At 72.5% G+C, this 108,432-nt stretch carries 116 protein-coding genes (2 of these 116 cut by a window edge); 55 read left to right on the top strand and 61 right to left on the bottom strand.

From position 1 onward, the window contains the following. Together ACZ7HT_RS17440 and ACZ7HT_RS17435 are read right to left on the bottom strand one after the other, a co-directional pair. Positions 1 to 1,221 carry the 5' portion of a PhoH family protein gene (locus tag ACZ7HT_RS17440; protein WP_471166146.1) on the bottom strand. The gene continues 105 nt to the left of window position 1, outside the view, so the window shows 1,221 of its 1,326 coding nt (coding positions 1–1,221); it begins with the start codon at positions 1,219 to 1,221; its stop codon lies beyond the left edge, outside the window. Between the two features lie 329 nt (positions 1,222 to 1,550). Then, on the bottom strand, positions 1,551 to 2,312 hold the full coding sequence (locus ACZ7HT_RS17435; RefSeq protein WP_471166144.1) for an isoprenyl transferase: 762 nt from the start codon (positions 2,310 to 2,312) through the stop codon (positions 1,551 to 1,553). 111 nt (positions 2,313 to 2,423) lie between these two features. Here ACZ7HT_RS17435 and mgrA point away from each other — a divergent pair, with 111 nt between their 5' ends. Beyond that, positions 2,424 to 3,461 carry an L-glyceraldehyde 3-phosphate reductase gene (gene mgrA / locus ACZ7HT_RS17430; protein ID WP_471166141.1) on the top strand — a complete coding sequence of 346 codons (1,038 nt, stop codon included), beginning with the start codon at positions 2,424 to 2,426 and terminating at the stop codon, positions 3,459 to 3,461. Between the two features lie 386 nt (positions 3,462 to 3,847). Here the strand turns inward: mgrA and ACZ7HT_RS17425 are convergent, their stop codons facing one another. Together ACZ7HT_RS17425 and ACZ7HT_RS17420 are read right to left on the bottom strand one after the other, a co-directional pair. Continuing rightward, a complete protein-coding gene (locus tag ACZ7HT_RS17425; RefSeq protein WP_471166138.1) occupies positions 3,848 to 5,341 on the bottom strand; it encodes a DUF2079 domain-containing protein in 1,494 nt (497 codons plus the stop codon). A 60-nt stretch (positions 5,342 to 5,401) separates the two neighbouring features. Further along, positions 5,402 to 6,139 (bottom strand): prepilin peptidase, encoded by a 738-nt coding sequence (locus tag ACZ7HT_RS17420; RefSeq protein ID WP_471166136.1) that lies wholly within the window; start codon positions 6,137 to 6,139, stop codon positions 5,402 to 5,404. 40 nt (positions 6,140 to 6,179) lie between these two features. Here ACZ7HT_RS17420 and ACZ7HT_RS17415 point away from each other — a divergent pair, with 40 nt between their 5' ends. After that, positions 6,180 to 6,563 carry a DUF192 domain-containing protein gene (locus ACZ7HT_RS17415; protein WP_471166134.1) on the top strand — a complete coding sequence of 128 codons (384 nt, stop codon included), beginning with the start codon at positions 6,180 to 6,182 and terminating at the stop codon, positions 6,561 to 6,563. Here the strand turns inward: ACZ7HT_RS17415 and ACZ7HT_RS17410 are convergent. After that, entirely contained in the window at positions 6,535 to 7,635 is a 1,101-nt protein-coding gene (locus tag ACZ7HT_RS17410) for a hypothetical protein (protein WP_471166131.1), read from the bottom strand. The genes ACZ7HT_RS17415 and ACZ7HT_RS17410 overlap by 29 nt on opposite strands. A 74-nt stretch (positions 7,636 to 7,709) precedes the next feature. Continuing rightward, on the bottom strand, positions 7,710 to 8,072 hold the full coding sequence (locus tag ACZ7HT_RS17405) for a hypothetical protein (protein WP_471166128.1): 363 nt from the start codon (positions 8,070 to 8,072) through the stop codon (positions 7,710 to 7,712). Between the two features lie 132 nt (positions 8,073 to 8,204). Between ACZ7HT_RS17405 and ACZ7HT_RS17400 the strand changes: the two genes are divergently transcribed. Both ACZ7HT_RS17400 and ACZ7HT_RS17395 read left to right on the top strand, forming a co-directional pair. Next, on the top strand, positions 8,205 to 8,621 hold the full coding sequence (locus tag ACZ7HT_RS17400; RefSeq protein ID WP_471166125.1) for a hypothetical protein: 417 nt from the start codon (positions 8,205 to 8,207) through the stop codon (positions 8,619 to 8,621). A 29-nt stretch (positions 8,622 to 8,650) separates the two neighbouring features. After that, positions 8,651 to 9,121, top strand: a complete 471-nt coding sequence (locus tag ACZ7HT_RS17395) for an endonuclease domain-containing protein (protein WP_471166122.1) — start codon at positions 8,651 to 8,653, stop codon at positions 9,119 to 9,121. Between the two features lie 73 nt (positions 9,122 to 9,194). Here ACZ7HT_RS17395 and ACZ7HT_RS17390 read toward each other — a convergent pair whose 3' ends face one another. The 8 genes from ACZ7HT_RS17390 to ACZ7HT_RS17355 all read right to left on the bottom strand — a co-directional run bounded on the left by ACZ7HT_RS17390 (position 9,195) and on the right by ACZ7HT_RS17355 (position 13,401). Then, the gene (locus ACZ7HT_RS17390) at positions 9,195 to 9,707 is read right to left on the bottom strand and encodes a hypothetical protein (RefSeq protein ID WP_471166120.1); all 513 of its coding nucleotides are present in this window, start codon (positions 9,705 to 9,707) and stop codon (positions 9,195 to 9,197) included. Further along, positions 9,704 to 10,204 (bottom strand): hypothetical protein, encoded by a 501-nt coding sequence (locus tag ACZ7HT_RS17385; RefSeq protein ID WP_471166118.1) that lies wholly within the window; start codon positions 10,202 to 10,204, stop codon positions 9,704 to 9,706. The genes ACZ7HT_RS17390 and ACZ7HT_RS17385 overlap by 4 nt, the downstream gene beginning before the upstream one ends. Positions 10,205 to 10,692: 488 nt before the next feature. Beyond that, complete coding sequence (locus tag ACZ7HT_RS17380; protein ID WP_471166116.1) at positions 10,693 to 11,304, bottom strand: OmpA family protein; 612 nt, start codon at positions 11,302 to 11,304, stop codon at positions 10,693 to 10,695. Positions 11,305 to 11,313: 9 nt separating this feature from the next. Further along, positions 11,314 to 11,898 (bottom strand): hypothetical protein, encoded by a 585-nt coding sequence (locus tag ACZ7HT_RS17375; RefSeq protein ID WP_471166113.1) that lies wholly within the window; start codon positions 11,896 to 11,898, stop codon positions 11,314 to 11,316. A gap of 28 nt (positions 11,899 to 11,926) precedes the next feature. Then, on the bottom strand, positions 11,927 to 12,559 hold the full coding sequence (locus tag ACZ7HT_RS17370) for a pilus assembly protein TadG-related protein (RefSeq protein ID WP_471166492.1): 633 nt from the start codon (positions 12,557 to 12,559) through the stop codon (positions 11,927 to 11,929). Then, complete coding sequence (locus ACZ7HT_RS17365) at positions 12,556 to 12,762, bottom strand: Flp family type IVb pilin (RefSeq protein WP_471166489.1); 207 nt, start codon at positions 12,760 to 12,762, stop codon at positions 12,556 to 12,558. Before ACZ7HT_RS17365 ends, ACZ7HT_RS17370 begins: the two co-directional genes overlap by 4 nt. A gap of 96 nt (positions 12,763 to 12,858) precedes the next feature. Beyond that, entirely contained in the window at positions 12,859 to 13,023 is a 165-nt protein-coding gene (locus tag ACZ7HT_RS17360; RefSeq protein ID WP_471166110.1) for a LuxR C-terminal-related transcriptional regulator, read from the bottom strand. A gap of 129 nt (positions 13,024 to 13,152) precedes the next feature. After that, positions 13,153 to 13,401: a GntR family transcriptional regulator gene (locus tag ACZ7HT_RS17355; protein ID WP_471166107.1), complete on the bottom strand. Its 249-nt coding sequence runs from the start codon at positions 13,399 to 13,401 to the stop codon at positions 13,153 to 13,155. Between the two features lie 159 nt (positions 13,402 to 13,560). On the opposite strand from ACZ7HT_RS17355, the gene ACZ7HT_RS17350 reads away from it, so the two are divergent. Further along, complete coding sequence (locus ACZ7HT_RS17350; protein ID WP_471166104.1) at positions 13,561 to 13,905, top strand: hypothetical protein; 345 nt, start codon at positions 13,561 to 13,563, stop codon at positions 13,903 to 13,905. Between the two features lie 182 nt (positions 13,906 to 14,087). Further along, positions 14,088 to 14,249 (top strand): hypothetical protein, encoded by a 162-nt coding sequence (locus ACZ7HT_RS17345; protein WP_471166102.1) that lies wholly within the window; start codon positions 14,088 to 14,090, stop codon positions 14,247 to 14,249. 79 nt (positions 14,250 to 14,328) lie between these two features. Here ACZ7HT_RS17345 and ACZ7HT_RS17340 read toward each other — a convergent pair whose 3' ends face one another. From ACZ7HT_RS17340 to ACZ7HT_RS17305, 8 genes are all read right to left on the bottom strand, one after another. Beyond that, positions 14,329 to 15,216 carry a DUF5936 domain-containing protein gene (locus ACZ7HT_RS17340; protein WP_471166100.1) on the bottom strand — a complete coding sequence of 296 codons (888 nt, stop codon included), beginning with the start codon at positions 15,214 to 15,216 and terminating at the stop codon, positions 14,329 to 14,331. Positions 15,217 to 15,229: 13 nt separating this feature from the next. Further along, entirely contained in the window at positions 15,230 to 16,177 is a 948-nt protein-coding gene (locus tag ACZ7HT_RS17335; RefSeq protein ID WP_471166098.1) for a type II secretion system F family protein, read from the bottom strand. A 138-nt stretch (positions 16,178 to 16,315) separates the two neighbouring features. Continuing rightward, positions 16,316 to 17,659, bottom strand: a complete 1,344-nt coding sequence (locus ACZ7HT_RS17330; protein ID WP_471166095.1) for a CpaF family protein — start codon at positions 17,657 to 17,659, stop codon at positions 16,316 to 16,318. Next, positions 17,656 to 18,030 (bottom strand): TadE/TadG family type IV pilus assembly protein, encoded by a 375-nt coding sequence (locus ACZ7HT_RS17325; protein WP_471166093.1) that lies wholly within the window; start codon positions 18,028 to 18,030, stop codon positions 17,656 to 17,658. Before ACZ7HT_RS17325 ends, ACZ7HT_RS17330 begins: the two co-directional genes overlap by 4 nt. Then, entirely contained in the window at positions 18,027 to 18,341 is a 315-nt protein-coding gene (locus ACZ7HT_RS17320; protein ID WP_471166487.1) for a pilus assembly protein, read from the bottom strand. Before ACZ7HT_RS17320 ends, ACZ7HT_RS17325 begins: the two co-directional genes overlap by 4 nt. 57 nt (positions 18,342 to 18,398) lie before the next feature. Further along, a complete protein-coding gene (locus ACZ7HT_RS17315) occupies positions 18,399 to 19,649 on the bottom strand; it encodes an AAA family ATPase (RefSeq protein ID WP_471166090.1) in 1,251 nt (416 codons plus the stop codon). A 7-nt stretch (positions 19,650 to 19,656) separates the two neighbouring features. Further along, on the bottom strand, positions 19,657 to 20,376 hold the full coding sequence (gene cpaB / locus ACZ7HT_RS17310) for a Flp pilus assembly protein CpaB (protein ID WP_471166088.1): 720 nt from the start codon (positions 20,374 to 20,376) through the stop codon (positions 19,657 to 19,659). A gap of 58 nt (positions 20,377 to 20,434) precedes the next feature. Then, the gene (locus ACZ7HT_RS17305) at positions 20,435 to 21,367 is read right to left on the bottom strand and encodes a hypothetical protein (protein WP_471166085.1); all 933 of its coding nucleotides are present in this window, start codon (positions 21,365 to 21,367) and stop codon (positions 20,435 to 20,437) included. A 397-nt stretch (positions 21,368 to 21,764) separates the two neighbouring features. On the opposite strand from ACZ7HT_RS17305, the gene ACZ7HT_RS17300 reads away from it, so the two are divergent. Next, the gene (locus ACZ7HT_RS17300) at positions 21,765 to 23,498 is read left to right on the top strand and encodes a chitinase (protein ID WP_471166082.1); all 1,734 of its coding nucleotides are present in this window, start codon (positions 21,765 to 21,767) and stop codon (positions 23,496 to 23,498) included. Positions 23,499 to 23,561: 63 nt separating this feature from the next. On the opposite strand, the gene ACZ7HT_RS17295 is transcribed toward ACZ7HT_RS17300, so the two are convergent. Then, positions 23,562 to 24,815: a serine/threonine-protein kinase gene (locus tag ACZ7HT_RS17295; protein ID WP_471166485.1), complete on the bottom strand. Its 1,254-nt coding sequence runs from the start codon at positions 24,813 to 24,815 to the stop codon at positions 23,562 to 23,564. A 171-nt stretch (positions 24,816 to 24,986) separates the two neighbouring features. Between ACZ7HT_RS17295 and ACZ7HT_RS17290 the strand changes: the two genes are divergently transcribed. Beyond that, positions 24,987 to 26,339 carry a M14 family metallopeptidase gene (locus ACZ7HT_RS17290; RefSeq protein WP_471166079.1) on the top strand — a complete coding sequence of 451 codons (1,353 nt, stop codon included), beginning with the start codon at positions 24,987 to 24,989 and terminating at the stop codon, positions 26,337 to 26,339. 63 nt (positions 26,340 to 26,402) lie between these two features. On the opposite strand, the gene ACZ7HT_RS17285 is transcribed toward ACZ7HT_RS17290, so the two are convergent. From ACZ7HT_RS17285 to ACZ7HT_RS17275, 3 genes are read right to left on the bottom strand one after another with little or no spacing between them, the layout of a single operon-like run. Beyond that, a complete protein-coding gene (locus ACZ7HT_RS17285; protein ID WP_471166076.1) occupies positions 26,403 to 26,813 on the bottom strand; it encodes a RidA family protein in 411 nt (136 codons plus the stop codon). Next, positions 26,810 to 27,580, bottom strand: coding sequence for an IclR family transcriptional regulator (locus ACZ7HT_RS17280; RefSeq protein WP_471166074.1), 771 nt, complete (start codon positions 27,578 to 27,580; stop codon positions 26,810 to 26,812). Before ACZ7HT_RS17280 ends, ACZ7HT_RS17285 begins: the two co-directional genes overlap by 4 nt. Continuing rightward, complete coding sequence (locus ACZ7HT_RS17275; RefSeq protein ID WP_471166071.1) at positions 27,577 to 28,740, bottom strand: sugar kinase; 1,164 nt, start codon at positions 28,738 to 28,740, stop codon at positions 27,577 to 27,579. The genes ACZ7HT_RS17280 and ACZ7HT_RS17275 overlap by 4 nt, the downstream gene beginning before the upstream one ends. A 125-nt stretch (positions 28,741 to 28,865) precedes the next feature. On the opposite strand from ACZ7HT_RS17275, the gene ACZ7HT_RS17270 reads away from it, so the two are divergent. Beyond that, a complete protein-coding gene (locus ACZ7HT_RS17270; RefSeq protein WP_471166068.1) occupies positions 28,866 to 30,131 on the top strand; it encodes an alanine racemase in 1,266 nt (421 codons plus the stop codon). Positions 30,132 to 30,148: 17 nt separating this feature from the next. Beyond that, the gene (locus tag ACZ7HT_RS17265) at positions 30,149 to 31,726 is read left to right on the top strand and encodes an N-acyl-D-amino-acid deacylase family protein (RefSeq protein ID WP_471166067.1); all 1,578 of its coding nucleotides are present in this window, start codon (positions 30,149 to 30,151) and stop codon (positions 31,724 to 31,726) included. Positions 31,727 to 31,739: 13 nt separating this feature from the next. Here the strand turns inward: ACZ7HT_RS17265 and mptB are convergent, their stop codons facing one another. Both mptB and ACZ7HT_RS17255 read right to left on the bottom strand, forming a co-directional pair. Next, a complete protein-coding gene (gene mptB, locus ACZ7HT_RS17260) occupies positions 31,740 to 33,149 on the bottom strand; it encodes a polyprenol phosphomannose-dependent alpha 1,6 mannosyltransferase MptB (protein WP_471166065.1) in 1,410 nt (469 codons plus the stop codon). 44 nt (positions 33,150 to 33,193) lie between these two features. Further along, positions 33,194 to 33,658, bottom strand: a complete 465-nt coding sequence (locus tag ACZ7HT_RS17255; protein ID WP_471166063.1) for a hypothetical protein — start codon at positions 33,656 to 33,658, stop codon at positions 33,194 to 33,196. A gap of 184 nt (positions 33,659 to 33,842) precedes the next feature. Between ACZ7HT_RS17255 and ACZ7HT_RS17250 the strand changes: the two genes are divergently transcribed. The 6 genes from ACZ7HT_RS17250 (at position 33,843) to ACZ7HT_RS17225 (ending at position 40,298) form a co-directional block, all read left to right on the top strand. Then, positions 33,843 to 35,054: a pyridoxal phosphate-dependent aminotransferase gene (locus tag ACZ7HT_RS17250; RefSeq protein ID WP_471166061.1), complete on the top strand. Its 1,212-nt coding sequence runs from the start codon at positions 33,843 to 33,845 to the stop codon at positions 35,052 to 35,054. A 120-nt stretch (positions 35,055 to 35,174) separates the two neighbouring features. After that, a complete protein-coding gene (locus ACZ7HT_RS17245; protein WP_471166058.1) occupies positions 35,175 to 35,576 on the top strand; it encodes an SCO4983 family protein in 402 nt (133 codons plus the stop codon). Positions 35,577 to 35,700: 124 nt separating this feature from the next. After that, positions 35,701 to 36,837 carry a hypothetical protein gene (locus tag ACZ7HT_RS17240; protein WP_471166056.1) on the top strand — a complete coding sequence of 379 codons (1,137 nt, stop codon included), beginning with the start codon at positions 35,701 to 35,703 and terminating at the stop codon, positions 36,835 to 36,837. A gap of 26 nt (positions 36,838 to 36,863) precedes the next feature. After that, a complete protein-coding gene (locus ACZ7HT_RS17235; RefSeq protein WP_471166055.1) occupies positions 36,864 to 38,051 on the top strand; it encodes a toxic anion resistance protein in 1,188 nt (395 codons plus the stop codon). 41 nt (positions 38,052 to 38,092) lie between these two features. Next, a complete protein-coding gene (locus tag ACZ7HT_RS17230) occupies positions 38,093 to 39,721 on the top strand; it encodes a substrate-binding and vWA domain-containing protein (RefSeq protein WP_471166483.1) in 1,629 nt (542 codons plus the stop codon). Then, positions 39,708 to 40,298 (top strand): hypothetical protein, encoded by a 591-nt coding sequence (locus ACZ7HT_RS17225; protein WP_471166053.1) that lies wholly within the window; start codon positions 39,708 to 39,710, stop codon positions 40,296 to 40,298. The genes ACZ7HT_RS17230 and ACZ7HT_RS17225 overlap by 14 nt, the downstream gene beginning before the upstream one ends. 126 nt (positions 40,299 to 40,424) lie before the next feature. On the opposite strand, the gene ACZ7HT_RS17220 is transcribed toward ACZ7HT_RS17225, so the two are convergent. Then, positions 40,425 to 42,245, bottom strand: a complete 1,821-nt coding sequence (locus ACZ7HT_RS17220; protein WP_471166051.1) for a phosphoenolpyruvate carboxykinase (GTP) — start codon at positions 42,243 to 42,245, stop codon at positions 40,425 to 40,427. A 197-nt stretch (positions 42,246 to 42,442) separates the two neighbouring features. On the opposite strand from ACZ7HT_RS17220, the gene trhA reads away from it, so the two are divergent. Further along, positions 42,443 to 43,129, top strand: coding sequence for a PAQR family membrane homeostasis protein TrhA (gene trhA / locus ACZ7HT_RS17215; RefSeq protein ID WP_471166048.1), 687 nt, complete (start codon positions 42,443 to 42,445; stop codon positions 43,127 to 43,129). Positions 43,130 to 43,160: 31 nt separating this feature from the next. After that, positions 43,161 to 43,757 carry a TetR/AcrR family transcriptional regulator gene (locus ACZ7HT_RS17210; protein WP_471166046.1) on the top strand — a complete coding sequence of 199 codons (597 nt, stop codon included), beginning with the start codon at positions 43,161 to 43,163 and terminating at the stop codon, positions 43,755 to 43,757. Here the strand turns inward: ACZ7HT_RS17210 and ACZ7HT_RS17205 are convergent. Genes ACZ7HT_RS17205 through ACZ7HT_RS17195 form a run of 3 tightly spaced genes read right to left on the bottom strand, consistent with a single transcriptional unit; the run spans position 43,717 to position 45,924 of the window. Continuing rightward, positions 43,717 to 44,754, bottom strand: coding sequence for a glycoside hydrolase family 26 protein (locus ACZ7HT_RS17205; RefSeq protein ID WP_471166043.1), 1,038 nt, complete (start codon positions 44,752 to 44,754; stop codon positions 43,717 to 43,719). The genes ACZ7HT_RS17210 and ACZ7HT_RS17205 overlap by 41 nt on opposite strands. Position 44,755: 1 nt before the next feature. Continuing rightward, positions 44,756 to 45,403 (bottom strand): vitamin K epoxide reductase family protein, encoded by a 648-nt coding sequence (locus ACZ7HT_RS17200; protein ID WP_471166041.1) that lies wholly within the window; start codon positions 45,401 to 45,403, stop codon positions 44,756 to 44,758. Between the two features lie 17 nt (positions 45,404 to 45,420). Then, the gene (locus ACZ7HT_RS17195) at positions 45,421 to 45,924 is read right to left on the bottom strand and encodes a DUF5949 family protein (RefSeq protein WP_471166038.1); all 504 of its coding nucleotides are present in this window, start codon (positions 45,922 to 45,924) and stop codon (positions 45,421 to 45,423) included. Positions 45,925 to 46,074: 150 nt separating this feature from the next. On the opposite strand from ACZ7HT_RS17195, the gene ACZ7HT_RS17190 reads away from it, so the two are divergent. Together ACZ7HT_RS17190 and ACZ7HT_RS17185 are read left to right on the top strand one after the other, a co-directional pair. Further along, positions 46,075 to 46,473 (top strand): tyrosinase family oxidase copper chaperone, encoded by a 399-nt coding sequence (locus ACZ7HT_RS17190; RefSeq protein WP_471166036.1) that lies wholly within the window; start codon positions 46,075 to 46,077, stop codon positions 46,471 to 46,473. After that, positions 46,457 to 47,323 carry a tyrosinase family protein gene (locus tag ACZ7HT_RS17185; RefSeq protein ID WP_471166033.1) on the top strand — a complete coding sequence of 289 codons (867 nt, stop codon included), beginning with the start codon at positions 46,457 to 46,459 and terminating at the stop codon, positions 47,321 to 47,323. Before ACZ7HT_RS17190 ends, ACZ7HT_RS17185 begins: the two co-directional genes overlap by 17 nt. Before the next feature lie 64 nt (positions 47,324 to 47,387). Here the strand turns inward: ACZ7HT_RS17185 and ACZ7HT_RS17180 are convergent, their stop codons facing one another. From ACZ7HT_RS17180 to ACZ7HT_RS17155, 6 genes are all read right to left on the bottom strand, one after another. Then, positions 47,388 to 47,666 (bottom strand): chaplin, encoded by a 279-nt coding sequence (locus ACZ7HT_RS17180; RefSeq protein WP_352023770.1) that lies wholly within the window; start codon positions 47,664 to 47,666, stop codon positions 47,388 to 47,390. A gap of 289 nt (positions 47,667 to 47,955) precedes the next feature. Further along, positions 47,956 to 48,468, bottom strand: coding sequence for a hypothetical protein (locus ACZ7HT_RS17175; protein ID WP_471166029.1), 513 nt, complete (start codon positions 48,466 to 48,468; stop codon positions 47,956 to 47,958). A 119-nt stretch (positions 48,469 to 48,587) separates the two neighbouring features. Then, positions 48,588 to 49,562 (bottom strand): LPXTG cell wall anchor domain-containing protein, encoded by a 975-nt coding sequence (locus ACZ7HT_RS17170; protein WP_471166027.1) that lies wholly within the window; start codon positions 49,560 to 49,562, stop codon positions 48,588 to 48,590. 233 nt (positions 49,563 to 49,795) lie between these two features. Continuing rightward, positions 49,796 to 50,071: a hypothetical protein gene (locus ACZ7HT_RS17165; protein WP_471166024.1), complete on the bottom strand. Its 276-nt coding sequence runs from the start codon at positions 50,069 to 50,071 to the stop codon at positions 49,796 to 49,798. A 341-nt stretch (positions 50,072 to 50,412) separates the two neighbouring features. Further along, positions 50,413 to 51,276, bottom strand: a complete 864-nt coding sequence (locus tag ACZ7HT_RS17160) for a hypothetical protein (protein WP_471166022.1) — start codon at positions 51,274 to 51,276, stop codon at positions 50,413 to 50,415. Between the two features lie 274 nt (positions 51,277 to 51,550). Continuing rightward, positions 51,551 to 51,790, bottom strand: a complete 240-nt coding sequence (locus tag ACZ7HT_RS17155; RefSeq protein WP_471166020.1) for a chaplin — start codon at positions 51,788 to 51,790, stop codon at positions 51,551 to 51,553. Between the two features lie 382 nt (positions 51,791 to 52,172). Between ACZ7HT_RS17155 and ACZ7HT_RS17150 the strand changes: the two genes are divergently transcribed. The 9 genes from ACZ7HT_RS17150 to ACZ7HT_RS17110 all read left to right on the top strand — a co-directional run bounded on the left by ACZ7HT_RS17150 (position 52,173) and on the right by ACZ7HT_RS17110 (position 63,014). Then, positions 52,173 to 53,231: a DUF3344 domain-containing protein gene (locus ACZ7HT_RS17150; protein ID WP_471166017.1), complete on the top strand. Its 1,059-nt coding sequence runs from the start codon at positions 52,173 to 52,175 to the stop codon at positions 53,229 to 53,231. 1 nt (position 53,232) lies between these two features. Then, positions 53,233 to 54,369 (top strand): glycosyltransferase, encoded by a 1,137-nt coding sequence (locus ACZ7HT_RS17145; RefSeq protein WP_471166014.1) that lies wholly within the window; start codon positions 53,233 to 53,235, stop codon positions 54,367 to 54,369. Further along, the gene (locus ACZ7HT_RS17140; RefSeq protein WP_471166012.1) at positions 54,366 to 55,817 is read left to right on the top strand and encodes a sugar transferase; all 1,452 of its coding nucleotides are present in this window, start codon (positions 54,366 to 54,368) and stop codon (positions 55,815 to 55,817) included. The genes ACZ7HT_RS17145 and ACZ7HT_RS17140 overlap by 4 nt, the downstream gene beginning before the upstream one ends. A 2-nt stretch (positions 55,818 to 55,819) precedes the next feature. After that, positions 55,820 to 57,130: an O-antigen ligase family protein gene (locus ACZ7HT_RS17135; protein WP_471166009.1), complete on the top strand. Its 1,311-nt coding sequence runs from the start codon at positions 55,820 to 55,822 to the stop codon at positions 57,128 to 57,130. Between the two features lie 538 nt (positions 57,131 to 57,668). Beyond that, entirely contained in the window at positions 57,669 to 59,336 is a 1,668-nt protein-coding gene (gene murJ / locus ACZ7HT_RS17130) for a murein biosynthesis integral membrane protein MurJ (protein WP_471166006.1), read from the top strand. Continuing rightward, complete coding sequence (locus ACZ7HT_RS17125; protein ID WP_471166003.1) at positions 59,236 to 60,051, top strand: polysaccharide deacetylase family protein; 816 nt, start codon at positions 59,236 to 59,238, stop codon at positions 60,049 to 60,051. The genes murJ and ACZ7HT_RS17125 overlap by 101 nt, the downstream gene beginning before the upstream one ends. Further along, the gene (locus ACZ7HT_RS17120) at positions 60,048 to 61,181 is read left to right on the top strand and encodes a glycosyltransferase (protein WP_471166001.1); all 1,134 of its coding nucleotides are present in this window, start codon (positions 60,048 to 60,050) and stop codon (positions 61,179 to 61,181) included. The genes ACZ7HT_RS17125 and ACZ7HT_RS17120 overlap by 4 nt, the downstream gene beginning before the upstream one ends. A 13-nt stretch (positions 61,182 to 61,194) precedes the next feature. Continuing rightward, a complete protein-coding gene (locus ACZ7HT_RS17115; protein ID WP_471165999.1) occupies positions 61,195 to 61,872 on the top strand; it encodes a YveK family protein in 678 nt (225 codons plus the stop codon). Beyond that, the gene (locus ACZ7HT_RS17110; RefSeq protein WP_471165996.1) at positions 61,869 to 63,014 is read left to right on the top strand and encodes a GNAT family N-acetyltransferase; all 1,146 of its coding nucleotides are present in this window, start codon (positions 61,869 to 61,871) and stop codon (positions 63,012 to 63,014) included. Before ACZ7HT_RS17115 ends, ACZ7HT_RS17110 begins: the two co-directional genes overlap by 4 nt. 30 nt (positions 63,015 to 63,044) lie before the next feature. On the opposite strand, the gene ACZ7HT_RS17105 is transcribed toward ACZ7HT_RS17110, so the two are convergent. After that, positions 63,045 to 64,550, bottom strand: coding sequence for a glycoside hydrolase family 26 protein (locus ACZ7HT_RS17105; RefSeq protein ID WP_471165994.1), 1,506 nt, complete (start codon positions 64,548 to 64,550; stop codon positions 63,045 to 63,047). Between the two features lie 154 nt (positions 64,551 to 64,704). Between ACZ7HT_RS17105 and ACZ7HT_RS17100 the strand changes: the two genes are divergently transcribed. After that, positions 64,705 to 66,015, top strand: a complete 1,311-nt coding sequence (locus tag ACZ7HT_RS17100) for a carboxylate--amine ligase (protein WP_471165991.1) — start codon at positions 64,705 to 64,707, stop codon at positions 66,013 to 66,015. 26 nt (positions 66,016 to 66,041) lie between these two features. After that, complete coding sequence (locus tag ACZ7HT_RS17095) at positions 66,042 to 67,298, top strand: SidA/IucD/PvdA family monooxygenase (RefSeq protein ID WP_471166481.1); 1,257 nt, start codon at positions 66,042 to 66,044, stop codon at positions 67,296 to 67,298. Between the two features lie 67 nt (positions 67,299 to 67,365). Here the strand turns inward: ACZ7HT_RS17095 and ACZ7HT_RS17090 are convergent, their stop codons facing one another. Together ACZ7HT_RS17090 and ACZ7HT_RS17085 are read right to left on the bottom strand one after the other, a co-directional pair. Next, positions 67,366 to 67,599, bottom strand: a complete 234-nt coding sequence (locus tag ACZ7HT_RS17090) for a chaplin (RefSeq protein WP_471165989.1) — start codon at positions 67,597 to 67,599, stop codon at positions 67,366 to 67,368. Positions 67,600 to 67,775: 176 nt separating this feature from the next. Further along, positions 67,776 to 68,189 (bottom strand): rodlin, encoded by a 414-nt coding sequence (locus ACZ7HT_RS17085; RefSeq protein WP_471165984.1) that lies wholly within the window; start codon positions 68,187 to 68,189, stop codon positions 67,776 to 67,778. 219 nt (positions 68,190 to 68,408) lie between these two features. Here ACZ7HT_RS17085 and ACZ7HT_RS17080 point away from each other — a divergent pair, with 219 nt between their 5' ends. Continuing rightward, positions 68,409 to 68,819: a rodlin gene (locus tag ACZ7HT_RS17080; RefSeq protein ID WP_471165981.1), complete on the top strand. Its 411-nt coding sequence runs from the start codon at positions 68,409 to 68,411 to the stop codon at positions 68,817 to 68,819. Between the two features lie 86 nt (positions 68,820 to 68,905). Here the strand turns inward: ACZ7HT_RS17080 and ACZ7HT_RS17075 are convergent, their stop codons facing one another. After that, complete coding sequence (locus tag ACZ7HT_RS17075) at positions 68,906 to 69,055, bottom strand: hypothetical protein (RefSeq protein WP_181924528.1); 150 nt, start codon at positions 69,053 to 69,055, stop codon at positions 68,906 to 68,908. A gap of 175 nt (positions 69,056 to 69,230) precedes the next feature. Between ACZ7HT_RS17075 and ACZ7HT_RS17070 the strand changes: the two genes are divergently transcribed. Continuing rightward, complete coding sequence (locus ACZ7HT_RS17070; RefSeq protein ID WP_471165977.1) at positions 69,231 to 70,271, top strand: LCP family protein; 1,041 nt, start codon at positions 69,231 to 69,233, stop codon at positions 70,269 to 70,271. Between the two features lie 94 nt (positions 70,272 to 70,365). Further along, positions 70,366 to 70,773 carry a rodlin gene (locus ACZ7HT_RS17065; RefSeq protein ID WP_471165974.1) on the top strand — a complete coding sequence of 136 codons (408 nt, stop codon included), beginning with the start codon at positions 70,366 to 70,368 and terminating at the stop codon, positions 70,771 to 70,773. Between the two features lie 78 nt (positions 70,774 to 70,851). Here the strand turns inward: ACZ7HT_RS17065 and ACZ7HT_RS17060 are convergent, their stop codons facing one another. Then, positions 70,852 to 72,873 (bottom strand): thioredoxin domain-containing protein, encoded by a 2,022-nt coding sequence (locus ACZ7HT_RS17060; protein ID WP_471165971.1) that lies wholly within the window; start codon positions 72,871 to 72,873, stop codon positions 70,852 to 70,854. 110 nt (positions 72,874 to 72,983) lie between these two features. Between ACZ7HT_RS17060 and ACZ7HT_RS17055 the strand changes: the two genes are divergently transcribed. Further along, positions 72,984 to 73,373, top strand: coding sequence for a hypothetical protein (locus ACZ7HT_RS17055; RefSeq protein ID WP_471165969.1), 390 nt, complete (start codon positions 72,984 to 72,986; stop codon positions 73,371 to 73,373). A 153-nt stretch (positions 73,374 to 73,526) separates the two neighbouring features. On the opposite strand, the gene ACZ7HT_RS17050 is transcribed toward ACZ7HT_RS17055, so the two are convergent. Both ACZ7HT_RS17050 and mca read right to left on the bottom strand, forming a co-directional pair. Beyond that, positions 73,527 to 73,766 carry a hypothetical protein gene (locus ACZ7HT_RS17050; protein ID WP_471165967.1) on the bottom strand — a complete coding sequence of 80 codons (240 nt, stop codon included), beginning with the start codon at positions 73,764 to 73,766 and terminating at the stop codon, positions 73,527 to 73,529. Next, positions 73,759 to 74,640: a mycothiol conjugate amidase Mca gene (gene mca / locus ACZ7HT_RS17045; RefSeq protein WP_471165964.1), complete on the bottom strand. Its 882-nt coding sequence runs from the start codon at positions 74,638 to 74,640 to the stop codon at positions 73,759 to 73,761. The genes ACZ7HT_RS17050 and mca overlap by 8 nt, the downstream gene beginning before the upstream one ends. A 98-nt stretch (positions 74,641 to 74,738) precedes the next feature. Between mca and ACZ7HT_RS17040 the strand changes: the two genes are divergently transcribed. Further along, a complete protein-coding gene (locus ACZ7HT_RS17040; RefSeq protein WP_471165961.1) occupies positions 74,739 to 75,140 on the top strand; it encodes a DUF4307 domain-containing protein in 402 nt (133 codons plus the stop codon). A 189-nt stretch (positions 75,141 to 75,329) separates the two neighbouring features. After that, positions 75,330 to 75,827, top strand: a complete 498-nt coding sequence (gene greA, locus ACZ7HT_RS17035) for a transcription elongation factor GreA (protein ID WP_471165958.1) — start codon at positions 75,330 to 75,332, stop codon at positions 75,825 to 75,827. Positions 75,828 to 75,964: 137 nt separating this feature from the next. Here greA and ACZ7HT_RS17030 read toward each other — a convergent pair whose 3' ends face one another. Both ACZ7HT_RS17030 and ACZ7HT_RS17025 read right to left on the bottom strand, forming a co-directional pair. Continuing rightward, the gene (locus ACZ7HT_RS17030) at positions 75,965 to 76,750 is read right to left on the bottom strand and encodes an ABC transporter permease (RefSeq protein ID WP_471166479.1); all 786 of its coding nucleotides are present in this window, start codon (positions 76,748 to 76,750) and stop codon (positions 75,965 to 75,967) included. Positions 76,751 to 76,815: 65 nt separating this feature from the next. Then, complete coding sequence (locus tag ACZ7HT_RS17025) at positions 76,816 to 77,841, bottom strand: ATP-binding cassette domain-containing protein (RefSeq protein WP_471165956.1); 1,026 nt, start codon at positions 77,839 to 77,841, stop codon at positions 76,816 to 76,818. Positions 77,842 to 78,060: 219 nt separating this feature from the next. Here ACZ7HT_RS17025 and ACZ7HT_RS17020 point away from each other — a divergent pair, with 219 nt between their 5' ends. Next, the gene (locus ACZ7HT_RS17020; RefSeq protein ID WP_471165953.1) at positions 78,061 to 78,570 is read left to right on the top strand and encodes a helix-turn-helix domain-containing protein; all 510 of its coding nucleotides are present in this window, start codon (positions 78,061 to 78,063) and stop codon (positions 78,568 to 78,570) included. A 95-nt stretch (positions 78,571 to 78,665) separates the two neighbouring features. Here the strand turns inward: ACZ7HT_RS17020 and ilvA are convergent, their stop codons facing one another. Continuing rightward, positions 78,666 to 79,895 (bottom strand): threonine ammonia-lyase, encoded by a 1,230-nt coding sequence (gene ilvA, locus ACZ7HT_RS17015; RefSeq protein WP_471165950.1) that lies wholly within the window; start codon positions 79,893 to 79,895, stop codon positions 78,666 to 78,668. 149 nt (positions 79,896 to 80,044) lie between these two features. Between ilvA and ACZ7HT_RS17010 the strand changes: the two genes are divergently transcribed. From ACZ7HT_RS17010 to ACZ7HT_RS17000, 3 genes are all read left to right on the top strand, one after another. Further along, positions 80,045 to 80,572 (top strand): MarR family winged helix-turn-helix transcriptional regulator, encoded by a 528-nt coding sequence (locus ACZ7HT_RS17010; protein ID WP_471165947.1) that lies wholly within the window; start codon positions 80,045 to 80,047, stop codon positions 80,570 to 80,572. A gap of 31 nt (positions 80,573 to 80,603) precedes the next feature. Further along, on the top strand, positions 80,604 to 81,074 hold the full coding sequence (locus ACZ7HT_RS17005) for a sigma factor-like helix-turn-helix DNA-binding protein (RefSeq protein WP_471165944.1): 471 nt from the start codon (positions 80,604 to 80,606) through the stop codon (positions 81,072 to 81,074). Between the two features lie 67 nt (positions 81,075 to 81,141). Then, on the top strand, positions 81,142 to 81,393 hold the full coding sequence (locus ACZ7HT_RS17000) for a hypothetical protein (RefSeq protein ID WP_471165941.1): 252 nt from the start codon (positions 81,142 to 81,144) through the stop codon (positions 81,391 to 81,393). A gap of 34 nt (positions 81,394 to 81,427) precedes the next feature. On the opposite strand, the gene ACZ7HT_RS16995 is transcribed toward ACZ7HT_RS17000, so the two are convergent. Continuing rightward, a complete protein-coding gene (locus tag ACZ7HT_RS16995) occupies positions 81,428 to 82,582 on the bottom strand; it encodes a cystathionine gamma-synthase (RefSeq protein ID WP_359507185.1) in 1,155 nt (384 codons plus the stop codon). A 72-nt stretch (positions 82,583 to 82,654) separates the two neighbouring features. Between ACZ7HT_RS16995 and ACZ7HT_RS16990 the strand changes: the two genes are divergently transcribed. Both ACZ7HT_RS16990 and msrA read left to right on the top strand, forming a co-directional pair. Beyond that, positions 82,655 to 83,764: a hypothetical protein gene (locus tag ACZ7HT_RS16990; RefSeq protein ID WP_471165939.1), complete on the top strand. Its 1,110-nt coding sequence runs from the start codon at positions 82,655 to 82,657 to the stop codon at positions 83,762 to 83,764. 71 nt (positions 83,765 to 83,835) lie between these two features. Then, positions 83,836 to 84,498 (top strand): peptide-methionine (S)-S-oxide reductase MsrA, encoded by a 663-nt coding sequence (msrA, locus tag ACZ7HT_RS16985; RefSeq protein ID WP_471165937.1) that lies wholly within the window; start codon positions 83,836 to 83,838, stop codon positions 84,496 to 84,498. A 173-nt stretch (positions 84,499 to 84,671) separates the two neighbouring features. Here the strand turns inward: msrA and ACZ7HT_RS16980 are convergent, their stop codons facing one another. Together ACZ7HT_RS16980 and ACZ7HT_RS16975 are read right to left on the bottom strand one after the other, a co-directional pair. Further along, entirely contained in the window at positions 84,672 to 85,937 is a 1,266-nt protein-coding gene (locus ACZ7HT_RS16980) for a L,D-transpeptidase (protein WP_471165934.1), read from the bottom strand. A 212-nt stretch (positions 85,938 to 86,149) separates the two neighbouring features. Next, a complete protein-coding gene (locus ACZ7HT_RS16975; protein ID WP_471165932.1) occupies positions 86,150 to 86,488 on the bottom strand; it encodes a hypothetical protein in 339 nt (112 codons plus the stop codon). Positions 86,489 to 86,599: 111 nt separating this feature from the next. Between ACZ7HT_RS16975 and ACZ7HT_RS16970 the strand changes: the two genes are divergently transcribed. After that, positions 86,600 to 86,869, top strand: a complete 270-nt coding sequence (locus tag ACZ7HT_RS16970; protein ID WP_471165930.1) for an LPXTG cell wall anchor domain-containing protein — start codon at positions 86,600 to 86,602, stop codon at positions 86,867 to 86,869. A 91-nt stretch (positions 86,870 to 86,960) separates the two neighbouring features. Here the strand turns inward: ACZ7HT_RS16970 and hutH are convergent, their stop codons facing one another. The 5 genes from hutH to ACZ7HT_RS16945 form a co-directional block, all read right to left on the bottom strand. Continuing rightward, positions 86,961 to 88,502, bottom strand: coding sequence for a histidine ammonia-lyase (gene hutH / locus ACZ7HT_RS16965; protein ID WP_471166477.1), 1,542 nt, complete (start codon positions 88,500 to 88,502; stop codon positions 86,961 to 86,963). A 112-nt stretch (positions 88,503 to 88,614) separates the two neighbouring features. Then, the gene (locus ACZ7HT_RS16960; protein ID WP_471165927.1) at positions 88,615 to 89,751 is read right to left on the bottom strand and encodes a GGDEF domain-containing protein; all 1,137 of its coding nucleotides are present in this window, start codon (positions 89,749 to 89,751) and stop codon (positions 88,615 to 88,617) included. 122 nt (positions 89,752 to 89,873) lie between these two features. After that, positions 89,874 to 90,662 carry an enoyl-CoA hydratase/isomerase family protein gene (locus ACZ7HT_RS16955; RefSeq protein ID WP_471165924.1) on the bottom strand — a complete coding sequence of 263 codons (789 nt, stop codon included), beginning with the start codon at positions 90,660 to 90,662 and terminating at the stop codon, positions 89,874 to 89,876. A gap of 60 nt (positions 90,663 to 90,722) precedes the next feature. After that, on the bottom strand, positions 90,723 to 91,874 hold the full coding sequence (locus ACZ7HT_RS16950) for an adenylate/guanylate cyclase domain-containing protein (protein ID WP_471165921.1): 1,152 nt from the start codon (positions 91,872 to 91,874) through the stop codon (positions 90,723 to 90,725). A gap of 276 nt (positions 91,875 to 92,150) precedes the next feature. Continuing rightward, positions 92,151 to 92,996, bottom strand: coding sequence for a biotin--[acetyl-CoA-carboxylase] ligase (locus ACZ7HT_RS16945; RefSeq protein ID WP_471165919.1), 846 nt, complete (start codon positions 92,994 to 92,996; stop codon positions 92,151 to 92,153). 134 nt (positions 92,997 to 93,130) lie between these two features. Between ACZ7HT_RS16945 and ACZ7HT_RS16940 the strand changes: the two genes are divergently transcribed. From ACZ7HT_RS16940 to ACZ7HT_RS16920, 5 genes are all read left to right on the top strand, one after another. Next, the gene (locus tag ACZ7HT_RS16940) at positions 93,131 to 94,732 is read left to right on the top strand and encodes an acyl-CoA carboxylase subunit beta (protein WP_471165917.1); all 1,602 of its coding nucleotides are present in this window, start codon (positions 93,131 to 93,133) and stop codon (positions 94,730 to 94,732) included. 26 nt (positions 94,733 to 94,758) lie between these two features. Next, entirely contained in the window at positions 94,759 to 94,971 is a 213-nt protein-coding gene (locus ACZ7HT_RS16935; RefSeq protein WP_471165914.1) for an acyl-CoA carboxylase subunit epsilon, read from the top strand. 125 nt (positions 94,972 to 95,096) lie between these two features. Beyond that, positions 95,097 to 95,432 (top strand): TetR-like C-terminal domain-containing protein, encoded by a 336-nt coding sequence (locus ACZ7HT_RS16930; protein WP_471165911.1) that lies wholly within the window; start codon positions 95,097 to 95,099, stop codon positions 95,430 to 95,432. Between the two features lie 71 nt (positions 95,433 to 95,503). Continuing rightward, positions 95,504 to 95,632, top strand: a complete 129-nt coding sequence (mmpB, locus tag ACZ7HT_RS16925; protein ID WP_471165908.1) for a morphogenic membrane protein MmpB — start codon at positions 95,504 to 95,506, stop codon at positions 95,630 to 95,632. A 154-nt stretch (positions 95,633 to 95,786) separates the two neighbouring features. Next, complete coding sequence (locus ACZ7HT_RS16920) at positions 95,787 to 96,392, top strand: nucleoside triphosphate pyrophosphatase (RefSeq protein ID WP_471165905.1); 606 nt, start codon at positions 95,787 to 95,789, stop codon at positions 96,390 to 96,392. Between the two features lie 2 nt (positions 96,393 to 96,394). Here ACZ7HT_RS16920 and ACZ7HT_RS16915 read toward each other — a convergent pair whose 3' ends face one another. Then, positions 96,395 to 96,832, bottom strand: coding sequence for a hypothetical protein (locus ACZ7HT_RS16915; RefSeq protein WP_471165902.1), 438 nt, complete (start codon positions 96,830 to 96,832; stop codon positions 96,395 to 96,397). A 384-nt stretch (positions 96,833 to 97,216) separates the two neighbouring features. On the opposite strand from ACZ7HT_RS16915, the gene ACZ7HT_RS16910 reads away from it, so the two are divergent. Together ACZ7HT_RS16910 and ACZ7HT_RS16905 are read left to right on the top strand one after the other, a co-directional pair. Then, positions 97,217 to 98,971 carry an acetyl/propionyl/methylcrotonyl-CoA carboxylase subunit alpha gene (locus ACZ7HT_RS16910; RefSeq protein WP_471165900.1) on the top strand — a complete coding sequence of 585 codons (1,755 nt, stop codon included), beginning with the start codon at positions 97,217 to 97,219 and terminating at the stop codon, positions 98,969 to 98,971. 79 nt (positions 98,972 to 99,050) lie between these two features. After that, positions 99,051 to 99,596, top strand: a complete 546-nt coding sequence (locus tag ACZ7HT_RS16905) for a TetR/AcrR family transcriptional regulator (RefSeq protein ID WP_471165897.1) — start codon at positions 99,051 to 99,053, stop codon at positions 99,594 to 99,596. A gap of 80 nt (positions 99,597 to 99,676) precedes the next feature. On the opposite strand, the gene ACZ7HT_RS16900 is transcribed toward ACZ7HT_RS16905, so the two are convergent. Together ACZ7HT_RS16900 and ACZ7HT_RS16895 are read right to left on the bottom strand one after the other, a co-directional pair. Continuing rightward, the gene (locus tag ACZ7HT_RS16900; RefSeq protein ID WP_471165894.1) at positions 99,677 to 100,603 is read right to left on the bottom strand and encodes a DeoR/GlpR family DNA-binding transcription regulator; all 927 of its coding nucleotides are present in this window, start codon (positions 100,601 to 100,603) and stop codon (positions 99,677 to 99,679) included. 225 nt (positions 100,604 to 100,828) lie between these two features. Then, positions 100,829 to 102,268, bottom strand: a complete 1,440-nt coding sequence (locus ACZ7HT_RS16895) for an NAD(P)H-quinone dehydrogenase (protein WP_471165892.1) — start codon at positions 102,266 to 102,268, stop codon at positions 100,829 to 100,831. A 528-nt stretch (positions 102,269 to 102,796) separates the two neighbouring features. Here ACZ7HT_RS16895 and ACZ7HT_RS16890 point away from each other — a divergent pair. The 4 genes from ACZ7HT_RS16890 to ACZ7HT_RS16875 all read left to right on the top strand — a co-directional run bounded on the left by ACZ7HT_RS16890 (position 102,797) and on the right by ACZ7HT_RS16875 (position 107,378). Beyond that, on the top strand, positions 102,797 to 103,234 hold the full coding sequence (locus ACZ7HT_RS16890) for a gamma-glutamylcyclotransferase family protein (RefSeq protein WP_471165890.1): 438 nt from the start codon (positions 102,797 to 102,799) through the stop codon (positions 103,232 to 103,234). A 178-nt stretch (positions 103,235 to 103,412) separates the two neighbouring features. After that, positions 103,413 to 104,216: a purine-nucleoside phosphorylase gene (locus ACZ7HT_RS16885; RefSeq protein WP_471165887.1), complete on the top strand. Its 804-nt coding sequence runs from the start codon at positions 103,413 to 103,415 to the stop codon at positions 104,214 to 104,216. A gap of 127 nt (positions 104,217 to 104,343) precedes the next feature. Then, complete coding sequence (locus ACZ7HT_RS16880; RefSeq protein ID WP_471165884.1) at positions 104,344 to 105,996, top strand: phospho-sugar mutase; 1,653 nt, start codon at positions 104,344 to 104,346, stop codon at positions 105,994 to 105,996. A 149-nt stretch (positions 105,997 to 106,145) separates the two neighbouring features. Then, positions 106,146 to 107,378, top strand: coding sequence for a mannosyltransferase family protein (locus ACZ7HT_RS16875; RefSeq protein ID WP_471165881.1), 1,233 nt, complete (start codon positions 106,146 to 106,148; stop codon positions 107,376 to 107,378). Positions 107,379 to 107,393: 15 nt separating this feature from the next. Here ACZ7HT_RS16875 and ACZ7HT_RS16870 read toward each other — a convergent pair whose 3' ends face one another. Continuing rightward, positions 107,394 to 108,062, bottom strand: a complete 669-nt coding sequence (locus ACZ7HT_RS16870; protein ID WP_471165879.1) for a PH domain-containing protein — start codon at positions 108,060 to 108,062, stop codon at positions 107,394 to 107,396. 34 nt (positions 108,063 to 108,096) lie between these two features. Beyond that, positions 108,097 to 108,432, bottom strand: the 3' portion of a protein-coding gene (locus ACZ7HT_RS16865; RefSeq protein ID WP_471165877.1) for a class F sortase. It continues 306 nt past the right edge of the window; the window shows 336 of its 642 coding nt (coding positions 307–642); its start codon lies off the right edge, out of view; it ends in the stop codon at positions 108,097 to 108,099.

Raw genomic sequence — 108,432 nt, 5'->3', positions numbered from 1 at the left:
CTCGACCACGGCGACGACTCCGTCGTACCGGCCGACCCTGAGGTTGTCGCGCTGGGCGACGTCATGGGTCAGCACGACCCGCGAATTCGCCCCGATACGGGACAGAACGGTCAACAGGACGTTCCGCTCCAGGGACTGGGCCTCGTCCACGATGACGAAGGCGTCGTGGAGGGAGCGGCCCCGGATGTGGGTGAGCGGCAGGACCTCCAGCATCCCGCGGCCGAGCACCTCCTCGATGACGTCACGGCTCGCGACCGAGGACAGCGTGTCGAAGACCGCCTGGGCCCACGGGCTCATCTTCTCGGACTCGCTGCCCGGCAGGTATCCGAGCTCCTGGCCGCCGACCGCGTACAGCGGACGGAAGACCATCACCTTCTGGTGCTGACGGCGCTCCAGGACCGCCTCCAGGCCCGCGCAGAGCGCGAGCGCGGACTTGCCGGTGCCGGCCCGGCCGCCCATGGAGATGATGCCGACGTCCGGGTCGAGGAGCAGGTCGAGCGCGATCCGCTGCTCGGCGCTGCGGCCGCGGAGCCCGAAGGCCTCCCGGTCACCCCGGACGAGCCGTACGTTCCCCTCGGCCGTGACCCGGCCGAGCGCCTTGCCGCGCTCGGACTGGAGCACCAGGCCCGTGTGGACCGGAAGCTCGGCGGCCTCCGGGACGTACAGCGAGTTCTCCTCGTAGAGCAGGTCCACCTGCTCCCCGGAGAGCGCCAGCTCGGACATCCCGGTCCAGCCGTTGTTGTCCGTGATGGCGAGCTCGGCGCGGTACTCCTCGGCGAGGAGCCCGACCGAGGAGGCCTTGATGCGCAGCGGCAGGTCCTTGGAGACGACCGTGACGTCGTACCCCTCCGCCTGGAGGTTGCGCGCGACCGCGAGGATCCGTGAGTCGTTGTCCCCCAACCGGTAGCCGGCGGGCAGGATGCCGGGGTCGGAATGGTTGAGTTCGACACGCAGGGTGCCGCCCAGGTCCCCGACGGGGAGAGGGGCGTCGAGGCGTCCGTACCGGACCCGGAAGTCGTCGAGCAGGCGCAGCGCCTGCCGGGCGAAGTAGCCGAGTTCGGGATGGTGCCGCTTGGCCTCCAGCTCCGTCACGACGACGATCGGGAGCACCACCTCGTGCTCCTCGAAGCGCGAGACGGCGTTGGGGTCGGCCAGCAGGACGCTGGTGTCGAGAACATAGGTGCGCCGGTCGGAAAGGCGGCGCTTCGTGCTGGTCACCACGGAAGGACAGACCCCCTCGGAAGACCCCTGTGAGGTCGGGGTGCGACGGAACCGGTGTCGCTGCGGAATGGGACCGGGTTCAGGCCGCGATGCGCGGGCCGAACCACGGCCCTCCGCTTCTCCCGTACGTGTCCCGCACGGTCGTCCTGGTGCAAGGGGCCTCCCGGGTGGCGGTCTCCGTGCCGCTCACTTCACCAGGGATATGCCCTCGAACACCCTCTGCCATGCCATGGCATATGACGACGTGTTCATGAACAAGAGATGATCGGTTCCGACCGGGGATGACCGACCGCGAGGTCAGGTCCCGTGGCGCTCAGGTTCCGCAGCGCTCAGGTCCCGTAGCGCCGGTGCCGGGCCGCGTAGTCGCGCAGCGCGCGCAGGAAGTCGACCTTCCGGAAGGCCGGCCAGTGGACCTCGCAGAAGTAGTACTCGGAGTGGGCGCTCTGCCACAGCATGAATCCGGACAGGCGCTGCTCGCCGCTGGTGCGGATCACCAGGTCCGGGTCGGGCTGACCACGCGTGTACAGGTGCTCCGAGATGTGCTCGACGTCGACGATCTCGGCGAGCTCCTCGAAGCTCGTCCCCCGCTCCGCGTGCTCCAGGAGCAGCGAGCGGACCGCGTCCGCGATCTCCTGCCGGCCGCCGTAGCCCACGGCGACGTTCACGAGTATCCCGGTGTTGCCGCGGGTGGCCTCCGCGGCCTCCTTCAGCACCATCTGCGTACGGGAGGGCAGCAGGTCCATCGTGCCGACGTGGTGGACCCGCCAGCGGCCGTCGGCGGCCAGCGCGCGCACGGCGTTCTCGATGATGCCGAGCAGCGGGACGAGCTGCTCCTCGGGGCGGTTCAGGTTGTCCGTGGAGAGCATCCAGAGCGTGACGACCTCGACGTCCGTCTCGGAACACCAGCCGAGCAGCTCCTGGATCTTGTCCGCGCCGGCCTTGTGTCCCTGCTCGGGGGTCCCACCGGACGCCTTGGCCCAGCGACGGTTCCCGTCGAGGATGACCCCGATGTGCTTGGGCACCTGGGTGTGGTCGAGGCGGCCTTCCACCCGGCGTGCGTAGAGCCCGTACACCAGGTCGCGCAGGTTCACTGTTCTTTACCCCTCCATGCAGTGTCGGCCCCCCGAAGCCGCCAGACTACTGCGGACGGGGAACGAGCTCACAGACCGGGACTGTCACAAGTCCGTGATAAGCAGAGATACGTGACTGATTCCCCCCTCTACCGCGCCTCCGCGGACCGCTACGACGCCATGGAGTACCGCCGCACGGGCCGCTCCGGCCTCAAGCTCCCGGCGATCTCCCTCGGCCTCTGGCACAACTTCGGCGACGACAAGGTCCTCGACACCCAGCGCGCGATCCTGCGCCGCGCCTTCGACCTCGGCGTCACCCACTTCGACCTGGCGAACAACTACGGGCCGCCGCCCGGCTCCGCCGAGCTGAACTTCGGCAAGATCTTCGCCCAGGACTTCGCGCCCTACCGCGACGAGCTGATCGTCTCGACCAAGGCCGGCTACGAGATGCACCCCGGCCCGTACGGCGAGTGGGGCTCCCGCAAGTACCTGATGTCCTCGCTCGACGCCTCCCTCAAGCGGATGGGCCTCGACTACGTCGACATCTTCTACTCGCACCGCTTCGACCCGCACACCCCGCTGGAGGAGACGATGGGGGCCCTCGCCTCCGCCGTCCAGCAGGGCAAGGCGCTGTACGTCGGCGTCTCCTCGTACAGCAGCGAGCAGACCGCCGAGGCCGCGCGGATCCTCCAGGACATGGGCGTCCGGCCGCTCATCCACCAGCCCTCGTACTCCATGATCAACCGGTGGACCGAGGAGGACGCCCTCCTCGACACGCTGGAGGCGGCCGGCATGGGCTGCATCTCCTTCGTCCCGCTCGCGCAGGGGCTGCTCACCAACAAGTACCTGAAGGGCATCCCGGAGGGCTCGCGGGCCACCCAGGGCAAGTCCCTCGACCCGAACCTGCTCTCCGACGAGGTGCTGAGGCGGCTGCGCGGCCTCGCCGACATCGCCCAGCGGCGCGGGCAGACCCTCGCCCAGCTGGCGCTGTCCTGGGTGCTGCGGGACGAGCGGATGACCTCGGCGCTGATCGGCGCGTCCAGCGTCGCCCAGTTGGAGGAGAACGTGGTCGCGCTCGCGGGCCCGCCGCTGACGGACGAGGAGCTCAAGGAGATCGACTCGTTCGCGGTGGACACCGCCGGCGCGAACATCTGGTCGCGCCGGGGCTGACGCCCTGGTTCCTCCCCTGGCCCCGGGGGCCGGTCCCGCTGGGCTCCGGGGGCATGGTCCCGCTGGGCCCGGGAGCCCGGTCCCGCCGGGCCCCGGGGGGTCCCGCTGAGCCCCCGGGCAAGAAAAACGGGCCGGTCCGTGGGGGGGATACGGACCGGCCCGAGGGGGGGTTTCCACCATAACCCTTCGATAGTCGTCTTGCGCGCCACGCGTGCCGAACGAACCGCGCCGGATTCCCCGGAACCCAAGCGGCACAAGGGCTCCGGGGCCCTGTGGCGGGTTTGCGCCCCGGCGTGGCGGCGGGGTTCCGTCCCTCCGAAGAGGGACCTGCACGGACAGTCACGGCGTTGACGCCGGGGGACGCCGACCGACCGGTTTCCGGCAGGTCAGCCGCCGGTTCGGCGGTGCAGGAGCGTGATCCCGTCCCGCCGGGCGACGACCTCGTAGCCGTACGTCCGGATCGCGGCCGCCAGCTCGGCCTTCTGCCGGTCCAGCGGATAGGGCCAGTGGCCCGAGGGGTACGGCCAGGCCTCGGGCGCCCGCTCGTCGTGGACGATCCACGCGGCCGTCGGCGGCGGGATGTGCGGGACGTCGTAGCGGTAGAGCTCGCCGCCCACCGGGAACGTCGGGAAGAGGACGACCGTGCAGCGCGCGGTGAGCTGCGGCGCGAGCCGGTTGGAGGCGGCGACCGTGGCCCCGTCGGGGATGCGGGCGAGCAGCGCGCGGGCCGCCTCGACGTGCGGGGTGGTGCGCCAGGTGGCCCGCTGGGCGAGCTGGGCCAGCGGGAACGAGGGCAGCAGGACGACGGTGACGGCGAGGACGGTCGCGAGGACGGCCCGCAGCTCACGCCGGGGCTTGTCCCTGAGCACGTCCACGAGGCCGGCGAAGACGACCGGCATCAGGATCGCGCTGTAGTGGAAGGCCGTGCCCCAGTGGAAGCCGTTCTCGGAGAGCAGCCGCCAGCCGAGCGTGGGGACGGCGGTCAGCGCGAGCGGTGAGCGGAGCGCGAGCAGCGCGGACGGCGCGAAGACCAGGATCAGGGTGACCGCCTTGACCTCGGGGCGGAGCACGTCGAGCGGGGCGTGCGCGAGGGTGGAGAGCAGGGAGCCCTGCGCGTCGGCGAGGTTGCCGCCGTGGGCGTAGCCGCCGCCGGGGTTGAAGGCCGGCAGCAGGACCTCGACCTCCAGGAGCGAACCGAGGACACCCGCGGCGGCGGTGACGAGCCCGAGACGGCGGGGGCCCTTGAGGGCGATGTACGCGCCGACGGCGGCGAGCGTGAACCCCAGGTCCTCCTTGACGAGCAGCAGCGGCGCGGCCCAGGCGACGGCCTGCCGCCAGCGCCGCCGGGCGAGCGCTTCGAGGGAGAAGGAGAGCAGCGGGACGGCGAGCGCGACCTCGTGGAAGTCGAAGGCGGCGGCGGAGGCGACGCCCCAGCTCAGCCCGTACCCGAAGGCGACGGCGTGCGCGGCCGCGGGCCCGAGCAGGGCCTCGGCCCGGCGGGCGAGGGGGACGACGGCGAGGGCGAGCAGCGCGGACTGGGCGAGCAGCAGGCAGAGCGGGGAGGGCCAGAGCCGGTAGAGGGGGGCGAGGGCGGCGAGCAGGGGATGGAAGTGGTCGCCGAGGAGGTTGAACCCCTCGCCGCGCAAGGGGACGACGGGCGCCCGGAGTTCGGCGTAGGCGCGGACGGCCTGCTCGAAGATGCCGAGGTCGTAGCCGGTGGTGCGCAGGAGCTGGTGACGGCGCAGGGCGACGGTCGCGTAGAGGAGGAAGAGGGCGGCGGCCCAGGCCCAGGGGATGAGCCGGGGGCGGCGGTGCCGGGGAATCGGGGCCGGTGCGGGAGCCGTGCCCGTTACAGGGGTTTCATTCGTAATTGTCCGCATGTGCGGCGATGCTAGGGGCGGGCTGTCAGGGCACGACGGTGAACGCGCCGGGGCGGGGCTTTACGGAATGGCGGTGAACGCGCCGAAGAGGAGGCCGAGCAGGGCGCCCCCGAGCATGAAGGGGCCGAAGGGGATCGCCGAGGAGCCGCCGGCCCGCCGCAGCAGCATCAGTCCGACGCCGTACACCGCGCCGAGGAGGAAGCCCGCGAAGGCGCCCGCGAAGAGCACGCTCCAGCCGTACCAGCCGAGGGCGGCGCCCAGCGGGACCGCCAGTTTCACGTCGCCGAGGCCGAGCTCGCTCGGGTTGATCCAGAACAGCACCAGATAGGCCCCGCCGAGGGCGAGCCCGCCGAGTACCGCGTGGCTCCAGGAGCCGGCCTCGTACGGGAGGAGTTCGGCGCCGCCGAGGAGCAGCGGGACGGCGGCGGCGAGCGGCAGGGTGAGCCCGTCCGGCAGCCGGTGCACGCGCGCGTCCACGCAGGCGAGGAGGACGGCGAAGGGCGCGACGAGCAGCCAGACCGCCAGCTCGGGCCGGGGCCCTCCGGTGGCGGCGGCGAGCGCCGCGCAGGCGAGGGCGGTGAGCAGGGGTGCGACGTACGGGCTCGGGGTGGTCGCGCAGGCCAGCCGGCCGGGGCCGCCGAGCCAGCCGCGGCCGGGCCCGACGAGGACGTGCCCGGCGGGGCAGCGGTCCCGCCACGGCTCCTCGGGCTCCACGGAGAGCCGGTACGCGGCCCGGGGCACGAGCAGCCCGACGGCGGCCCCCCACAGGGCGGCGACGGCGATCAGCGTGACGTACACGCACGAGACCCTAGGCGCCCGGGCCGCTACGGTCTGCCGCATGGGGAAATGGGTGGACGGGACGGGGACGTTGACGGTGGCCGCCGGGGAGATCCCGCTGGAGGTGGCGGCCTCCTACCGGGCAAGGCGGCGGGGACTGCTCGGCCGGGACGGGATCGCGGGGGCGCTGCTCATCGTCCGGACGAACAGCGTGCACACCTTCGGCATGCGCTTCCCGATCGACGTGGCCTATCTGGACGGCTCGTTCACGGTCCGGTCGGTGGTGACGATGGTGCCGGGGCGGCTCGGGATGATCCGGCCGCTCGGCCGGCACGTCCTGGAGGCGGAGGCGGGCGCGATGGCGGGGTGGGGGCTGAAACCGGGGGTACGCGTGCGCGTGGACATTGACGAGGGGGTCACGGAGGACCCGAACCGAGCAGCGTGAACGCCCCGTAGACGCCGGAGGCCAGCGCGAGCCCGGCGAGCACGGGCACGGCGACACGCGTCCGCACGCGCGCGAGGGCGACGGCGGGCGGAAGGAGCAGCCCGAAGGCGGGCATCATCAGACGCGGCCGGGAGCCGAAGTAGGCGGCGCCGACGAGGGAGACGAACACGACGCCGATCGTGTAGACGAGCAGCGGCAGCGGCTGCCGCTGCCGCACGCACAGCGCGACCAGCCACCCGAGCAGCGCGAGCGCCGCGCACAGTCCGAGGGCGGCGGGCCACGGCAGGCCCGCGATGAACGTGGCGAGGGCGACCCCGAAGTCGATGGAGTTGCCCCAGGCGGCCTGGACGTCGAAGTAGGCGGTCGGGCTGCCCTGGCGGACGCCGACGTAGGCGACGTACGCGAGCCAGCCCAGCGGCGCGATGAGCACTCCCGCGACGGTGGACCAGGGCAGCTTTCTGTCCCGTACGAGGGTGACGAGGGCCGTGATGCCGAGGGCGGCGATCAGCGCGGCGGCCGTCGGACGGGTGAGCCCGGCGGCCGAGCACAGGACACCGGCGAGGATCCAGCGCCCGCGCAGCACGGCGTACAGCGACCAGGCGGCGCAGGCGGTGAACAGGGTCTCCGTGTACGCCATGGACTGGACGAACGCGGTCGGGTACACGCCCCAGAGCACGGCGAGGAGGACGCCGGCTCTATTCCCGGCGACGTGGGCACCGCACCGGTAGATCCCCCAGGCGGCGGCGAGCCCGGCGGTCCAGGAGACGAGGAGCCCGGCGGTGGCCGCGTCGACGGGCAGGACGGCGGACAGGCCGCGCTCCAGGGCCGGGAGGAGCGGGAAGAAGGCGAGGGCGGAGTGGACGTCACCGTTCGGCAGGGTGACCTGGTACCCGTACCCGTGCTCGGCGATCCGCACGTACCAGACGGAGTCCCAGCGCCCCTTGAGCCGGTGCAGGCCGTCCTTGCCGGTCGCGGCGGCGGCGACGGCGAGGACGACGAGACCGACGACACGGGTGGCGGCATAGCCGCCGAGGGCGGCGAGGGTGGGGCGGTCAGGCCTGGTCAGGGGCATGCGCCCGATTATCCGGGGGCGCCGGTCCGGATCACGCCCGGGTCAGCCGAGGGGCCTCATGCGGACGGTCCGGGTCAGCCGAGGGGCCTTATGCGGACGAACTTCGCGGCCATGACGGGACCGAGCTGCTCGACGATGGCGTGCCCGGGCTCCTGCGGCGAGGGCAGGTCGCCGAGGAACGACGTCACGATGACCTCGTCGATGCCGAGCACGCCGCGCGCACTCTGCTCCTCCAGGAAGTCGAGCGTCCGCCGCCAGTCGGCGGCGCAGGGGGCCTCTCCGAGGAAGGACCGGACGGTGTCCTGGACGACGTCCCAGAAGAACACGTGCGGCTGGACGCCGCCCTGATGGAAGACATGGGTCTCGTACACGTCCCGGAACTCGGGAATCCGGGTGACGAGGTCACTGACCAACTGCACGCTCGAGGTCGCCGTCATCTGTCCAGAATGCTCCTGGTGACGGGGGATGTCCCGCCGGATCCCGCCGGATTTACGCTTTCCTGGCGACGTCTTTCGCCGGGTTTTCCACAGGGGGTGCGAAGTGTCCCTCTTCCGTGGATCGTTGGGCGTATGTACGAGTTGGCGATCCTCGCCAGGGGCGGGGTCCTCCTGACGGTCTGGGCGGTCGCGGCGGGCTGGCCGCCGGGCCGGCTGGCCGGACGGCTGCGCCGTGACGGCTGGCAGCGGATCTGCCGGGGCGCCTGGGCGGCCCCGGGGAGGGAGGTGGACTGGCGGCTGAGGGCGACGGCCCTCCAGTTCCTGCGCCCGGAACTGGTGTGCAGCCACGGGACGGCGGCGCGGCTGCACCGCATCGAGCGACTGGGAGCGGACGCGGGCGCCCCCTGGACTTCACGGCTCCGCCCCCGACCCGCACGGCGCGCGGTGAGGGCATACGCGTCCACGGCACGACGTTCCTCACGCCCCGGGACTGGTCGAACCGGCGGGGCCTGCGGACGACGACCCCGGCGCGGACGGTCGGCGACCTGATACGGGATTCCGGATCCCGCGAGGAGGCGGTGGTCGTCGCGGACTCGGCGCTCGCCCGGCGGGCCGTCGAGGGGGTACGGCGCGAGGCACTCGTCCGGTACGAGGACCTCGCCGCCGAACTCGCCGCACCCAGACGGGGAGCCGCCCGCGCCAGGACGTGCCTGCGCCTGACGGAACCGGCGTCGGGCTCACCGGCGGAGACGGTGGCGCGGCTGCGGATACGGGACGCGGGCTGGCTGCCCGAGTCCCAGCCGACCCTGCTCACGGCAGCGGGCCGGCCCCTGCGCCCGGACTTCCTCTTCCGGGCGGCGGGCCTGGCGGTCGAGATCGAGGGCCACGCCTTCCACGGCACCCGCCGCGCCCACGAACGGGACGTCGCCCGCTTCAACGCGCTCCAGTCCTGCCGGGAGATCCGCCGCGTGCTGCGCTTCACGGCGAGGGAGGTGTTCCGCCACCCGGACCGGATGACGGCGACGATCCGGGCGGCACTGAGCCTGTGACACCTGCCTCGGCGTACCTCAGTGAGGGCACAGGGGTCACCCAGCCGGTCGGGTGACCCCCGCGATGCCGTTGTCAGACTTTGCTGACTCGCCAGGCGATCATGCCCGTGGAACCTGCTCTTCCTGTCACGTTGACAAGCAGGTCAGACGAGCCTGGGAAGCGCACAAACGCCATGGACCGATCGCAAGGAATGACCTTGAATGCCGTGCCTGTGGGAGGCGTGAAGGACACCTCCACCTCTCCGCTTCCCGCACACACGACGGCAAGCTTGTATTCGGTCCCCTTGTTCAGCCCGGCCTGCGTGTGCACTCCGTCCCGGACGCGCTCCTCCCCCGATGCGACAAGGCCCTTGCCGCCGGGGTCGGTTGCGTCCAGAGCCGCCTTCGCCTGGGCGCCGAGCTTCTGCTCCTCCGCTTGCGCCGAGGACGACACGCCGCTGGGGGAAGAGGTGGGAGTCGACGAGCGGGGCCGCTCGGGCTGGTGCGACGCCTGGCCTGACGTGCATGCCGTGAGGAGAAGGCCTGCGGCCAGAGCGGACCCAGTCAGCCAGGCCCGGTGGGATGACATGGCGCCGTTGGTCGTCACGAGGAAGTCTCCCAGTACTTCCATCCCGTGGAATTCGTAGGCAGCTTCGCCGTTCCGGACTTGACCTTGACGGTCCCACAGCCGTCACTGCTGGTCCTGTACTTCGCCCACGAAACCTTGTACCCCCAGGAGCCGTACTGGAGGTGGCCGTACTTGTTCTTGGTGACATCGTGGGTGTACTGATGACCAACCGCGATGGCGAAACTCCCTCCGATGGTCGCACTCACGCTGACCTTCGCCTTCGCCACAATGATCTTGCCCTCCGCCTCGGTTCCTCCCGTTATGGAGGCCGAGATGGTGCCCGTCTTGGTAACGCTGACGTTCATGGTCCCACCCGGACCGTCCTTGTACTCCGTGCCGGACCACCCGGCGCCCACGGTCTGGACGGTCAGTTGCGCCGTGTCCCCGCCGTCCGCCGCGGCCGGTCCTGCCGCGGCGACGCACAACAGCAGGGCTGCCGAAGAACTCATCAGCGTCTTACGTGTGTAGATACCCACGAGGTACCCCTCTTCAGAGATCGCCCCCGACGATCAACTGCCTGAAGAGTAGGCCCCGGACTCTTACACATACAGCAGTCGATCAAATATCTGATCGATATTTGAGGTTGGACGCAGATGAAGTTCACTCAGGGCTGGGTAGTGAACCCGAGAGCAGCCAGGAAAACGGGACGGGGGAGGCATGGGCCACCGGGCGGCAGGCTGAGCCACGGAATTCTACCGCTCGACAGCGAGGGCCTGCCGAAGGCCGTGAACGCCGCCTCTCAGACACCGCCTTCATCAAGGCGGCCCAAGCCAAGGACCTCCTCGTTGGGGTGAGTAACCTGACGCTCGTCGAGGCGTGGCATTCCGCCGATACATGTCACGGATTGAAGTACTGCCGGCCAGCGAGACACTGCCCCGGCGCGCGATCGGCCTGCTGCGCGACACCAACCTGCACGGACACAAGTACGCCACCGACGCGGTGGTTGCCGCCACGGCCCTCGCCCTCAGTGCGTGGTGCGGGGGAAGGAGATCTCGACGCGCCGGTTCTTCTTCCGGCCCTCCTCGGTGCGGTTGTCGGAGATCGGGTAGTCCTCGCTGTACCCGCGGATGTCGAAGGCGGTCCCGGGGTCGAGGGCGCGGGCGAGGACCTGCTGCACTGCGACGGCCCGCTCCTTCGACAACTTGAGCCCGTGCTCGTACGTCCCGAGGTTGTCGGTGAACCCGAAGACCCGGACCCGTCCGGAGCCCATCTTCTTGACCTCGGCGGCGATGGCGGCGATGCGGGCGTTGGCGTCGGGCGAGAGTTCGGCGCTGTTCTTGGGGAACAGCACCTCGGCCTGCAGCGCGAACGTCACGTCCACGTTGGTGTCCTGCCGGCGCTCCTGCCCGCCCTCCTCCTCGACGATCTGCTTGATGTCGAGGACCTTGGCGGGGGCGAGGGTGGCGCCGTCGGGGAGCATCAGGTTCGGTGAGTTCGCGTCAATGACAGGCGCGGGCGAGGCGGTACCGGCGGGTCCGGGGGCATCGTCGGCGTAGGCGGGCGGCCCGGCGAGCGGCGCGAGGGCCACGCAGGTGAGCACGATCCCGGCGAGGCGGCGGTTTGTCGTCGTCGTCATGGCGTCGCCTCAGGAGAGCTTGAGGGTGGCGGGTTCGAAGGTGGGGAGCTGGAACGAGACCTCGGTGGTGTTGGCGGGGGGTGCGGGGAATTGCATGAAGATGTCTACCGATTTGCCTGCTGAGATGATCCCAAGACCCGTTGTGGTCAAGGGCCGACCGTCCGTGTCCCGCAGAACGTAATAGCGCTTCTTCCCCAAGCCGTCGACCAGGGTCGCTCCGCCCAGAGACGTCCCGTGCTTCAGCACCTCGGTCTCGTCTCCCCTCACGATGTCGGGAACAGCACGCCCTTTGTCGGAGGTGTTCTTCAGGGATCCCTTAAGCGTAAGAAAGCCACCGGCGTCGCGCACAGCCGAGTTGATGGTCAGCTCGAACCCGTCCTGCCCCTTGGCGACCGCCAGCGTCTCTGTGGGCTCCTCAGCCTCTTGCGAGCCCTGGGTGGCTGGTGCTCCCTGCCGGGGCGCGGCACTCGTCGAGGCGGGCTTGTTCTCACTGGGCTTCTCCTCGGCGCCGCACCCGGCCACGAAGAGTGCCACGGACGCGATCGCGACGGCGACCACCCCTAGGCGGGTCTTCCTTGCGTAGCGCGCGTTCATGAAGCGTGCTTCCTTTGCTCGTGGCGGGTCAGTCCGACAGTCGGACTCTGAAGAGATCAGCGGCACTGGGGAGGCGCGGGCTTTCAGGATCGATCACCCACGACTCGCCATCGCAGACGAGACCTGTCACGGTGTCCTCGCCGTCAGGGCCTCCATCCCCCTCATCGGGGCTCGTTGGCGTCGGGCCTGGGGAGTGCTCTGGCGGGCCTGGAGGGGGTCCCGGCGGATCGAAGCGGCAACGCGGTTCGAATACAGCTTCAGCAGACGCAATCGCCTGACGCCCCTCTCGACCCGTCGTACGTACGGTCACCCTGAAGCCACGGTCCTCGGTGGCAAGAGACACGCATCCGCGGACTGTGACCACAGCTTCGTTTCGCGCCGCGAACTCCTCCGCCTGCTGACACGGGGAGTCACCGGTGTCCGCCACGCCCTGAAGGAACCTGCTCCACTGCCCCGGATCGAGGATCACTTCAATCCAGCGGTCTCGCAGCTGCTCTCGGGCCTCCTGAGCCGCCGCGAGGGCTGCTGCGTCCGCGGCGGTCTGGGCGCTGTTCCGCTCCAAAGCTGCCTGCCCCACCAGGAAGTAGGCAAACGCCAGAAACAAGAGCCCGGCAATGACCGCGATGTAGACAGGAAACGCCTGCCCCGAGTCCGCGCCTATCCGGTGAGCTCGGCAATCTTGTTCTTGATCGCTGTCATGATCGTGGACCCGATGTCCGTGCCGGTGATCGCGACCACGATCGCCACCACCACCACGATGATCCCCAGATACTCCACCGCCGTCTGGCCGCGGTCCCCACGACTCATTCGGGTCGCCAGTTCGACCTTGGTCTTGGTCAGGGCCTTCAGCATCGCGTCGTACATCGTGGTCCCCTCCGCGTTCAGACGCCTGCGCATGGGCACGGTACGCCGACGGGCAGGTCGGCGGACAGGGCCCGTGGGGCCCGGTGTGGGCCCCGGTCATCGGGTGGGCCTGGTGCCCTGCCAGGAGGCTATGGCCTCGGCGTGAGTGTGGGTGCGGAGTTCAGCGAAGACGCGGCCGAGGTGGCGCTTAGCCGGCTTCTCTGTGATGGCGCAAGTCGCGGCGACCTGCCGGTTGTTCAGGCCCGTTTCGATCAGGTCCATCACGTCCCCCTCTCACACTCGGTCCGCACTCTGTCACATGCGGTTGCGCGCGCGAAGCAGGATCCCCAACCTGAGGTGAGATTGAGACAGTTGTCGCCATTCCCGCGGGACGGAGCGGACGCCCGTACGTCAGTCGCCGGCGGGCGGCTGCTCGGCGACGAAGCTGCCCCTCTGGGGAAGGGTGATCACCCACCCCTCCGAACGCAGAAGGGCGACAGCCTGCCGTGCCGTGTCCCTCGCGACGCCGTACTCGGCCACAAGCTTCGACTCGGACGGGATCGGGTCCCTCGGCCGGAGCTCGCCGGACTCGATCCGCCCACGGATGACTCGGGCGACCTGCTTGTAGATGGGCGTCGGATCAAAGCGGTCTATATCCATGCACCGGACGTTAGCCACGTGCCATACGTCAAACATATGGGCAACGTTCTAGACGAGCTAGACAAGCTATACAAGTGCGGCTAGCGTTCAAAACGAAAGAGCCCCGGCGAGTGCGCTAACACTCCCGGGGCGTGGTCAACCTGACGGAAGCAGGTCGACATGGCAAACCTTATCCGCGCCCTCTTCTTGTGGGTGAGGCTGGTGTTCGGGGCCCGTCGCCGGGGCCGGCATCAGGCCCGTACCCAGCAGCGGGCAGCCCACCCGGCGCCATACCGCCCGGTCCCGGCCCCGCGGCCCGTACAACCGCCCGCCCCCCGTTCCCCGTACGCGCTCGACGTACCCCTCGACGGGTGCGCCTCGGCCCTCGTCCGGCCCTACCTGCTCGCGGACGAGCAGCGGCAGGAGCGGGCCCGGCAGCGGCAGCGGCGGATCGCGATGGTGCTCGCGGCGGACTTCGGGATCGATCTCGACATCCGGGACCTGTACGGGATGGGGGTGGCGTGATGACGGACAGTGCGGAGTTGTGCGGGGCTCGGCCTCCCGGTTCGGGGTCTCACCGCCCGCCGTGCGTGCTTCCCGCCGGGCACGGACGGGGCGAGCACCGCGACGCGTTCGGCACGGCGTGGGGATCGACCGCCACCGGCACGAGGGCGCGGCAGCCTGTGCGGATGTGCGTGCGCTGTGGCGTGATCACAGGGGACCCCGTCGTCGTCTCCGAGGTGCACCAGAGCTCCGGGCCCGGGTTCAACGTCTACGCCTGCCCGGAGTGCGCCTCGTACTACCCGGCCGTGCCGGACGTGCTCGATCTGTTCAACGACCGGGACCGACACCCGGGCGGTGGCCGGTAAGCCCCGCGCCGTGAACACGGACAACGGCGGTTCGGAGCCGTCGTTGTCCGTGGCGGGCGCCAGCCGTGGCCTCAGCCGCTCACTTGCCCGTCACCGCGCCGAAGTCCGTTCCCGTGCCCAGGAACAGGCCCGCGCCCAGGAGGATCATGGTCGCCGGGACCATCAGGGTCGTGATCACCATCGTGGCCTTCGGGACGGCCTTCGCGGCCTTTCGGCGGGCGTTCTGCGCGTCCGTGCGCCGCATGTCGTTCGCGATCTGGATCAGGGTGTCCACGATCGGGGCGCCCAGCTCCTCCCCCTGCTGCAGCGCCGTCACGAACTGCGCCACCTGTTCCGAGTCGTTGCGCCGGCGCAGTTCGTCGAAGGCCTGGCGGCGGCTGACGCCCATGTCCATCTGCCGCAGGGTGATGCGGAGTTCGTCCGACCACGGGCCCTCGTACTTCTCCGCCACCCGCTCCAGGGCTTGCCGGAAGCCCAGGCCCGCCGAGACCACCACGGCCAGGACGTCCAGGAAGTCCGGCAGGGTGCGTTCGATCTGGTCCTTGCGGATGCGGACCGCCGACCAGATCCCGACCTCCGTCCAGAACGTGCCGAAGGCGAGGAGGAGGAGAGCGGTCAGGTACGAGTCCCTGCTCAGCATCACCAGGGCGCCGACACCGCCCAGGACGCCGTACACCGCCCGCCTCGCCCCGTACCGGTCGATCGTCAGACCGCCCGGGTTGCCCGCCAGGTCGATCCGTCGCCGCACCGCGTTGACGCGCTTCGGGCCCATCAGCCGCAGCACGGCCGGCGACCAGCGCATGCCCAGCCGGTCCACGGCCGAGTCGACCGCTCCCGTACGGGTCGCGCCGACCTCCAGGGCCAGTTTCAGGTCGTCGGGCAGCTTCGCGTCGGCCCGGTAGAGGCGGAGCCCGTACGCGAAGCCCGCGACGGCAAGGCCGGCCAGGAGAGCCAGGAGGAGGTCCATCAGCCACCTCCCCCTATACGTCGATCTTCGAGAAGCGGCGGATGACGGCGAAGCCGACCACGTACAGCGCGAACGCCGCGATCACAGCTGCCTGTCCTATGCCGGAGGCCGTCATGCGGTCCAGCGCTCCCGGCTGCATGTTGTCGATGAGGAGGAGCGAGCCGATGCCGATCACCGGGACCGAGTACGCCGTCATGCTCACCTGTGAGAGCTGCGTGCGGACCTCGCGCCTCGTCTCCTTGCGCTCCTCCAGCGTCTCCGTGAGGTTCCGGAGGGACGAGACGACCGTGCCGCCGGCCCTGTTGGCGAGGACGAGGGTCGTGACGAGGACGACGAGTTCTCGGGAGGGGAGCCGTTCCGCGAGTTCCCCGAGGGCGTCGTCGAGAGACGTGCCCACCGCCAGCTGCTGGGCCACCTTCTCCAGTTCGTCGCCCGCCGGGGCCTCCAGCTCGTCCGCCGCGAGACTCAGCGCCATACGGAGGGCCAAACCCGCCTGGGTGGCGTTCGCCAGGATGCGGGAGAGTTCCGGGAGTTGGTTGATGAAGCGCTCGATGCGCTTCTGGCGCTGCCAGTTGAGGTAGCCGAGCGCCACCCAGATCCCGAGGATCCCGCAGATCGGGCCGAAGAACGGCGACAGCGCCGCCTGCCCCACCATCCACAGCACCGCCACCGTCGCCGCCAGCGCCACCGTGAACTCTCCTGGCGTGACGTCGAGGCCCGTCGCCGCGATCCGCAGCTCCAGCTTCCGGCCCAGCGCCGTCTTCCGTACGCGTCGGTCGATGCCGCGGAAGCGGCGCCTGCGCCGGCCGGTCACGGCCTCGGGCGCGCCGCTCTCGTCGAGCCGGGCGACGAGCGCGGCGTGCCGGCGGGCCCCGCTCGCGTACGTCTGGACGCCGACGACTCCCAGGACACACGCGACCAGCGCCACGCCCACGGTCAGCCAGAAGGGGTCGGTCAGCATGGCCGCGCCCCGTGGCGCTGATCCCCTGGCCGCCAGGTGGGGTCGGTCGCGGTCATCCCTGCTCCCCGGGTCGCCAGGTCGGGTCCGTGGTCGTCATCCACAGGTCCGTCGTCATCGTCGCTCCCCACGTCGTCTTCATCACTCCGCCTCCCGGGTCGTCAGGTACGCGTCCGTCGCCGCCACCCCGAACGCCTGCGGGATGGGCTGCCCCGCCAAGTACAGCCGTTCCGCGACGCGCCGCGGCAGCGGGTGGTACGTGAACCTCCCGTACACCCGCCCGTCCGGCGCGACCGGCTGCGCCTCGAAGCGGCAGACCGTGGCCAGCAGGAAGCGTTCCCTGCCGTGCGAGGCGAGAACGGAGATCTCGGTGATACGGCGGGTTCCGTCCGGGTGCCGGGTGAGCTGGACCAGGACGTCCACCGCGCTGTTGATCTGGTCCCGCAGCGCCTCGAACGGCACCTTGACCTCGGACATCGAGGCGAGGGTCTGGAGGCGCATCACGGCGTCCTCGGCCGAGTTCGCGTGGACGGTCGCGAGCGAGCCGTCGTGGCCGGTGGACATCGCCTGGAGCATGTCGAGCGTCTCGCCGCCGCGTACCTCTCCCACGATGATGCGGTCGGGGCGCATGCGCAGGGAGTTGCGGACGAGGTCGCGGATGGAGATGGCCCCGCGGCCCTCGATGTTCGGCGGGCGGGCCTCCAGGCGGATCACATGGGACTGCTGGAGCTGGAGCTCGGCCGAGTCCTCGATGGTGATGATCCGCTCGCCGTCCGGGACGAGCCCGGAGAGCGCGTTGAGGAGGGTCGTCTTCCCGGTGCCGGTGGCCCCGGAGACGATCACGTTGAACTTGGCCTGAACCAGTCCCGAGAGCAGGAGCAGCATCTGCTCGTCGAGCGAGCCCAGGCCGATCATCTCGTGCAGCGTGTACGCGCGGGGGAAGCGGCGGATGGTGAGCGTGGCCCCGGTCAGCGAGAGCGGCGGGATGATCACGTTGACGCGCTCGCCGGAGGGGAGCCGGGCGTCGACCATCGGGTTCGACTCGTCGACGCGCCGGTTGACGGTCGAGACGATCCGCTCGATGGTCTGCATCAGCTGCTCGTGGGAGGCGAAGCGGAGCGGGAGCAGTTCGACGCGGCCGCCGCGCTCGATGAAGATCTGGTCGGGGCCGTTGACCATGATCTCCGTGATGGACGCGTCTTCGAGGAGCGGTTCGAGTACGCCGAGCCCGAGGGCCTCGTCGACGACCCGGCGGATCAGCTGGGCCCGCTCGGCGGTCGAGAGGACCGGGCCCTCGCGGCTGATGATGTGCCCGAGGACGCGCTCCAGGCGGGCGCGCCGCTCGGCCGCCGCGAGCGCGGACATCTCGGTGAGGTCGATCTCCTCCAGGAGCTTGGCCCGGAAGGCGGCGACGAGATGCCCGTCCTCCCGGCCCCCACCCGTGGCCTTCTCCTCGGGGGCGCTGATCCGCGCGCGCAGGCTCATGGCAGGTCCTCCTCGTCGGGCATCGGCATGGTGGCGGTCTTGGTGATGGGGTCGAAGCTCCAGAAGGGGACGACCTGGGGGACGCGTACGGTGACGGTGGCGACGGCCTCGCCGCCGTTCCGGTCGACGTGGACGTCGGTGGCCCAGTCGGCGGCTGCGTAGCCCGCCGCCTCGCCGTCGGTCGCGTCCTCGTCGTCCCCGGCGGCCCGCGCGGCCGCCCGCGCCGCCGTCCCCGCCTGCTGGGCCGCGTACGCGGCGACGCCGAGTTGCAGACCCGCGAGTGCGACGATCAACAGGATGGGCAGGAACCCGAGGTACTCGATGGCGGCCTGGCCCCGGTCACTCCGGCTCTTCCGCCGGTCGCCGCTCATGACGTGGGCTTCCTTTCGTCCACGGCAGCCGCCTTGGTCTCGACCGGGAAGAGGCCTCCCACACCGGGGAACAGGACCGGCACTTGGAGCGTGACCACCGCAGTCACCATCCCGCCACCGGACGGGCAGTCCACTTCGGCCCCGGCCAGCCAGGCCCCGTCCAGGTGCCGCCTCGCCGCCTCGCCGCAGTCATCGCCGACGGCACCGGCGCGCGCCGCCTCGTCCGCCGCGTTCCCCGCCAGCGTGTACGTGTAGCCCACCAGGACGACCTGCCACAGCAGGGCCAGCGTGAGCAGGATCAGCGGCACCATGCCCACGAACTCCACCGCCACCTGCCCTCTGTCCTCGTCCCGGTACGTACGCACGATTCAGCGCCCCGCCCCGCGCCGCCGCAGTCCGAGCGAGCCGCGGTCGCCCGCCCTGGCCAGCTCCCTGCCGGGGGTTTCCGGCGCGCCGACCAGGCGCAGTTCGCCCGCCAGGGACCACAGCGCCTGCTTCACCGTGGACTTGGCGTCGAGTTCGTGGAGGCGGCCCGCGTCGACGACGGCCGCGAGTTCCTTGAAGTTGGCGGGGATGGCGACGCCGGCGATTCTGGTGCCGGTGATCTTCTGCACGAGGGGTGGCTGGATCTCGCTGGTGCGGTGGTGGCGGTTGACCACCGTCGTCGTCTCCTCGGCCTTGCGGACCTGGAGCCGTTCCCACATCCGTACGGTCCGCTTGGCGGCCCGGACCGCGACGACGTCCGGGGTGGTGACGAGCAGCGCGGTGTCGGCCATCTCGATCGCGGCGGCGTTGGCGCTGTCGAGCCGGGAGCCGCAGTCGAGGACGACGACCTCGTGCCGGCCGCGCAGGGCGCTGACGACCTGGCGGGCGGCGCGGTCGGTGACCTCCTCGCCGCGCTCGCCCTCCGCCGGGGCGAGGAGCAGCGAGAGGCCGGTCTCGTGGACGTAGACGGCGTCCTGGAGGACGCGGGGCGAGATGTCGGCGATCGTGGCGAGGTCGGCGACGGAGCGGCGGAACTGGACGTCGAGGTAGGAGGCGATGTCGCCGCTCTGGAGGTCCATGTCGACGAGGGCGACGCTGCGTCCGGAGGCGCGGGCGGCGAGGGCGAGGTGGACGGCGGTGACGGTGGCGCCGACGCCGCCCTTGGCGCCGCTGACGGTGACGACGGTGCCGCCGGGGCCGGTGAACTGCTCGGCTCCCGCGCCGAGGTGGCGGCGGACGCCGGCGGACCACTGGGCCGCGGCCTGGACGCGGCTGGCGAGTTCCTCGTAACCGAGGGGGAGGGTGACGAGGCCTCGGGCGCCGGAGTCCATGGCGGCGGAGAAGAGGACGGGGCTGGCGTCGGCGGTGATGAGGACGACGCCGACGGCGGGGAAGCGGAGGGCGACCTCGCGGACGAGTTCGAGCGCGGGGACGGGCCCGATGCGCTCGTGGACGAGGACGACCTCGGGGAGTTCGTCGAGGGAGGCGGCGGCGAGGCGCGCGAGGGTGTCGACGAGCTGGGTGGAGTCGGCGACCGGCGGGGACGGTTCGGCGTCGGGGAGCTGGCTGAGCAGCGTACTGACGGACCGGGCCGCGTCGGGGTCGCCGACGGCCGGCAGGATCCTGGTGGTCATACCGGCCTCACTTGTCCTTGTCGAGCGTGTAGGTGCGGTCGCTCTTGTCGGCCGGGGAGCCGCCGGGGGTGCCGGCCGTGGAGGGGGCGACGAGGGCGAGGTGGATGCGCTCGGCGAAGGACTCGGCGTACGCCACGCGCTGGGTGTCGAGGGCGGACAGCGCGAAGGTGATGGGGACCGCGGAGGTCGCGCGGTCCCCGCGGTCGGAGCGCTGGGAGACGGGGGTGAGGCTGCCGACGTCGAGGACGCGGGCTCCGGTGACGATCAGCCGGGACTGGTCGGGGTCGCCCTTCTTCTCGCCTGCGAAGGTCGCGTAGATGTTGACGTCGGCGCCCGGGGTGATCTTGCCGGCGACTCCGGTGGCGGCGTCGATCATGATCGCGATCTCCTGCTGTCCCGGCTGGAGTTCGGGGCGCTCGACGATCATGTCGCTCTGGAGGAGGGAGCCTGCCTTGAGCTTGTTGACGGCGATCTTTCCCTCGACCTGGCGGAGGTCGGTGACGGCGGTCGGGGAGAGCCAGCGTTTGGGCATGGAGATCTTCTCGAAGTCGCCCGCCGCCAGGGGTCTGTAGGGTTCCACGTCGCCCTTGAGCCGGTACGCCGTGGTCTCCGGGCCGACCTTGGAGTTCACGTCGCTGATGACGGCGAGGACACCGGCGAAGGCGCCGAGGGCGCACAGGACGGAGAGCAGCAGCAGGATCACGCCGCGGCGCTGGCGGGAGTTCATGGCCGTACTTCCTCGGTCGGTGACGTGGGTCGGGGTGGGGCCTGACGCGCGGGGCGGCTCATGGCAGGGCGGCGCGGGCGGTACGGCCGCCGGGCCCGAGGGCGCGGGCCTGCGTCTGGGCCTGGGCCCCCGGTCCGCGTGCGTACCCGCCGGGGTCCGGAGGCGAGGGCGGTGCCAGCGGCGCCGCGCAGAAGCCGCAGCGGTCGCCGATGAGTTCCATCCCGCACCAGTGGCAGGTCTCGCGGCGCACGGAGGAGACCAGCTGGTAGAGGACGGGCAGGTCGGGCAGGTACGCGGCGAACTCGACGAGCTTGCCGGTGCCCCACCAGCCGGGCGAGGACGCGGGCAGCGGCGCCTCGTGCACGGGTCCGGGGATCCGCCACCGGGGTACGAGGGTGGTGGCGGGCCAGTCGGTCTGCAGCTGGCCGCGGGCGAGGAGGAGCTCGGTGGCGAACTCCGGTCCTGCGAGCGGTTCTTCCGCGCCCCCCACCCGCACGATCTGCGGTGTCGGTCCGGCGAGGACGGCGAAGTGGGCGCCGGGGAGCCAGCCCTTGAGGTGCGAGCCGAGGCTCACGGGGACGCGGTCGAGCCGGGAGACGGAGCCGAGGACGGCCCCGGCGTAGATGTAGTGGGCGAGCAGCCGGGCGGCCGAGGCGAGGACTCCGGGGCTGAGGTCGCAGCCGGCGAGCTGCCGGAGCTGGCGGACCAGGACGGCCGCGCCGAGGGGTGGCAGGTCGGTCCTGACCAGGGCGATCCGGTCGCTCTCCAGGAGGGCGCGAACGGCGTGCAGGCGGTGTTCGACGGCGGTCGGCGCGCCGGTGGGGCAGACGACGACCACGTGTCCGTACCGGGCGAGGAGCTGCTGCATGTCGGCGAGGGAGGCGTCGAGCGAGCGGCTCTCGGGGGGCGGGAGCACGGCGGCCTGCGGGGTCCCGGGGTCGGCCGCGGGCAGCACCAGGTCGGCGCTGGTGACGGCGATCGCTGTCGGCACGTCGGACCCCCCGTCCCCTCCGGCCTCCGGTGACCCGGGGGCCGCGGATCACTTACCGCGTTCGCGGCGTCACCGCAGGGTGCCGCCGTCTCTGCACCTTATCCACGTCCCCCGGGGTGGTGAACACACAATCCGCCAAGCTGTCCCCACTAATTTGCGCCCTGACCTCGCCCCCTGGGACCGGCCTCTGACCTCGGGGCCTTGCCTCCGGGCCCGCGCCGTCCACTCGGCGCCCCACCCTGGGCCAACGCGGTTCGCCGCGCGAGGTATTGACATTGCGATTGGTCTGGACCAACTTGTTCCGACAGCGGTGGCCACCGCCGGTACCCCCGTACCCGCATCTCCCTCCGTACGACGACGTACGGCACCTCCACCTCCCCAACTCCCCCACCGGAGGATGCACGTGGACCGCACCACCACCCGTCCGCCGTCCGGCGCGCACGGCCGCCGGCTGCTCGGCGGAGCGCTCGCGCTCGCCGTCGGCTCCGGGCTCGCCCTCGTCGGCGGAGCCGGCACCGCGCAGGCGGCGGACGTCAACGTCGCCAAGAACGCCGGGTTCGAGAACGGCCTGACCAACTGGTCCTGTTCCGCCGGGAGCGGCGCCGCCGTCTCCTCGCCCGTCCACACCGGCGCCGGCGCCCTGCGCGCCACCCCGGCCGGTCTCGACAACGCCAAGTGCGTACAGACCGTGGCCGTGAAGCCCGGCTCGACGTACTCGCTGAGCGCCTGGGTCCAGGGCGGCTACGCCTACCTCGGCGTGACCGGCACCGGCACCACCGACGTCAGCACCTGGACGCCCGACAGCGCCTCCTGGAAGCAGCTCACCACCACCTTCACCACCGGCGCCTCCACCACGTCCGTGCAGATCTACACCCACGGCTGGTACGGCACCTCCCCCTACTCCGTCGACGACGTGAGCGTCTTCGGGCCCGACGGGGGCGGCGGCCAGGACCCCGACCCGACCACCCCGGCCACCCCGGCCGGTCTCGCCGCCGGCACGGTCACCACCGGCTCCGTCGCCCTGAGCTGGGGCGCGGTCACCGGCGCCACGGGCTACAAGGTGTACCGGGACGGCGCCAACCCGCAGACGGTCAGCGGCACGTCGACCACGGTCACCGGGCTCACCGCCGACACCGCGTACCAGTTCCAGGTCTCCGCGACGAACTCCGCGGGCGAGTCCGCGAAGTCCGCCGCCGTCACGGCCCGCACCGCCAAGTCCACCGACCCGGGCCCCGGACCCAACCCGGCCGTGCCGAAGCACGCCGTCACCGGCTACTGGCAGAACTTCGACAACGGCGCCGCCAAGCAGAAGCTGCGCGACGTCCAGGCGGCGTACGACATCATCGCCGTCTCCTTCGCGGACTCCACCACCACGCCCGGCCAGATCGCCTTCACCCTCGACCCGGCCGTCGGCTACGCCTCGACCGCCGACTTCAAGGCCGACATCGCGGCCAAGAAGGCGGCCGGCAAGTCCGTGATCCTCTCCGTCGGCGGCGAGAAGGGCAACGTCACCATCAACAGTGACGCCACCGCGACCGCCTTCGCCGACAGCGCGTACGCCCTGATGCAGGAGTACGGCTTCAGCGGCGTCGACATCGACCTGGAGCACGGCGTCAACGCCACCTACCTCACCAAGGCGCTGCGCCAGCTCTCCGCCAAGGCGGGCTCCTCGATGGTCCTGACGATGGCCCCGCAGACCATCGACATGCAGAACACGAGCTCCGAGTACTTCAAGACCGCGCTCGCCGTGAAGGACATCCTCACGGTGGTCAACACCCAGTACTACAACAGCGGTTCGATGCTCGGCTGCGACGGCAAGGTCTACAGCCAGGGCTCGGTGGACTTCCTCACCGCGCTCGCCTGCATCCAGCTCCAGGGCGGCCTGGACGCCTCCCAGGTCGGCCTGGGCGTCCCCGCCTCCTCGCGCGGCGCGGGCAGCGGCTACGTCGACCCGCAGATCGTGAACAACGCGCTCGACTGCCTGGCCAGGGGCACCGGCTGCGGCACCTTCAAGCCGGCCCAGACCTGGCCGTCGCTGCGCGGCGCCATGACCTGGTCGACCAACTGGGACGCGACGGCCGGCAACGCCTGGTCGAACGCGGTGGGCCCGAAGGTGCACGGCCTGCCGTAGCGGACCCGCTCCCTGGATGACAGTGCAGCGCCGCCGCTCCCCCGGCGGCGCTGCGCCGTCTCCTCACACGGGCAGGTAGTGGCGCAGCACCGGGTCGAGCCACCGGATCCACTCGTCGACCCGGGAGGCGCGGCGGCCGTCGACCTCGCAGTCGTAGACCGAGCCGTCGTAGAGGGTGACGGCGAGGCGCAGACCCCGGCCGCGGCGGATGGGCTCGTACCGTACGGCCCCGATCTCGCTCCAGAGGAAGTCGGCCTCCTCGCCGAAGAAGTGCAGCGACACCCCGCTCGCGTCGACGGCGATCCCGGAGTTCCGGTCGGCGGCGGCGAACTCCGGCGCGGGCCCGGGCGCCACGAGGGGCGGCGGGGGCACGTAGAGGGTGGGGGGATGGGGTACGGGGGTGGGGGCCGGGTGCGGTACGGGGGCGGGGGCGGGGACCGCGTCCTGCACCTGTACGGGCGCGGGGATCGCGTCCTGGACGTCCACGGGTGCGGGAGCCGCATCGGCGGGCTCCTCCGTGGGCACCCGGGGGTCACGCCCCGCCGTCTCCCCGGGCGGCTCCGGCGTCCCCGGAGCCGTCCCTGGAGCCGTCCCCGCCCCCTCCATCAGCTCGTCCATGATGGCGTCCGGTGTGGGCCGTTCGGCCGGGTCCTTGGCGAGGCAGCGGCCGACGAGCGGGCGCAGCGCCTCCGGTACGGCGCGGAGGTCGGGGGCCTCGTGCACCGACCGGTACATGAGGCCCATCGGCGTACCGTCCCCGAAGGGCCGCCCGCCGGCGGCGGCGACGAGGACGGCGCCGAGGGCGAACACGTCGGCGGCGCCGGTCACCTCCTCGCCGAGGGCCTGTTCGGGGGCGAGGTAGCCGGGGGTGCCGAAGGCGTTGCCGGTGGCGGTGAGGCGGGTCGACTCCAGGGCGCGGGCGATCCCGAAGTCGAGGACGCGGGGCCCGTCGGAGGCCATGACGATGTTGCCGGGCTTGAGGTCGCGGTGGACGAGCCCACAGGCGTGGATCGCCTCCAGGGCCTCGGCGAGCGCGGCCCCGAGGGCGCGCAGCCGCTTCTCGTCCATGGGGCCCTGGGCGGTGAGGAGTCCGGAGAGGGTGGGTCCGGGGATGTAGGCGGTGGCGAGCCAGGGGGCCTCCGCCTCGGGGTCGGCGTCGACGACCTGCGCGGTGTGGAAGCCGCCCACCTGCCGGGCCGCGGCGACCTCGGCGCGGAAGCGGGCGCGGAAGGACGGGTCGGCGGCGAGTTCCGGCCGCGCGACCTTGACGGCGACGGCGCGCCCGCCGCGCGAACGGGCGAGATAGACGGTGCCCATGCCGCCTTCGCCTAGTTTGTGCTCGATGGCGTATTTACCGATGAGGGTCCCCACGCGGGACAGTATGGCCGAACTCCCCATCTTGACCGGTCCATGACATAGCCGGACCATGTGCCCGGACACCCGCACGACTTGGTCGCACTCCCCCACACTCCCCACCCAGGAGCCAGCATGCGACGTCCCACACGCGGCAGAAGGTCCGCGACCCTCGCGGCCCTCGTGGCGCTCGCCCTCGCGGCGCCCCTCTCCGCGCTCACCACGCCCGCCGGGGCCGACCCGGCGCCGGTCTCCGCCCGTATCGCCTCAGGGGCCGAGGAGGTGATCCGGCAGTACGAGATCGCCGGACCGTCCACCCCGGCCGCCCGCACCGCGCTGACCGCCACCGGCGTCTCGATCGACGAGGTCGACGCCCGTTCGGTCGTCGTCAGCGCCAACACCGAACAGCTCGCCCGGCTCAAGGCCCTCGGCTACAAGCCGGTCGCCCTGCCGGGACCGCCGAACCGCAGCACCGAGGCCGACAAGACGGCCGGCCCGGCCGACTTCCCCTCCGCCGACGCGAAGTACCACAACTACGCGGAGACGAACACGGAGATCGACCAGCGCCTGGCCGCCTACCCGTCCATCATGCGCAAGCAGGTCATCGGAAAGACGTACCAGGGCCGCGACATCGTCGCCATCAAGATCAGCGACAACGTCGCCACCGACGAGAACGAACCCGAGGTCCTCTTCACCCACCACCAGCACGCCCGCGAGCACCTCACCGTCGAGATGGCGCTCTACCTGCTGCGCGAGTTCGGCGCGGGCTACGGCACGGACTCCCGCATCACGAACATGGTGAACAGCCGCGAGATCTGGATCATCCCGGACCTCAACCCGGACGGCGGCGAGTACGACATCGCCAGCGGCTCGTACCGCAGCTGGCGCAAGAACCGCCAGCCGAACTCCGGCTCCTCCTACATCGGCACGGACCTCAACCGGAACTGGGACTTCAAGTGGGGCTGCTGCGGCGGCTCCTCCGGCACCAAGAGCTCCGAGACCTACCGGGGCGCGGCCCCCGAGTCGGCCCCCGAGGTGAAGGTCGTCGCCGACTTCGTCCGCACCCGGGTGGTCGGCGGCAAGCAGCAGATCACGGCGGCCATCGACTTCCACACGTACAGCGAGCTGGTCCTCTGGCCCTTCGGCTGGACCACGGCGAACACCACCACCGGCATGACCCAGGACGACCGCGACGCCTTCGCGACCGTCGGCGGCCAGATGGCCGCGAGCAACGGCTACACCCCCGAGCAGTCCAGCGACCTGTACATCACGGACGGCTCGATCGACGACTACCTGTGGGGCACGCAGAAGATCTTCGCGTACACCTTCGAGATGTACCCGTCGAACGGCGGGGGCGGCTTCTACCCGCCCGACGAGGTCATCGACCGCGAGACGAGCCGCAACCGCGACGCCGTCCTCCAGCTCCTGGAGAACGCGGACTGCATGTACCGCTCGATCGGCAAGCAGGCGCAGTACTGCGCGGCCTGACGGTCCGTGAGTGAGGAGGTGCCCCGGCCCCGCGCCACGGCCGGGGCACTTCTCCGTCGCGTCTCAGTCCAGTACGGCGAGGGCGTCGATCTCGATGAGGAGGCCGGCCGGGAGGCCGACGTAGACCGTGGTGCGGGCGGCGGGGGGGGCCTTGAGGTCCTGCTCCTCGAAGTACTGGTCGTAGATCTCGTTCATCTCCGCGAAGTGGTCGACGTCGGTGAGGTAGACGCGCATCATCATCACGTCGTCCCAGCTCGCGCCGCCCTCCTCCAGGATCGCCTTGACGTTGGCGAAGGTCTGGAGGGTCTGCTCGCGCAGGGTCGGGCCCGCGACCGTCGGGGCCTGGCCCTCGACGGCCGGCAGGAAGCCGACCTGGCCGGCGACCTGGAGGATGTCGCCCTTCCGCACGCCGTGCGAGAACTTCGCGGGCGGTGCGGTGTGGGTGGCGGGGGTGATCGCGGTCTTCTCGCTCATGCGCTGTCCTTCACGTCCTTCTTGGCGGGGCTGCCGGAGTACTCGCGGCTGATGGCCTCCGCGGTGCCGCGCACCTGCGGGAGGAGGGTGAGGAGTTCCTCGGCGGTGACGACCACGTTCGGCGCCGAGACCGACATCGCGGCGACGACGCGCCCGTCGGCGCCCCGGATGGGCGCGCCGACGCAGTTGATGGACTCCTCGTGGCCACCGAGGTCGGTGGCCCACCCCTGTTCGCGTACGGTCGCCAGCTCCTTGAGGAAGGCGGCGGCGTTCGGCGTCGAACGGGGCGTGTACGGGGGGTAGTCGAGCCTCGCGGCGACGGCGCGGCGCTCCGGCTCGGGCAGGTCGGCGAGGAGCAGCTTCGCGACGGCGGCGACGGTGATCGCGACGGGCTTGCCGATGCGGGAGTACATGCGGACCGGGTAGCGGCTCTCCACCTTGTCGATGTAGACCACCTCGCCCTCCTCGTACACCGCGAGGTGGACCGTGTGCCCGATCCGCTCGTTGAGCGCGGCGAGGTAGGGGTGGGCGATCTCGCGGACGTCGAGGTTCTCCACGGCCTCCTGCGCGAGCGCGAAGAGCCGTGCGCCGAGGCGGTAGCGCTGGTCCTGCTGCCGGTGGACGAGACCGTGCTCGTGGAGCGTGCGCAGCAGCCGCAGCGCCGTGGACTTGTGCACGCCGAGCCGCTCGGCGACCTGCCCGAGATCGGCGGGCCCCTGGGCGAGCAGCGGCAGGATGCTGAGCGCCCGGTCGACGGTCTGACTCATGGCGTACGTACCTCCTGGTCGTCCCCCGTCCAGCCGGGGCCGAGGTGAAGTGTCCCCCAGGCGACGTCGTCGAGCGCGACGAGGCGGTCGGCGAGGTCCCGGCGGGGCGGGGCTGCGAAGTCCCCGCTCACGGTGAGCACGGCGGCGGCGGCGAGATGCCCATGCCGCAGCCGGTCTTTCATCCCGAGCCCGCGAAGGGTGGCGGAGAGAAAGCCTGCGGCGAAGGCGTCGCCGGCGCCGATGGGGGAGACGACGGTGACGTGGGGGGCGGGGGTGAGGGCGGGGGCGGGGCCGCTGCGCGGGGCCGTTCCCCACCCCGCCCCTTCCCGAACCGGGGGCAAGCCCCCAGACCCCCGTACGGCCTCCGGCCGTGTCCTCGAACGCCGGACGGGCTGAATTTCAGCCGCGCCGCGCTCGAACGCCACCGCCCCCTCCCCGCCCCCCTTCACCACCACCACCGCAGGCTCCCCCAGCACCTCCCGAATCGCGGCCGCGTCGTCGCACCCCCACAGCGCCGCCGCCTCGTCCGCGCCCACGAAGACGATGTCCGCCCGCCGCGCGAGCGAGAGGAGCACCTCGGCGGCCGCACCACCCTCCCGCCACAACCCCGGCCGGTGGTTCACGTCGAACGAGACCAGCGGCCGTCCGGGTCGCGGCGCGGTGAGCTCCCGCATGAGGGCGAGGCAGGACGGGGACAGCGCGGCGGTGATCCCCGTGAGGTGCAGGATCCGCGCGCCCGCGACCGCCTCGTACGACACCGTCTCGGGCGACATGCCCGACGCCGCCGACCCGGCCCGGTAGTACACGACCTCGTGCGCGTCCGTCGCCCGGTCCGCGTCGGTGCGGAAGTAGACGCCGGTCGGCCGGTGCGGGTCGCGCCCGACGGCGCCGACGTCCACCCCGTACGACGCGAGCGTCTCGACGAGGTGGTCGCCGAAGCCGTCGCGGCCCACGCGGCCGACCCAGCGGACACGGTGTCCGGCGGCGGCGAGCGCGCAGGCGACGTTGGACTCCGCGCCGCCGATCGCGCGGGTGAAGGAGGGGACGTCGGCGAGGCGGCCCGGCCGGGAGGGCAGGAAGGTCACCATGGACTCACCGAGGCAGACGACATCGCAGACGACATCCGGCGCGGAGGGCACGGCGGGCGCGAGTCCGCTCACTGTCGGCTCCCTGTGGTGGCTCGAACGGGTCCATTGACCCGCCCTCGGCCCGGATGTTAGACAGCCTTGAGCACTGTGCGCAATGAGCGTTGCACATCCCGCAACGCCCACGATGAGGAGGCCTCATGCCCGACCTGGCGAACGAGCGCGTCGACCACCGCTTCAAGGCCCTGCCCCCGGACGCCGAGGGCCTGACCGTCGGCGAACTCTCCGCCCAGCGGCGCAACCTCTTCACCGGCGGCTTCACCACCCCGGTCCTCGCCCTCTCCGCCGAGTCCGTCGAGCACAACCTGCGTCTCCTGGAGACCTACGCCGAACGCCACGGCCTCGCCTTCGCCCCGCACGGCAAGACCTCCATGGCCCCGCAGCTCTTCGAGCGCCAGCTGGAGCACGGCGCCTGGGGCATCACCGCCGCCGTCCCCCACCAGGCCCGCGTCTACCGCGCCCACGGCATCTCCCGGATCTTCCTGGGCAACGAGCTCGTGGACGCCGTCGCCCTGCGCTGGCTCGCCGCCGAGCTCGACGCAGACCCGGACTTCCGCTTCATCTGCTACGTCGACTCGGTGCGCGGCGTCGAGCTCATGGACGAGGCCCTGCGCGCGGCCGGCGCGGTCCGCCCCGTGGACGTGGTCGTCGAGCTGGCCGCCGGCGCGAAGGGGCGTACGGGCGTACGGACGGAGGCGGAGTGCACGGCCGTCGCCGACGCGGTCGCGGCCGCCGCCACCCTGCGCCTCGTCGGCGTCGCCGGCTACGAGGGCACGATGCCCGGCGCCGACGCCGACTCGGTGCGCGCCTGGCTTCAGCGGCTCGTCGGGCTCGCGGCCGACTTCGACAAGGCCGGCCGCTTCGACCCGGCCATCGGAGAGATCGTGGTGAGCGCGGGCGGAAGCGAGTGGTTCGACACGGTCGCCGACGTCTTCGCGGAGATCCCCGGCCTGTCCCTCCCCGTCCTCAAGCTGCTGCGTTCCGGCGCGTACGTCTCGCACGACGACGGCCAGTACCGCGACCGCACCCCCTTCAACCGGATCCCCGAGGAGGGCGCCCTCCAGCCCGCGTTCCGGCTCTGGTCTCAGGTCGTCTCCCGGCCCACCGACGAGCAGGCCTTCACCAACGCGGGCAAGCGGGACGCCGCCCACGACCTGCACCTCCCCGAGGCGCAGGTCGTCCGGGACGCCCGCACGGGTGAGATCCGCCCCGCGGCGGGCATCACCGTCACGGGCCTCTCCGACCAGCACACCTGGCTGGCCACCGCACCGGGCACGGACCTGGAGGTCGGCGACTGGGTGGGCATGGGCCTGTCCCACCCGTGCACGATCTTCGACAAGTGGCAGCTGATCCCGCTCGTCGAGGCGGACGGCACGGTGATCGACCACATCCGCACCTTCTTCTAGAAGACAGGGACAGGGGCATGGATCTCGTCTTCCGCGACGCGGACGTCGTCGACGGCAGCGGCGGTGACTCCTACCGGGCCGACGTCGGGATCGAGGGCGGCCGGATCGTCTCGATCGTCAAGGAGGCCGCGGCGGCCGGCTGCCAGCGCCCCACCGCCCGCCGCGTCCTGGACGCCGAGGGCCTCGTCCTCTCCCCCGGCTTCATCGACATGCACGCCCACAGCGACCTCGCGCTGCTCCGCGACCCGGACCACAGCGCGAAGGCCGCGCAGGGCGTGACCCTCGAAGTCCTCGGCCAGGACGGACTGTCGTACGCCCCCGTCGACGACCGCACGCTCGCGGAGGTCCGCCGGGCGATCACCGGCTGGAACGGCGACGGCTCCGGCCTCGACCTGAACTGGCGCACGGTCGGCGAGTACCTGGACCGGCTCGACGCGGGGATCGCCGTGAACGCCGCGTACCTCGTCCCCCAGAGCACGGTCCGGATGTACGCGATGGGCTGGGAGGACCGGCCGGCGACCGAGCACGAGCTGAACCGCATGCGGCAGCTCGTCGCCGAGGGCCTGGAACAGGGCGCGGTCGGCATGTCCTCCGGCCTCACCTACACGCCCGGGATGTACGCCCCGGACGCCGAGCTCACCGAGCTGTGCCGGGTGGTGGCGGAGTACGGCGGCTACTACTGCCCGCACCACCGCTCGTACGGCGCGGGGGCGCTCCGCGCGTACCAGGAGATGGTGACGCTCACCCGGGAGGCGGGCTGCGCCCTCCACCTGGCCCACGCCACCATGAACTTCGGCGTCAACGAGGGCCGGGCCCCGGAGCTCCTCGCCCTCCTCGACGAGGCCCTCGCCGCGGGCGCCGACATCACCCTCGACACGTACCCGTACACCCCGGGCAGCACCACCCTGCTCGCGCTGCTCCCCAGCTGGGCGAGCGAAGGCGGCCCGGACGCGACGCTGGAACGCCTCCGCGACCCGGCGACGGCGGAACGGATCCGGCACCACCTGGAGGACCTCGGCTCGGACGGCTGCCACGGGGTGCCGGTCGGCTGGGAGACGATCGAGGTCGCGGGCGTCACCAACCCGGCCCTGACGGACCAGGTGGGCACCCGAGTGGCCGACTGGCCCGCAGCCCACCGCCTCCTCGTGGAAGACCGCCTGGGCACGACGATCCTCCAGCACGTGGGCCACGAGGAGAACGTACGGACGATCATGCGCCACCGGGTGCACACGGGCGGCTCGGACGGCATCCTCCACGGCCTCAAGCCGCACCCGCGCGCGTACGGCACGTTCCCGGAGTACCTGGGCCGGTACGTACGCGAACTGGGCGTCCTCACCCTGGAGGAGTGCGTCGCCCACCTCACCTCCCGCCCCGCGGCCCGCCTCCGCCTCCCGGACCGCGGCCTGGTGAAGGAGGGCTACACGGCGGACCTGGTCCTCTTCGACCCGACGACGATCGCCTCAGCCGCGACGTTCGAGAACCCCCGCACCCTCCCGGTGGGCATCCCCCACGTCCTGATCGACGGCAAGTTCGTCATGGAGGACGGAAGGAGGACGGACGTACTGGCGGGGAGGTCGATCCGCCGCACTCGCTGAGGCGCCCGAGCCCCTACCGCCCGGCAACCACGGGAACGGCACCCTCCACCGTGCCGCCCACCCACCGCTCCCGCCGCACCCACAACACCCCGAGCCCGAGAACCAGCCCGGCGAGCACGAACCCGTACCAAGGCGTGTGCCCCGACGGCTGCGTCTCGTACACCAGCGCCGCCGACAGCACCGCCAGCACCCGCCCCGCCCGACTCCGCCAAGCCACCGCCGCGACGACGACCGCCCCCCACAGCAGGTACCACGGCTGAACCATCGGCGACAGCACGACGAGCGCCACCAAGGACAGTCCAAGGCCGAGCACGGGATCGATCCGCCCCCGGTACGCCCGCCACGCCAGCGCCACGATCACCGCAAGGGCCACGACGAGCCCCAGCTTCTGGAAGACGCTCCTGACCGGGTCCGGCTCGCCGGTGAGGAGCACCCCGAGGCCAAGGCCGAGGTCACTCGTCAGCGACAGCGGCGTGTGGATGGCCCCGGCCACGCCCTGCGTCCGCAGCCAGCCGAAGCCCGTCCCGGCCAGTACCGACGCCCCCGCCGCCACCGCCCCCGCCACGGCCCCCGGCAGCACCAGCCCCTTCACCAGCCCCCGTACACCGCCCCCGCGCGCGATCATCACCCCGATGAACAGCAGCGCCACCGCCGCCGGCGACTTCACCATCATCGCGAGGCCGACGAGGACGGAGCCGAGCACCCATCGCCCGCGCGTGGCGAGGAGGACGCCGCCGAGCATGAGGCCGATCATCAGCCCGTCGTTGTGCATGCCGCCGACGACGTGGAGGAGGAGCAGCGGGTTGAGCGCGGCCAGCCACAGGCCCCCCTCACCGCCGCCGAGGCCGCGGACCGCCCACACGATGAGGGCGAGCGCGGCGAGGGCGACGAGCCGCAGGCCGAGGACGGAGGGCACGATCGCCCCGCCGGTCGCCTTCACGACCGCCGCGGCGAGGAGCAGGAAGGCGGGCCCGTACGGCGCGGGCGTGTGGGTCCAGTTGCCGCCGACGCTCGCCGCCGCGTCGGCCCCGGGGTCGCCGGGGCCGAGGACGGAGGGCCCGGCCCCGTACACGTCGTGGCCCGACAGGACCATCCCGCCCTGGGCGATGTAGCTGTAGACGTCGGCGCTGTGCAGCGGCGGCGCGAGGAGCAGCGGAGCGGTCCAGCAGGCGAGGGTCGTGAGGACCCCGTCGCGCAGGCCGCGGGCGAGGAGGACGCCGTAACGCCACCAGGCGGCGACGAGCAGGGTCAGGCCGAGGTACGCGAGGACCGCGCCGGCGACGGTGAGCGCCGGGCCGCGCGGCTGCCACAGCGGCCCGCCGCCGAGGACCGGCAGGGTGCCGGCCGCGTACCCGCCGACGGCGACGGCGAGCGACCCGCCCGCGCCCAGCCACCGGCATCCGGAACCACTGAAAGCCCACATGACGGGCCAACCTATCCCGAGCCCGGGACCTCCCCCGCCCCGAGCTACCTGGGCCGGTGCCCCGCGCCCCGTCCCTTCCCCGGCTTCACCGTCGGAGTGGAGTCCGGGGTGGTTTCGGACGGCCGGGCCGTCGGAGCGGCGTCCGGGGCGGTGGTCGCGGCCCCGGACGGATCAGTGGTCGCCGTGGTCTTCACGACGGGCGCGGTCGTGCCCGTGCGGCCGGGCACGGACGTGGCGCCGCCCGGGGAGGCGGAGGCCTGCGACGGCCCGGCGGACGGGCCGGACGGGTCGGACTGGATCAGCGCGGGCGGCCCGTCCGCCCCGTCGTCGACGGGGGACCGCGTGCCGCCGCTCTTGCCGAGGCCGCCGGCGAGCAGCGCGCCGGCGATTCCGAGGACGGTGACGCCGCCCCCGGCGAGCAGCCAGACCGCGCCGCGGCCCCGGCGTGCGGTGGCGTGGCGGCGGCGGGCGCGCCGGGGTCCGGCGGCTCCGGGGTCGTGGTGGCTCATGGCCCGGATTGTAGGGAGCACGCCACCGTGCGTGCGATCCGGGTCACACCCGGCGCACACCCGCCCCGCACCCGCCCCGCAGGTCCGCCGCACACCCGCCCCGCAGCCCCGTCCCACCCGCCCGGCTGTCCGACGTGTCCCAAAACACTCGGCGTCCCGGCCGCCCCCGCCGTAAGCTCTCGTCATGCAGGTGATCCAGTCCACGAAGCTCGCCAACGTCTGTTACGAAATCCGGGGTCCGGTGCTCGAAGAGGCGATGCGGCTTGAGGCTGCGGGTCATCGCATCCTCAAGCTGAACACGGGCAATCCCGCCGCCTTCGGCTTCGAGTGTCCGCCGGCCATCCTCGAGGACGTGCTCCGCAACCTCTCCGAGGCGCACGGCTACGGCGACGCGAAGGGGCTGCTCTCGGCCCGCCGCGCGATCATGAGCCACTACGAGACCAAGGGCATCCCGCTCTCCGTCGAGGACATCTACCTCGGCAACGGCGTCTCCGAGCTGATCCAGATGGCGATGCAGGCGCTCCTCGACGACGGCGACGAGGTCCTCGTCCCGGCCCCCGACTATCCGCTGTGGACCGCCTCGGTCTCGCTCGCGGGCGGTACGGCCGTGCACTACCGCTGCGACGAGCAGGCGGACTGGATGCCGGACCTCGCGGACATCGAGCGGAAGATCACCGACCGCACCAAGGCGATCGTGATCATCAACCCGAACAACCCGACGGGTGCCGTCTACGACGACGAGATGCTCCGCTCGCTGACGGAGATCGCCCGGCGGCACAACCTGGTCGTCTGCTCGGACGAGATCTACGACAAGATCCTCTACGACGGCACCACGCACACCCCGACCGCGGCGATCGCCCCCGACCTGCTCTGCCTCACCTTCAACGGGATGAGCAAGAACTACCGGGTGGCGGGTTTCCGCTCCGGCTGGCTCGCGGTCTGCGGCCCGAAGCACCACGCCACCTCGTACATCGAGGGCCTCACGATCCTCGCCAACATGCGCCTCTGCGCGAACATGCCGGCGCAGCACGCGGTGGCCGCCGCGCTCCAGGGCCGGCAGTCGATCGACGATCTGGTGCTGCCGGGCGGGCGGCTCCTGGAGCAGCGGGACACGGCGTACGAGCTGCTCACGCAGATCCCGGGCGTGACGTGTGTGAAGCCGAAGGGCGCGCTGTACCTCTTCCCGCGTCTCGACCCGAACGTCTACAAGATCAAGGACGACCGGCAGATGGTCCTGGACCTGCTGCGGGCCGAGAAGATCATGGTCGTGCACGGGACGGGCTTCAACTGGCACGAGCCCGACCACTTCCGGATCGTCACGCTGCCGACGGCCGCGGATCTGGCGGACGCGGTGACGCGGATCGGCCGCTTCCTGGACGGCTACAGCCAGCCCTGAACCGGGGCCGACCCGGTAGCGACCGGTCCGGTTCGCCCCGGTCCCAGAGTCCGGACATCACTCAACTTTAGATTGAATCTAAGCTAGGATGGCCTTCATAGCACCCCAGGAGGCCATCCCATGTACGAACCGATCCGCACGAAGTCGGTCCACCGGATGGCCGACGACGCCCAGGACACGTACCCGCACCGCTCCCGCGAGGAAGAGCTGGACATCCAGCTCGCCGGACACCTCGCCGCCCTGCTCGCCGTCACCGACGAGCTCGGCGACACGGAGGCCGGCGAGCTCATCGCCCGGCAGGTGGCACGGCTGCGCGGCGCACCGCCCGCGCGGCACGCCGGGCTGAGCCACGCGTCCGCGCAGGAGCTGCACCGCAGGGCGCACGCCCTCGCGGGCCGCGCCCTGGTCGTCGCCGCCTCCCGGGCCGACACGGCCGCCGCGATCCTCGCCGCCGGGCGCATGGACGCGCACACCGCGGCGCTGGCCGAGGAACCCACCCTGGCCGCAGCCGCCACCCCCTGACGGCCCCGGTCCGCGTGGCACGAACCACGCGGACCGGGCGCCACCCACCCACCAGGAGCCCCCCGCTCCGGTTCGGTACCGGGATCGCTCCTTCACCCCCCGTACACCCAACTCCCCCTGGAACGTGGGTTTCCGCGAGCACGCTGCCCGCGTGAGACGCATCCTGGGAATCGTCCTGGCCGTCCTGCTCCTCGGCGGCGTGGCCGCCGTCCTCGTGACGGGCGGCGACAAGGACACAGACACGGCAACGAAGACCGTGCGAGGAGTCATCGGATCGGAGAAGGCCGAGTTCTTCGCCGATCCACAGGTCGTGAAGGCCCTGGCCGCCAAGGGCTTCACCGTGACCACCGAGACCTCCGGGTCCTGGGACATGGAGGAACTGCCGCTCGACGGCTACGACTTCGCCTTCCCGTCCTCCAAGGGCCCGGCCGACGAACTGCGCGCGAAGGCGCAGCAGAAGACGAAGGACAAGGCGGCCGGCACCCCGCTGCGGCCGTTCTACTCGCCGCTCGTCGTCGTCGCGCACAGCGCCGCCGCGCAGGTCCTCGCCGCCAACGGCCTGGCGGCCCTCGGCCCGCGCGGCACGAGCGGCACCCTCAAGATGGACGCCTACCTCGCGGCGGCCCGCGCCGACCGGACCTGGCAGCAGCTGAAGGGCTCCGCCGGACACGCCGAGCTGAGCGGCACCCTCTTCATCACCTCCACCGACCCGGTCGCCTCCAGCTCCGGCGCCCTCTACCTCGCCGCCGCGAGCTACGTCGCCGACGGCGGACGGGTCGCGGGCGACAAGGCCGCCGTGACCCGCACGGCCCCGCTCATGCACAAGCTCGTCCAGGTGCAGGGCGCCCAGCAGTCGAGTTCGGACGCGCCCTTCCGGGACTTCGTCAGCGGTGTCGGCAACCCGCTCGTCCTCGTGTACGAGTCGCAGGTCGCCTCCCAGCTGCTCGCCGGACGCCCGATGGGCGACCTGGTCGTCCTCTACCCGGACACCACGGTCAACAGCGACCACACCCTCGTACCGCTCACCGACGGCGGCCGCAAGCTCGGCGAACTCCTCTCCACCGACCCCGAGTTGCGCAAGCTCGCGGTCCGCCACGGTTTCCGTCCGCAGGGCGCGGCGAGCGAGTTCACCGCCGCGACCGACGGCTACTCCACCTACCTCAACCAGACGCTGACCGGAGTCCGCCAGGCGCCCGTGCCCACCGGCAAGGTGCTGCACGAGATGGCGCTGCGGGCCCGTGACCAGGGGGACACCGCATGACCACGCCCGCCGATCCGAGAAGAACGATGTCCCTGACCCCACCCGACCAGGAGGCCCCGCTCGTCCTCACCCCGCCCGAGCCCGTGCCGGCCGTCCGCGCCGAGCAGGCCTCCGGCCTGGTGCCGCTGGACGAGTCGGTCCGTACGGAGATGTCCCGCCGGGCCGACGAGTACGTCGGCTCGCTGTCCGGACTCGACCCGCGCTCCCCCGAGTTCGCCGGCCGCATCGGCGAGATCGCGGCGCTCGGCGCGGGCGAGATCCGCTCCGCCGCGAACCAGTCGAACCGCATGCTGGACCGCACGATCCGCTCCCTGGGCGAGGGCGCGGGCGGCGGCGACGCCCAGACCCGGGTCGGCTCCTCCCTCGTCGAACTCCGGCGCACCGTCGAGGACCTGGATCCCCGCGACACCCCCGGCAAGGGCTTCAAGGGCCTGCTCTCGAAGCTGCCCGGCGGCAACAGGTTCCGCGACCACGTCGCCAAGTACGCCTCCTCGCAGGCCACGTTGAACCGGATCGTCGACGCACTGCGCGGCGGCCAGGACGAACTGCGCCGCGACAACGCCGCGTTGCAGACCGAGCGGGGCCGGCTGTGGGAGACCATGGGCAAGCTCCAGGAGTACGCGGTGCTCACCGACGCGCTCGACGCGGCCGTGGAGGAGCGCATCGCCCACACCCCCGACCCGGCGCAGGCGGACGCGCTCCGCGCCGACGTCCTCTTCCCGGTCCGGCAGAAGCACCAGGACCTGCTGACCCAGCTCGCCGTCTGCGCCCAGGGATACCTGGCGATGGACGTCGTCCGCCGGAACAACGACGAGCTGATCAAGGGCGTCGACCGGGCCGCGACGACGACCCTGCAGGCCCTGCGGATCGCGGTGATGCTCGCCTCGGCGCTCCAGAACCAGCGGAAGGTCACCGAACAGGTGATCGCTCTGCGCCAGACGACCGAGGAGATCGTCCGGACCAACGCCGAGATGCTCGACCGGCAGGCCGGCGAGATCCAGCGGATCGCGGCGGACCCGGCGGTCGGCGCGGAGACGCTGCGCACCGCGTTCCAGCAGATCTACCGGACGCTCGACGCCATCGACACGTACAAGGTGCGGGCGACGGAGTCGATGGCGGCGACCGTCGAGTCCCTGACGGCCGAACTCCAGGAGGCGAGCGCCCACCTGGACCGCAGCCGCCGCAACGGCGCCCTGGAGGGTGGCCTCTCGTGAACCACACCACCCCGAGCGCGACCCGCCGCGTCACCGCCCGGCTGCGCCGCACGACAGCCGGCACGGTCACCCGCGCCGCCCGCACCACCACCGCCCTCCTCGCCGTGGCCCTCCTCGCCACCGCCTGCTCCGGCGGAGACGGCGGTGGCAACGGCGGCAACAGCGGCGGCGACCGCCCCGACCAGCAGGGCATGGAGTACAAGGCCGGCACCCTCCGGGTCCTCGCCTCCTCCGAGCTCGCCGACATGGGCCCCGTCCTCGACGAGGCCGCCGAGGCGACCGGCGTCACCGTCCGCCCCACCTACGTCGGCACCCTGGACGCGGTCGAGCGGATCGCGTCCGGCGAGGCGGACAAGGGCTACGACGCGGTCTGGCTCTCCTCGAACGACTACCTCCGGCTCCGCCCCGACACAGCGAAGAAGATCACCAACGAGACGCCGGTCATGACCTCGCCGGTGGCGCTCGGCGTGCGGCCCGCCACGGTCGCCCGGCTCGGCTGGGACCCGGCGAAGGTGACCTGGTCGCAGCTGCACCGGGCGGTCGCCGACGGGAAGCTGACGTACGGCATGACGGACCCGAAGCGCTCCAACTCCGGTTTCTCCGCGCTCGTGTCGGTCGCCTCCGGGCTCTCCGGGGCCCAGTCCGCGCTGACCGAGGCGGACGTGCGCAAGGCCACCCCGAAGCTCAAGGAGTTCTTCACGGGCCAGAAGCTGACCTCGGGCTCCTCCGGCTGGCTCGCCACCGCGTACACCCGCCGCACGGACGTCGACGCGCTCGTGAACTACGAGTCCGTGCTGCTGTCCGCGCCCGAGAAGCTGACCGTGATCCGGCCGTCCGACGGTGTCGTGACCGCCGACTACCCGCTCACCCTGCTGACCTCAGCCCGCCCGGAGGCGAAGGAGGCGGCGGCCCGGCTCACCACGTACCTGCGCACCCCGGGCGCCCAGCGGCGGATCACCGAGACGACGCTGCGCCGCCCGGTCGTCGCCGGGGTCCGCCCGGCCTCCGCGCTCGCCCGTGACCCGCGCCGCGAGCTGCCGTTCCCGGGCAGCCGGGCGGTCGCCGACGGTCTGCTCGACGCGTACGACAACACCCTGCGCCGGCCGTCCCGCACGGTGTACGTGCTCGACACCTCGGGATCCATGGGCGGCGAGCGGCTCGACCGGCTGAAGTCGGCGCTCGCCGAGCTGACCGGCGACTTCCGGGACCGGGAGGAGGTGACCCTGATGCCCTTCGGCTCCTCGGTGAAGCAGGGGGAGGTCCGTACGCGCACGGTCGACCCGGCCTCCCCGAAGGCGGCGCTCGACGCGATCCGATCCGACGCCGGGAAGCTCTCGGCCTCGGGCGGCACGGCGATCTACTCCAGCCTCCAGGAGGCGTACCGCTTCCTCGGAAAGGCCCCGAACGGCAGGACACCCTCCGACAGCTTCACCTCGATCGTCCTGATGACGGACGGGGAGAACACCGACGGCGATCCGGCGGCCGCCTTCGACACCTTCTACCGCTCCCTCCCGGCCGCGCAGCAGCGCACGCCGGTCTTCCCGATCCTCTTCGGGGACTCCGACCGGGGCGAGCTCGACCACATCGCGGGCCTGACCGGCGGAAGGCTCTTCGACGCCACCAAGGGTTCGCTCGACGGCGCCTTCGAGGAGATCCGTGGGTACCAGTAGCCGCCTGTTCGGGTACGTCGAGTCCCGCAAGAACATCACCGGCAGCGTCTGCGGTCTGGCCGGGGTGGGGATCACCCTCACCGGCGCCGCGGGAGGGCTCTGGCCGCTGGTGATCGGGGGGCTGTACGCGGCGGGGGCGCTGATCGCCCCGCCCGAGCGGCCCGACACCCCGAGCTTCCCGTCCGCGGACGAGCAACTCGACGCACTGCGGGCCGACTTCGCGACCCTGCGCGCGTACCTGGCCGAGGCGGAGCTGCCGCCGTCCGCCCGCGAGCGGCTCACCGAGCTCGACACCCTGATCGAGGCCCTGCTCGAACCGGGCTGGGTGAGCGACCCGGAGCACCTGCACGTGCTGGCGCGCGCGGTGCGGCAGGACGTCCCGGAGGCGGTCGACACCTTCGTAAGGACACGGTGGTGGTCGCGGTTCACGCCGGGAGCCGAGCCGCCGGAGGCCCATCTCGAACGGCAGCTGACCGCGCTCCACGAGGAGACGACGGCCATCGCCGTCGCCCTCAGGGACGAGGAGGCGATCCGCCAGGAGATCCACACGCGGTACATCGAGGAGCGGGGCATCTAGCAGCGCACATGCGCCGGCCCCCGGAGCCTGAGGGGGCTCCGGGGGCCGGTTGCGTCGTGATGAGCCGTCGTGACCCCACTGGTCAGGGCGGTAGTTCGGGGCAACCCACCACGAGTTCGTGGGGGACTAGCCGAGGCGCTCCACGAGCGCGTTGTACTGGTCCCACAGCTCCTTCGGCGTGTGGTCGCCGAAGGTGTTCAGGTGGTCGGGGACGAGGGCGGCCTCTTCGCGCCACACGTCACGGTCGACCTTGAGGAGGAACTCCAGGTCCTCGGCCGGCAGGTCGAGGCCCTCGGTGTCCAGGGACTCGGCGGTCGGCAGGATGCCGATCGGGGTCTCGACGCCCTCGGCCTTGCCGTCGAGGCGCTCGACGATCCACTTCAGGACGCGGCTGTTCTCACCGAAGCCGGGCCAGACGAACTTGCCGGCGTCGTTCTTGCGGAACCAGTTCACGTAGTAGATCTTCGGGAGCTTCGCGGCGTCCGCGTTGGCGCCGACCTTGACCCAGTGGGCCATGTAGTCGCCCATGTTGTAGCCGCAGAACGGCAGCATGGCGAAGGGGTCGCGGCGCAGCTCGCCGACCTTGCCCTCGGCGGCGGCGGTCTTCTCGGAGGCGACGTTCGCGCCGAGGAAGACGCCGTGGTTCCAGTCGAAGGACTCGGTGACCAGCGGGACGGCGGAGGCGCGGCGGCCGCCGAAGAGGATCGCCGAGATCGGCACGCCCTTCGGGTCCTCCCACTCCGGCGCGATGATCGGGCACTGCCCGGCCGGGACGGTGAAGCGGGCGTTCGGGTGGGCGGCCGGGGTCTCGGACTCCGGCGTCCAGTCGTTGCCCTTCCAGTCGATGAGGTGCTTGGGCGCCTCTTCGGTCATGCCCTCCCACCACACGTCGCCGTCGTCGGTGAGCGCGACGTTCGTGAAGACGGAGTTGCCCCACATGGTCTTCATGGCGTTGGCGTTGGTGTGCTCGCCGGTGCCGGGCGCGACGCCGAAGAAGCCGGCCTCGGGGTTGATCGCGTAGAGGCGGCCGTCCTCGCCGAAGCGCATCCAGGCGATGTCGTCGCCGATGGTCTCGACGGTCCAGCCGGGGACGGTCGGCTCCAGCATGGCGAGGTTGGTCTTGCCGCAGGCGGACGGGAAGGCGGCGGCGACGTACTTGGCCTCGCCCTGCGGCGGGGTCAGCTTGAGGATGAGCATGTGCTCGGCGAGCCAGCCCTCGTCACGCGCCATGACGGAGGCGATGCGGAGCGCGTAGCACTTCTTGCCGAGCAGGGCGTTGCCGCCGTAGCCCGAGCCGTACGACCAGATCTCGCGGCTCTCGGGGAAGTGCGAGATGTACTTGGTGGTGTTGCAGGGCCACGGCACGTCGGCCTCGCCCTCGGCGAGCGGGGCGCCGAGGGTGTGGACGGCCTTGACGAAGAAGCCGTCGGTGCCGAGCTCGTCGAGGACGGCCTGTCCCATGCGGGTCATGGTGCGCATGGAGACGGCGACGTACGCGGAGTCGGTGATCTCGACGCCGATGGCGGAGAGTTCCGAGCCGACCGGGCCCATGCAGAAGGGCACGACGTACATGGTGCGGCCCTTCATGGAGCCGCGGAAGATGCCCTTCTCACCCGCGAAGACGTCCTTCATCTCCGCCGGGGCCTTCCAGTGGTTGGTCGGGCCCGCGTCCTCCTCCTTCTCGGAGCAGATGAAGGTCCGGTCCTCGACGCGCGCGACGTCGGACGGGTCGGAGGCGGCGTAGTACGAGTTCGGGCGCTTGGCCGGGTCGAGCTTCTTGAAGGTCCCCTTGGCGACGAGCTCCTCGCACAGGCGCTCGTACTCGGCCTCGGACCCGTCGCACCAGACGATGCTGTCCGGCTGGGTGATCTCGGCGATCTCGTTCACCCAGGAGACGAGCTCCTGGTGCTGGGTGGGGACGGTGGGAGCCGCGTTGTCGCGCGCCACGATTGCTCCTTGAAGAGGGGTTTTTTAGATGTATGCCCCGTGGGGGCCGCGACCCGGATGCTTCGTAGCTGCTCATCCGGTGCCGACCGCACTCATTTGATCATCCGATGGATCCGCCCATATGTCCAGGGGGGTGCACACGTGAGCATCGCCACTCATATCCGGGACCTACGGGGGCGTAGCTAGGATTCCGTCCCATGACTGCAGCCACGCCGGAAGTGACCCCGATCGAGCGCACCGTGCCACTCCCGACGAAGCCCCGGCTCAGAGGATGGCTGCACGCGGGCATGTTCCCCGCCGTGATCGTCGCGGGCCTCACCCTCGTCGCCCTCTCCGACTCCCCCCGCGCCCGCATCGCCTGCGGGATCTACGTCCTCACCGCCTGCCTGCTCTTCGGCATCAGCGCGCTCTACCACCGCGGCACCTGGGGCCCGCGCGCCGAGGCCGTGCTCCGGCGCCTCGACCACGCGAACATCTTCCTGATCATCGCGGGCACCTACACCCCGCTCACCCTGCTGCTGCTCCCCGACTCCACGGCGAAGCCGCTCATGTGGGCGGTCTGGGCCGCGGCCGCCGCCGGCATCGCCTTCCGCGTCTTCTGGGTCGGCGCCCCTCGCTGGCTGTACACGCCCTGCTACATCGCGATGGGCTGGGCCGCCGTCTTCTTCCTGCCCGACTTCATGCGCGCGGGCGGCATCGCCGTCCTCGTCCTCGTGATCGTCGGCGGACTGCTCTACAGCGCGGGCGGCGTCATCTACGGCATCAAGCGCCCGAACCCCTCGCCGCGCTGGTTCGGCTTCCACGAGGTCTTCCACTCGCTGACCCTCGCGGCCTTCATCGTCCACTACGTCGGCATCTCGCTCGTGGCGTACCAGCACGCCTGACCAGTCCGCCTGACCTGGGACAATGAGGTCCATGAGCCTGCGCGAACGCAAGAAGGCGAAGACCCGCGCGGCGATCCGGCAGGCCACCTACCGGCTCGCCGCCGAGCAGGGCTGGGACGCCACCACCACCGAGCGCATCGCCGCGGCCGCCGAGGTCTCCCCCTCCACGGTCGTGCGCTACTTCCCGGTCCGGGAGGACATCCTCGTCACCGCCGAGAACGACGAGGAACTCGAAGCCCGGCTGCGCGCCCGCCCCGCCGCCGAGGAACCGCTCGACTCGCTCCGGGCGGTCGTCCTCGAAGCCGTCCGCGCCTCCCTCGCCGAGGAGCCCGAGGACACCCTGCTGCGGGCCCGGCTCATGGCGGAGATCCCCGCGGTCCGCGCCCGGCTCACCGAGACCACTGCGGAGTCCGGCCGCCGCCTGGCCCGCGCGATCGCCGACCGCACCGGCCGGGACGCCGACGACCTGGAGGTACGGATCTTCACGGCGTCGGCCCTCGGCGCCCTGCGCGAGGCACTCCTGTACTGGGCCGAGCGCGGCCGCACCGACGACCTCGTCGCCCTCATGGACGGCGCGGTCGACACCCTCAAGACCGGCCTGACGGCCCGGGTCCAAGCGCACCCCTGACGATCCGCGCCGACTCCGGATTGGCGCCGCACTGCCACACCCCGTGCGGGCAGTAGTCGGTGACGGTCTGGTACGCGGGCCGGTACATCGCGAACCAGTCCAGCATCCCCCGTACGTACGCCGGGTTGTCCCCGTTCCTGAACAGCCCCCACTCCGGGTACGAGACCGGCTTGCCGTGCGCCGCCGCGAACCGCACGTGGTGCGCGAGCCCGTACTCCTCGTACACCTGCTCCTCGAAGGAGAGCCCGGCGGGCTGGTCGTAGGCGTCCATCCCGATGATGTCGACGACGTCGTCGCCCGGGTAGCAGTGCGGCCACGGGATGGCGTCGAGACCCCGGCTCGGGGTGAAGTCGAAACGGAACCGCTGCCCCGGCACCCCGCGCAGCACCCCCACCACCCGCCTCCAGTACGCCTTCCAGGCCGTCGGGTCCGGCCGGCAGCGATGGCTGTACGTCGTGCCGTTCATCTCCCAGCCGAGCACCAGGACCGCGTCGCCGAGGCCCTGCGCCACCAGCCGCTCCCCCAGCGTCCGGAAGTGCCCGTCGAAGGCGCCGTCCGCGCCCCGCCGCAGCCCGGCCCGCACCTCGGTGTCCGGCAGCCCGGCCTCGTTGCGGTCGAGCAGCGGCACGTTGAGCACGAAGAGCCGCCCCGGCCGCTCGGCCTTCCAGCGCGCCCAGGGCCCGAAGAGCGCCGGATGCCCCTCGATGTTGGACCAGCGGTCGCCCGGCAGATAGGTGTGGCCGACGGTCAGCGAGTCCCCGCCGAGCCAGGCCTGCACCTGCGCGATCCGCCGCACCCCGGCCTCGTCGGAGCCGGTGAAGAACCCCGACGGGACGCCCGGCAGCGGCTGTCGCCCGGGCGCGCTCTCCGTCCCGCCGTGCCGGCCGGGCACGATCCGGTCGGTCACGAGCAGGAGGACGGCAACGGCCGCGAGCAGCACGGTCAGTGCTGCTCGCGGCCAGGTCGACCAGGGGAGCCGGGCGGGGGGTCGGCTCACGTCAGCTCGTCCAGAAGTCCCACCAGCGGGTCAGGATCAGCATCCCGATGATCCCGATGTGCAGGACGGGCAGGGCGAAGGTGAACTCGCCGAGGAAGGTCCGCAGCGCCGCCGGGGCGGGCAGCACGCGCTCGCGGACGTTGTGCGCGGTGACGTACCAGAACATGGTGATGGTGGCCGTCCAGGCCAGGCAGCACCACAGGCAGAGCGAGTTGATCTCGTACAGCGACTGGTACATCAGCCAGGTGCAGAAGCCGACCCCGAAGAGCATCCCGGCGTTGAGGCCGAGCCAGAACCAGCCCCGGTAGCGGGCCCCGGCGAGGAGCCCGGCACCGGCGGCGACGACGACGGCGTACGTGACGAGCCCGAGCATCGGGTTCGGGAAGCCGAACACCGACGCCTGGGCGCTCTTCATGATGTTCCCGCAGGAAACGACCGGGTTCAGGCTGCACCCGGGCTGGAAGCCGGGGTCCTCCAGGAGCAGGAACTTGTCGATCGTGATCACCCAACCGGAGAGCACGCCCGCCGCGCCGGTGACGACCAGCAGCCAGGCCAGGGCCCGGCTCGCACCGATCGGCCCGGCGGTCTCCCGCGCGGTCTCGTCCTGCCGCTGACCCGGCACCCCGCCGTGTACGTTCACCGTCGCCATGACGCGGCTCCTTCCGCTCAGCCCTGGATGCGGCGGACCGGCAGCAGGACGTGCGCGCAGTCGGCGAGCGTCTCCTCGGCCGAGACGAAGGCCCGCAGCACCGCCTCGTCGACGGGCTGTCCGGGCACGCCCTCGGACCAGGGCCGTACGGAGCAGAGGAAGTAGACCTTGCCCTGCTCGCGGGCGGCCGCCTGCCACTCGTCGGGCACGGGGCACTGCACCTTCAGGAAGGGCAGCGTGAGCACGGCGGAGCCGCCCTCGACGAGCAGCGTGGCGTTGATCCCGGCGTCCTTCTCCAGGTCGAAGAGCCGGTCGCCGACCGAGAGGTTCATCGACTCCAGGGCCGCGCGCATCGCCTGCTGACCGGCCTCGGGACCGTCCCGGCCGTCACCGAGCGAATAGGCCATCAGGAACGGCGTTCCCGCCGAGTCGGCGGAGGGCTCGCTCGCCCACGGAATCACCGTGAGAGTTCCCAGCGGAGAGGCGCTGCGCGCCGAGGAGACGACGTTGGAAGTGGTCATGCAACCGGATGCTAATGCGCCGACCACCCTTTCCCCGCGCCGATTTCACCCGAACGGCCGACATTCACGCCGCTGGCATTTCCGCCGCAACGAACGCGGGTTTTCATCGTTGTGCCCTGAGGGCATAAGCCGACCACCAGGAGATCACTGATGATCGTCCCGCGCCGCGTCGCACTGCGGTCCCTGTTCGCCCTTGCCGTCACCGCCTTCACGGGCGGGGCGCTCGGCCGCATCGCGATCCGACCGGAATACGGGGGCACCCGCGATCCGCACGCCTTCGACGAGATGTACCGGGGCCGTCGCCTGCTGGGCTTCTCCGGCCCCGGAGGTGAGCCGACGGCCCTCGTCGACGGCCGGCCGCTGCATCTGATGCGCTGCGCCGACGGCGGCTACGTCACCCCGATCGACCACTACGAGTCCTGCCCGACGCCCCTGGCGGCCACCCGCGCGGCCGTGGACGAGCTGGGCACCGCCCGGCTCTCCCCGCTCGCGGCCGCCCACGGCGTCACCGACCCGACGGGAGGGAGCCCGCGTGGTGTACACGCGTAAGAACCAGCGCGATCTGACCGCTGCCGAGCGCCGCAAGTTCGTCGCCGCCGTCCTGGAGCTCAAGCGCACCGGCGCGTACGACCGCTTCGTCCGCACGCACATCGACCACTACACGGCCGACGGGGAGGGCCGGCTGCGGATCGCCCACATGACGCCGAGCTTCCTGCCCTGGCACCGGAAGTTCCTGCTCGAGTTCGAGACGGCGCTGCGCCGGATCGACCCGACGGTCTCCGTGCCGTACTGGGACTGGACCCGGGACAACTCCCCGGCGTCCTCGATCTGGCGCGAGGACTTCATGGGCGGCAACGGACGCCGGGCCGACCTCCAGGTGATGACGGGCCCCTTCGCGCAGTCCGCCGGGCACTGGACGATCACCCAGTCGATGACCGACAGCCGCTACCTGACCAGGGACTTCGGCCGCCCCCGCGACCCGATCAGCCTCCCCACGGCCGCCCAGCTCGACGAGGTGATGCGCGAGCGGGTGTACGACGCGGCGCCCTGGAACTCGACGAGCGCCACCGGCTTCCGCAACGCCCTGGAGGGCTGGGCGCCGGGCCGGGGCAACGAGCGGTTCCGCATCCACAACCGGGTGCACCGCTGGGTCGGCGGCCTGATGCTCGGCGGCGGCTCCGTGAACGACCCGGTCTTCTGGCTGCACCACTCCTTCGTCGACCTCGTCTGGTCGCGCTGGCAGCAGCGGAACCCCGGGGCCGCCTATCTGCCGGCGGAGCCGCCGCCGCTCGGCGACGCGCAGTACCGCAAGGTCGCCGCCCGGCACGAGCCGATGGCGCCCTGGGGCGTGACCCCGGCGTCGATGTTCGACCACAGCCGGATCTACCGGTACGCCTGACCCCCCGCACACGGATGTCCCCCCGGCCGCCGGGCCGGGGGGACATCCGTTGTGAAGCGGGGGATCAGCCGCCGTAGCCGCCGTCACCGTTGCCGTGGCCACCGTCGGCGTTGATGCAGGTGTTGCCGAACGCCGGGTTCAGCAGACCGATCACGTTGACGGTGTTGCCGCAGAGGTTGACCGGGACGTGGACCGGGACCTGCACGACGTTGCCGGAGGCGACACCGGGCGAGTGGGCGGCGACGGCCTCGGCGCCGGCGTCGGCGACGGCCAGGCCGGCTCCGCTGAGGGCAACGGCACCCGTGCCGGCGAGAACAGCGGCAGCCTTCGCGATGCGAGACATCAAGAACTCCTTGGACTGGAAAGCGACCGCAGGAATCACGGCCGTCACTTCCGTTCAACGCAGATCCCCGGAAGGGGTCACGGGCATTGAGCCGAAAGGGAAGAAGGAAAACCGAAAAAATGGCCCGCGGAACGAATGCGTCCGCCGCCGGATACGACGGGACGTCTTCGGCCCGCGGGCCGCGGCCATGCGACAAGCCTTCTCTTGCAACGACCGAAAACCCTTGGGGTGGCGGGGAAGAATCGTGTCTTCACCCACCTGGCGAACGGTCGAACACAAGCGCGGTCCTTCAGTGCGCGTCCGGGGCCAGACCCAGCTGCGGGTCGAGAGCCCCGCTGAGCACCGGGGTGAGCAGACCGATCTGGGGCTTGGCCAGGTCGGGGAGCCCGGCGAGCCCGTTGCCGCGCGGGGCCTCCACCGGGTTGCCCACGACGGCGCCCGGGGTGGCCGCCTTCATCTCCGAGTGCGGGTTGCTGAGCAGCGCGCGACCGGGCTCGCTGCCCTTGAGGAGCTCGGGCAGCGGAGCGTCGACGATCGTCTCCGGCACGGTGCCGGTGAGCGGGACGCTCGGCAGCGCGAGGTCCGGGAGCGAACCGAGGCCCTTCTGGAAGCCGGTGGGCGCGCCGGGCATCGGCACGGGAACGCCGGTCGCCACGGTCGGCGCGTCCATCGGCAGCACCGGGTCGAGGCCCTGGAGCGGGACGATCACCGGTGCCTCGACGGCGGCGGCGGGAGAGGCCAGGGCGGCGGAGGCGAGCGCGGTCATGAGGAGACCCATGCCCGCGTGAGAACGCAGAGTCATACGAGGAGAACGAGCCCCTTGGCCGAAACGTCGCGGGACTAACCCATTAGCAGCAACGCGCAGGGCCCTCACCGGTGAAGGCGAGGGCCCGGGTTGACGCGTGGCCGGCGCTCGGGACGTCAGTGCCGGCGGGCGAGCCGTCCGCCGCGGAGGTAGACGACGGCACCGCCGATGATCAGCGCGGCGCTGATCGCACCCGCGCCCATGAGCTCGGTCTCCATACCGGTGTTCGGCAGCTCCCCACAGTCGTGCGGACCACCACCGTGACCGGGCTTCTCACAGGTCGGCGTGCCGGTGGGGTGCTCGGTCGGGTGATCGGTGGGGTGCTCCGTGGGGTGGCCGGTGGGGTGGCCGGTCGGGTGACCGGTCGGGTGACCGGTCGGGTGGCCCGTGGGATGACCGGTCGGGTGACCCGTGGGGTGACCGCTCGGGTGGCCGCCGGGGTGACCGGTGGGGTGACCACTCGGGTGGCCGGTGGGGTGACCACTCGGGTGACCCGTGGGGTGGCCCGTGGGATGGCCGGTCGGGTGACCGGTGGGGTGACCGGTCGGGTGGCCCGTGGGATGACCGGTGGGGTGCCCCGTCGGGTGACCGGTCGGGTGACCGGTCGGGTGACCGGTCGGGTGACCGGTCGGGTGGCCCGTGGGATGACCGGTGGGGTGCCCCGTCGGGTGGTCGGTCGGGTGACCGGTCGGGTGGCCCGTGGGATGACCGGTGGGGTGCCCCGTCGGGTGGTCGGTCGGGTGACCCGTGGGATGGTCCGTCGGGTAACCGGTCGGGTGGTCCGTGGGGTGACCCGTCGGGTGACCCGGCTGCTCCTCGCCGTATCCGCCCGGGCCCTCGCCGTAGCCGTCGGGTTCCTCCGCCTGGTTGCAGAGGTCTCCGACGGCTGCCGCGACGACGCCGCCGAGCTCCGTGGTCTTGCCGCAGACGTCCGCCGGAACGGTGGCGTGGGCACGGCCTGCCGTACGGGAGCCGGGCCCGTCGCCCGAACCCGCGTGGGAGTTCGCGGCCAGGGCGAATCCGCCGGTCAGCGACAGGATGCCGGTCGCTGCAGCCGCGGTGAGTACTTTCCTGCTGATGATGGACCGCATACCGCTCTTCCTCTGGAGAAAGGGAGAGACCGGCGAGGATCCCCCCTCGCTCCGACCGGCCTGATCCGCACCGACGTTCAAGGGGGATCGGCCAAAAGGTATGGGTCGACGCCCGGCGTACAGCCGAGGCCACACGGCAGCTGATCAGAAAATCATTCGATCAGCCGACCGTGAGGAACAGCGGCACGGAGTCCGCCGTAAGTGCCCGTGGGGCAGATGGTGCTGAGGTGACGTCAGCCGCCCAGACCGCCGGGGACCGGGAGGCCACCGAGCAGCGGGGCGCCCTTGGTGGCGGTGTTCAGCTGCTCGGCCGCCTTCGTGACGGTCTGGACCGGGGAGCCGTCCGTGGTGCTGCTCAGCATGTCGCTCTTGAGCCCGTTGGCGGCGATCGCTTCGAGTCCACCGTTCAGGCTGGTGGGGGTCAGCGCCTCGGAGGCCATGGCGGGCGCGGCGGCACCCAGGGCCATCAGCGAACCGGCGACTACCGCGGCGACCTTGGTGGGCTTCATGGAGTGAATCCTTCCTCTGTGCGTTCAAGTCACGTTCCGCACAGGGTTCTTGGCGGAATCCTGTGCGTCGTCCTGCTTCTGTAACGAGGAGTGAGCGCCCCGGAAACTCCGGGAGGAAGGATTTCTCGGTACTGCACCCGATCGATGCGGGCCGGTGCTATTTGCCGATCGCACACGCCCGTACCGGGGCGGGGGGGGGGGGGGGGGGGGGGGGGGGGGGGGCCCCCCCCCCCCCCCCCCCCCCCCCCCCCCCCCCCCTCCTCCCCTCCCCCCCCCCTCCCCCCCCCCCCCCCCCCCCCCCCCCCCCCGGCGGCCCCCCCCCCGGTACGGGGTGCGGGGCGCTACCGGGCGGGCAGCGGGGGCTGGACGGGCAGCTCGGGGGCTGCGACCGGCGGCTGGACGGGCAGCTCGGGTGCGGTGATCGGGAGCTGCGGGAGCGTGGGCAGTCCCGCCAGGTCCGGCGCGGGCAGGCCGCTGCCGAGCACGGTGGAGACGGCCAGGTTGACCAGCGAGGTCAGCGTCGAGGTGACCTGCGGTACGAGCCCGCCGACGCCGCCGGTGACGGCGGCGAGGAGACCGGCGACGGCCTTCTCGACACTCGCGAGGGCGTCGGACACGACGTCCGCCGGGGCGGCCTTGCCGGCCTCCGCGACCGCGCCGGCCGCGACCGCCGCGACGGACAGACCCACGGGCGGCTTCACCGGGAGCTCGGCCGCGGGCGGGGTGACCGGGAGTTCCACCGCGGGGGGCGTGACCGGCAGCTCCGCCGCCGGGGGCGTCACCGGCAGCTCGGCCGCCGGCGGGATCACCGGCGCGGTGACCGGGAGGTCGGGCGAAGGCGGGGTCACCGGGAGGTCCGGGGACGGCGGGGTGGCCGGGGCCTCGGGGGCCGTGGCCTTCGCCTCCTCGACCGCCTCGGCGATCTTCGCCTTGAAGGCCTCGACGTCGGCCGCGGGCAGCCGGCCGGAGTCGGCCTTGAGCGCGGCCGTGACGAGTTCGGTCACGGGGGTGGTCACCGAGCCGAGCTCGCCGAGCGCCTGGGCCTGGGCCAGGAGGGCGGTGGTGTCCGGGAGGGGCACGTGTGCGGCCCGGTCGGCCGCGGGGGACGGGTGGTGTTCGCCGGCGAAGGCGGTACCCGCCGTGCCGAGGGTGATGGCGGCGGATATCGCCAGGGCGGTGAGACGGCGCGTGGCCAGGGGACGCATATGTGTTCCTTTTCCTTATGCGTCGGACAACTTCTCTCTCACGGTGCCTGCGGGTATAGCGCTCCGCAACCGCAGAACTACGCAGCGCCACGCCCCCGTTCGAGTGAATCCGCCCCCGGAGCCCGCCCCCGGAGGGGCGTACGCCGTTGCACCGGACGGCGCACGAGGGTGCGTCCGAACGAGTACCGAACCAGTGCGGGCAAGAAAAAAGCCGGTGCGCCCACCCCGAGGGGCAGGCGCACCGGCTTCGGAAGGACCGATCAGGCGTGCGAGATCAGGCGTTGACGCAGGTGTTGCCGAAGGCCGGGTTCAGCGCGCCGATGACGCTGACCGTGTTGCCGCACAGGTTGACCGGGATGTGGATCGGGACCTGGACGACGTTGCCGGAGGCGACACCGGGGGACTTCACGGCCGCGGCCTCGGCGCCGGCGTCGGCGGAGGCGGCACCGGCGGTACCGGCGACGGCGGCGGCGGCACCCACGGTCAGGACAACGGCCTTGGCGATACGGGACATGGGGAGGTGCTCCTCGATCGAATTCATCCAACTCGGACTGCGCGGACTGTTCGGCCCGACTCCCTCAACAACGCCCCGGCCTTTCATCGGTTGCTCTCCCGAACGGGTGACGTTCAACCGATCTTTGGGCCATAAGAGGGCCATTCGAGGGACTGGGCGTGGAATGGCGCAACACGCTCAACGAGGAACCGGCCGCCCAGATACGGGAGTTAGCGTTTCCGGGCATCTAATGCGTACTATCGCCCCGGTTCGGGGTTATAACGTTCCCGAACGTTGCTTCCGGGCCCGCCGCGCGTTCACTCATTTCGTGCGGACGACACCTTCATCTCCCCCGGCCTGCTCGGGTCTTCCCTCCCTTCTCTCATCAAAGCGGAGAACCTGTATGCGGAATTCAGCGGTTCTTGCTGTGCGTCGCAGCGTGTTGTGCGCCTTGTCGTGTGCGGCCCTGACCGCCGCGCTGCCAGGCGCCTCCGCAGCAGCGCCCCGGCCCCGGGAGGCGGCCCGCGTCCCCTTCGCCGCGCGTCACCAGGCCGTGCAGCACGGTGGGATCGTGCGCGCCGCCAACACCTCGGCGAAGGGCGCGAAGGGCACCGAGTCGGTCAACGACGGCGCCAGGATCGCGTACGTCGACGTGGACCGCGACCCCAACACGTACAACTCGAGCCGCGCCGAGCTCGCGGTGCCGGCCGGGGCGCGGGTCACCTGGGCCCGGCTCTACTGGGGCGGGAACCTGCGGGTGGGCGAGCAGAAGCCGCCGAAGGACGACGGCCGGGTGCTGATCGCCGAGCCCGGCGGGCGGTACAAGGCGCTGCTCGCCGACTCCGTGATCGGTCACCGCACCGCCGACGGCGCCGACGCCTTCCAGGCCTCCGCCGACGTCACGGACCTGGTCCGCCGGTCGCACCCGGGGCTGTGGACGGTCGCGCAGGTGAACGTGGCCATGGGCCGTTCCGCCGTGGGCGGCTGGGGCGGCTGGACGCTCGTCGCCGCGTACGAGAAGGCCTCGGAACCGCTGCGCAGGATCAGCGTCTGGGACGGTTTCGAAACGATCGGTCCGCGCGCCGGCGAGCTGCGCGTCCCGGTCGACGGAAACCGTTTCCCCAAGGGCGTCGCGGGGCGTCTCGGGTTGATCGCCTATGACGGCGACCGGGGGACTTCCGGGGATTACCTGACGGTGGAAACGAGCCGTTCGCGGAGCACCCGTCTCTCCGATTCCGCCAATTCCGCGGACGACGTCCTGAACTCGACCGTCACCGAATTCGGCGCCGCTCGTACCGTACGACGGCCCGATCGTGTGAACACCCTCGGATACGACTCCGACGTGTTCGATCTGCGGGGGGCGCTGCGCGCGGGCGGCGACCGGGTGCACGTCCGGGTCGGCAGCCGGAAGGACACCGTCTGGCTCGGCGCCGTCTTCTTCCAGGCCGACGTCCGGCGCTGACGTGCTGTCATCACTCGACACGGACCTCGCGTCCGTCACCGTCCTGCACGCGGTCCAGCCCGGCGACGGCGGGGTCGCCCGTGTCGTCGTCGACCTGGTCCGCGCCCAGCGCGCCGCAGGCCTGCGGGTCGCGGTCGCCTGCCCGCCCGGCACCGGGCTCTCCGCCGCCGTCCGCGCCGAGGGCGCCGAGACCCACGACTGGCGGGCCGGCCGCGACCCCGGTCCCGCCGTCCTGCGCGAGACGCGGGACCTGGCCCGGCTGATCCGTACGGTCGCGCCCGGCCTCGTCCACGCGCACAGCGCCAAGGCCGGGCTGTGCGCCCGGCTCGCCGTGCGCGGACGGATTCCGACGGTGTACCAGCCGCACGCCTGGTCCTTCGAGGCCGTCGAGGGGCGGACCGCCGCGGTCGTCCGGCGCTGGGAGCGCTTCGGCGCCCGGTGGACGGACCGGATCCTGTGCGTGAGCGAGGCCGAGCGGCGTACCGGCGAGGCGGCCGGGGTCGTGGCGGACTGGTCGGTCGTCCACAACGGCGTGGACACGGCCCGGTTCGCCACCGACGGGCCGCCGCGCAATCCCGCGCCCACGGTCGTCTGCGTGGGCCGGCTCTGCCGTCAGAAGGGGCAGGACGTGCTGCTCGCCGCCTGGCCCGCCGTCCTCGCGGAGGTGCCCGCGGCCCGGCTCGTGCTGGTCGGCGACGGCCCGGACGCGCAGGCCCTGCGGGCCGCCGCGGGCCCTTCGGTGCGGTTCACGGGGGCCGTCGAGGATCCCGTGCCCTGGTACCGGGCCGCCGACGTGGTCGTCCTGCCGTCCCGCTGGGAGGGCATGGCCCTCGCGCCGCTTGAGGCCATGGCCGCCGGCCGGCCGGTCGTCGTCGGCGACGTCGACGGGGCACGCGAGAGCCTGCCGCCCGCCCATGAACCCCTGTGCCTGGTCCCGCCCGAGGACCCGGCCGCGCTCGCCGCCGCTCTGGGCCGCCTCCTCGGCCGGCCGGAGCTGCGGCACCGCCTGGGCCGCGAGGCCCACGAGCACGTACTCAGCAGATTCGATGTCCGGCGCACGGGCGCGGCCGTCGCGGACGTCTACCGCGAGCTGGCCGGGGTGCGGGGGGCCGAGCACAGAGAGCCGATTGCGCAGTGACCACGGAAAGTACCAGCGTTCCCTCCTCGCCGGGGCCCTGGCCCACGGCGGGCCAGGCCTTCGGCCTCGCCTCCCTCGCGCCGCGCCGCGCCGCGCCCGGCCGGCTCGCGCTGCCGCGCCACCGCCGGGTGCGGCAGCGGTCCGGCGTGGCGGTGCTCGTGGCGGTCGACGCCCTCGCCGTCCTCGCCGCCGCGTCGGTGCTGAGCGCGGCCCACCACGACCTGCGGCTCGTGCTGCCGGTGCTTGCGCTCGTCCTCGTCCTCGACGGGCGGGCGGGGCTCTACCGGCCCGCCGCGCACACCCGGGCCCTGGACGAGCTGCCCGCGCTCGGCTCCCGCGCAGGATTCGCCTGGTGCCTGGCGGCGGCCTCGTTCGCCGCGTACGCCCCCTCCCTCGCGATCGGCCCGCTGCGGCTCTGCGCCGCGTACGGCACGCATCTCGCCCTGGTGTGCCTGGTCCGCGCCGTGGTGCTCGGGCGGCGGCGCCGGATCGCCCGGGAGCGGCCGCGCTCGGCGCTCGTCGTCGGCTCGGCGGGGGCCGCGCGCCGGTTCGCCGCGGCGGCCGCCCAGCACCCGGAGTACGGGGTGCGGCCGATCGGGATCGTCGGCGTGCCGGAACAGGGCGGCGCCTCCCGTACGGTCGGGGAGGCCGGGCTCCCGGTGCTCACGACGACCGAGGAGATCCACCGGGCGGTCATCCAGAACACCGTGCGCGACGCGGTGTTCCTCGACGACGACCCGGGGCTCGTGTCGCTCTTCCAGCAGTACGGCTGCGCCACCTGGCGGGTCGGCGGCCGGCACCAGGACGGGCCGATGGGCGCGCACATGTGGGGGTACGCCTGGCAGCGCGTCGTCCCGCTCGGCGAGCGCCGCGGGCGGGCCGCGAAGCGGGCCCTCGACATCGTGCTCGCCGCCCCCGCGCTCGCGCTCGCGCTCCCGGTGCTGCTGCTGTGCGCGCTCGCCGTGCGGCTGTCGGACGGTCCCGGGGTGCTGTTCCGGCAGGAGCGGGTGGGCCAGCACGGGCGCCACTTCACGCTGCTGAAGTTCCGTACGCTGCGCCCCTCCGACGACACCGAGTCGGCGACCCGCTGGAACGTGGCGGGCGACCGGCGGATGAGCGCGGCGGGGAGCTTCCTGCGGAAGACCTCGCTCGACGAGCTGCCGCAGCTGTGGAACGTGCTGCGCGGGGACATGAGCCTGGTCGGGCCCCGGCCCGAACGCCCGTACTTCGTCGCCCAGTTCAGCAAGATCCACGCGGGGTACGCGGCCCGGCACCGGATGCCGGTGGGCCTCACGGGTCTCGCGCAGGTGCACGGGCTGCGCGGCGACACCTCGATCGAGGACCGCTGCCGCTTCGACAACCACTACATCGACCACTGGTCGCTCTGGCAGGACGTCTGCATCCTGCTGCGCACGGCGGCCGGGCTCGTCCGACCCACGGGGAGCTGAGGATGGCCACGGCCGTGACGGTGCCGCATTCCGGTGTGGACGTACGGGACTGGGCCCGCCGGGCCGGGGCGCTGTCCCCGGTCCTCGCCGTGATCGCGCTGCTGCTCGTCCCGGGCGGCGGCGGCGCGCAGGGCGGCACCGGCGGCACGGGGACGGTCGCGGACGCGGCCTCCGGGCTCCTGGTCCTGATCTGTCTCGTACGGGTGCTGCGCGGCGGGGCCCGGCCGCTGACCCGGACGGCGGCCGTCGTCCTCGGCCTGCCGGTGCTCGGGATCTGTCTGGCCGCGATCACCTCGAACGACCCGGCGGCGAGCCTGCCGGGCGTCGCCCGTTACGTGCAGGTCTTCGTCCTCGTCCCGGCGGCCGTGCTCCTGACGATCCGCGACCGGCGGGACTTCGCCGTGATCGCCTGGGGCCTGGTCTCGTTCGCGCTGCTCCAGGGAGCGGTCGGCGTCGTCCAGTACCTGACGGGCACGGGCGCCTCGTACCAGGGCGAGGACATCCGGGCCGTCGGCACCTTCGGCGCCACCGACGTGATGGGCATGGCGACGGTCGTGGCGTACGGCCTCGTCGTCGTCACCGGGATCGCGCTCGGCAGCGGTCCCGGCCGCGTCCGCACGGTCGCGATGGTCTGCGCGGCGCTCCTCTTCGTACCGCTCGTGCTGTCGTTCAGCCGGGGCGCGTGGATCGCGACCGTGGTCACCTGCGCGGTCCAGCTGCTGCTCGCCGGGGTGCAGCGGGCGGCCCGGGTGGCGCTCGCGGCGGCCGCGCTCGGCGTGGTCCTGGTCGGCGGCCTCGGGGTCGGTTCGACGATGGTGAAGGAGCGGGTCGGCAGCATCACGCAGGTGGCGGCCGCGCCGGACCAGTCGGTGACCGACCGGTACACGATGTGGGCGGCGGCCGGGCGGATGTGGCGCACGGAGCCGGTCACGGGCATCGGCCTCAAGGGCTTCCCCCAGTACCGCGACTCGAACGCCTCGCTCGCGCTGTCCTCCGGCAGCGACACCGCCGGCGCGGGCGCCGCGTTCGCACGCCAGCCGCTGCTGTCCCCGCACAACATGTACCTCCTGGTGCTGAGCGAGCAGGGCCTGGTGGGGCTGCTCGCCCTGGCCGGCAGCTGGGTGGCGCTGCTCGTCGGCGCGCTGCGGCGGCAGCGGCTCGGCGCGGACTGCGCGCTCGTCGCGACGGGCCTGCTCGCCTGGCAGCTCATCGACTTCTTCTACGCGGACATCGGCGGCCCGTCGACCGTCCTGATGTCGGTCGTGTTCGGTCTGGCGGCCTGGTGGTCGCTGGCGGAGGTGAGGCGTGCGTGACCCGTGGGCCGGGGAACCGGAGCCCACTGACGCGCCGTGGGCCCAGGGGCCCCGCCCCTCGCCCCGACCGCCCTGCGGCACCCCGCTGACCGACCCCTGGCCGACCTCGCCTCCGGGCCCCACGGACTCCCCGTGGGCCCCGGGGGCCGTCGTGCTGCCGGGGTCAGGGACGGCGGCGTCCGGGACCGACGCGCGAGCAGGTGGCGCGGCCGCCGCCGTGGCGGGCGCCCGGGCCGCCCGGGCCTCCCGGACCGTCACGACCGGCCGGCCGGGCCACGGCTCCGGGTCGGCGGATGCCGACCGGGCCGGGACCGGATCCGGCGGGGCCTCCCGGGACGCGCGGCTGGTCGCCGGGGCCCGATGGGTGCCGCGTCGGCCCGGCGGGGCTCCGGCCGGCGGGCCCGGGACTCCGGCCAGCGGGTCCCGGACTTCGGCCGCCGGGGCTCGGACTCCGGCGGCCGGGACCCGGACTTCGGTCGCCGGGGCCCGGACTTCGATCGCCCCGCCCCCCAGGCGGCGCGCCCACGCACGCGCGCGCGTGGCCCGCGAAGCCGCGCCCGGCGGCGGGTTCCTCGCGAAGGCGGCCGCCGTGACCGCGGGGCTCACCGCGGCCGGGGCGGTCCTCGGGCTCGTGCGGGACCAGATCATGGCCGGGTACTTCGGTGCCGGGGCCGGCACCGACGCGTTCCTGGTGGCGTGGACGGTGCCCGAGTTCGCCTCGACGCTGCTCATCGAGGACGCGATGGCGCTGATCCTGGTGCCCGCCTTCTCCCGCGCCCTGGCGCGCCGTTCGGCCGGACTGCCCGGTGATCCGGTGCGCGACCTCGTGCGCGGCACGCTCCCCCGGCTCGTCCTGACCCTGGGCATCGTCGCCGTCGTGCTGATCGTCGCCGCTCCGCTGCTCGTGGCCGCGCTCGCGCCGGGGCTGCCCGACCCGGCGCTCGCCGTCGACTGCACCCGGCTCACCGGGACGTGCGTGCTGTCCTTCTCCCTGGTGGGGTACTGCTCGGCGGCGCTGCGGGCACACGGGCGGTTCCTGCCGCCGGCCGCGATCTACGTCGCGTACAACGTGGGGATCATCGGCACGATCCTGGTCCTCCGCGAGCCGTTCGGGGTGCGGTCCGCCGCCGCCGGGGTCGCCGTCGGCGGGGTCCTGATGGTCCTCGTACAGGCGCCGTCGCTCCTGCGGGAGCTGAAGGCTCCCCGGCGGGCTCCTCAGCCGAACGAAGCACCCGCTTCCACCGGCGAGGGCCGCATCCTGGCCCTCGGGCTGATCGCGCCCGTCGTCGCGTTCTCGCTGTGCCGCCAGTCGCAGACCCTGATCGAGCGGTTCCTCGCCTCCCCGCTGCCCGCCGGCGCCATCTCGCATCTGAACTACGCGCAGAAGGTCGCGCAGATGCCGATGATCCTCTCCCTGATGCTGTGCACCGTCAGCTTCCCGGTGGTCGCCCGCGCGCTCGCGGCCGGCGACCCGGAGGCGGCCCGCCGCCGGGTCGAGCGGGACCTGCTGCTCGCCGCCGTCGTCGTGCTCGTCGGTACCTCGACGGTGATCGCCGCCGCCCCCCGGATCGTGGAACTGCTCTTCGAACGCGGCGAGTTCACCGGCGCCGACACGACCGCCACCGCCGCCGTCATGCGGGTGTACGCGCTCGGCCTGCTCGGCCAGACGATGGTCGGCGCCCTCGTCCGCTGCTACTTCTCCGCCGCCCGCCCGCTCTGGTACCCGGCCGCCGCCATGGCCGCCGGTCTCGCCACGACCGCCGCGGCCGGCGTCCCCGGCGCCCACTACTGGGGTGCGGTCGGCATCGCCGCCGCCAACGCCCTCGGCATCACCGTCAGCGCCGTCCTGCTGCTGCGGGGCGCGCACCGCCAGGCCGTCCCGATCCACGTCGGCCGGCTCGGCGAGGGACTGCTCCGGCTCGCCACCGCGGGCGCGTGGGCCACCGGCGCCGGCTGGCTCTGCCAGCTGGCGATCGGCTCCGCCGTCCTCGCCGTCGCCGCCGCCGGCCTGGTCGTCGCCGGCGTCTTCGTGCTCTTCATCGCCTGCGCCGCCAAGGCGCCCGACATCCCGCCCCTGTCCCGCTCCGCCTTCCGGAGGACCCCCCATGACCGCCGCCACCGCGCTGCGCCGTCCGCTGCCGAAGCCGCCTCTGTGGAAGCCACCCCTGTGGGTGGCGATGTACCACTCGATCACGGACACCGCTGACGATCCGTACCGGGTGACCGTCTCCCCCGTGCGCTTCGCCCGGCAGCTGCACTGGCTCGGCGACCGGGGGCTGCGCGGGGTGTCGGTGCGGGAGCTGCTCGACGCCACCGCCGCGGGCCGCGCCAAGGGGCTCGTCGGCCTGACCTTCGACGACGGGTACGCGGACTTCCTCGACTCGGCGCTGCCGCTGCTCCGGCGGCACGGTTTCACGGCGACGGTGTACGTCCTGCCGGGCCGTCTCGGCGGCGAGAACGGCTGGGACTCGGCCGGTCCGCGCAAGCCGCTGCTCGACGAGGACGGCATCCGGCGGATCGCCGACGCCGGCATGGAGGTCGGCTCGCACGGCCTGCGGCACGTCCCGCTGACCGAGGCCGACGACACGGCGCTCGCCGCCGAGACCCGGCACAGCCGCGAGCTCCTGGAGGAGATGACCGGCCGGCCGGTGGAGGGCTTCTGCTACCCGTACGGGCAGGTCGACCCGCGGGTGATCCGCGCCGTGCGCAAGGCCGGCTACCGCTACGGCTGCGCGATCGACCCCGGCCCGCACACCGGCACGTACGCCCTGCCCCGCGTCCACATCGGCGAGAACGACACCCCCTGGCGGCTCACGGCCAAGCGCGTCCTGCACCCGCTGCGCCGCCGCCACCCCGCCGATCTGCTGCCCGCCGCGTACGGCCCCTCCGCGCACGGCCCGGCCCCGGTCGGTGCGCCGTGAAGGTGCTGCACGTCATCACCGGTCTCGGCATCGGCGGCGCCGAGCAGCAGCTGCGGCTGCTGCTCCGCCATCTGCCGGTGGACGGCGGGGTGGTCACGCTCACCAACCCGGGCGCGGTCGCCGCCGGCATCGAGGCCGACGGGAGGCCCGTCATCCACCTCGGCATGGCGGGGAACCGTGACGTCGGGGCGCTGCCCCGGCTCGCCCGGATCGTCCGGCAGGGCCGCTACGACCTCGTGCACACGCATCTCTACCGGGCGTGCGTGTACGGCAGGACGGCGGCCCGGCTCGCCGGGGTCCGCCGGGTCATCGCCACCGAGCACTCCCTCGGCGAGACCCAGATCGAGGGCCGGCCGCTGTCCGCGGGCACCCGCGCGCTCTATCTGGCGTCCGAGCGGCTCGGCACCTCCACGGTCGCCGTCTCGCCGAGCGTGGCCCGCAGGCTCGCCGACTGGGGCGTGCCGCCGGAGCGGATCCGGGTGGTGCCGAACGGCATCGAGACCGGCCGGTTCGCCTTCGACGCGCGCGCCCGGCGCCTCACCCGGGGCGTGCTCGGCATCCCCGAGGACGCGTACGTCGTCGGCGGCGTCGGGCGGCTCACGCCCGGAAAGCGGTTCGACCGGCTCGTCCGGGCGGTGGCCTCGGTGCCGGAGGCGCGGCTGCTCCTCGTCGGCGAGGGCGAGCACCGCGAGGAGCTGCTGCGGGTCGCCCGGGAGTGCGGGGCGGCCGGCCGGGTCCTGCTCTTCGGGGCCTGCGAGGACCCGCCGACCCGCGGACCGCACGGGCCCACGCTGCCCGAACTCCTCGCCGCCATGGACGTCTTCGTGTCCACCTCCCCCGACGAGACCTTCGGGCTCGCGGTCGTCGAAGCCCTCGCGGCGGGCCTTCCCGTGCTGTACGTGGCCTGCCCGGCGATCGACGACCTGCCCCCGGACGCGGCACCGGGCGCGCGCCGGATCGGCGAGTCCGTACCCGAGCTGATCTCCGCGCTGCGCGGCATCCAAGGCGCCCGGCTCGCCCGGCTCCCGCAGCCGGCGGCCGCCCGCCGCTACGACATCGCGCACAGCGCACGGCAGTTGATGTCCCTCTACGACCAGGCCGTCCACGGCATCCCCTCCCCCGCGAAGTGAGAGAACCCGTCCGATGAACACCACCCCACCCCGCGCCCTCCTCCCCGCCGGTCTGCGGTCCCCCGGCCGCTGGGCGGTCCTGCCCGCCGCCGTCCTCGCCGGCGCGGTCCTCGGCGGCGGCTACGGAGCGCTGAAGACCCCGGAGTACGCGGCGACCAGTTACGTCATCGTCGTACCGGCCGAGAAGGCCGACCCGGCGGGGGCGCTCGGCTTCGCCCAGGCGTACGGGCGGGTCGCCACGGACATCGCGGTGACCGGCGACGCCCAGGTGTGGGCGGGCGTCACCGCGGACACCCTGCGGAAGAACGTGCAGGCGGCGACCTCCCCGGACGCGCCGATGATCTCGATCACCGCGCGCGCGGCGAAGCCCGCCCAGGCGGTCTCCATGGCCGACGGGGTGGCCCGCGCGCTCGTCCTGAACAGTTCGCACGTGGCGGGCAGCACGGGCGTGAAGGTCGTGCAGTTCTCCCGCGCGACCAAGCCCGTCGCGCCCGTCTCCCCCTCCGCGCCGCTGTCCGCGCTCGTCGGCGGCTGTGCGGGCGGCCTCCTCGGCGGCCTGGTCCTCCTGGTCCGCCCGAAGCGCCCCGCCGTGCGCGGCGAGGCCCGGCACTCCCGGCAGGCGACCGCCCCGGCCGGATCCGCCGCGGTGCCCGCCCCGGCGGCCGCCGCGCAGCAGGCGGAGGCGGTGTGAGCCCGAGAACCGCGATCGCCCCGAGCGGGCTGCGCAGCGAGATCTGCCGTGACGAGGAGGAGTTCGGGCGGCTTTCGGCCGAGTGGACGGCGCTGTACGGGCGCTGCTCCTCCGCCACCCCGTTCCAGTCCCACTCCTGGCTGCACTCCTGGTGGCTCTCGTACGGCCGTCCCGGTGCGCTGCGGGTGGTGCTCGTACGACGGGACGGCGGCGAACTCGTCGCCGCCGCGCCCCTGATGCGGGCCCGCGGGCCGCTGCCCGTCCTCACCCAGCTCGGCGGCGCCATCACCGACTTCACGGACGTCCTCCTCGACGACGGCTGCCCGGAGGCGGCGCCCGCCCTCGCCGCGGCGCTCGCGCGGGCCGCCCGCGGCGCGGTCCTCGACCTGCGGGAGGTCCGGCCCGGGGCGGCCAGCGAACGGGTCTTCGCCCACTGGCGCGGCCCGCGCCGCCGGCTGCCCGACTCGCTCTGCCTGGAGCTGCCCGCCGTCCCCATGGAGGGCCTCCTCGAACGGATCCCGTCCGGGAAGGCCCAGCGGGTCCGCGCCAAGCTGCGGAAACTCGACGCGCTCGGCATCGACGCGCACGTCGTGACCGGCGAGGAGGTCCCCGCCGCCCTCGACCGGCTCCTGAGGCTCCACCGACTCCAGTGGCAGGGGCGGGGAGTCACCGCCGAGCACACCAGCGAGCGGTTCGCCCAGCACCTCACCCGGGCCGTGCGGCCCATGGTCGAGCGCGGCGACGCGATGGTCACCGAGTTCCGGCTCGCCGGGGACGTGGTGGCCGCCGACCTCACCCTGATGTCCCCGCGGCTCGCGGGCGGTTATCTGTACGGCGCCGACCCCGCGCTGCGCGCCCGCAAGGTCGACGTGGCGACGATGCTGCTGCGGCACGGGGCCCGCGAGACCAGCGCGGGCGGGCGGGCCACGCTCAGCATGCTGCGGGGCAGCGAGTCGTACAAGCAGCACTGGCGTCCCGAACCCGTACGCAACCGCCGGCTGCTCCTCGCCGGGCGCGGTACGGCCCCGCTGCTGTGGCTGCGCGCGGGCGCGGCCGACGCCCGGCGCTGGGCGGCCCGGCAGGCGCGGGAGCGGGCCTGGGTGGGGCGGATGCTCGGCCGGGGCGGCGGTGACGGCGGATGAGCTCCGCCGCCACCGCCGCCATGAGGGGTGTCAGAAGGGCCAGACCTCCTTCAGGGTGTTCTGCCAGTCGAGGTCGGCCTCGTCCTTCCACTCGTCCTTGGGGACACAGAGGGACCCACCGAGCCACTGCTCCACCCACGAACCGAGGTCGACGGTCCAACATCCGGGCTCGGGCTCGGGCTTCGGCTCGGGCTTGGGTTCCGGCTTCGGTTCCGGCTTCGGCTCGGGCTTCGGTTCCGGCTTCGGCTCGGGCTTGGGTTCCGGCTTGGGTTCCGGCTTCGGTTCCGGCTTCGGCTCCGGCTTCGGCTCGGGCTTCGGCTCAGGCTTCGGCTCGGGCTTCGGCTCGGGCTTCGGCTCAGGCTTGGGCTCGGGCTTGGGCTCGGGCTTCGGCTCCGGCTTCGGCTCGGGCTTCGGCTCAGGCTTCGGCTCGGGCTTCGGCTCGGGCTTCGGCTCGGGGATCGTCGGGTCCGTCGGGTCCGTCGGATCGGTCGGGTCCGTCGGGTCCGTCGGGAGTTCCGGTTCCGTGCCGTACAGCGCCTGTCGGAACACCAGCGAGGACTGCGGATTGTCGTCGCACTGCCAGACGCCGTGCGGGCAGTAGTCGGTGATCGTGTGATACAGCGGCTTGTGCTGCTTCATCCAGTCCAGCATGCGCCGCATGTATTCCGGGTTGTCGCCGTTCCGGAAGAGCCCCCATTCGGGATAGGAGATCTGCTTTCCGTGCTCGGCGGCGAAATCGACCTGCTTCTGGAGGCCGTACGGTTCGCTGACGTGCCGGTCGAAACCGACGCCCGACGGCTGGTCGTACGAGTCCATGCCGATGATGTCGACGACGTCGTCGCCCGGGTAGCACTCGGTCCAGGGAATCGCGTCGAGGCCCCGGCTCGGGTTGAAGTCGAAGCGGAACTTCTGGCCCGGTACGGAACGCATCGCGGTGACGATCCGGTTCCAGTACTTCTTCCACGCGGTGGGGTCGGGGGCACAGCGGTGGCTGTAGGTGGTGCCGTTCATCTCCCAGCCGAGGACGATGACGGTGTCCAGGGCGCCCTGCTCGACGAGGTGCTCGGCGAGGGCCGTGAAGTGGTGGTCGTAGTAGCCGGCGGCGCCGAGCTGGAGCCGGCGGCGGACCTCGCGGTCGGAGAGGCGGGCCTCGTTGCGCTCCAGCATGGGCACGTTGAGGACGAACATGCGGTCGGTGCGGGAGTTGCGCCAGTCGGCCCAGGCTTCCAGGAAACCGGGCTGTCCCTCGATGTTCGACCAGAGGTCGCCCGGCAGGTAGGTGTGGCCGACGCGGAGTTCGTGGCCGCCGAGCCAGCGTTCGAGCTGCCCGATGCGGGTGACTCCCTGCCTGCCCGAGTCGAGGAAGGCGCCCATGGCGACGCCGGCGAGGGTCGGGCCGGGGTCCTTCGCCGCCGGGCCGGTCATGGATTCGGCTGCCTGGGCGGGGGCGGAGAGCAGGACCGAGCCCGAGGCGAGGAGGCCGGCGGTGAACACCCCCAGCCATGCTCTCGATCTTCTCCGGTATGCAGATGCCATGGCCGCTCCTTCGCGTACGCCATTTGATGCTCCGTCAATCCGATGTTCCGAAAGTATTCCTAATAAGCCGACCGTGAACTCGGCTTCCCTCTGCTCCGTAGTCCATTAGAGGATTTCATCGCCCAGTTGGGGCACCCGAGATGAAGGGCATGCCGTGCCGCCCAGTCAGCGTTTCGACACCAGCGTCCCCACCGTCCTTGTGCGGCTCGACCGGAATCCCTTCCATCACGGCACGCTCGGGGCCGCGCGCTCGCTGGGACGGGCGGGAATTCCGGTCCACGCCGTCATCGAATCGAGCACCAGTCCCGTCGCACATTCGCGCTATCTCCGCTCCGCCCGGGTGCGCCCCGGGACGGATTCCGGCGCGGAGCTGTCCGCCCTGCTGACCCGGATCGCGGACGAGGTCACCGACGACCCGTCACATCCCGTGCTCGCCGTGCCGCTGGACGACGTCAGCGCCCTCGCCCTGGCCCGCCACCGCCGCGGGCTCGTCCCCCGCTTCCTGCTGCCCGAGCAGACCGAGGAGCAGCTGCTGAACGTCGCGGACAAGGCGGAACTCGCCGAGACCTGCGCCGACCTGGGCCTGCCCCATCCGCGTACCGAGATCCCCGAGGGCGCCGACGAGGCCGCCGCCATGGCCTGGTCGCTCGGCCTCCCGGTGGTCGCGAAGTGGAGCCGGCCCTGGCTGCTCCCGGCCGGCGGCGGGCTGCGGAGCACCTCGATCGTGCGCTCCCTGGCCGAGGTGCGGGAGCTGTACGCCCGCACCCGGGAGGCCGGCAGCCGGCTGCTGCTCCAGGAGCTGCTCCCGGCGGGCCGGGACCTCGACTGGTTCTTCCACGGGTACGTGGACGCGGCGGGCCGCTGCCCGACCGGGGCGACCGGCCGCAAGGAGCGCTCCTGGCCGGACGGGGCCGGGCTCACCGCCTCCGGCCGCTGGACGGCGAACCCGACCGTCGAGCGGACGGCCCGCGACCTCCTCGACGCGCTGGGCTACCGGGGCGTGTGCGACCTGGACTTCCGGCTGAACCGGGCGACCGGCGCGTACCACCTGCTCGACTTCAACCCCCGGCCCGGCGCCCAGTTCCGGCTCTTCACCGACCCGGACGGCCTGGACGTGGTCCGGGCGCTGCACCTGGACCTCACCGGCCGCCCCGTACCGCCGCACTCCCCCGCGTACGGCCGCCGGTTCCTCGTCGAGAACTACGCGGCGCTGTCCCTGCTCGCCTCCCCGAGCCGCCGGTACGCCCCCGAGCCGGGCGCCGCGCGGGGGCGGACCGAGTGCGCCTGGTTCGCGGCCGACGATCCGGCGCCCGCGCTCGCCATGGGCGCCGCCTGGCTCGCGCACCTGCTGCGCAAGGCCCTCGCCGCGCTCCGCCGGGCGCTCGTGTCCCGCCGGAGGGGCCCGGCCGTCTCCGCCGCGCCGCCTCCGGCCCGTACCGCCGGCGATCAGCTCACCCCACGATGAACACGGAAGGCACGATGTCGACGTCGATGTACGACCTGGTGGTCGTCGGAGCCGGACCCTATGGCCTGTCCGTGGCCGCCCACGCCGCGGCCCACGGACTGAACCTCCGGATCTTCGGCCGGCCGATGGACTCCTGGCACGCCATGCCCTCCGGGATGTTCCTGAAGTCGGAGCCCTGGGCCTCCCACCTCTCCGATCCCGCGGGCTTATACGGCCTCGACGCCTACGCGGCGGCCAGGGGCGTCCGCGCCGGGCACGGCGTCCCCCTCCCGGTCGGTTTCTTCGCCGCGTACGGCGACTGGTTCGCCCGGCAGGCCGTGCCCGCGCTCGACGAGCGGCTCATCGCCTCGGTCGCACCGGCCGCCGGCGGCTTCGAGCTGCGCACCGAGGACGGCGAGGCCGTGCACGCGCGGACGGTGGCGCTGGCCGTCGGCGTCCTGCCGTTCCTGGAGATCCCCGAACCCCTGCGGGAACTGCCCCGGCGGTACGTCACCCACTCCAGCCACCACGGCGAGCTCGACGGCTTCGCGGGCCGGGACGTCACCGTCGTCGGCGCCGGACAGGCGGCCCTGGAGACCGCCACGCTCCTCATCGAACGGGGGGCCGCGGCCGTACGGATCGTCGCCCGCGCCGGCCGGCTGCACTGGAACACCCTGCCGCCGCCCCTCGACCGCGGCCCGTGGCCCTCGCTGCGCGCCCCGCACACGGGGCTCGGCTGCGGCTGGCGGAACAAGCTGTACGCGGACACCCCCGGGGCCTTCCGGCGCCTTCCGGCCGCCACCCGTGAGCGGATCCTCGACTCGGCGCTCGGCCCGGCGGGCGCCTGGTGGCTGCGCGAGCGGTTCGCGGCGGTCGGCGACGTCCGCCTGGGGCAGCGGGTCGCGTCGGCGGCGGTGACCGGGGACGGGCGGCTCCGGCTCGACGTGGCGGGACCGGACGGGACGACGGTCCTGGAGACGGACCACGTGATCGCGGCGACCGGCTTCACCCCGGGCCTGGACCGGGCCGGGGTCCTCTCCCCCGCGCTGCGCGGGTCGCTGCGCAGGGTCGGCGCGGGTGGCGCCCCCGAGGTCGGCGGCCTCTTCGAGTCCTCCTGGCCGGGCCTCTTCCTCGCCGGGCTGCTCACGGCCCCTTCGTACGGGCCGTCGATGCGGTTCGTGTTCGGCGCCGGGTACACGGCGGGACGCCTGGTGAAGGGGGTCCGGCGGCGGCTGCGGGCGGGCGCCGGGCGTGGCGTCCCCGGCCGGCCGCGTACGGACGGGAAGGCGCCGGTGCCGGCATGACGGAGGGCCGGCCCCGGGGAGCGGTGCTCTCCGGGACCGGCCCTCCGTGCCTGCGGGGCGCCGGGACTCAGGCGTTGATGCAGGTGTTGAAGGCGGCCGGGTTCAGCGCGCCGATGACGTTCACGCTGTTGCCGCAGACGTTGATCGGGACGTGGATCGGGACCTGCACGACGTTCCCGGAGAGGACGCCCGGCGAAAACGCGGCGACGCCGGTCGCGTCCGCGTCGGCGAAGGCGGGGGACGCCACACCCATGGCCATGACGATTCCGGCGATGACGGCCGCGGCCTTCTTACAGTTCATTGCGTCTGGATCCTTTCCTCGGCGGAATGAATTTCCGCTGCACACAACACAACGACCATGCCGCACTGAGGAAACCGGAATAACACCGACACCCTCTGTTTCACCCCATTGCCCGCATGGAAAAGGGCCGGCGGGAACGAGTTCGTTCCCGCCGGCCCTGTCGTGCGCGAGACGGATCAGCCGTTGTAGGCGCCGTTCCCGGAGAGGACCGGGATGTCCTCGACGAGGTGCGACAGCGGCTCGTCACCCTTGGCCTGGGTGGAGTTCTCCGCGCACTGCTGGTTCTGCGGGGAGGACAGGACGTTGACGTCCTGGACGGCGACCGGGACCAGGATGCCCACGACCGAACCGACGTTGCCCTTCACCGGAGCACCGAGGCAGAGCTTGTTCAGCGAGCCCTGGACGGCCGAGAACTGCGGGCTCATGTCGCCGTGGGTCGTGGAGTTGCCGAACGACTGGTGCGCGCCGTTGCCCGAGAGCGAGGTCGTGCCGCCGTCGTCGGCGATGGCGAGCGCCGGGGAGGCCGCCGCGGCAGAAGCGCCGAAGACAGAGGCCGTAAGGGCCGCGGCCGCCATGATCTTCTTGTTCACGGTGATTCCGTTCCTGTTCCCACCAATCGACCTGATTGATGCGACGGGATCAACTGCGGTCGCGGGCTTTGGTTCCGGGGCTTCACTCGTTCGACTGGGTCCGTGTTCCGCGCTGCCGCGCGCGCTCCGCCAAGGGGGTGACACAGCGGAACCCCCGTGTCCGGCGGCCGGTTGATCAGGTCGCTCCCTGCACGGAGCCGGTTCTAGAAGGGAACTCCCGTGATCAAGAAGGTTATGGCCACCGCGGCCGCAGCCGTCTCCATCGTCGGCGCCGCCGCCGCCGTCGCCACCCCCGCGCTCGCCATCGCCAACGACGGCGGCACCACGTCGCTCTCGGGCAACGGCGCGCACCAGGAGTTCGGCAACTCCAAGACCTACGGCAACATGAGCCCGCAGTTCGCGCTCGTCCAGGGCTCCCTGAACAAGCCCTGCATCGGTCTCCCGGCCAAGGTCAACGCCGGTTCGATCGTCGGCGCCATCCCGATCGCCGTCCAGGACATCAACGTCCTGTCCTCCCCGCAGAACCAGCAGTGCACCGAGAACTCCACCCAGGCCAAGGGTGACGAGCCTCTGTCGCACATCCTGGACGACATCCCGGTCCTGTCGGGCAACGGCGTCGGCAACAGCTGACGTTCCGCCTGAGCGCGACGACGTTCACACGTCAGGGGCCGCCCTCCGGGGCGGCCTCTTTCGTCTGCCCGGCTCCCGCGACGCCGCTACCAGGTCGGCCAGACCGGCGTCGCCATCAGGCGCTCCCACTCGCGGTCGGGCATCCCCGGCACCGCCCGCCCCGCCTGCACCCACTGGGTGACCAGTGCGGAATAGACGGGGAACGGAGTGCTGTCGGCCGGGGGCGGGTCACTCACATATCGGCTCTTCGGAATGAAGGCCATCCGTTCCCATTTTCCGGGATCCGGCGCCATTTTCGCTCCTTCCGCTGCGATTCCCGCATCATTCCACAGGCGCCGCAGGAGAGTGATTCGACCTGTTCATGTCGCGTCGCGTACCTCTGTGCGAGCGGGTCGAAAATACGGTGCGGGCATGAAATTCCCGCGCCCCCGGCCGGCTCGGCGTCCGCTGCTCGCCGCGACCGCCCTCGCCGCCCTCACCGCTCTCGCCCCCGGCGCCCTCGCGCTCGCGCCCACCGGTCTCCCGGCCCCCGAGAAGGGGCTCAACCTCCTCGTCGTCGGCATCGACAGCCGCAAGAACGTCACTCCTGAGGAGAAGGAGCGCTTCCACCTCGGCGGGCGGGAGTGCGACTGCACGGACGTGATGATGCTCGTGCACGTCTCGGCGGCGAACGACCGCGTCGAGGTCGTGAGCATGCCGCGCGACTCCCTCACCACACTCCCCGCGGGACACGTCGACCGGCGCACCGGGCAGACGCACCCCTCCCACCCGGCGAAGATCAACAACGCCTGGGCGGAGGGCGGCTCCTCCCTCGCCGTCGAGACCGTGGAGTCGAGGACCGGGCTGCCCGTCCACCGCTACCTGGAGATCGACTTCCGGCGGTTCATGGACACCGTGGACCGCGTCGACGGCGGTATCCCCATCTGTACGGATCAGCCGCTCAAGGACCCGTCCACCGCCATCGACCTCCAGCCCGGGACGAAGTGGGTCGCGGGCGGCGAGGCCCTCCAGTACGTCCGCTCCCGGAAGGCCGACGGGAAGATGGACTTCGGCCGCATCCAGAAGCAGCAGCAGTTCGTCGTGAACACCCTGCGCCGGCTCCACGACGGGATCCTCGACGACCCGGCCGCGCTGCGGGCCTTCGCCGCCACCCTGCGCGGGACCGGCGCGGCCGAGCGGGGGATCTCCACGGCCGAGCTGCTGACGCTCGCCGCGCACCTCCGGGACCTGCCGCCGGAGCGCATGGAGTTCGCGACGGTGCCCGTACGGGGCTTCAACCCGGACATCGAGGGCGTCGGGTCCACCCTCGCCTGGGACGAGGAGGGGGCCGCGGAGGTCTTCGGGCGGCTCGCCGAGGACCGGCCGCTGCCCGCCGCCGGGGCCGTCGCGCCGAGCGAGATCCCGGTGGGTGCGTACAAGCCCGCGAAGGGGTCATCGCTCATCTGCCCGTAGCCCGTCCGGTGGACATCGCGGAACCTCCGGTCCTGTGACCAGTTGATCAGCGCGGCTCGGCACTCAGCCAGTCAGTACCGGAAAGGCCAGAACCATGAAGAAGCTCCTCGCGACGGCTGCTGTGGCCGCGTCCGTCCTCGGCGCGACGGCGGCGGGTGCCGGGCAGGCGCTCGCGATCGCCGACGACGGTGGCACCACCTCGCTGTCCGGCAACAACGCGCACCAGGAGTTCGGCAACTCCGAGACCCACGGCGACATGAGCCCGCAGTTCGCGCTCGTCCAGGGCTCTCTCAACAAGCCCTGCGTCGGCCTGCCGGCCAAGGTCAACGCCGGTTCGATCGTCGGCCTCATCCCGATCGCCGTCCAGGACATCAACGTCCTGTCCTCCCCGCAGAACCAGCAGTGCACCGAGAACTCCACCCAGGCCAAGGGCGACGAGGCCCTGTCGCACATCCTGGACGACATCCCGGTCCTCTCCGGCAACGGCGCCGGCAACAGCTGAGCGACGACGCCAGGACACGGCGCGGCCCCGCCGCCCCTCCTCGGAGGGGTCGCGGGGCCGTCCCGTTCCCGGCCGGCCTCAGAGCTTCCGGGCCAGCTCGGCCGGGTCGGTGACCGGCGCGTCACAGGTGAAGTGACGGCACACGTACGCGGCGGGCGACCCGGCCACAAGGGGACGGTCCTTGAGCAGCGGGAACTCCTCGCCGCCGGGGGCTCCGGTGGCGAGGACCGCGCCGGGAGTGGTGGCCGCCAGGGCCGTACGCCGCAGCTCCCGGAAGGCCGGGTCGGCGGCGTCGCCGACGACGGCGATCTCGCGGGGCCCGTCGAGGAGGGCCTCCGCGACGGCCAGGCCCCAGCCGATGAAGCGGGGCGCGCGCGGGCCGAGGGCCTTGACCACGCCGAGGGCGCCCTCGGCAGCGGCGCGGTGGGCCTCGGAGCCGGTGTGCGCCGCGTACGAGAGGAGCGCTCCGGCGGCGGCGGTCCAGCCGGACGGGGTGGCGTTGTCGGTGGGGTCCTGCGGGCGCCGGATGAGGGCCTCGGCGTCGTGGGCCGTGTCGTACAGCGCGCCGCCCTCGGCGGTGAAGCGGTCGAGGACGAGGTCCAGGAGGAAGCCGGCGAACTCCAGCCAGGCGCCCTCGCCGGTGACGGCGGCGAGGGCGAGGAACCCCTCGGCGACGTCGGCGTAGTCCTCCAGGACACCGGCGTTGGTCCCGGCCCGCCCGTCCTTGGAGGTACGGGTGAGCCGGGCGCCCTCGTCCATGTGGACGCGGACGAGCAGCTCGGCGGCCTCGGTGGCGCGCTCGACCAGGTCGGGACGGTCGAAGAGGGCGCCGGTCTCGGCGAGGGCGGCGATGGCGAGGCCGTTCCAGGCGGCGACGACCTTGTCGTCCCGCCCCGGGCGCTCGCGCTCCTCGCGGGCGGCGAGGAGCCGGGCGGCGATCGAGGCGATCCGGCCGGCGTCGGCCGGACCCGCCTCCGGCGGAAGCTGGAGGACGGAGCTGCCGTGCTCGAAGGTGCCGTCCTCGGTGACGCCGTAGTGGACGGCGGCGAGGGCGGCGTCCTCGGCGCCGAGGACCTGCGCGAGCTGCTCGGGGGTCCACGCGTAGAAGGCGCCCTCGACGTGCCGGCCCGTGCCGTCGTCACTGTCGGCGTCGAGCGCGGAGGCGAACCCGCCCTCCGGGGTGCGGAGCTCGCGGACCATGAAGTCGGCGGTCTCCAGGGCGACCCGGCGGGCCAGATCGCTGCCGGTGGCCTTCCACAGGTGCGCGTACACCCGGCACAAAAGTGCATTATCGTAGAGCATTTTCTCAAAATGGGGCACAACCCACGCCCGGTCGACGGCGTAGCGGGCGAAGCCGCCGCCCAGCTGGTCGTAGATGCCGCCGCGGGCCATCGCCTCGCAGGTGTCGGCCACCATCTGGAGGGCGCCCTCCGCGCCCGTACGGGCGTGGTGGCGGAGCAGGAACTCCAGGGCCATCGACGGCGGGAACTTGGGGGCGCCGCCGAAGCCGCCGCGGGTGGCGTCGTACTCGCGGGTGAGCGCGAGCAGGGCCCCCGCGAGCTCCTCCTCGCCGGGGACGCCGTCGCCGCCGTAGGCCAGGGAGCGGCCCGCCAGGTCCTTCACGATGCGGTCCGCGACCTCGTCGACCTCCCCGCGGCGGTCGGCCCAGGCCGACCGGACGCCTTCGAGGACCTCGGGGAAGGACGGCATGCCGTGGCGGGGCTCCGGCGGGAAGTACGTACCGAAGTAGAAGGGGGCGGCGTCCGGGGTGAGGAAGACGGTCATCGGCCAGCCGCCCTGGCCGGTCGCGGCCTGCACGGCCTCCATGTAGACGGCGTCGACGTCGGGGCGCTCCTCGCGGTCGACCTTCACGGCGACGAAGTTGTCGTTGACCAGGGCGGCGGTGGTGTCGTCCTCGAAGGATTCGTGCGCCATGACATGGCACCAGTGACAGCTTGAATACCCGACGCTGAGCAGCACGGGGACGTCGCGGCGCCGGGCCTCCTCGAAGGCCTCGGCCGACCACGGCCACCAGTCGACCGGGTTGTCGGCGTGCTGCAGGAGGTACGGGGAGGTCTCATGGGCCAGTCGGTTCGGCATGGGCCCATCCTGCCGCAGTGGTCTCCTCCTTTCCCCGCTCCCTCGCGCCGACGCGCGCGACGCAGGACACTGGGCCGGATTCGTCGGGCACGCGCGGAGGGGGAACGCAGATGCGGGAGAGTCACCGGGCCGAGGCCGAGCGGCTGTTGGAGCGGGCCGTCGCGGAGGAGGCGCGGGCGCTCTTCGAGGGGTACGGCGACCGGCGGGGCGCGGACTGGGCCCGCCTGCTGCGCTGCGGGCTGCTGCCGCACGCGGCCCCGGGCAGTCCGGAGCCGGGCGCGGCATCGGCCCGCGAGGAGCTGGCGGCGCTCGCCGCGGACCGGCACCCGGCCCGCGACCCCCGCCTCGACGACTGCGCCGAGGCCCACGCCCTGCTCCTGGACCGGGCCACCGCCCTGTCCGCCCCGTGGCAGGCCTGGGACCTGGGCCTCGTCCCCGCGCGAGCCGCCAGGGAGGTCCTGGGGGTGGGGGACGACGTCAAGGGGCCGGAGGCGGGGTAGGCGCGCGGCGGCCGGTACAGGGCCGCCCCTGAGCCGTAGCCCGGCACGGGGCCCCCTGCCCGTACCCCTCGGGACGAAGCCGCCCTGCCCGTACCCCTCGGTACAGAGCCGCCCCCCGGGCCGTACTCCTCGTACGGCCCGGGGGGCGGTGGGTCACTTGCCCTTGGTGGACGCCGGCTCCGCCGGGGTCGGGGCCTCCGGGTCCGGGGCCTCCTCGAAGGAGACCTTGCCCATGTGGCGGTTCATCGACTTCATCAGCATCCAGACCGCGAGGGCCAGGGCCGCGAAGACGACGAAGCCGAGGACGCCGGGGGTCACCTTGTTCTTGTCCAGCTCTTCGGCGGCGAAGGGGACAAGCTGGGTCAGTGCCAGGTGTGCGCTCATGTCAGGCATTGTCGCGGATGCCCGCGAAGAGATCTTCCTCGGGGAGGGAGGTCGGGACCAGCGCCTTGCTGAGCTCGTACTCCTCCGTCGGCCAGACCTCCTTCTGGATGTCCATCGGGACCCGGAACCAGCCCCCGTCGGGGTCGATCTGGGTGGCGTGGGCGATCAGCGCCTTGTCGCGGATCTCGAAGAAGTCCGCGCACGGCACGTGCGTGGTGAGGTTGCGCGCCTTGCCGCCGAACTCGTCCCAGCGCTTCAGCCAGTCCCCGTACGGCGACTCGAGGCCGCGCGCCAGGAGCGCCTCGTGCAGGGCCTCGGTGCGGGGGCGGTTGAAGCCCTGGTTGTAGTAGAGCTTCAGCGGCTGCCAGACCGGGCCGAACTCGGCCTCCGGGTACTTCTCGGTGTCGGCCGCGCCGTCGAACGCCACCATCGTGATCTTGTGGGTCATGATGTGGTCGGGGTGCGGGTACCCGCCGTTCTCGTCGTACGTCGTGACGACCTGCGGACGGAAGGAGCGGATCTCGCGCACCAGCGCCCCGGCCGCCTTGTCGACGTCCTCCAGGGCGAAGCAGCCCTCGGGCAGCGGGGGCAGCGGGTCGCCCTCGGGCAGGCCCGAGTCGACGAATCCGAGCCAGTGCTGGGAGACGCCGAGGATCTCGCGGGCCTCGTCCATCTCCTTGCGGCGCACCTCGTGGATGTTCGCCTCGATGTAGGGGTCGCCCTGAAGCTTGGGGTTCAGGACCGAGCCGCGCTCGCCGCCCGTGCACGTCACGACCATGACGTCCACCCCCTCGGACACGTACTTGGCCATCGTGGCCGCACCCTTGCTCGACTCGTCGTCGGGGTGGGCGTGAACGGCCATCAGTCGCAGCTGCTCAGTCAAAGCTCGATCCTCAGTGATTCGTCGCGGAGGGTGCTCTCTATAGTGACGGAATCGGGGGAGTGAAAATTCCGCCACCCCCGGCTTCGAGAGGATCCCCCATGAGCGCGGTGCGAGAGCAGCTGCCCGAGGGTCGCTACGGGCGCTCCGCGGATGAGCGGGCCGACCGCAAGCTCAAGATCACCGGTGCGGTGCTCGGGGTCCTGTTCCTCGGCATGATGGGCTGGTTCGGCTGGCACTACGTCGTCGACAACAAGATCAGCGCCGAGATGATCAAGTTCGACGTGGTGAGCGACGCCGAGGTCCAGGTCCACCTGGAGATCCGCAAGGACGCGGGCGTCAAGGGCGTCTGCACGCTGCGCTCCCGCTCCGAGGACGGCGCCGAGGTGGCCCGCAAGGACGTGCGGGTCGACGACGCCGGTACCCGGATCGACCGCGTCTTCTCGCTCCGCACGACCGCGCGCGCGACCAGCGCCGAGCTCATCGGGTGTACGGCTCGGTAGCGGTGGGTAGGGACGGGGTGTCGAGTCCCGGCGAGTCACCACGGTGACCTGGGGTGACGCCATCTTTATGGTTTATGTCCTCCCGCTTTTCGCCACTCATTGTTAGGCTCGTGGTTTCGCCCACTCGGGAAGCGCATGCTGTCCGTGTAGGGCGATGCTTTGTATTCCCAGTACCTACGAGGAGCACCTGTGACCCAGACCAGCGAAAACGTCACCTGGCTCACCCAGGAGGCGTACAACAAGCTCAAGGACGAGCTTGAGTACCTGTCTGGTCCCGCGCGTACCGAGATCGCGACGAAGATCGCCGCGGCGCGCGAAGAGGGGGACCTGCGCGAGAACGGCGGGTACCACGCGGCCAAGGAGGAGCAGGGCAAGCAGGAGCTCCGGGTCCGCCAGCTCACCCAGCTGCTCCAGCACGCCAAGGTCGGCGAGGCGCCGGCGGACGACGGCGTCGTCGAGCCGGGCATGGTCGTCACGATCGCCTTCGACGGCGACGAGGACGACACGGTGACCTTCCTGCTCGCCTCCCGCGAGTACGCGAGCGACGACATCGAGACCTACTCGCCGCAGTCGCCGCTGGGCGTCGGCGTCAACGGCAAGCAGGTCGGTGACGACGCCGAGTACGAGCTGCCGAACGGCAAGAAGGCCACGGTGAAGATCCTCAGCGCCAAGCCGTACACCGGCTGAGCCGCACTCCTTGAGCGAAGGGCCGGCCCCCGTGGGGGCCGGCCCTTCGTCATGTCCTCCCCCGTGTCACGCGTCACGCCGTCAGGCGGTCAGGCGGTCAGGCGGTCAGGCGATCAGGCCGTCACGCCGTCACGCCGTCACGCCGTCGCCGAGCGGTACTTTCGTACCGACAGCGTCCGGAAGACCACGATGATCAGGATCGACCAGAGCAGCGAGGCCCACACCGGGTGCTGCATCGGCCATGCGTCGGAGGTCGAGACGCCCGGGTTGCCGAAGAGGACGCGGCAGGCCTGGACGGTCGCGCTGAACGGGTTCCACTCGGCGACGGGCTGGAGCCAGGAGGGCAGGTTGCTGGAGTCCACGAACGCGTTCGAGATGAACGTGACGGGGAAGAGCCAGATCAGCCCGCCCGAGGTCGCCGCTTCCGGGGTCCGGACCGAGAGGCCGATCAGCGCGCCGATCCAGGAGAAGGCGTAGCCGAGGAGGAGCAGGAGGGCGTAGGCGCCCAGCGCCTTGGGGACGCCCTCGTGGATGCGCCAGCCGACGAGGAGCGCGACGATCGTGAGGACGACGAGGGTGAGCGTCGTCTGGACGAGGTCGGCGAACGTGCGGCCGGTGAGGACCGCGCCGCGGGCCATCGGCAGGGAGCGGAAGCGGTCGATCAGGCCCTTGTGCATGTCGTCGGCGATGCCCGCGCCCGCCCCGGCCGTGGCGAAGGTGACGGTCTGGGCGAAGATGCCGGCCATCAGGAACTCGCGGTAGACGGCCGGGGAGGTCGATGTGCCGATCTCCATCGAGCCGCCGAAGACGTAGCTGAACAGCACCACGAACATGATCGGCTGGATGAGCCCGAAGATGATCACCTCGGGGATCCGGGACATCTTGATCAGGTTGCGGCGGGCGATCACGAGCGAGTCGTTCATGGACTGGACGATCCCGCCGCGCGGGCGCGGGGCGTTCAGCCCGTCGGCCGACCCCAGGACGGTGGTCACTTCACGGACTCCTTCCGGCTCTTCCTGTCGCCGGCGTCCGGGGCGCTCCCGTTCTCCTCCTCGCCCCGGTCGGCAACGTGGCCGGTGAGGGAGAGGAAGACGTCGTCGAGGGTCGGGCGGCGCAGGCCGATGTCGTCGATCTCGGCGCCGACGGCGTCCAGGTCGCGGATGACCTCGGCGAGCAGCTTGGCGCCGCCGGTGACGGGGACGGTGAGCTTGCGGGTGTGCTCCTCGACGGAGACCTCGCCGTGGCCGATGCCCGCCACGCCGTAGCGGGCGAGGACGTCCCGGGCGCCGTTGATCATCTCGGGTTCGTGTACGACGACCTCGACGCGCTCGCCGCCCGTCTGGGCCTTGAGCTGGTCGGAGGTGCCGCGGGCGATGACCCTGCCGTGGTCGACGACGCAGATGTCGTGGGCGAGGTGGTCGGCCTCCTCCAGGTACTGGGTGGTGAGGAGCAGGGTCGTACCGCCGGAGACGAGCTCCTTGATGACGTCCCAGAGCTCCTGCCGGTTGCGCGGGTCGAGGCCGGTGGTCGGCTCGTCCATGAACATGACCGGCGGGGAGACGACGAGCGCCGCCGCGAGGTCGAGGCGGCGGCGCATGCCGCCGGAGTACGTCTTGGCCGTGCGGTCGGCGGCGTCGGCGAGGTGGAACCGTTCGAGCAGCTCCCCGGCCCGGACCTTCGCGGCCTTCGCCTTCATCTGGTAGAGCTGCCCCACCATCTGGAGGTTCTCGCGGCCGGTGAGGTACTCGTCGACGGCCGCGAACTGGCCGGACAGGCCGATCGAGCGGCGGACCTCGTTGGGGTGCCGGAGGACGTCGATCCCGGCGACGACGGCCCTGCCGCTGTCGGGTCTGATCAGCGTCGTCAGGACCCGCACGGTCGTCGTCTTCCCCGCGCCGTTCGGGCCGAGCAGACCGAGGACCGTGCCCTCCGGCACGTCGAGGTCCACTCCGTCCAATGCTCGTACGTCCCCGAAGGTCTTCACCAGACCCTCGGCGTAGATCGCGCCTGGCATGTGGATTCTCCCAGGGAGATGTCGGGCTTATCCCCACCGATCCTAGGATTTCGCGGCGGCCCTCGCCCGGTGAATCCGTGGCCCGGGGCAACCACACGCCCCGTCCCGGCCGTCCCAGAGCGAGGCCCGGGACGGCCGTTGGCGTGCTGTTGGCGGGCCGTTGGAGCCAGGAGTGAAGCTGGGGTCCTGGCACGGAGCACGACTCACGGGGAGCACGCGATGACGGTCGGCACACACGGCACGGGCAGAACCGGCGGGACGAGCGGGACGACCCCCTGGGCCGAGCTGGCCGCCGAGATGCGCCGCATCAAGGTCGCCACGGAGCTGAGCTACGGCAAGCTCGCGCAGCGCACCCACTACAGCCGCTCCTCGTGGGAACGCTTCCTGAACCAGAAGCAGTTGCCGACCCGGGTCGCGGTCGAGGAGTTCGCCGCGGCCGCCGGGACGGACCCTGGCCCGCTGCTGCGCCGCCTGGAGCGCTCCCTCGCGCACGAGACGGCCGCGCGGGCGGCGGCCGCCGCCGCCGCGCACGACGCGGTACGGGGCGGGGAACCGGGGCTCGCCCCCGCGCCCCCGGCACCCCGGCAGGAGTCCGGCCCGCCGGGCCTCGGCCGGCCCCTCGGCCTGCTCGTGGCGGGGGCCCTGGTCGGCGGCGGCCTGGTGGCCGTCCTCAACCGGGCGGCCCGGGGGCGCAATGGCCTCGGCATCCGCGAGGGCCTGAAGCCGTAAGCGCCTGAATCCGTACGAGCCGGAAGCCGTGGGCGCCGGAAGCCGTAGGGGCCTCCGAATCCGTCAGGTCCCGTGAGCAGACGTACGCGGGGACGTCAGCCCAGCACCGTGTACCCGGCGTCCCGCAGCGCCTCCTCCACCTCCCGGCAGTGCTCCGGGCCCTTCGTCTCCAGGTGCAGCTCGACCTCCGCCTCCGTCAGGCCCAGGCGCGGATCGGTCCGTATGTGGCTGACGTCCAGGACGTTCGCGTCGACCACCGTCAGGACCGCGAGCAGGGTCGCGAGCGCCCCCGGCCGGTCCGTGACGCGCAGCCGCAGGCTCAGGTAGCGGCCTCCGGCGGCCATGCCGTGCCGCAGGATCCGCTGGAGGAGCAGCGGGTCGACGTTCCCGCCGGAGAGCACCGCGACGACCGGCCCCTCGAAGGACTTCGGGTCGGTGAGCAGGGCCGCGACCGGGCTCGCGCCGGCCGGTTCGACCACCAGCTTGGCCCGCTCCAGGCAGAGCAGCAGCGCCGAGGAGAGCGCGTCCTCGGAGACCGTGCGGACCTCGTCGACGTACTCCTGGATCAGGGCGAACGGCACGTCGCCCGGCCGCCCGACCCTGATCCCGTCCGCCATCGTCATCGCCGAGTCGATCACCACCGGGTGCCCCGCGGCCAGCGAGGGCGGGTAGGCGGCCGCGCCCTCCGCCTGGACGCCGATCACCTTCACGTCGGGGCGCAGCGACTTCACCGCGAGCCCGATGCCGGCCGCGAGTCCGCCGCCGCCGACGCCGACGACGACCGTCCGCACCTCGGGGCACTGTTCCAGGATCTCCAGGCCGACCGTGCCCTGACCGGCGATGACGTCGGGGTGGTCGAAGGGGTGTATGAAGACCGCGCCGGTCCTCAGGGCGTACTCCTCCGCCGCCGCGAGCGTCTCGTCGACGACATGGCCGTGCAGCCGGACGTCGGCGCCGTACTGCCGGGTCGCCGCGATCTTCGGCAGCGGGGCGCTGAGCGGCATGAAGACCGTGGCGTGCACCCCGAGCAGTTGCGAGGCGACCGCGACGCCCTGCGCGTGGTTGCCCGCGGAGGCCGCGACCACCCCGACCGCCCGCTCCTCGGGCCGCAGCCCGGCGATCCGTACGTACGCCCCGCGCAGTTTGAAGGAACCGGTCCGCTGGAGGTTCTCGCACTTGAGGTGGACCGGGGCCCCCACCAGCGACGACAGATGGCGGCTGCCCTCCATCGCCGTCACCCTGGCCACCCCGGCCAGCATCTTCTGCGCCGCGCGCACGTCGTCGAGTGTCAGCCGGTGCAAGGGGTGTGACATACGGAAGGTCATGACAGCAAGTCTCGCAGCTCACGGCCCTCGTGGCCGCCCACGGGGCGGGCCGCCGAACGGGTTTTCGCAGCGCCGGTACGGACCCAGGTGGGGCCGCGTACTCTGTCCCCCACCGACCGACCGCCCCCGCACGAGAGAGACCCATAGCCATGCCCAAATCTCAGGACATGACGACTGCGCGCGACCCCGGTCTTCTCGATGCCCTCCAGCACCAGGTGGCCGTCTTCGCCCGCCGCGCCGAGCAGACGCGCCTCGGGGGTACCGGCCAGCTCCGCAACTCGATGGACCGCGCCGCCTACCTCCTCCTCAACCGCCTCGACCAGGAAGGGCCGATGGGCGTGAAGGCGCTCGCGGCGGGCATGGGGATCGACTCGTCCACCGTGACCCGTCAGGTCGCCCCGCTCGTCGACACCGGACTGGTGAAGCGGACCTCGCACCCCGAGGACGGGCGGGCGGTCGTCCTCCAGCTCTCGCCGCGCGGGTTCGCCCGCCTGGAGGAGGTCCGCTCCTCGCGCCGCCAGCTGATGGTCGAGGTCACGGAGGGCTGGACGCCGGACGAGCGGGAGTCCTTCTGCACCCTGCTCACCCGCTTCAACACCGCCCTGTCCGCACGGCAGTCGGGGTACACGGGCCATGCGCCGGCCGTGACCGGGAGCGAGTCCGCGCAGACCTCTTGACCCCGTACCCGCGCTGTCCTCAGATGAGGAGGTGCGAGAGCAGCAGCGCGGGTGGAGCGCCGAACCCGCCCACCGCATCCGGGGGTTCGACGCGTTCGTGGCCGGGGCCGCGGGCCGGCTGCTGCACGCCGCGACGCTGCTCACCGCCGAGACCCGCGCCCACAACCCGTACGCCCAGGCCCTGTTGACCGCGGCCCTCGCCCATACGTACGCGATGTGGGACCGGCTGCGCGACGAGGACCCGTACGACCTCGCGCGCCGCGATCTCGCCGCCCGCTTCGCGCGCACCGCCTGGCGCCACCACGGCGGCCAGGGCGGAGTGCTCGCCGTGCTCTCCCCGCAGGAGCGGCTCGTCGTCGTCCTGCGGCTGTACGAGGGGGTCGCGGAGGAGCAGGTCGCGGCCCTGCTCGGCCTGTCGGAGCCCCGCGTCCGCGCGGTCTGCGCCCGCGCGGTCGCGACGCTTCGAGCGACGTCCCGGGGCGCGGCCGGGACCGCGGCGTGAGGAGCTACGAGGGCGCCGCGTGGAGTCGGCGTGTGGTCGCCGTGCGGAGCTCGCGTGAGGTCGGGTCGTGAGTCGGTACGAGGACAAGGAGGCGGCGGTGCGGCGGTTGCTCGACACGCCGCATCCGCCTGTTCCGCGCGACCTCGCGCTGCGGGCCGCCGAGCGCGGGGCCCGGCTGCGCCGGCACGCCCGGCGGGTACGGCGCGTGCTGTGGACCCTGGGCGCGGTCGCCGTGCTCGCCTTCGTGGTGTGGGCGTCGCTGACGCACCCGTGGGAGGTGCCGCCGGCGGAGACGACCCCGCCGGTCGACGGGCTGTGACGGCCGGGAGGCCCGGCCGTCACAGCGCGCGGTACTAGCCCAGCGCCTGACGCAGGTCGGCGAGCAGGTCCTCGACGTTCTCGATGCCCACCGAGACGCGCACGAGGTCGGCCGGGACCTCCAGGGCGGAGCCCGCGACGGACGCGTGGGTCATCCGGCCCGGGTGCTCGATGAGGGACTCGACGCCGCCGAGCGACTCACCGAGGGTGAAGAGCTTCGCGCGGTTGCAGACCTCGACGGCCGCCTCCTCGCCGCCCTGCACGCGGAAGGAGATCATGCCGCCGAAGGACCGCATCTGCTTGGCCGCGATCTCGTGCCCCGGGTGCTCCGGGAGGCCCGGGTAGAGGACCTGGGTGACCTTCGGGTGCTGGGTCAGCATCTCGACGATCTTCTCGGCGTTCTCGCTGTGGCGGTCCATGCGCACGGCGAGGGTCTTGATGCCGCGCAGCACGATCCACGAGTCGAAGGGACCGGCGACCGCGCCCATCGCGTTCTGGTGGTAGGCGAGTTCCTCGCCGAGCGCCTCGTCCGCGGTGACCAGGGCGCCGCCGACGACGTCGGAGTGGCCGCCCATGTACTTGGTGAGCGAGTGCACGACGACGTCCGCGCCGAGCGCCAGCGGCTGCTGGAGGTACGGGGAGGCGAAGGTGTTGTCGACGACGAGCTTCACGCCGGCCTGGCGGGCGACGCCGGCGACGGCCTCGATGTCGGTGATGCCGAGCAGCGGGTTCGACGGGGTCTCGACCCAGATCAGCTTCGTCCGCTCGTTGACCGCGGCGCGCACCGACTCGATGTCCGAGGTGTTCGCGACGGAGAAGTCGACGCCCCAGCGCTGCACGACCTTCGCGAACAGCCGGAACGTGCCGCCGTAGGCGTCGTTCGGGATGACCACGTGGTCGCCGGGCACGAGGAGCGTGCGCAGCAGGCAGTCCTCGGCGGCGAGGCCGGAGGCGAAGGCGAGACCGCGGCGGCCGCCTTCCAGGGCCGCGAGGTTCTCTTCCAGGGCCGTACGGGTGGGGTTGGCGCTGCGGCTGTACTCGTAACCGCCGCGCAGCCCGCCCACGCCGTCCTGCTTGTAGGTGGACACCTGGTAGATGGGCGGGACGACCGCGCCGGTCAGCGGGTCGGCGGTGTTGCCCGCATGGATCGCGCGGGTCTCGAAACTCTGATGGGAGTGCTGGTCGCTCATGGGTCAGGAGCGTAGTCCCGTACGCCTCCCGCCGCTTCAAACGTCTCACCGGGTGTCCTGGACAATGGACACATGGACATTCTCTGGTTCCTGATCGCGCTCGGCCTGCTCTTCGGCGTCCTCGGTCCCTTCGTGCTGCGCCGCAGGGGCGGCGCGGGGATCCGGCAGGTCGCGCCGGGGGCCCCGGACGCGGCGGACCCGGAGGCGTACGGATTCGTACGGCAGGAGGACCAGGACGTGCGCCTGCCGGGCGCCGACGACGAACTCCTCCACGTCCTCGACGTCGTGCAGGCCACCCAGGACTGGCGTGCGGCCTCGCGGCTGCTCGCCGCCACCGACGCGGCGGGCGAGGTCCGCTGGCAGCGCGTGCAGGCCTTCGCGGGCGCGGCCTCCATCGAACTCCAGGAGCGGCCCGGCGTCGGCGGCGCGTGGCTGCGGAGCTGGCGGGCGGAGGCGCCGAAGGACGCGGGGGGCGCGGCCGTGCACGCCGAGTTCCTGGTGCAGCAGGCGTGGCGCTCCTCGTCGGCCGGGACCGACGACTTCCGGATCATCCTGGAGGAGGCGCTCAAGGTCACCGAGGAGGCGGCGCTGCTGGCCCCCGGCGACCCCGTCCCGTACATCACGCGGCTCGCGGTGGCGCGCGGACTCGGGTACGGGCACGAGGAGTTCGACCAGGTGTGGGCGAAGGTGATCGACCGCGCGCCGGAGCACATGGGGGCGCATCTGGCGGCCCTGCACTACTGGTGCGAGAAGTGGCACGGTTCGCGCGAGGAGGCCGACCACTTCGCGACGACGGCCGCGGCGCGCGCCCCGCGCGGGTCGCTGCTCGCCGCGCTGCCGCTGTTCGCGGTGTTCGAGCACGTGCCGGACGTGGTGCTCGTGCAGGACTTCTGGCGTACGGCGGTGGTGTCCAAGGCGATGGACGGCGCGCTGTACGCGGTCCACTCGGCCCGCCCCGACGACCCGATGCTGGCGCACGTCCGCCATCTCCTCGTCTGGTTCCTCGTCCGCTCGGAGCGCTGGGCCGAGGCCATGCACCAGCTGGTACGGGTCGACGGGCACGTGGGCGCGGTGCCGTGGACGCTGGGCGGCGACCCGGCGGCGGAGTTCACCGTCTTCCGGAACCTGGCGGTCGCGGGCTACGAGGCGAACGGCGGCAGCCCGGCGACGCTGCCGCGCTGACCGGCCTCCGGGGAATCAGGCCCGGTCCCGGACTGTTGTCACTCCTGCCGACCGTCGAGGAGAGATGCAGCATGTTCCTGTCCCGCACCCCCGTCCTCCCCACTCCCGAGCAGGCCCTGCGCGGCCGTCGCGAGCCGGAGTTCTCCGTGCCCGAGCGCCACACCGTCCTCGGCAACCCGCTCCTCGGCCCCTACCCGGAGGGCCTGGAGGTCGCGGACTTCGCGCTGGGCTGTTTCTGGGGAGCCGAGCGCAAGTTCTGGCAGACCGAGGGCGTCTGGACGACCCTCGCCGGCTACCAGGGCGGCTACACGCCGAACCCGTCGTACGAGGAGGTCTGCTCCGGCCTGACCGGGCACACCGAGGTCGTCCGCGTCGTCTTCGACCCGTCGAAGGTCTCGTACGAGTCCCTCCTGAAGCTGTTCTGGGAGTCCCACGACCCCACCCAGGGCTTCCGCCAGGGCAACGACGTCGGCACCCAGTACCGCTCGGCGGTCTACACCCACTCCCCCGAGCAGGCGGCGACGGCCGAGTCGTCCCGCGAGGCCTACCAGAAGGTCCTGACGGCCTCCGGCTACGGCGAGATCACCACCCACGTCCTCCAGGCCGACGAGACCCGCCCCTTCTACCCGGCGGAGGCCTACCACCAGCAGTACCTGGACAAGAACCCGGCGGGCTACTGCGGCATCGGCGGCACGGGCCTGTCCTGCCCGATCGGCGTCGCGAAGGCCGAGTAGGGACCCTCGGGCTCACGGCCCCCGCCGCTCCCGGGCGGCGGGGGCCGTTTCCTGTGCGGCCCGCAGGGTCGCCGCCGTCCGTGCCGGGGCATGGCGCCCGGGTCGATTACCCCGGACGTCATGACGAAGGCCCCTCCCGGTGCGGGAAGGGGCCTTCGTCATGTGCGTGCGGATCAGGCGGCCGAGCCGGCCTTCCACTCCGACCAGGACAGGTTCCAGCCGTTGAGGCCGTTGTCCGGCTTGATCGTCTTGTCGTTGGAGTTCTTGACGATGACGACGTCGCCGACCATCGAGTTGTCGAAGAGCCAGGCGGCCGTCTGGTTCGGGTCGCCGGCGCCCTTGACGTCGGCGAGGCCGACGCAGCCGTGGCTGGTGTTCACGTTGCCGAAGATCGACCGCGCGCCCCAGTAGTTGCCGTGGATGAAGGTGCCGGAGGTGGACAGGCGCATGGCGTGCGGCACGTCCTTGATGTCGTACTCGCCCTTGCCGTCGTCGTCGGTGAAGCCGACGGTGGCGCCGTTCATCCGGGTCTCCTTGAACTTCTCGGAGATCACCATCTGACCGTTGTACGTGGTGTTCTGCGGGGAGCCGGCGGAGATCGGGATGGTCTTGATCGTCTTGCCGTCCCGCTTGACCGTCATGGTCTTGGTGGCGACGTCGACGGTCGAGACCTGGTTGCGGCCGATCTTGAAGGTGACGGTCTTCTGCTGGACGCCGAAGACGCCGTCCGCGCCCTCGACGCCGTCGAGGTCGAGCTTCAGCGTGACGGTCGAGCCCGCGGTCCAGTACGCGTCGGGACGGAAGTCGAGACGCGTCGAGTCGAACCAGTGCCCGACGACCTCCTGGCCGGAGCTGGAGGAGACCGTGATGCCGCCCTGGACGGCCTTCTTGTCGGTGATCGCCTTGTTGAAGTTGATCGAGACCGGCATGCCGACGCCGACGGTCGAGCCGTCCTCGGGCGTGAAGTTGCCGATGAAGCTGTTGGCCTGCGAGACCGTGGTGAACGAGGAGTTCTCGTGGGCCTCAAGGCCCTCCGCGTCCGTGGCGGTGGCGGCGATCTTGTAGACCGTGGCGCGCTTGAGCGGGCCGCTCGGCTTCCAGCTGAGCCCGTCGGCCGCTATGTCGCCCTTGACCTCGACGCCCTCGGCGGAGGTCAAGGTGACCTGGGTGAGCTTGCCCTCGGTCACGGAGACCTTGGCGTCGTTGTTGATGGAGGCGTTCTGCGCGCCGTTCTTCGGCGAGATGGTGATCTGCGCCTTGGAGGTCTTCTGCGCGGCCGCCTCGTCGACCTGGGCCTGTGACTGCTGCGTCGCGGACGAGGCGCTGCCGCCCTTGTCCCCGTCGTTGCACGCCGAGAGCACGAGTACGCCACCGAGCACCGCGGCTGCGGCCGCCAGGCTCCTGCGGCGCTTGCCGACCGTCATCACACGCTTCTCCATCGTCGCCGGTTCCCTGCCAACATCTTCTATGAACGCCCATGACACCCCGTCCGGTTCCGTGACCGGAGCGTTTGTGGGCAATGCCACTGATCCACGGGGAAGACCACTGATCCACACGCGCGTGCCCGGCATCCGGTTCCCGGGGGCCACGGACACGCCGTGAAAAGGCCCCGGGACGGCGTCCCGGGGCCCGCCGCGTGCGGATGCCCGCCTTACGGCCGGTCGTCGTCTTCCTCGTCCCCATCTTCCTCGCCGAGGTCCCACTCCAGCGCATCGGGGTCGTATTCGATCTCCTCGCTGCTCCAGGATGCCTGGACCATCTCGGTCCCGGGGACGCCGCGGATCAGGTCGAAGGGCTCGACGAGGTACGCGAGCGCCTCGGCGCTGTCCTCGCGCGCGGCCTCGCGCGCGTGCACCCGCTCCTCCTCGGGCATGAACTCGTCGGCGTCGATCTTGGCCTCGGCGGCCTCGGTGAGCTCGGCGGGGCCGTCGATCTCCAGGACGACATCGACGCGAAGGCGGACATAGCGTGTGGACTCACTTGTGCTCATGGGTCGGAGCGTAGGGGGCCGGGAGGCCTCGGCTTTCCCGCGACCCGCTGTGTTCCGTAGCATCGGCGCACACACCAATTCGCGGTTTCCGCAAGGGGGATCGAAATTTCCGTGTCCGCCGCCCGACGCCCACTGCTGACCGCCATCGCCGCGGGGACGCTGCTGTGTGCCCTGTGGTTCGTGCCGTCCGCCAACGCCATCGACCAGCAGGGCGGGGCACGCATCGGGGTCACCCAGAACGGCCCCCTCACCGACGACGGGCGCCTGGCCGAGACCGGGGGGCGGAACACCACGGCGTACCTGCTCGGCGGGACGGGTGTCCTCGGGGTCGGGGCGGGTTTCGTGGCGCTCGCGATGTGGCGCCGGGGCCGCGCCTTCTGAGGCTTCCGAGGGTTCGGATCCGACGGACTACGCGTACGCGTGAAGGGCCGCCCCCGGTCTTCCGGGGGCGGCCCTTCCGTACGCGTCGGCGTTACGCCAGCGGGCCGGTGACCGGCTCGACCGCAGCGACCAGCTTGCCCTCGCGGACGAAGGCGTCGGCGCCCGCCAGGTCGGGAGCGAGGTACCGGTCCGGGCCGGGGCCCTGGACGCCGGCCGCGCGCAGGGCCTCGATGGCGGCCTGCGAGGCGGGCGCCGGGGTGAGGCCCTCGCGGAGCTCGATGCCGCGGGTGGCGGCGTACATCTCGACCGCGATGATCCGGTTGAGGTTGCCGATCGCCGTGCGCAGCTTGCGGGCGGCGGACCAGCCCATGGAGACGTGGTCCTCCTGCATCGCGGAGGACGGGATGGAGTCGGCGGAGGCCGGGACGGCGAGCCGCTTCATCTCGCTGACCAGGGCGGCCTGCGTGTACTGGGCGATCATCAGGCCCGAGTCGACGCCGGCGTCCTCGGCGAGGAACGGCGGGAGGCCGTGCGAGCGGTTCTTGTCGAGGAGCCGGTCGGTGCGGCGCTCGGCGATGGAGCCGAGGTCGGCGGCGGCGATCGCGAGGAAGTCGAGGACGTACGCGACGGGGGCGCCGTGGAAGTTGCCGTTGGAGCGGACCTCGCCGCTGGCCAGCACGACCGGGTTGTCGACGGCGGCGGCGAGCTCGCGCTCGGCGACGAGCCGGGCGTGGGCCATGGTGTCGCGGCCCGCGCCGGCGACCTGCGGGGCGCAGCGCACCGAGTAGGCGTCCTGGACGCGGGGGGCCTCGCCGGCCTGGGCGTGGCCGGTGAGGCCGGAGCCCTTGAGGACGGCCAGCATGTTGGCGGCGGAGGCGGCCTGGCCCGGGTGCGGGCGGATGTCGTGCAGCTCGGGTTCGAGGACCTTCTCGGTGCCGAGGAGGGCTTCGAGGGAGAGCGCGGCGGTGATGTCGGCCGACTTGTAGAGGGTGTCGAGGTCGGCGAGGGCCATGACCAGCATGCCGAGCATGCCGTCGGTGCCGTTGAGGAGGGCGAGGCCCTCCTTCTCCTTGAGCTCGACGGGGGCGATGCCGGCGGCGGCGAGGAGCTCGCCGGCGGGCTTCACCACGCCGTCGGGGCCCTCGGCGTCGCCCTCGCCCATGAGCGCGAGGGCGCAGTGGGAGAGCGGGGCGAGGTCGCCGGAGCAGCCGAGGGAGCCGTACTCGTGGACGACGGGGGTGATGCCCGCGTTGAGGACGTCGGCCATGGTCTGGGCGACCTCGGGGCGGACGCCGGTGCGCCCGGAGGCGACGGTCTTGAGGCGGAGGAACATCAGGGCGCGGACGACCTCGCGCTCGACGCGCGGGCCCATGCCGGCGGCGTGCGAGCGGACGATGTTGCGCTGGAGCTGGGCGCGCAGCTCGTGGCTGATGTGGCGGGTGGCGAGCGCGCCGAATCCGGTGGAGACCCCGTAGACGGGCTCGGGCTTGGCGGCGAGCGCGTCGACGATGTCACGGGCGGCGGCCAGGGCGGCCACGGCCTCGGTCGACAGCTCGACGCGGGCGCCGTTGCGGGCGACGTCGATGACGTCCTGCGGGGTCGTGCCGGACGTGCCGAGGACGACTGTCTGCATATCCATATTCAGCACCCTACGGATTGAAGACCAGCATGTCACTAGCCGATTTCGTCACCGTCCCGACCAGGGACGGCCCCTTACCGGTTCCCTTCGCGCGGCCGGGCCCCCGCTACGGCTCCTCCTGACGCGGGCCCGCCGTCGGCGCGTCGCGGAAGCGGCGGCGGTCGCGGGCCCCGGGGGGAGCGTCGGCGAGGCGGATGACCGTGCCGTCCCGGCCCGCGACGACGGGTTTCCGCGAGCGGTCGGCCTTGGCCTGGTACTGGGCGGCGTCGGCGAGCCGGAAGAGGCGGCGGGCGGACCTGAGCGGGCCGATGGGGTCGCCGGTGGACGCGACCCCGCAGGCCACGCCCTCGCCGAGCTCCAGCTCCGCCGCCCGTACGCACAGCTCCTCGGCGACCGCGACGACCTCGTCCGCCGTCGGGCCGACGGTCAGCAGGCAGAACTCGTCGCCGCCCAGGCGGGCCGCGAGGGCGCCGGGGAGCATGGCGCCGCAACGGGAGAGGACCGAGCCGAAGCGTTCGAGGAGGCGGTCGCCGACGGCGTGGCCGTGGGTGTCGTTGACGCGCTTGAGGCCGTTCAGGTCGCAGACCACGAGGCTGACGACGGAGCCGTCCGCGTGGTAGCGCTCGATGGCCTCGTCCAGACGGGTGTCGACGGCCCGCCGGTTGGCCAGGCCCGTGAGGGGGTCGGTGAAGGCCAGCTTGCGGACCTCCTCCAGGCGCTCGGCCTGGGCGATGCCGGCGGCGACGACCGCCGCGAGGACGGTCGCGAAGTCGGCGTCCGCGCGGGTGAAAGGTTTCTTCCCCTGCGGCCTGGCCACGTACAGCTCGCCCCACGCGCGCCCGTGCAGCACGATCGGCGCGACCACGCAGCAGCCGCGCCCGCGCCGCCGCAGACCCGTCACCCGGCCGGTCGGCACGGGGTCGGCGGCGGTCTCCACCCAGGCGTCGGGCTCGCCGCCGCCGGCCCACTGCTCGTGCAGGAACTCGGTGATCTCGGGGAACTGGTGCACGGGATACGTCTCCGAGTCCGGGAACTCCTCCTCACCCACGGCCCGGTCCCCGGCGTTCACCAGGACCTTGAGGCGGCCGTGGTCCCGCTGCCAGACGGACAGCGCGGCGAAGCTCCCGTCGAGCCCCTCACAGGCCCCGAGCGCCGCCGCCCGCCAGAACTCGCGCGGGGTGTGCGCCGCCGCCATCCCCTGCGCCAGCGCCACTACGGCCCGCAGCCGTACGTCCTCACCCATTCCTCCAGCTTAGGGAGGTTTGATCCGTTTTCCCTACCGAAACGTCACCGTAAGTCACAATTGGTACAAAACGGTAAAAACCCTCGACCCGTCTCCGGAGTCACCCCGGAGTCACCCCGGGGTCACTCGCCCGGCCAGTTCGGCTTCCGCTTCTCGTTGAAGGCCGCCACGCCCTCGGCCCGGTCGCCCGAGAAGGCCACCGAACGCCAGGCCGCGTCCTCGACCTCCAGGCCCGCCCGCAGGTCCAGGCCCTGGCCGAGCCGCATCGCCTTCTTCGCGGCGCGCAGGCCGACCGGTGAGTTCGCCGCGATCCGCCCGGCGAGTTCGAGGGCCGCCGTCCGCGCGTCCTCCTCCAGGACGTCGACGAGGCCGAGCTCGCGGGCCTCGGCCGCCTCCACCCGGCGGGCGGTGAAGACCAGCTCGGCGGCGCGCGCCGCGCCCACCCGGCGCGGCAGCAGCTGCGTACCGCCGCCGCCGGGGATCACGCCCACGGAGACCTCGGGGAGGCCGACGACGGTGGTCGCGTCGGCCACGATGACGTCACAGGAGAGCGCCAGCTCGAAGCCGCCGCCGAGGGCGAAGCCGTGCACGGCGGCGACGGTCGGCATCGGCAGCTCCAGGACGCCGGTGTACGCGGCGCGGGCGGTCGGACGCTGGCGGACGAGGTCGGCGTCGGTGAAGGAGTTGCGCTCCTTGAGGTCGGCGCCGACGCAGAAGGCGCGGTCGTTCGAGGAGGTCAGGACGGTGACGCGGACCTCGGGGTCGGCGGCGAGGGCGTCGCAGGCGGCGCCGATGGAGCGGGCCATCTCGGAGGAGACGGCGTTCATGGCCTTGGGCCGGTCGAGGACCAGCTCCGCGACGTGACCGTCCTTCCGGACCACCACGAACTCACCAAAGCGCTGCTCGGACATGACCGCACCCTCCCGGTTCGGGCCTGTTAACGGCTGTTAACAGGCGTTCACCGGGAGATCCTAAGTGGGGCGGCGGCTCAGGAGCCAGGGTTCGACGACGCCGAGGCCTCGGACCGGGCGCTGCCACATCGGCTGGAGCGCGAAGCGGTACGTGGCGGCCTGGCGGCCCTCCTTCTCGGCGCGGGCCGCCTCCTCGGCCGCCTCCGCCTCCGAGGCGGGCGCCTCGGCGGTCCTGGTCAGCTCCTCGGCGAGGGCTCCGTCGACGAGGACGGCGTCCTTCGGGGCTATCGAGGTGAGCCGGCTGGCCAGGTTCACGGTGGTGCCGAAGACATCGCCCATCCGGGTCGTCACGGTGCCGAAGGCGATGCCGACGCGCAGTGCGGGCATCGTCTCGTCGTGGCTGAGGGTCTCGATCAGCCGGAGCGCGATCTCGGCGGCCGTACCGGCGTCGTCGGCGCAGTACAGCACCTCGTCGCCGAGGGTCTTGATGAGCCGGCCGCCGTGCGCGGCGACGAGGTCGGCGCAGGTGGTCTCGAAGGCCTCGACCAGCTCTCCGAGCTCCTCCTCCTCCAGGCGGCGGGTCAGCCGGGTGAAGCCGACGAGGTCCGCGAAGCCGACGGCGAGCCTGCGGTCGACCATCTCCTCGTCGTCCGCGGCCTGCACGACCCGGCCGGTGGCGGCGGCGAGCTGCCGGCGCCACACGTAGATCAGGAACTCCTCCAGCTCGGGCAGGAGCAGCTCGACCAGCGGATACGTGACCTCGGTACGGGTCATGCCGGGCTCGGGGGGCTCGGTGAGGCCCTCCAGGAAGGAGTCGATCTGCCACTCGGCCAACCGGGCGGTCGTCTGGCCGGTGGAGCGGGCCACCTGCACGGCCATCGGCTCGCTGAGCAGCCCCGCCTCCACGAGACCGGCGAGCCGCCGCAGGGCGAGCACGTCGGCCTCGGTGAGCGCCTTGGCCTGGCCGATGTCGGCGAAGCCCATGGCCCGCCAGAAGCGGGAGGCGAGCTCCATGGAGACGCCGGCGGTGCGGGCGGCCTGGAAGGGGGTGTAGCGGCGGTCGGCGCCGAGGATGAGCTGTTCGAGGCGGATCGCGAGGGGGTCGTGGCTCGGCTCGGCCGTGTGGTCGACCTCGTGGTGCGGGGTGGGGTAGGTCGGCGGCTGTGCCGGCTGGGCGGCGCCGCCGCCCGTGTTCGCGTCGTCGACGGTCACCGGCCGCCTCCTGCCCGTTCCCTGACGCTGCCCACGTGTCCTGCCGATCTGTCGCCTTCGATCGCGGTCCACGATACGGCAGCTGTGCGCTGGGTCACGCGTCAACGCTGGCCGCTCGGGTTTCGGGACCGGGCCGTGCGCGGGTCCTGGCGTGTGCAGGCCCGGCGGGCGGAGGAGCGGAAGAGCGCCGCGCGCGGCGGTTCCGGTGTGCCCACCCGTTCCTCCCCCAAGGACTCCGTCCAGGGGGGACCCCCATGCGGAACGTATGCCCACACCTCAGGTGCGCAGGTGGACGATGTCGCCCGCTCCCACCGCTTCCGTGCCGCCGCCCTCCGTCTCGACGACCAGGCGGCCGTCGCCGTCCAGGGCCACGGCTTCGCCTTCCAGCATGCGCTCGCCGGGGAGCTCGGCGCGGACGCGGCGGCCCAGGGTGGCGCAGCCGGCCGTGTAGGCGGCCTGGAGGCCTGAGGCGGCCGGGTCGCCCTCGGCGCTTACCCAGTCGCCGTAGTACTGGGCGAGGGAGCGCAGGACGGCCCGCAGGAGGGTGTCGCGGTCGGTGGAGGCCGCGCCGGCGAGGAGGAGGGAGCCGGCCGCCGGGACGGGCAGCTCGTCCGCGCGGAGGGAGACGTTGATGCCGAGGCCGACGACGATGGCGTCGGCTCCGGCCCGCTCGGCGAGGATGCCGCCGGTCTTGCGTTCCTCGCCCGCGACGGAAACCAGTACGTCGTTGGGCCACTTGAGGGACGTGTCGACGCCGGCGGCCTTCGCGAGGCCGGTGGCGGCGGCCACGCCGGTGAGCAGCGGGAGCCAGCCCCAGCGGTGGACGGGCACGCGCGGCTTGAGGAGCACGGAGAGGAAGAGCCCGGAGCGGGCGGGCGCGGTCCAGGTGCGGTCGAGGCGGCCGCGGCCCGAGGACTGCTCCTCGGCGACGAGCACCGCGCCTTCGGGCAGTTCGTCGGCCCGGGCGGCGAGGTCGCTGTTGGTGGAGCCGGTGGTGGTGACCACGTCGAGCGAGGTCCACAGTCCGTCGGGGACGACGAGGGCGCGGCGCAGTGCCGTGGCGTTCAGCGGGGGCCGGTCGAGGTCGGACCAGGGTCCGCCGGAGCCTTGAGAGGACGTCATGCAAGCCAGAGTAGGTGTGGCAAAGACCGCAGTGCCGAACCGTATCGCCGTCGATACGCTACGGGTCAGTAAGCCAGTAGTAGGCCATTCGTAGTCAACGAACCCCCCGTGACCAGGCAGGGAGCCGCATCCCGATGTCCGAGCCGGCAGAGCAGTACGAGATCGACATTCACACGACCGCGGGCAAGATCGCGGACCTCAAGCGCCGTATCGACGAGGCCACGCATGCCGGCTCTGAGCGCGCGGTGGAGAAGCAGCACGCCAAGGGCAAGCTGACCGCGCGCGAGCGGATCGCCCTCCTCCTGGACGAGGGTTCGTTCGTGGAGCTGGACGAGCTGGCCCGGCACCGCTCGACGAATTTCGGCCTGGAGAAGAACCGGCCGTACGGAGACGGTGTCGTCACCGGCTACGGCACGGTGGACGGCCGCCCGGTGGCGGTGTTCTCGCAGGACTTCACGGTCTTCGGCGGCGCCCTGGGCGAGACGTACGGCCAGAAGATCATCAAGGTGATGGACTTCGCGCTGAAGACGGGCTGCCCGGTCATCGGCATCAACGACTCCGGCGGCGCCCGCATCCAGGAGGGTGTGAACGCGCTCGGGATGTACGGCGAGATCTTCCGCCGCAACACGCACGCCTCCGGGGTGATCCCGCAGATCTCCCTGATCGTCGGCCCCTGCGCGGGCGGCGCGGTGTACTCCCCCGCGATCACCGACTTCACGGTGATGGTGGACCAGACCTCGCACATGTTCATCACGGGTCCCGACGTCATCAAGACGGTGACCGGCGAGGACGTGGGCTTCGAGGAGCTGGGCGGCGCCCGGACGCACAACTCGACCTCGGGCGTGGCGCACCACATGGCGGGTGACGAGAAGGACGCGATCGAGTACGTCAAGTCCCTGCTCTCGTACCTTCCGTCGAACAACCTCTCCGAGCCGCCGGCGTTCCCGGAGGTCGCGGAGACCGAGGTGACGGACGAGGACCGCGAGCTCGACACGCTGATCCCGGACTCGGCGAACCAGCCGTACGACATGCACAAGGTCATCGAACACGTCCTCGACGACGGCGAGTTCCTGGAGACGCAGGCGCTGTTCGCGCCGAACATCCTGACCGGCTTCGGCCGCGTCGAGGGCTTCCCGGTGGGTGTGGTCGCGAACCAGCCGATGCAGTTCGCGGGCTGCCTCGACATCAACGCGAGCGAGAAGGCCGCGCGCTTCGTGCGCACCTGCGACGCCTTCAACATCCCGGTCCTGACCTTCGTGGACGTGCCGGGCTTCCTGCCGGGTGTGGACCAGGAGTACGGCGGCATCATCCGGCGCGGCGCGAAGCTGATCTACGCGTACGCGGAGGCGACGGTCCCGCTGATCACGGTCATCACCCGGAAGGCCTTCGGCGGCGCGTACGACGTCATGGGCTCCAAGCACCTGGGCGCCGACCTGAACCTGGCGTGGCCGACGGGCCAGATCGCGGTCATGGGCGCGCAGGGCGCGGTGAACATCCTGCACCGGCGGACGATCGAAGAGGCGGGAGACGCAGACAAGGCAGCGGCCGAGCGGGCGCGGCTCATGCAGGAGTACGAGGACGCGCTGCTCAACCCGTACACGGCGGCCGAGCGCGGCTACATCGACGGCGTGATCCTGCCGTCGGACACGCGCCCGCAGATCGTGAAGGGCCTGCGTCAGCTCCGTACGAAGCGGGAATCCCTGCCTCCGAAGAAGCACGGCAACATCCCGCTGTAGCCCGTACGAGCGTTGAAGGAGGCGACATGATCAAGGTCGTACGAGGCAACCCGACTCCGGAGGAGTTGGCCGCCGCACTGGCGGTCGTTCAAGCCCGGGCCGCGGCCACGGCGGCGGCGTCCGCCGGGGACGGCGGCCCGGTGGTGCCGGAGGGGTGGTCGGATCCCTCCCGTATCGCCCGGGCGGTACGGCAGCGGCCGGGCCCGCGGGCCTGGGCCCGGTCGTACTGGCCCGTGTAGTCCTCGCGGCATGACGAGAAGGCCGGATCCCTTGTGCGGGGGATCCGGCCTTCTGCGTACGGCCGATCAGGTACGGCCGTTCAGGTAGCGCCCTGGCCCGCAGCGGGCCCTCGGGGAAGGAGGCGGTGAGCAGGGAGAGCGCGGCCACCCTCGTGGACCCCCGGATGGGCGCCGTCTTCCGCGCGGTCATCGCCGCGGCGGCCTGCGACGAGGAGTGCGCCCGCGCCCTCGCCGACTTCTACCGGACCCGGCTCGCCGAATGGGCCCCGGTCGTCACCCGGGGCGAGACCCGCGGCGAGATCCCGGCGGGGACGGACCCCGTCGAGCTCCTCCGCGCCGTCTCCGCGCCGCTGTACTACCGCTTCGCGGTCACCCGCGAGGAGCTCGACGCGGCCGTCGCCGAACGGGCGGTGGCGGCGGCGCTCGCGGCCGCGCGGGACGGGGTGTTCTTCCGCGAATAGTCCTTCGGTACGGGGGCGCCTGAGTATCCGTACTCAGGCGCCCCGCACCTCACGCCCGGAGGATCGGAGGCATGCTGTGGTCCGACCCGGAGAACGAGCCGCCGAAGTTCTTGCGCGACATGCAGGCGACGCTCCGCCGCACGGGCGTGCTGCTGGCGATGGCGATGGTGGTGGTGATGTTCGTGGCGAGCGCACGCTGACCACGCGCGCGTACGTGCACGACGGGCCACGCGCGCGTACGTGGGGAGAACCGGGCCACGCGCGCGTACGTGCCATCCCAGGCCGCGCGCCTGCCTGCGGACAAGCGGACCACGCGGGCGCGTGCGTGCGCCCGGTACTGACTACGCTGCCCCCATGACTGCTGATCCGCGCCGTGTCGTGCTCGCCTCCGCCTCCCCCGCCCGGCTCGGCCTGCTCCAGCAGGCCGGGCTCGCTCCCGAGGTGATCGTGAGCGGCGTCGACGAGGACAAGGTCCACGCCCCGACCCCGGCCGAACTCGCGCTCGCGCTCGCCGAGGCGAAGGCCGCCCACGTGGCCGCCAAGCCCGAGGCGTTCGGCGCGCTCGTCATCGGCTGCGACTCGGTCCTGGAGCTCGACAAGCAGGCCCTCGGCAAGCCGGCCGACGCCGAGGAGGCCACCGCCCGCTGGAAGTCGATGCGGGGCCGGGTCGGCATCCTCCAGACGGGCCACTGCGTGTACGACACGGCCGCCAAGCGCTACGAGTCGGCGACGGCCTCCACCGTGGTCCGCTTCGGCGAGCCGACGGACGAGGAGATCGCCGCGTACGTGGCGAGCGGCGAACCGCTCCACGTGGCGGGCGCGTTCACCCTGGACGGCCGCTCGGCCCCGTTCATCGACGGCATCGACGGCGACCCGGGCAATGTGATCGGCCTGTCCCTGCCGCTCCTGCGCAGGCTCCTGCGGAAGCTGGACGTCGAGATCACCGACCTCTGGGCCTGAGGTCAGCCGGCGGCCGGCGCCCCTTCGGGGGCGTCGGCCTCCTTCTCGCGCTCCTCGCCGTACGCCACCAGGGTGAGGACGACGAGCCCGAGCACGGTCACCAGGAACGCGAAGGCGGGCCAGCCGAGGAGGCCGACGGCGACCGCGCCGAGGACGCCGTGGACGATCGCGCAGCCGATGAGGAGCGCCCGGCCGAAGCGGCCCGGGCGGCGGTCGCGGACGCCCGCGACGAGGGCGACGAGGCCGCAGAGGAGGAGGGCGGCGCCGGAGCCGATGCCGAGCCCCCAGGTGCCGGTGACCATCGCGTCGGGGTCCATGCCGGCGAGGGACATCGACTGGGCTTCGAGGAAGCCGGCCATGACGGCGTTGATCGCGACGATGCCGGGTGCTTCGAGGAAGAGCACCGCGGCCGTCACGAGCGCTATCGGTCTGCGGGCCACCTCGGCCACCCCCTGGATTCAGCTGTTACCGAGAGTACGGTCGACAGCGCGAAGGCTACTGGCCGGTAAACCCTCGGACAAGAGTTCCCGCACGGCGGGCGACGGCGGGCGACCGGCGGACTGCCCGGCAAAGAATCATTGCGCCATTCGTAGGGACTCCACAAAGAAACCCGAACGGCCACTGGTCCCACGAACAGAGACCTGCGCCACACCTCGGAGCTACTGTGCCGTCAAGGAACCCTGCGTACCGTGGTGCGACAAGGGAATTCACGACCCGAGCGGGCCCGTGGTCACGCTCCGTGTGGGCAAGCTCACCACTGGGGACGGGTCGAAAGGCCGTGTCGGCAGTCCCTAAACTCAGCTTGTTTCAAGGAGGGAGCCATCGTGCGCAAGGTGCTCATCGCCAACCGTGGCGAAATCGCTGTCCGTGTGGCCCGGGCGTGCCGGGACGCGGGTATCGGCAGCGTGGCCGTGTACGCCGATCCGGACCGGGACGCTCTGCACGTCCGGGCGGCCGACGAGGCGTTCGCTCTGGGCGGTGACACTCCGGCCACCAGCTACCTGGACATGGCGAAGGTCCTGCAGGCCGCGAAGGACTCCGGCGCGGACGCGGTTCACCCGGGTTACGGGTTCCTCTCCGAGAACGCCGAGTTCGCGCAGGCGGTGCTCGACGCCGGTCTGACCTGGATCGGCCCGCCGCCGCAGGCGATCCGGGACCTGGGTGACAAGGTCGCCGCCCGTCACATCGCGCAGCGCGCCGGCGCCCCGCTGGTCGCCGGCACGCCGGACCCGGTGTCGGGTGCCGAGGAGGTCGTGGCCTTCGCCGAGGAGCACGGCCTGCCGATCGCGATCAAGGCCGCCTTCGGCGGCGGCGGCCGCGGCCTGAAGGTCGCCCGCACGCTCGAAGAGGTCCCGGAGCTGTACGACTCGGCGGTCCGTGAGGCCGTGGCGGCCTTCGGCCGCGGCGAGTGCTTCGTCGAGCGCTACCTCGACAAGCCCCGCCACGTCGAGACCCAGTGCCTCGCCGACTCCCACGGCAACGTGGTCGTCGTCTCGACGCGTGACTGCTCGCTGCAGCGCCGTCACCAGAAGCTGGTCGAGGAGGCCCCGGCGCCGTTCCTGACCGAGGCGCAGAACGCGGAGCTGTACGCGGCGTCGAAGGCGATCCTGAAGGAGGCCGGCTACGTCGGCGCCGGCACGGTCGAGTTCCTCGTCGGTGTCGACGGCACGATCTCCTTCCTGGAGGTCAACACGCGTCTGCAGGTCGAGCACCCGGTGACCGAGGAGGTCACGGGCATCGACCTGGTCCGCGAGATGTTCCGCATCGCGGACGGCGAGGAGCTCGGTTACGGCGACCCGGAGATCCGCGGTCACTCCTTCGAGTTCCGTATCAACGGCGAGGACCCGGGCCGCAACTTCCTGCCGGCCCCCGGCACGGTCACGGTGTTCAACCCGCCGACCGGCCCGGGCGTCCGTCTGGACGCGGGCGTCGAGTCCGGCTCGGTCATCGGCCCGGCCTGGGACTCGCTCCTGGCCAAGCTGATCGTCACCGGCGCCACCCGCGAGCAGGCCCTCCAGCGCGCCGCGCGCGCCCTGGCGGAGTTCAAGGTCGAGGGCATGGCGACGGCGATCCCGTTCCACCAGGCCGTCGTGGTCGACCCGGCGTTCACCGCCGACCCGTTCAAGGTCCACACGCGCTGGATCGAGACGGAGTTCGTCAACGAGATCAAGCCGTTCGCCCCGGCCGGCGCGGATGCGGACGAGGACGAGGCGGGCCGCGAGACGATCGTCGTCGAGGTCGGCGGCAAGCGTCTCGAGGTCTCCCTGCCGTCCTCCCTCGGGATGACCCTTGCGCGCACGGGCCTCGCGGCCGGTGCGAAGCCGAAGCGGCGCGCGGCGAAGAAGTCCGGCCCGACCGCCTCGGGCGACACCCTCGCGTCCCCGATGCAGGGCACGATCGTGAAGGTCGCGGTCGAGGAGGGCCAGGAGGTCAAGGAGGGCGATCTGATCGTCGTCCTGGAGGCCATGAAGATGGAGCAGCCGCTCAACGCCCACCGCTCCGGCACCGTCAAGGGCCTGAGCGCCGAGGTCGGCGCCTCCGTCACCTCGGGTGCCACCATCTGCGACATCAAGGACTGATCCGTCGCACCCAGTACGGTACGAAGGGCCCGCAGGCAGCCGCCTGCGGGCCCTTCGTACGAGAGGAGCCCGTTCGCCCATGCGCGCCGACGCACGCCGCAACCACGAACGACTGCTCGTCGAGGCCCGGGCCGCCTTCGGGGAACAGGGCGCGGACGCGCCGCTGGAGGAGGTCGCGCGCCGGGCGGGCGTCGGGATCGGCACCCTCTACCGCCACTTCCCCACCCGGGCCGACCTGTTGAACGCGGTCTTCCAGGAGGCGCTGGCCGAACTGCTCGACCGCTCGCGGGAGCTCGCGGAGGCGGACGCGCCGTGCCGGGCGCTCGTGGAGTGGCTGCGGGCCCTGATCGCCCACGCGGGCGAGTACCGGGGGCTCGCGCACGCGCTGATGTCCGCCTCGTACGACCGGAGTTCGGCCCTGGCACGGTGCAGCGACCCGCTGCGCGCGGCGGGCGAGCGGCTGCTCGAAAGGGCCCGGAAGGCGGGGCAGGTGCACGCCGACGTGTCGATCGGCGACCTGATGCAGCTGACCAACGCGATCGCGCTGGCGGCGGAACAGTGCCCGGAGGACGGGGAGCTGGCGGACCGCCTGCTCGCGCTGACGCTACGGGGACTGAAGGACTGACTCACGGACGGGACGGCGTGGGACCCCTGGGGGAGGGTCCCTCGGGTACGTCGTCCGACGTCGTCCGGCTTCTTCTGACGTCAGCGGCGGCGCATGTCCGCGACGCGGGCCGTGCGTTCCAGCGTCTCCGCGGCCATGCCGCCGCCCGGCCCACGGAACTGACCGGCCGCCATCCGCCCGCGCTGGACGGGTAGCGGCATGTCACGGCGGGGCCGGGCGCCCGGGGGGAGCTGCTCACCGCCGGAGGGGCCGGCGGCCGCGCCCGTACCGGCGACGGCGATCTGGACGCCCTGGTCGGCGAGGGCCTGGAGCTCGGAGGCGGCCCGCTCGTCGTGGGCCGGGGGCTCGTCGGTCACCAGCCGGGTGATGACGTCCGTCGGCACCGTCTGGAACATGGTGTCGGAGCCGAGCTTGGTGTGGTCGGCGAGGACCACGACCTCGGCCGCCGCCTGCACGAGCGCCCGGTCCACGCTCGCGGAGAGCATGTTGGACGTGGACAGGCCGCGCTCGGCGGTCAGACCGCTCCCGGAGAGGAAGGCCCGGGAGACCCGGAGTCCCTGGAGCGACTGCTCGGCCCCGCTGCCCACGAGGGCGTAGTTGGAGCCGCGCAGGGTGCCGCCGGTCATGACGACCTCGACCCGGTTGGCGTGGGCGAGGGCCTGGGCGACGAGCAGGGAGTTGGTGACGACGGTCAGTCCGGGCACGCGGGCGAGCCGGCGGGCCAGCTCCTGCGTGGTCGTCCCGGCGCCGACGACGATGGCCTCGCCCTCCTCGACGAGGCTCGCGGCGACGTCGGCGATGGCCGTCTTCTCCGCTGTGGCGAGATGGGATTTCTGCGGGAAGCCGGATTCTCGCGTGAATCCGCCCGGCAACACCGCACCGCCGTGGCGGCGGTCGAGGAGTCCTTCTGCCTCAAGGGCCCGTACGTCTCTCCGTACGGTCACTTCAGAGGTCTGGACGACGCGGGCGAGCTCGCGGAGCGACACGGCCCCATTGGCTCGCACCATTTCGAGGATCAACTGACGACGTTCTGCAGCGAACACGAAACTGACAGTAACGTGAGCGGCCGATAGTTTTCAGCACTATGCGCCGAATTGCAGAAGATGCGCACGGACGGGGCCTCCAAGTGGTATGGGAGGCCCCGTCGTTGATCGTTCTATGCCCGGGATTGCCGGGGGTTGTCCGAGTGGGCGAACCGTTCCCGCAGGCGGGAGCCGGACCGGAGCGGGATGCTACGCCTCGCCCGTCGCCTTTCGGGTGTGCAACTGCCGTGCCACTTCCGCGATCGAGCCCGACAGGGAGGGGTACACGGTGAAAGCATTTGCGATCTGTTCGACCGTCAGATTGTTGTCGACCGCGATCGAGATCGGATGGATCAGCTCGCTCGCCTTCGGCGCGACGACACAGCCGCCGACGACGATGCCGGTGCCGGGACGGCAGAAGATCTTCACGAAGCCGTCCCGGATGCCCTGCATCTTCGCGCGCGGGTTGCGCAGCAGGGGCAGCTTGACGACCTTGGCGTCGATCTTGCCCGCGTCCACGTCGGCCTGGGTGTAGCCGACGGTGGCGATCTCCGGGTCGGTGAAGACGTTCGAGGAGACCGTCTTCAGGTTCAGCGGGGCCACCGCGTCGCCGAGGAAGTGGTACATCGCGATCCGGCCCTGCATGGCGGCGACCGAGGCGAGCGCGAAGACCCCGGTGACGTCACCGGCGGCGTACACGCCGGGGGCGGTGGTACGGGAGACCTTGTCGGTCCAGATGTGACCGGAGTCCTTCAGCTTGACCCCCGCCTCCTCCAGACCCATCCCGGCCGAGTTCGGGATCGCGCCGACCGCCATCAGGCAGTGCGTGCCGGAGATGACCCGGCCGTCCGAGAGGGTGACCTCGACCCGGTCGCCGACCCGCTTGGCGGACTCGGCGCGGGAGCGGGCCATGACGTTCATGCCGCGGCGCCGGAAGACGTCCTCCAGGACGGCGGCGGCGTCCGGGTCCTCACCGGGGAGGACGCGGTCACGGGAGGAGACGAGCGTGACCCGGGAGCCGAGCGCCTGGTAGGCACCGGCGAACTCGGCGCCGGTGACGCCGGAGCCGACCACGATGAGCTCCTCGGGGAGCTCCTTCAGGTCGTAGACCTGCGTCCAGTTCAGGATGCGCTCGCCGTCCGGCTTGGCGTCGGGCACCTCGCGCGGGTGGGCGCCGGTCGCGATCAGCACGGCGTCGGCGGTCAGCGTCTCCTCGGTGCCGTCGGCGGCGGTGACGATCACCTGACGGGAGCCGTCCATCGCCTGCCGGCCGTCCAGCCGGCCGCGGCCGCGCAGGACCCGGGCACCGGCCCGGGTGACGGAGGCGGTGATGTCGTGGGACTGGGCGAGCGCGAGGCGCTTCACCCGTCGGTTCACCTTGCCGAGGTCCACGCCGACGACGCGGGCGGCCTGCTCGAGCGGCGGGGTGTCGTCGGCCACGATGATGCCCAGCTCCTCGTACGAGGAGTCGAAGGTCGTCATCACCTCGGCCGTGGCGATGAGGGTCTTGGACGGGACGCAGTCGGTCAGGACGGACGCGCCGCCGAGGCCGTCGCAGTCGACGACGGTCACCTCCGCGCCGAGTTGGGCGCCCACCAGGGCCGCCTCGTATCCGCCGGGTCCGCCGCCGATGATCACGATCCGGGTCACTGGGATCTACGCCTCGCGCTCTCGTTCTGCCGGGGTGTCCCCCCGCTGGGATGCAGTGCGTACGCCATTGTCCCGCACGCTTCAAGTGCGTAGCCCATTGTCCCGCACTCCGGGCACTGCCTCGCGCCGGGGCGCCGAAGGGGGCGAACGGGGGCGGGGGCGCGGCCGCAGGGGCCTGCGCCGGGGGCGGAGGAGTCCGCGTCCCGGGCCCCGTACGGGCCTCGCGTCCGGGGTGGCGGGGGTCCGTGTCTCGGGCGCCGTACAAGCCTCGCGTCCGGGGTGGCGGGGGTCCGTGTCTCGGGCGCCGTACAGGCCTCGCGTCCGGGGTGGCGGGGGTCCGTGTCTCGGGCCCCGTACAGGCCTCGCGTCCGGGGTGGCGGGGGTCCGCGTCCCGGGCCCCGTACAAGCCTCGCGTCCGGGGTGGCGGGGGTCCGCGTCCCGGGCCCCGGACGACCCCGCGTCAGGGTCCCGTACGTCGCCACCTCGGCGTTCGGCGGACACCCCGCCCCCTCCCGTACCCTCGGTCCCATGTCGCTCTACGCCGCTTTCGCCGGCAACCTCGACGCCCGGCTGATGAGCCGCCGCGCACCGCACTCCCCGCTGCGCAGCACCGGCTGGCTGAACGGCTGGCGGCTCACCTTCGGCGGTGAGCAGATGGGCTGGGAGGGAGCGCTGGCCACCATCGTGGAGGCCCCCCGCTCCCAGGTCTTCGTGGCGCTGTACGACATCGCGCCGATGGACGAGGACTCCATGGACCGCTGGGAGGGCGTGGGCCTCGACATCTACCGGCGGATGCGGGTGCGCGTGCACACCCTGGACGGCGAAGAGCCGGCCTGGGTGTACGTGCTCAACGCCTACGAGGGCGGGCTGCCGTCCGCGCGGTACCTGGGAGAGGTCGCCGACGCGGCCGAGTCGGCGGGCGCGCCGCACGACTACGTGATGGAGTTGCGCAAGCGACCCTGCTGACCCTGTCGGTCCGGCCGGGGCGGCCGGAATCCGCCGTTCGTCGGAAACGACAAGACAACGATCGCATGTCCGTCCGCATCGTCATCTACGCGCGTAGGAATTCTCCGGCTACGCTGCTTCGCGTACCAAATCCGTCCGGGGCTCCCCTCGGACCCCCCTCCCCGAGGCGAGAGAGTCAGTGAACGCAACTGCCACCCCGTACGAGGCCGCCGAGGCCGCAGCCACGCGTCTGCGCGAGCTGACCGGTGTCGAGAACCACGACGTCGCCCTGGTCATGGGCTCCGGCTGGGCCCCCGCCGTCGACGCCCTCGGCGCCCCCGAGGCCGAGTTCCCGGTGACCGAGCTCCCCGGCTTCCCGCCGCCGGCCGTCGAGGGCCACGGCGGCAAGGTCCGCTCGTACAAGATCGGTGAGAAGCGCGCGCTGGTCTTCCTCGGCCGCACCCACTTCTACGAGGGCCGCGGCGTCGCCTCCGTCGCCCACGGCGTCCGCACCGCCGTCGCCGCCGGCTGCAAGACCGTCATCCTCACCAACGGCTGCGGCGGCCTCCGCGAGGGCATGCGCCCCGGCCAGCCGGTCCTCATCAGCGACCACCTCAACCTGACGGCCGCCTCCCCGATCGTCGGCGCGAACTTCGTCGACCTCACCGACCTGTACTCGCCGCGCCTGCGCGCGCTGTGCAAGGAGGTCGACGAGACGCTTGAGGAGGGCGTGTACGTCCAGTTCCCCGGCCCGCACTACGAGACCCCGGCCGAGATCAACATGGTCCGCGTCCTGGGCGGCGACCTCGTCGGCATGTCCACCGTCCTGGAGGCCATCGCGGCCCGCGAGGCCGGCGCGGAGGTCCTCGGCATCTCGCTGGTCACCAACCTGGCGGCGGGGCTCTCGGGCGAGCCGCTGAACCACGAGGAAGTGCTCCAGGCGGGGCGGGACTCGGCGGCGCGGATGGGCGAGCTGCTGACGCGGGTCCTCGACCGGATCTGAGTCTCCGACGGCGGGCCGCTGCGCGGGGTGGGGGAAGGCTCCGCGCAGCGGCCCCCGCACAACCCGCGGGCCCGCACCACCCCACCCGCCCGCACCGGCACCCGCACCCCCCGAAAGGCACACCACCGTGACGCAGGACGACCTCCTCGCCCGGGCCCAGGCGTGGCTCGCCGAGGATCCCGACCAGGAGACCCGCGACGAGCTCGCCGCGCTCCTCGACCGCAACGCCACCGACGAGCTCGCCGCCCGTTTCAGCGGCACGCTGCAGTTCGGCACCGCCGGCCTCCGCGGTGAGATCGGCGCCGGGCCCATGCGGATGAACCGCTCGGTCGTGATCCGCGCCGCCGCCGGCCTCGCCGCGTACCTGAAGGCGAAGGGCGAGACCGGCGGTCTCGTCGTCGTCGGCTACGACGCCCGCTACAAGTCCGTCGACTTCGCCCGCGACACCGCCGCCGTGATGACCGCCGCCGGGCTGCGCGCCGCGCTGCTCCCGCGCCCGCTGCCGACGCCCGTCCTCGCGTACGCCATAAGGCACCTGGGCGCCGTCGCCGGCGTCGAGGTGACCGCCAGCCACAACCCGCCGCGCGACAACGGCTACAAGGTCTACCTGGGCGACGGCTCGCAGATCGTGCCGCCGGCCGACGCGGAGATCGCCGCCGAGATCGACGCGATCCGCTCGCTGAACGACGTGCCCCGCGCCTCCGAGGGCTGGCAGGTGCTCGGCGACGAGGTCCTGGAGTCGTACCTGGAGCGTACGGACGCCGTCCTGACCCCCGGCTCCCCCCGTACCGCGCGGACCGTCTACACGGCCATGCACGGCGTCGGCAAGGAGGTCCTGACGGCCGCGTTCGGCCGGGCCGGCTTCCCGCCGCCCGCGCTCGTCGCCGAGCAGGCCGAGCCGGACCCGGCGTTCCCGACGGTCGCCTTCCCGAACCCGGAGGAGCCGGGCGCCATGGACCTGGCCTTCGAGGCCGCCCGGGCCGTGGACCCCGACCTCGTCATCGCCAACGACCCGGACGCCGACCGCTGCGCCGTCGCCGTGCCGGACGCGGACGTCGAGGGCGGCTGGCGGATGCTCCGCGGCGACGAGGTCGGCGCACTGCTCGCCGCGCACCTCGTGCACAAGGGCGCCACCGGCGTCTTCGCCGAGTCGATCGTGTCGTCCTCGCTGCTCGGCCGCATCGCCGAGGCCGCGGGCGTCGGCTACGAGGAGACGCTGACCGGCTTCAAGTGGATCGCCCGCGTCGACGGCCTGCGGTACGGCTACGAGGAGGCGCTCGGCTACTGCGTCGACCCCGAGGGCGTCCGCGACAAGGACGGCATCACGGCGGCGCTGCTCGTCACCGAGCTGGCCTCGGTGCTCAAGGAGCAGGGCCGCACGCTCGCCGACCTGCTCGACGACCTGGCGGTGGCGCACGGCCTGCACGCCACGGACCAGCTGTCGGTGCGCGTCGAGGACCTGTCGGTCATCGCGGACGCGATGGCCGCGCTGCGCGAGAAGCCCCCGGTGCGGCTCGCCGGTCTGACGGTCGTCTCGGCCGAGGACCTGACGAAGGGCACGGAGTCGCTGCCGCCGACGGACGGCCTGCGCTACCACCTGGAGGGCGCCTACAAGGCCCGGGTGATCGTCCGCCCGTCCGGCACCGAGCCCAAGCTCAAGTGCTACCTGGAGGTCGTGGTCCCGGTCGGCGACGGGAGCGAGCTGGCGACGGCCCGCGCGACGGGCGCGGAGGTGCTCGCCGCGATCAAGCGGGACCTGTCCGAGGCCGCAGGGCTGTAGGGCCACCCCCTGACGTCAGGAGGGCCGGTACGGAGTCGCTTCCGTACCGGCCCTCCGGCGTTCCCCCGCCGCGCCCGTCCGGGTGAACCCGTACGACACGTGACGTGACGCGTGGACCGCGCGCCGGGGGCGCGCGCCAGGGTGACCGGGTGTCCGCAAGACCCGTGCCGTACGTCCCCACCCCCCGCGCCTCCGCCCCCTCCCCCGGCGTCGGGCGGCGCGGGGCGCTGCGGCACGCGGCCCCGGCGCTCCTCGGCTTCCTGGCGGTCCGGCTCCTGGGGCTCGCGGTCCTCGCCCGCTGGGCGCACGGGAAGGGGCACGGCCTGTGGCCGGTGCTCGCCCGCACCTGGGACTCGCTCTGGTACCTGGACATCGCGGAGCACGGGTACGCCGCCGACCCGTCCTACCCCCGGAACCTCGCCTTCTTCCCGCTCTTCCCCGGGCTCGTCCGGGGGCTCTCCGCGGTCCTCCCCGGCTCCCGCGCCTCGGTCGCGCTCGGGCTCGCGGTGGTGTGCTCGCTGGTCGCCGCCTGGGGGGTGTTCGCGGTCGGCGACCGGCTGCACGGGCGCCGGACCGGCACGGTCCTCGCGGTCCTGTGGGCCGCGTCGCCGGTGGCCGCCGTGGAGTGGATGGGCTACACGGAGTCGCTGTTCACGGCCCTCGCCGCCTGGGCGCTGTACGCGGTGCTCGCCGGGCGCTGGGCGTGGGCGGCCGGGCTCGCGGTGGCCGCCGGGCTGACGAGACCGACGGGGCTCGCGGTCGCGGCGGCGGTCGCGGCGGCGGGGCTGCTCGCCGCTTGGCGCGAGCCCGGCCGCCGCGGGCCGGGTGGACGCGGGCCGGGTCTGCCGGGTCTGCCGGGTCTGTGCGAGCCCGCCCCGCGCAGGAGGAAGGCCCTGGCCGCCGCCCTCACCGCGCCGCTCGGCTGGCTCGGTTACGTGGGCTGGGTGGCGCTGGTCCGCGGGCGTTGGGACGGCTACTTCGAGGTGCAGTGGCGCTGGGGGAACCAGTGGGACGGGGGCGCGGTGACGCTGCGGGAGCTGAGGCGGTACCTGGTCCACAGCCAGGCCCCGTACCTCTTCCTGTCCGTCGTCTCGGTGGTGCTGCTGCTGTCCGCCGGGCTCTATCTGTGCTGTCTCGCCGACCGGCAGCCGCTGCCGCTGCTCGTGTTCACGGGCGTGCTGCTGCTCGTGGTCCTCGGCAGCGGCGGCGTCTGGTTCCCGCGCGCCCGCTTCCTGCTGCCGGGCTTCCCGCTGCTGCTGCCGCTCGCCGTGGCGGTCGCCCGCGCCCGCCGGCACGTGGCCGCCCTCGTGCTCGTGGGCGCGGCGCTGTCCTCGGCGTGGCTGGGCGGATACATGCTGCTCGTGTGGGCGGGGGCCCCCTAGGGCATCCCGTACGGCTCAGCCGGTCGCGACCAGGATCACGATCAGCAGCAGCCCTGCCAGCGCGGGGCCGACGATCTCGTACGCCCAGCGCACCTGCGCCTCGCCCTGCGCGCCCGCGGTCCCGGCGCGCCGCTCGGCGCGTTCGCGCAGCTCGGCGATGGACTTGTCGCTCGGCGCGAGCCGGGAGGCGCCGTCCCGTACGCCGGAGGTGCGGGCGTGCGGATCGTCCTGGGAGACGCGGGCGGCGCCGCGGGCGGCCTTCTTCCGCTGGCGCAGGGAGACGGGGATCGCCCACAGCTGGTACTTGGCGCCCTCCCTCGTGAGGACCTCGCTGGAGTAGCCGGCGCGGACGTCGGCGACCCTGCCCCAGGGCAGCGTGATCGTCCGGAACGGGTTGCGGATCCGGAGCCGGTCGTCGTTGGCGTACACGGCGGGCCGGATCGTGAAGGCGACGATCAGCGGGACGGCGAGCACGAGGCCCGCGAGCACGAGCCAGGGCGTGCGGCCGTCGCCGCGGAACACCGCGTCCCCGGCGAACACGGCCGCGAGGAGCAGCAGGAAGATCCCGCCCGCGACCCCGAGGGGCGACCGGTAGACCTTGTCGGCGGGGGCGGACGGCTGCTCGGGGGTCGACTCGCGGCTCCGCTCGTGGCTGGGCTCGGGGGTCGGCTCGGGGGTCGTCATGCCGCCGATTGTGCCTCAGCGGGCGGACGGGGGCTCAGGCGGCCCGCGTGGCCACGAGATCCGCGTACAGGATGATGTTGTCGGGGCGGTGGCCGTCGACCAGCTCCCCGCCGCAGGTGACGATGCGCAGCTCGGGGCGGGTGGTGTCGCCGTACACCTTGGCCGTCGGGAAGGCGTGCTTGTCGGCCTGCTCCAGCTCCCGGACCCGGAAGACGGCGGTCGTGCCGTCGGCGCGGGTCACGGTGATCTCGTCGCCGACGCGGACCTTGGAGACGTTCTTGAGGACGGCCGGGCCGCGTGCGGTGTCGAAGTGGCCGATGAGGACGGCGGGTCCGGTCTGGCCGGGCGTGACGCCCTTGTCGTACCAGCC

The sequence above is a fragment of the Streptomyces sp. NPDC037410 genome, assembly GCF_055602235.1.
The sequence above is the reverse complement of the archived record's forward strand: the minus strand, read 5'-3'. Positions and strand labels throughout refer to the sequence as shown.

Excerpts from the sequence above, each read along its gene's own strand:
- ACZ7HT_RS17425 (WP_471166138.1), bottom strand. The coding sequence starts at position 5,341 with ATGCGGACAATTACGAATGAAACCCCTGTAACGGGCACGGCTCCCGCA.
- ACZ7HT_RS17415 (WP_471166134.1), top strand. The coding sequence starts at position 6,180 with ATGGGGAAATGGGTGGACGGGACGGGGACGTTGACGGTGGCCGCCGGG.
- ACZ7HT_RS17410 (WP_471166131.1), bottom strand. The coding sequence starts at position 7,635 with ATGCCCCTGACCAGGCCTGACCGCCCCACCCTCGCCGCCCTCGGCGGC.
- ACZ7HT_RS17405 (WP_471166128.1), bottom strand. The coding sequence starts at position 8,072 with ATGACGGCGACCTCGAGCGTGCAGTTGGTCAGTGACCTCGTCACCCGG.
- ACZ7HT_RS17400 (WP_471166125.1), top strand. The coding sequence starts at position 8,205 with ATGTACGAGTTGGCGATCCTCGCCAGGGGCGGGGTCCTCCTGACGGTC.
- ACZ7HT_RS17380 (WP_471166116.1), bottom strand. The coding sequence starts at position 11,304 with ATGACGACGACGACAAACCGCCGCCTCGCCGGGATCGTGCTCACCTGC.
- ACZ7HT_RS17375 (WP_471166113.1), bottom strand. The coding sequence starts at position 11,898 with ATGAACGCGCGCTACGCAAGGAAGACCCGCCTAGGGGTGGTCGCCGTC.
- ACZ7HT_RS17365 (WP_471166489.1), bottom strand. The coding sequence starts at position 12,762 with ATGTACGACGCGATGCTGAAGGCCCTGACCAAGACCAAGGTCGAACTG.
- ACZ7HT_RS17360 (WP_471166110.1), bottom strand. The coding sequence starts at position 13,023 with ATGGACCTGATCGAAACGGGCCTGAACAACCGGCAGGTCGCCGCGACT.
- ACZ7HT_RS17355 (WP_471166107.1), bottom strand. The coding sequence starts at position 13,401 with ATGGATATAGACCGCTTTGATCCGACGCCCATCTACAAGCAGGTCGCC.
- ACZ7HT_RS17350 (WP_471166104.1), top strand. The coding sequence starts at position 13,561 with ATGGCAAACCTTATCCGCGCCCTCTTCTTGTGGGTGAGGCTGGTGTTC.
- ACZ7HT_RS17340 (WP_471166100.1), bottom strand. The coding sequence starts at position 15,216 with ATGGACCTCCTCCTGGCTCTCCTGGCCGGCCTTGCCGTCGCGGGCTTC.
- ACZ7HT_RS17335 (WP_471166098.1), bottom strand. The coding sequence starts at position 16,177 with ATGCTGACCGACCCCTTCTGGCTGACCGTGGGCGTGGCGCTGGTCGCG.
- ACZ7HT_RS17330 (WP_471166095.1), bottom strand. The coding sequence starts at position 17,659 with ATGAGCCTGCGCGCGCGGATCAGCGCCCCCGAGGAGAAGGCCACGGGT.
- ACZ7HT_RS17325 (WP_471166093.1), bottom strand. The coding sequence starts at position 18,030 with ATGAGCGGCGACCGGCGGAAGAGCCGGAGTGACCGGGGCCAGGCCGCC.
- ACZ7HT_RS17320 (WP_471166487.1), bottom strand. The coding sequence starts at position 18,341 with ATGGTGCCGCTGATCCTGCTCACGCTGGCCCTGCTGTGGCAGGTCGTC.
- ACZ7HT_RS17315 (WP_471166090.1), bottom strand. The coding sequence starts at position 19,649 with ATGACCACCAGGATCCTGCCGGCCGTCGGCGACCCCGACGCGGCCCGG.
- cpaB (WP_471166088.1), bottom strand. The coding sequence starts at position 20,376 with ATGAACTCCCGCCAGCGCCGCGGCGTGATCCTGCTGCTGCTCTCCGTC.
- ACZ7HT_RS17300 (WP_471166082.1), top strand. The coding sequence starts at position 21,765 with ATGCACGTGGACCGCACCACCACCCGTCCGCCGTCCGGCGCGCACGGC.
- ACZ7HT_RS17295 (WP_471166485.1), bottom strand. The coding sequence starts at position 24,815 with ATGGGCACCGTCTATCTCGCCCGTTCGCGCGGCGGGCGCGCCGTCGCC.
- ACZ7HT_RS17290 (WP_471166079.1), top strand. The coding sequence starts at position 24,987 with ATGCGACGTCCCACACGCGGCAGAAGGTCCGCGACCCTCGCGGCCCTC.
- ACZ7HT_RS17285 (WP_471166076.1), bottom strand. The coding sequence starts at position 26,813 with ATGAGCGAGAAGACCGCGATCACCCCCGCCACCCACACCGCACCGCCC.
- ACZ7HT_RS17280 (WP_471166074.1), bottom strand. The coding sequence starts at position 27,580 with ATGAGTCAGACCGTCGACCGGGCGCTCAGCATCCTGCCGCTGCTCGCC.
- ACZ7HT_RS17270 (WP_471166068.1), top strand. The coding sequence starts at position 28,866 with ATGCCCGACCTGGCGAACGAGCGCGTCGACCACCGCTTCAAGGCCCTG.
- ACZ7HT_RS17265 (WP_471166067.1), top strand. The coding sequence starts at position 30,149 with ATGGATCTCGTCTTCCGCGACGCGGACGTCGTCGACGGCAGCGGCGGT.
- mptB (WP_471166065.1), bottom strand. The coding sequence starts at position 33,149 with ATGTGGGCTTTCAGTGGTTCCGGATGCCGGTGGCTGGGCGCGGGCGGG.
- ACZ7HT_RS17255 (WP_471166063.1), bottom strand. The coding sequence starts at position 33,658 with ATGAGCCACCACGACCCCGGAGCCGCCGGACCCCGGCGCGCCCGCCGC.
- ACZ7HT_RS17250 (WP_471166061.1), top strand. The coding sequence starts at position 33,843 with ATGCAGGTGATCCAGTCCACGAAGCTCGCCAACGTCTGTTACGAAATC.
- ACZ7HT_RS17245 (WP_471166058.1), top strand. The coding sequence starts at position 35,175 with ATGTACGAACCGATCCGCACGAAGTCGGTCCACCGGATGGCCGACGAC.
- ACZ7HT_RS17235 (WP_471166055.1), top strand. The coding sequence starts at position 36,864 with ATGTCCCTGACCCCACCCGACCAGGAGGCCCCGCTCGTCCTCACCCCG.
- trhA (WP_471166048.1), top strand. The coding sequence starts at position 42,443 with ATGACTGCAGCCACGCCGGAAGTGACCCCGATCGAGCGCACCGTGCCA.
- ACZ7HT_RS17210 (WP_471166046.1), top strand. The coding sequence starts at position 43,161 with ATGAGCCTGCGCGAACGCAAGAAGGCGAAGACCCGCGCGGCGATCCGG.
- ACZ7HT_RS17200 (WP_471166041.1), bottom strand. The coding sequence starts at position 45,403 with ATGGCGACGGTGAACGTACACGGCGGGGTGCCGGGTCAGCGGCAGGAC.
- ACZ7HT_RS17195 (WP_471166038.1), bottom strand. The coding sequence starts at position 45,924 with ATGACCACTTCCAACGTCGTCTCCTCGGCGCGCAGCGCCTCTCCGCTG.
- ACZ7HT_RS17190 (WP_471166036.1), top strand. The coding sequence starts at position 46,075 with ATGATCGTCCCGCGCCGCGTCGCACTGCGGTCCCTGTTCGCCCTTGCC.
- ACZ7HT_RS17180 (WP_352023770.1), bottom strand. The coding sequence starts at position 47,666 with ATGTCTCGCATCGCGAAGGCTGCCGCTGTTCTCGCCGGCACGGGTGCC.
- ACZ7HT_RS17175 (WP_471166029.1), bottom strand. The coding sequence starts at position 48,468 with ATGACTCTGCGTTCTCACGCGGGCATGGGTCTCCTCATGACCGCGCTC.
- ACZ7HT_RS17170 (WP_471166027.1), bottom strand. The coding sequence starts at position 49,562 with ATGCGGTCCATCATCAGCAGGAAAGTACTCACCGCGGCTGCAGCGACC.
- ACZ7HT_RS17165 (WP_471166024.1), bottom strand. The coding sequence starts at position 50,071 with ATGAAGCCCACCAAGGTCGCCGCGGTAGTCGCCGGTTCGCTGATGGCC.
- ACZ7HT_RS17160 (WP_471166022.1), bottom strand. The coding sequence starts at position 51,276 with ATGCGTCCCCTGGCCACGCGCCGTCTCACCGCCCTGGCGATATCCGCC.
- ACZ7HT_RS17155 (WP_471166020.1), bottom strand. The coding sequence starts at position 51,790 with ATGTCCCGTATCGCCAAGGCCGTTGTCCTGACCGTGGGTGCCGCCGCC.
- ACZ7HT_RS17150 (WP_471166017.1), top strand. The coding sequence starts at position 52,173 with ATGCGGAATTCAGCGGTTCTTGCTGTGCGTCGCAGCGTGTTGTGCGCC.
- ACZ7HT_RS17135 (WP_471166009.1), top strand. The coding sequence starts at position 55,820 with ATGGCCACGGCCGTGACGGTGCCGCATTCCGGTGTGGACGTACGGGAC.
- ACZ7HT_RS17125 (WP_471166003.1), top strand. The coding sequence starts at position 59,236 with ATGACCGCCGCCACCGCGCTGCGCCGTCCGCTGCCGAAGCCGCCTCTG.
- ACZ7HT_RS17115 (WP_471165999.1), top strand. The coding sequence starts at position 61,195 with ATGAACACCACCCCACCCCGCGCCCTCCTCCCCGCCGGTCTGCGGTCC.
- ACZ7HT_RS17105 (WP_471165994.1), bottom strand. The coding sequence starts at position 64,550 with ATGGCATCTGCATACCGGAGAAGATCGAGAGCATGGCTGGGGGTGTTC.
- ACZ7HT_RS17095 (WP_471166481.1), top strand. The coding sequence starts at position 66,042 with ATGTACGACCTGGTGGTCGTCGGAGCCGGACCCTATGGCCTGTCCGTG.
- ACZ7HT_RS17090 (WP_471165989.1), bottom strand. The coding sequence starts at position 67,599 with ATGAACTGTAAGAAGGCCGCGGCCGTCATCGCCGGAATCGTCATGGCC.
- ACZ7HT_RS17070 (WP_471165977.1), top strand. The coding sequence starts at position 69,231 with ATGAAATTCCCGCGCCCCCGGCCGGCTCGGCGTCCGCTGCTCGCCGCG.
- ACZ7HT_RS17065 (WP_471165974.1), top strand. The coding sequence starts at position 70,366 with ATGAAGAAGCTCCTCGCGACGGCTGCTGTGGCCGCGTCCGTCCTCGGC.
- ACZ7HT_RS17060 (WP_471165971.1), bottom strand. The coding sequence starts at position 72,873 with ATGCCGAACCGACTGGCCCATGAGACCTCCCCGTACCTCCTGCAGCAC.
- ACZ7HT_RS17055 (WP_471165969.1), top strand. The coding sequence starts at position 72,984 with ATGCGGGAGAGTCACCGGGCCGAGGCCGAGCGGCTGTTGGAGCGGGCC.
- ACZ7HT_RS17050 (WP_471165967.1), bottom strand. The coding sequence starts at position 73,766 with ATGCCTGACATGAGCGCACACCTGGCACTGACCCAGCTTGTCCCCTTC.
- ACZ7HT_RS17040 (WP_471165961.1), top strand. The coding sequence starts at position 74,739 with ATGAGCGCGGTGCGAGAGCAGCTGCCCGAGGGTCGCTACGGGCGCTCC.
- ACZ7HT_RS17030 (WP_471166479.1), bottom strand. The coding sequence starts at position 76,750 with ATGAACGACTCGCTCGTGATCGCCCGCCGCAACCTGATCAAGATGTCC.
- ACZ7HT_RS17025 (WP_471165956.1), bottom strand. The coding sequence starts at position 77,841 with ATGCCAGGCGCGATCTACGCCGAGGGTCTGGTGAAGACCTTCGGGGAC.
- ACZ7HT_RS17020 (WP_471165953.1), top strand. The coding sequence starts at position 78,061 with ATGACGGTCGGCACACACGGCACGGGCAGAACCGGCGGGACGAGCGGG.
- ilvA (WP_471165950.1), bottom strand. The coding sequence starts at position 79,895 with ATGACCTTCCGTATGTCACACCCCTTGCACCGGCTGACACTCGACGAC.
- ACZ7HT_RS17010 (WP_471165947.1), top strand. The coding sequence starts at position 80,045 with ATGCCCAAATCTCAGGACATGACGACTGCGCGCGACCCCGGTCTTCTC.
- ACZ7HT_RS16995 (WP_359507185.1), bottom strand. The coding sequence starts at position 82,582 with ATGAGCGACCAGCACTCCCATCAGAGTTTCGAGACCCGCGCGATCCAT.
- ACZ7HT_RS16990 (WP_471165939.1), top strand. The coding sequence starts at position 82,655 with ATGGACATTCTCTGGTTCCTGATCGCGCTCGGCCTGCTCTTCGGCGTC.
- msrA (WP_471165937.1), top strand. The coding sequence starts at position 83,836 with ATGTTCCTGTCCCGCACCCCCGTCCTCCCCACTCCCGAGCAGGCCCTG.
- ACZ7HT_RS16980 (WP_471165934.1), bottom strand. The coding sequence starts at position 85,937 with ATGGAGAAGCGTGTGATGACGGTCGGCAAGCGCCGCAGGAGCCTGGCG.
- ACZ7HT_RS16975 (WP_471165932.1), bottom strand. The coding sequence starts at position 86,488 with ATGAGCACAAGTGAGTCCACACGCTATGTCCGCCTTCGCGTCGATGTC.
- hutH (WP_471166477.1), bottom strand. The coding sequence starts at position 88,502 with ATGCAGACAGTCGTCCTCGGCACGTCCGGCACGACCCCGCAGGACGTC.
- ACZ7HT_RS16960 (WP_471165927.1), bottom strand. The coding sequence starts at position 89,751 with ATGGGTGAGGACGTACGGCTGCGGGCCGTAGTGGCGCTGGCGCAGGGG.
- ACZ7HT_RS16955 (WP_471165924.1), bottom strand. The coding sequence starts at position 90,662 with ATGTCCGAGCAGCGCTTTGGTGAGTTCGTGGTGGTCCGGAAGGACGGT.
- ACZ7HT_RS16945 (WP_471165919.1), bottom strand. The coding sequence starts at position 92,996 with ATGACGTCCTCTCAAGGCTCCGGCGGACCCTGGTCCGACCTCGACCGG.
- ACZ7HT_RS16940 (WP_471165917.1), top strand. The coding sequence starts at position 93,131 with ATGTCCGAGCCGGCAGAGCAGTACGAGATCGACATTCACACGACCGCG.
- ACZ7HT_RS16935 (WP_471165914.1), top strand. The coding sequence starts at position 94,759 with ATGATCAAGGTCGTACGAGGCAACCCGACTCCGGAGGAGTTGGCCGCC.
- mmpB (WP_471165908.1), top strand. The coding sequence starts at position 95,504 with ATGCTGTGGTCCGACCCGGAGAACGAGCCGCCGAAGTTCTTGCGCGAC.
- ACZ7HT_RS16920 (WP_471165905.1), top strand. The coding sequence starts at position 95,787 with ATGACTGCTGATCCGCGCCGTGTCGTGCTCGCCTCCGCCTCCCCCGCC.
- ACZ7HT_RS16905 (WP_471165897.1), top strand. The coding sequence starts at position 99,051 with ATGCGCGCCGACGCACGCCGCAACCACGAACGACTGCTCGTCGAGGCC.
- ACZ7HT_RS16900 (WP_471165894.1), bottom strand. The coding sequence starts at position 100,603 with ATGGTGCGAGCCAATGGGGCCGTGTCGCTCCGCGAGCTCGCCCGCGTC.
- ACZ7HT_RS16890 (WP_471165890.1), top strand. The coding sequence starts at position 102,797 with ATGTCGCTCTACGCCGCTTTCGCCGGCAACCTCGACGCCCGGCTGATG.
- ACZ7HT_RS16870 (WP_471165879.1), bottom strand. The coding sequence starts at position 108,062 with ATGACGACCCCCGAGCCGACCCCCGAGCCCAGCCACGAGCGGAGCCGC.